The sequence below is a fragment of the Curvibacter sp. GW821-FHT01G03 genome (assembly GCF_059422285.1).
The window spans coordinates 280,675-391,669 of sequence record NZ_JBWKWP010000003.1; the positions used below are offsets into that span (position 1 = coordinate 280,675).

General features: G+C 68.0%; 97 protein-coding genes and 1 pseudogene (1 of these 98 cut by a window edge). 48 read left to right on the forward strand and 50 right to left on the reverse strand.

Annotation, left to right across the window (positions count from 1 at the left end; genetic code table 11):
- The 3 genes from AC07VS_RS05525 to AC07VS_RS05535 all read right to left on the reverse strand — a co-directional run.
- Positions 1-701, reverse strand: partial view of a PAS domain S-box protein gene (locus AC07VS_RS05525; RefSeq protein ID WP_494750381.1) — the beginning only. The gene continues 3,325 nt to the left of window position 1, outside the view; only the first 701 of its 4,026 coding nucleotides appear in the window; it begins with the start codon at positions 699-701; its stop codon lies off the left edge, out of view.
- 51 nt (positions 702-752) lie between these two features.
- Entirely contained in the window at positions 753-1,922 is a 1,170-nt protein-coding gene (locus AC07VS_RS05530) for a response regulator (protein WP_494750382.1), read from the reverse strand.
- Between the two features lie 245 nt (positions 1,923-2,167).
- Positions 2,168-3,232: a serine/threonine protein kinase gene (locus AC07VS_RS05535; RefSeq protein WP_494750383.1), complete on the reverse strand. Its 1,065-nt coding sequence runs from the start codon at positions 3,230-3,232 to the stop codon at positions 2,168-2,170.
- Positions 3,233-3,389: 157 nt separating this feature from the next.
- Between AC07VS_RS05535 and AC07VS_RS05540 the strand changes: the two genes are divergently transcribed.
- Positions 3,390-3,761: a potassium channel family protein gene (locus tag AC07VS_RS05540; protein ID WP_492350208.1), complete on the forward strand. Its 372-nt coding sequence runs from the start codon at positions 3,390-3,392 to the stop codon at positions 3,759-3,761.
- A 5-nt stretch (positions 3,762-3,766) separates the two neighbouring features.
- On the opposite strand, the gene AC07VS_RS05545 is transcribed toward AC07VS_RS05540, so the two are convergent.
- Genes AC07VS_RS05545 through AC07VS_RS05555 form a run of 3 tightly spaced genes read right to left on the reverse strand, consistent with a single transcriptional unit; the run spans position 3,767 to position 6,523 of the window.
- The gene (locus tag AC07VS_RS05545; RefSeq protein ID WP_494750384.1) at positions 3,767-4,741 is read right to left on the reverse strand and encodes a Bug family tripartite tricarboxylate transporter substrate binding protein; all 975 of its coding nucleotides are present in this window, start codon (positions 4,739-4,741) and stop codon (positions 3,767-3,769) included.
- Between the two features lie 34 nt (positions 4,742-4,775).
- Positions 4,776-5,111: an AtuA-related protein gene (locus AC07VS_RS05550; RefSeq protein WP_494750385.1), complete on the reverse strand. Its 336-nt coding sequence runs from the start codon at positions 5,109-5,111 to the stop codon at positions 4,776-4,778.
- A gap of 41 nt (positions 5,112-5,152) precedes the next feature.
- The gene (locus AC07VS_RS05555; protein ID WP_494750386.1) at positions 5,153-6,523 is read right to left on the reverse strand and encodes an acyclic terpene utilization AtuA family protein; all 1,371 of its coding nucleotides are present in this window, start codon (positions 6,521-6,523) and stop codon (positions 5,153-5,155) included.
- A gap of 61 nt (positions 6,524-6,584) precedes the next feature.
- On the opposite strand from AC07VS_RS05555, the gene AC07VS_RS05560 reads away from it, so the two are divergent.
- The 5 genes from AC07VS_RS05560 (at position 6,585) to AC07VS_RS05580 (ending at position 12,169) form a co-directional block, all read left to right on the forward strand.
- Positions 6,585-7,511 carry a LysR family transcriptional regulator gene (locus AC07VS_RS05560; RefSeq protein ID WP_492350204.1) on the forward strand — a complete coding sequence of 309 codons (927 nt, stop codon included), beginning with the start codon at positions 6,585-6,587 and terminating at the stop codon, positions 7,509-7,511.
- A 37-nt stretch (positions 7,512-7,548) separates the two neighbouring features.
- The gene (locus tag AC07VS_RS05565; protein ID WP_494750387.1) at positions 7,549-9,282 is read left to right on the forward strand and encodes a ClcB-like voltage-gated chloride channel protein; all 1,734 of its coding nucleotides are present in this window, start codon (positions 7,549-7,551) and stop codon (positions 9,280-9,282) included.
- 79 nt (positions 9,283-9,361) lie between these two features.
- Positions 9,362-10,132: a transporter substrate-binding domain-containing protein gene (locus AC07VS_RS05570; RefSeq protein ID WP_492350202.1), complete on the forward strand. Its 771-nt coding sequence runs from the start codon at positions 9,362-9,364 to the stop codon at positions 10,130-10,132.
- Positions 10,129-10,881 carry an ABC transporter substrate-binding protein gene (locus AC07VS_RS05575; protein WP_494750388.1) on the forward strand — a complete coding sequence of 251 codons (753 nt, stop codon included), beginning with the start codon at positions 10,129-10,131 and terminating at the stop codon, positions 10,879-10,881. Before AC07VS_RS05570 ends, AC07VS_RS05575 begins: the two co-directional genes overlap by 4 nt.
- A gap of 10 nt (positions 10,882-10,891) precedes the next feature.
- Complete coding sequence (locus AC07VS_RS05580; protein WP_494750389.1) at positions 10,892-12,169, forward strand: GGDEF domain-containing protein; 1,278 nt, start codon at positions 10,892-10,894, stop codon at positions 12,167-12,169.
- A gap of 47 nt (positions 12,170-12,216) precedes the next feature.
- Here the strand turns inward: AC07VS_RS05580 and AC07VS_RS05585 are convergent, their stop codons facing one another.
- The 4 genes from AC07VS_RS05585 to AC07VS_RS05600 all read right to left on the reverse strand — a co-directional run bounded on the left by AC07VS_RS05585 (position 12,217) and on the right by AC07VS_RS05600 (position 15,051).
- Positions 12,217-12,645 carry an organic hydroperoxide resistance protein gene (locus tag AC07VS_RS05585; protein ID WP_492350201.1) on the reverse strand — a complete coding sequence of 143 codons (429 nt, stop codon included), beginning with the start codon at positions 12,643-12,645 and terminating at the stop codon, positions 12,217-12,219.
- Positions 12,646-12,721: 76 nt separating this feature from the next.
- Positions 12,722-13,183, reverse strand: coding sequence for a MarR family winged helix-turn-helix transcriptional regulator (locus AC07VS_RS05590; RefSeq protein WP_492350200.1), 462 nt, complete (start codon positions 13,181-13,183; stop codon positions 12,722-12,724).
- 78 nt (positions 13,184-13,261) lie between these two features.
- On the reverse strand, positions 13,262-14,104 hold the full coding sequence (locus AC07VS_RS05595; protein ID WP_492350199.1) for a crotonase/enoyl-CoA hydratase family protein: 843 nt from the start codon (positions 14,102-14,104) through the stop codon (positions 13,262-13,264).
- Between the two features lie 98 nt (positions 14,105-14,202).
- A complete protein-coding gene (locus tag AC07VS_RS05600) occupies positions 14,203-15,051 on the reverse strand; it encodes a 3-hydroxybutyryl-CoA dehydrogenase (RefSeq protein ID WP_494657834.1) in 849 nt (282 codons plus the stop codon).
- 350 nt (positions 15,052-15,401) lie between these two features.
- On the opposite strand from AC07VS_RS05600, the gene AC07VS_RS05605 reads away from it, so the two are divergent.
- The 12 genes from AC07VS_RS05605 to AC07VS_RS05660 all read left to right on the forward strand — a co-directional run bounded on the left by AC07VS_RS05605 (position 15,402) and on the right by AC07VS_RS05660 (position 32,245).
- Positions 15,402-17,306, forward strand: coding sequence for a YhgE/Pip family protein (locus AC07VS_RS05605; RefSeq protein ID WP_494657833.1), 1,905 nt, complete (start codon positions 15,402-15,404; stop codon positions 17,304-17,306).
- A 148-nt stretch (positions 17,307-17,454) separates the two neighbouring features.
- Positions 17,455-18,333 (forward strand): alpha/beta fold hydrolase, encoded by an 879-nt coding sequence (locus tag AC07VS_RS05610; RefSeq protein ID WP_492350196.1) that lies wholly within the window; start codon positions 17,455-17,457, stop codon positions 18,331-18,333.
- A gap of 574 nt (positions 18,334-18,907) precedes the next feature.
- Positions 18,908-20,620 (forward strand): aldehyde dehydrogenase family protein, encoded by a 1,713-nt coding sequence (locus AC07VS_RS05615; RefSeq protein ID WP_494750390.1) that lies wholly within the window; start codon positions 18,908-18,910, stop codon positions 20,618-20,620.
- Positions 20,621-20,628: 8 nt separating this feature from the next.
- The gene (locus AC07VS_RS05620; protein WP_494657831.1) at positions 20,629-21,765 is read left to right on the forward strand and encodes a porin; all 1,137 of its coding nucleotides are present in this window, start codon (positions 20,629-20,631) and stop codon (positions 21,763-21,765) included.
- Positions 21,766-21,806: 41 nt separating this feature from the next.
- The gene (locus AC07VS_RS05625; RefSeq protein ID WP_494750391.1) at positions 21,807-23,246 is read left to right on the forward strand and encodes a carotenoid oxygenase family protein; all 1,440 of its coding nucleotides are present in this window, start codon (positions 21,807-21,809) and stop codon (positions 23,244-23,246) included.
- 27 nt (positions 23,247-23,273) lie between these two features.
- Positions 23,274-24,968, forward strand: coding sequence for a class I adenylate-forming enzyme family protein (locus AC07VS_RS05630; RefSeq protein WP_494750392.1), 1,695 nt, complete (start codon positions 23,274-23,276; stop codon positions 24,966-24,968).
- A 10-nt stretch (positions 24,969-24,978) separates the two neighbouring features.
- Positions 24,979-26,001 carry a Bug family tripartite tricarboxylate transporter substrate binding protein gene (locus tag AC07VS_RS05635; protein ID WP_492350191.1) on the forward strand — a complete coding sequence of 341 codons (1,023 nt, stop codon included), beginning with the start codon at positions 24,979-24,981 and terminating at the stop codon, positions 25,999-26,001.
- A 55-nt stretch (positions 26,002-26,056) separates the two neighbouring features.
- Positions 26,057-26,818 (forward strand): alpha/beta fold hydrolase, encoded by a 762-nt coding sequence (locus AC07VS_RS05640; RefSeq protein ID WP_494750393.1) that lies wholly within the window; start codon positions 26,057-26,059, stop codon positions 26,816-26,818.
- Positions 26,818-27,783 (forward strand): NAD(P)H-dependent flavin oxidoreductase, encoded by a 966-nt coding sequence (locus AC07VS_RS05645; RefSeq protein WP_494750394.1) that lies wholly within the window; start codon positions 26,818-26,820, stop codon positions 27,781-27,783. Before AC07VS_RS05640 ends, AC07VS_RS05645 begins: the two co-directional genes overlap by 1 nt.
- A complete protein-coding gene (locus AC07VS_RS05650) occupies positions 27,780-29,000 on the forward strand; it encodes an acetyl-CoA acetyltransferase (RefSeq protein WP_492350188.1) in 1,221 nt (406 codons plus the stop codon). Before AC07VS_RS05645 ends, AC07VS_RS05650 begins: the two co-directional genes overlap by 4 nt.
- Before the next feature lies 1 nt (position 29,001).
- Positions 29,002-30,312 carry an MFS transporter gene (locus tag AC07VS_RS05655; RefSeq protein WP_494750395.1) on the forward strand — a complete coding sequence of 437 codons (1,311 nt, stop codon included), beginning with the start codon at positions 29,002-29,004 and terminating at the stop codon, positions 30,310-30,312.
- A gap of 364 nt (positions 30,313-30,676) precedes the next feature.
- Positions 30,677-32,245 (forward strand): MFS transporter, encoded by a 1,569-nt coding sequence (locus AC07VS_RS05660; RefSeq protein ID WP_494750396.1) that lies wholly within the window; start codon positions 30,677-30,679, stop codon positions 32,243-32,245.
- Positions 32,246-32,270: 25 nt separating this feature from the next.
- Here the strand turns inward: AC07VS_RS05660 and AC07VS_RS05665 are convergent, their stop codons facing one another.
- Positions 32,271-33,122 (reverse strand): ABC transporter permease, encoded by an 852-nt coding sequence (locus AC07VS_RS05665; protein WP_494750437.1) that lies wholly within the window; start codon positions 33,120-33,122, stop codon positions 32,271-32,273.
- A 65-nt stretch (positions 33,123-33,187) separates the two neighbouring features.
- Positions 33,188-34,111: an ATP-binding cassette domain-containing protein gene (locus AC07VS_RS05670; RefSeq protein WP_492350184.1), complete on the reverse strand. Its 924-nt coding sequence runs from the start codon at positions 34,109-34,111 to the stop codon at positions 33,188-33,190.
- A 108-nt stretch (positions 34,112-34,219) separates the two neighbouring features.
- Here AC07VS_RS05670 and asd point away from each other — a divergent pair, with 108 nt between their 5' ends.
- Both asd and purT read left to right on the forward strand, forming a co-directional pair.
- On the forward strand, positions 34,220-35,080 hold the full coding sequence (asd, locus tag AC07VS_RS05675; RefSeq protein WP_494657821.1) for an archaetidylserine decarboxylase: 861 nt from the start codon (positions 34,220-34,222) through the stop codon (positions 35,078-35,080).
- A gap of 59 nt (positions 35,081-35,139) precedes the next feature.
- On the forward strand, positions 35,140-36,357 hold the full coding sequence (gene purT / locus AC07VS_RS05680; protein WP_494750397.1) for a formate-dependent phosphoribosylglycinamide formyltransferase: 1,218 nt from the start codon (positions 35,140-35,142) through the stop codon (positions 36,355-36,357).
- A gap of 54 nt (positions 36,358-36,411) precedes the next feature.
- Here the strand turns inward: purT and AC07VS_RS05685 are convergent, their stop codons facing one another.
- The gene (locus AC07VS_RS05685; protein ID WP_494750398.1) at positions 36,412-38,373 is read right to left on the reverse strand and encodes a sigma-54-dependent Fis family transcriptional regulator; all 1,962 of its coding nucleotides are present in this window, start codon (positions 38,371-38,373) and stop codon (positions 36,412-36,414) included.
- A gap of 378 nt (positions 38,374-38,751) precedes the next feature.
- Here AC07VS_RS05685 and adh point away from each other — a divergent pair, with 378 nt between their 5' ends.
- Together adh and AC07VS_RS05695 are read left to right on the forward strand one after the other, a co-directional pair.
- The gene (gene adh, locus AC07VS_RS05690) at positions 38,752-40,272 is read left to right on the forward strand and encodes an aldehyde dehydrogenase (RefSeq protein ID WP_494750399.1); all 1,521 of its coding nucleotides are present in this window, start codon (positions 38,752-38,754) and stop codon (positions 40,270-40,272) included.
- A 111-nt stretch (positions 40,273-40,383) separates the two neighbouring features.
- Positions 40,384-40,740: a DUF779 domain-containing protein gene (locus AC07VS_RS05695; RefSeq protein ID WP_494750400.1), complete on the forward strand. Its 357-nt coding sequence runs from the start codon at positions 40,384-40,386 to the stop codon at positions 40,738-40,740.
- A 10-nt stretch (positions 40,741-40,750) separates the two neighbouring features.
- On the opposite strand, the gene AC07VS_RS05700 is transcribed toward AC07VS_RS05695, so the two are convergent.
- The 3 genes from AC07VS_RS05700 to AC07VS_RS05710 form a co-directional block, all read right to left on the reverse strand.
- Complete coding sequence (locus AC07VS_RS05700; RefSeq protein ID WP_494750401.1) at positions 40,751-42,031, reverse strand: MFS transporter; 1,281 nt, start codon at positions 42,029-42,031, stop codon at positions 40,751-40,753.
- Positions 42,028-42,732 carry a hypothetical protein gene (locus AC07VS_RS05705; RefSeq protein ID WP_494750402.1) on the reverse strand — a complete coding sequence of 235 codons (705 nt, stop codon included), beginning with the start codon at positions 42,730-42,732 and terminating at the stop codon, positions 42,028-42,030. The genes AC07VS_RS05700 and AC07VS_RS05705 overlap by 4 nt, the downstream gene beginning before the upstream one ends.
- Positions 42,733-42,938: 206 nt before the next feature.
- Complete coding sequence (locus AC07VS_RS05710; protein ID WP_494750403.1) at positions 42,939-43,787, reverse strand: helix-turn-helix domain-containing protein; 849 nt, start codon at positions 43,785-43,787, stop codon at positions 42,939-42,941.
- Positions 43,788-43,900: 113 nt separating this feature from the next.
- Here AC07VS_RS05710 and AC07VS_RS05715 point away from each other — a divergent pair.
- Positions 43,901-44,098 (forward strand): annotated as a pseudogene (locus AC07VS_RS05715) (DUF1493 family protein); the annotation flags it as partial.
- 72 nt (positions 44,099-44,170) lie between these two features.
- Here AC07VS_RS05715 and AC07VS_RS05720 read toward each other — a convergent pair.
- From AC07VS_RS05720 to AC07VS_RS05740, 5 genes are all read right to left on the reverse strand, one after another.
- Positions 44,171-45,364, reverse strand: a complete 1,194-nt coding sequence (locus AC07VS_RS05720; RefSeq protein ID WP_494750438.1) for an HD-GYP domain-containing protein — start codon at positions 45,362-45,364, stop codon at positions 44,171-44,173.
- Between the two features lie 129 nt (positions 45,365-45,493).
- On the reverse strand, positions 45,494-45,910 hold the full coding sequence (locus AC07VS_RS05725) for a VOC family protein (RefSeq protein WP_494750404.1): 417 nt from the start codon (positions 45,908-45,910) through the stop codon (positions 45,494-45,496).
- A 31-nt stretch (positions 45,911-45,941) separates the two neighbouring features.
- On the reverse strand, positions 45,942-46,409 hold the full coding sequence (locus AC07VS_RS05730; protein ID WP_494750405.1) for a hypothetical protein: 468 nt from the start codon (positions 46,407-46,409) through the stop codon (positions 45,942-45,944).
- A 56-nt stretch (positions 46,410-46,465) separates the two neighbouring features.
- Positions 46,466-46,828 carry a TfoX/Sxy family protein gene (locus tag AC07VS_RS05735; protein WP_494657814.1) on the reverse strand — a complete coding sequence of 121 codons (363 nt, stop codon included), beginning with the start codon at positions 46,826-46,828 and terminating at the stop codon, positions 46,466-46,468.
- Between the two features lie 133 nt (positions 46,829-46,961).
- Positions 46,962-48,458 (reverse strand): AMP nucleosidase, encoded by a 1,497-nt coding sequence (locus tag AC07VS_RS05740; protein ID WP_492350171.1) that lies wholly within the window; start codon positions 48,456-48,458, stop codon positions 46,962-46,964.
- Positions 48,459-49,386: 928 nt separating this feature from the next.
- Here AC07VS_RS05740 and dbpA point away from each other — a divergent pair.
- Together dbpA and AC07VS_RS05750 are read left to right on the forward strand one after the other, a co-directional pair.
- On the forward strand, positions 49,387-50,802 hold the full coding sequence (gene dbpA, locus AC07VS_RS05745; RefSeq protein ID WP_494750406.1) for an ATP-dependent RNA helicase DbpA: 1,416 nt from the start codon (positions 49,387-49,389) through the stop codon (positions 50,800-50,802).
- Entirely contained in the window at positions 50,799-51,563 is a 765-nt protein-coding gene (locus AC07VS_RS05750; protein WP_494750407.1) for an SDR family NAD(P)-dependent oxidoreductase, read from the forward strand. The genes dbpA and AC07VS_RS05750 overlap by 4 nt, the downstream gene beginning before the upstream one ends.
- 603 nt (positions 51,564-52,166) lie before the next feature.
- Here AC07VS_RS05750 and AC07VS_RS05755 read toward each other — a convergent pair.
- From AC07VS_RS05755 to AC07VS_RS05765, 3 genes are all read right to left on the reverse strand, one after another.
- Positions 52,167-52,535, reverse strand: a complete 369-nt coding sequence (locus tag AC07VS_RS05755; RefSeq protein WP_494657810.1) for a hypothetical protein — start codon at positions 52,533-52,535, stop codon at positions 52,167-52,169.
- A gap of 379 nt (positions 52,536-52,914) precedes the next feature.
- Entirely contained in the window at positions 52,915-54,150 is a 1,236-nt protein-coding gene (locus tag AC07VS_RS05760) for a citrate synthase (RefSeq protein WP_494750408.1), read from the reverse strand.
- 23 nt (positions 54,151-54,173) lie between these two features.
- Positions 54,174-55,568 (reverse strand): CoA transferase, encoded by a 1,395-nt coding sequence (locus AC07VS_RS05765; RefSeq protein ID WP_494750409.1) that lies wholly within the window; start codon positions 55,566-55,568, stop codon positions 54,174-54,176.
- 158 nt (positions 55,569-55,726) lie between these two features.
- Here AC07VS_RS05765 and AC07VS_RS05770 point away from each other — a divergent pair, with 158 nt between their 5' ends.
- From AC07VS_RS05770 to AC07VS_RS05780, 3 genes are read left to right on the forward strand one after another with little or no spacing between them, the layout of a single operon-like run.
- Positions 55,727-56,497 carry a GntR family transcriptional regulator gene (locus tag AC07VS_RS05770; protein WP_494750410.1) on the forward strand — a complete coding sequence of 257 codons (771 nt, stop codon included), beginning with the start codon at positions 55,727-55,729 and terminating at the stop codon, positions 56,495-56,497.
- A gap of 32 nt (positions 56,498-56,529) precedes the next feature.
- The gene (locus tag AC07VS_RS05775; RefSeq protein WP_494750411.1) at positions 56,530-57,534 is read left to right on the forward strand and encodes a tripartite tricarboxylate transporter substrate binding protein; all 1,005 of its coding nucleotides are present in this window, start codon (positions 56,530-56,532) and stop codon (positions 57,532-57,534) included.
- Between the two features lie 5 nt (positions 57,535-57,539).
- Entirely contained in the window at positions 57,540-58,397 is an 858-nt protein-coding gene (locus tag AC07VS_RS05780) for an amidohydrolase family protein (protein ID WP_494750412.1), read from the forward strand.
- 12 nt (positions 58,398-58,409) lie between these two features.
- Here AC07VS_RS05780 and AC07VS_RS05785 read toward each other — a convergent pair whose 3' ends face one another.
- Both AC07VS_RS05785 and AC07VS_RS05790 read right to left on the reverse strand, forming a co-directional pair.
- Positions 58,410-59,033, reverse strand: a complete 624-nt coding sequence (locus AC07VS_RS05785) for an OmpA family protein (protein WP_494750413.1) — start codon at positions 59,031-59,033, stop codon at positions 58,410-58,412.
- The gene (locus tag AC07VS_RS05790; RefSeq protein WP_494750414.1) at positions 59,030-59,590 is read right to left on the reverse strand and encodes a FecR family protein; all 561 of its coding nucleotides are present in this window, start codon (positions 59,588-59,590) and stop codon (positions 59,030-59,032) included. The genes AC07VS_RS05785 and AC07VS_RS05790 overlap by 4 nt, the downstream gene beginning before the upstream one ends.
- Before the next feature lie 164 nt (positions 59,591-59,754).
- Here AC07VS_RS05790 and dtd point away from each other — a divergent pair, with 164 nt between their 5' ends.
- Positions 59,755-60,210, forward strand: a complete 456-nt coding sequence (gene dtd, locus AC07VS_RS05795) for a D-aminoacyl-tRNA deacylase (RefSeq protein WP_494750415.1) — start codon at positions 59,755-59,757, stop codon at positions 60,208-60,210.
- A 1-nt stretch (position 60,211) separates the two neighbouring features.
- Here dtd and AC07VS_RS05800 read toward each other — a convergent pair whose 3' ends face one another.
- From AC07VS_RS05800 to AC07VS_RS05810, 3 genes are all read right to left on the reverse strand, one after another.
- A complete protein-coding gene (locus AC07VS_RS05800; protein ID WP_494750416.1) occupies positions 60,212-61,897 on the reverse strand; it encodes a SulP family inorganic anion transporter in 1,686 nt (561 codons plus the stop codon).
- 121 nt (positions 61,898-62,018) lie between these two features.
- Complete coding sequence (gene ybeY / locus AC07VS_RS05805; protein ID WP_492350338.1) at positions 62,019-62,471, reverse strand: rRNA maturation RNase YbeY; 453 nt, start codon at positions 62,469-62,471, stop codon at positions 62,019-62,021.
- A 43-nt stretch (positions 62,472-62,514) separates the two neighbouring features.
- Positions 62,515-63,477, reverse strand: coding sequence for a PhoH family protein (locus AC07VS_RS05810; protein WP_492350337.1), 963 nt, complete (start codon positions 63,475-63,477; stop codon positions 62,515-62,517).
- Positions 63,478-63,526: 49 nt separating this feature from the next.
- Here AC07VS_RS05810 and ruvA point away from each other — a divergent pair, with 49 nt between their 5' ends.
- A complete protein-coding gene (gene ruvA, locus AC07VS_RS05815; RefSeq protein WP_492350336.1) occupies positions 63,527-64,102 on the forward strand; it encodes a Holliday junction branch migration protein RuvA in 576 nt (191 codons plus the stop codon).
- Between the two features lie 362 nt (positions 64,103-64,464).
- Here the strand turns inward: ruvA and AC07VS_RS05820 are convergent, their stop codons facing one another.
- The 4 genes from AC07VS_RS05820 to AC07VS_RS05835 form a co-directional block, all read right to left on the reverse strand.
- A complete protein-coding gene (locus tag AC07VS_RS05820; protein ID WP_492350335.1) occupies positions 64,465-65,244 on the reverse strand; it encodes a Crp/Fnr family transcriptional regulator in 780 nt (259 codons plus the stop codon).
- Between the two features lie 273 nt (positions 65,245-65,517).
- Positions 65,518-65,949, reverse strand: a complete 432-nt coding sequence (locus AC07VS_RS05825; RefSeq protein ID WP_492350334.1) for a MarR family transcriptional regulator — start codon at positions 65,947-65,949, stop codon at positions 65,518-65,520.
- 45 nt (positions 65,950-65,994) lie between these two features.
- A complete protein-coding gene (locus AC07VS_RS05830) occupies positions 65,995-68,256 on the reverse strand; it encodes a xanthine dehydrogenase family protein molybdopterin-binding subunit (protein WP_494750417.1) in 2,262 nt (753 codons plus the stop codon).
- 8 nt (positions 68,257-68,264) lie between these two features.
- Positions 68,265-68,726 (reverse strand): (2Fe-2S)-binding protein, encoded by a 462-nt coding sequence (locus tag AC07VS_RS05835; protein ID WP_494657803.1) that lies wholly within the window; start codon positions 68,724-68,726, stop codon positions 68,265-68,267.
- Between the two features lie 294 nt (positions 68,727-69,020).
- On the opposite strand from AC07VS_RS05835, the gene AC07VS_RS05840 reads away from it, so the two are divergent.
- The 3 genes from AC07VS_RS05840 to AC07VS_RS05850 are packed head-to-tail and all read left to right on the forward strand — an operon-like array spanning position 69,021 to position 71,946.
- A complete protein-coding gene (locus AC07VS_RS05840; RefSeq protein WP_492350331.1) occupies positions 69,021-70,394 on the forward strand; it encodes a cytochrome C in 1,374 nt (457 codons plus the stop codon).
- Positions 70,395-70,409: 15 nt separating this feature from the next.
- The gene (locus AC07VS_RS05845; protein ID WP_492350330.1) at positions 70,410-71,039 is read left to right on the forward strand and encodes a c-type cytochrome; all 630 of its coding nucleotides are present in this window, start codon (positions 70,410-70,412) and stop codon (positions 71,037-71,039) included.
- A gap of 4 nt (positions 71,040-71,043) precedes the next feature.
- Entirely contained in the window at positions 71,044-71,946 is a 903-nt protein-coding gene (locus AC07VS_RS05850) for an ABC transporter substrate-binding protein (RefSeq protein WP_492350329.1), read from the forward strand.
- 61 nt (positions 71,947-72,007) lie between these two features.
- On the opposite strand, the gene phnX is transcribed toward AC07VS_RS05850, so the two are convergent.
- The 5 genes from phnX to AC07VS_RS05875 all read right to left on the reverse strand — a co-directional run bounded on the left by phnX (position 72,008) and on the right by AC07VS_RS05875 (position 78,034).
- Entirely contained in the window at positions 72,008-72,835 is an 828-nt protein-coding gene (gene phnX, locus AC07VS_RS05855; protein WP_492350328.1) for a phosphonoacetaldehyde hydrolase, read from the reverse strand.
- Between the two features lie 19 nt (positions 72,836-72,854).
- Positions 72,855-73,979: a TIGR03364 family FAD-dependent oxidoreductase gene (locus tag AC07VS_RS05860; protein ID WP_494750418.1), complete on the reverse strand. Its 1,125-nt coding sequence runs from the start codon at positions 73,977-73,979 to the stop codon at positions 72,855-72,857.
- A 187-nt stretch (positions 73,980-74,166) separates the two neighbouring features.
- Complete coding sequence (locus AC07VS_RS05865) at positions 74,167-75,900, reverse strand: putative 2-aminoethylphosphonate ABC transporter permease subunit (protein ID WP_494750419.1); 1,734 nt, start codon at positions 75,898-75,900, stop codon at positions 74,167-74,169.
- Positions 75,897-76,982 carry an ABC transporter ATP-binding protein gene (locus AC07VS_RS05870; protein WP_494657800.1) on the reverse strand — a complete coding sequence of 362 codons (1,086 nt, stop codon included), beginning with the start codon at positions 76,980-76,982 and terminating at the stop codon, positions 75,897-75,899. Before AC07VS_RS05870 ends, AC07VS_RS05865 begins: the two co-directional genes overlap by 4 nt.
- 32 nt (positions 76,983-77,014) lie before the next feature.
- Positions 77,015-78,034, reverse strand: a complete 1,020-nt coding sequence (locus tag AC07VS_RS05875; protein WP_494657909.1) for a putative 2-aminoethylphosphonate ABC transporter substrate-binding protein — start codon at positions 78,032-78,034, stop codon at positions 77,015-77,017.
- Between the two features lie 208 nt (positions 78,035-78,242).
- On the opposite strand from AC07VS_RS05875, the gene AC07VS_RS05880 reads away from it, so the two are divergent.
- A complete protein-coding gene (locus AC07VS_RS05880) occupies positions 78,243-79,097 on the forward strand; it encodes a LysR substrate-binding domain-containing protein (RefSeq protein ID WP_494657799.1) in 855 nt (284 codons plus the stop codon).
- A gap of 135 nt (positions 79,098-79,232) precedes the next feature.
- The gene (locus tag AC07VS_RS05885; protein WP_494657798.1) at positions 79,233-80,840 is read left to right on the forward strand and encodes a diguanylate cyclase domain-containing protein; all 1,608 of its coding nucleotides are present in this window, start codon (positions 79,233-79,235) and stop codon (positions 80,838-80,840) included.
- Between the two features lie 315 nt (positions 80,841-81,155).
- Here AC07VS_RS05885 and AC07VS_RS05890 read toward each other — a convergent pair whose 3' ends face one another.
- Complete coding sequence (locus AC07VS_RS05890; protein ID WP_494750420.1) at positions 81,156-82,292, reverse strand: carbonic anhydrase; 1,137 nt, start codon at positions 82,290-82,292, stop codon at positions 81,156-81,158.
- A gap of 247 nt (positions 82,293-82,539) precedes the next feature.
- Between AC07VS_RS05890 and ruvB the strand changes: the two genes are divergently transcribed.
- A complete protein-coding gene (gene ruvB, locus AC07VS_RS05895; protein WP_494750421.1) occupies positions 82,540-83,604 on the forward strand; it encodes a Holliday junction branch migration DNA helicase RuvB in 1,065 nt (354 codons plus the stop codon).
- Here the strand turns inward: ruvB and AC07VS_RS05900 are convergent, their stop codons facing one another.
- The 9 genes from AC07VS_RS05900 to AC07VS_RS05940 form a co-directional block, all read right to left on the reverse strand.
- Complete coding sequence (locus AC07VS_RS05900) at positions 83,605-85,317, reverse strand: lysoplasmalogenase family protein (protein ID WP_494750422.1); 1,713 nt, start codon at positions 85,315-85,317, stop codon at positions 83,605-83,607.
- Between the two features lie 56 nt (positions 85,318-85,373).
- A complete protein-coding gene (locus tag AC07VS_RS05905) occupies positions 85,374-86,537 on the reverse strand; it encodes a DSD1 family PLP-dependent enzyme (protein WP_494750423.1) in 1,164 nt (387 codons plus the stop codon).
- On the reverse strand, positions 86,521-87,159 hold the full coding sequence (locus AC07VS_RS05910; RefSeq protein WP_492350317.1) for a histidine phosphatase family protein: 639 nt from the start codon (positions 87,157-87,159) through the stop codon (positions 86,521-86,523). The genes AC07VS_RS05905 and AC07VS_RS05910 overlap by 17 nt, the downstream gene beginning before the upstream one ends.
- Positions 87,160-87,212: 53 nt before the next feature.
- Complete coding sequence (locus AC07VS_RS05915) at positions 87,213-87,863, reverse strand: DUF4136 domain-containing protein (RefSeq protein ID WP_492350316.1); 651 nt, start codon at positions 87,861-87,863, stop codon at positions 87,213-87,215.
- A gap of 40 nt (positions 87,864-87,903) precedes the next feature.
- Positions 87,904-88,848, reverse strand: coding sequence for a tRNA 2-thiocytidine(32) synthetase TtcA (gene ttcA, locus AC07VS_RS05920; RefSeq protein WP_494750424.1), 945 nt, complete (start codon positions 88,846-88,848; stop codon positions 87,904-87,906).
- Between the two features lie 95 nt (positions 88,849-88,943).
- On the reverse strand, positions 88,944-89,219 hold the full coding sequence (locus AC07VS_RS05925) for a type II toxin-antitoxin system RelE/ParE family toxin (protein WP_494750425.1): 276 nt from the start codon (positions 89,217-89,219) through the stop codon (positions 88,944-88,946).
- A complete protein-coding gene (relB, locus tag AC07VS_RS05930; RefSeq protein ID WP_494750426.1) occupies positions 89,194-89,421 on the reverse strand; it encodes a type II toxin-antitoxin system RelB family antitoxin in 228 nt (75 codons plus the stop codon). The genes AC07VS_RS05925 and relB overlap by 26 nt, the downstream gene beginning before the upstream one ends.
- Positions 89,422-89,535: 114 nt before the next feature.
- Complete coding sequence (locus AC07VS_RS05935) at positions 89,536-89,910, reverse strand: dihydroneopterin aldolase (RefSeq protein WP_492350313.1); 375 nt, start codon at positions 89,908-89,910, stop codon at positions 89,536-89,538.
- 26 nt (positions 89,911-89,936) lie between these two features.
- A complete protein-coding gene (locus tag AC07VS_RS05940) occupies positions 89,937-90,719 on the reverse strand; it encodes an SDR family oxidoreductase (protein ID WP_492350312.1) in 783 nt (260 codons plus the stop codon).
- Between the two features lie 109 nt (positions 90,720-90,828).
- Here AC07VS_RS05940 and AC07VS_RS05945 point away from each other — a divergent pair, with 109 nt between their 5' ends.
- From AC07VS_RS05945 to AC07VS_RS05995, 11 genes are all read left to right on the forward strand, one after another.
- The gene (locus AC07VS_RS05945; RefSeq protein WP_494750427.1) at positions 90,829-91,953 is read left to right on the forward strand and encodes a class I SAM-dependent methyltransferase; all 1,125 of its coding nucleotides are present in this window, start codon (positions 90,829-90,831) and stop codon (positions 91,951-91,953) included.
- A gap of 45 nt (positions 91,954-91,998) precedes the next feature.
- Positions 91,999-92,655, forward strand: coding sequence for a response regulator (locus AC07VS_RS05950; protein WP_492350310.1), 657 nt, complete (start codon positions 91,999-92,001; stop codon positions 92,653-92,655).
- Between the two features lie 4 nt (positions 92,656-92,659).
- Positions 92,660-94,081, forward strand: a complete 1,422-nt coding sequence (locus AC07VS_RS05955; protein ID WP_494750428.1) for an ATP-binding protein — start codon at positions 92,660-92,662, stop codon at positions 94,079-94,081.
- Positions 94,082-94,191: 110 nt separating this feature from the next.
- Complete coding sequence (locus tag AC07VS_RS05960; protein WP_494750429.1) at positions 94,192-95,016, forward strand: sterol desaturase family protein; 825 nt, start codon at positions 94,192-94,194, stop codon at positions 95,014-95,016.
- A complete protein-coding gene (locus AC07VS_RS05965) occupies positions 95,013-95,207 on the forward strand; it encodes a DUF2905 domain-containing protein (protein ID WP_019575982.1) in 195 nt (64 codons plus the stop codon). Before AC07VS_RS05960 ends, AC07VS_RS05965 begins: the two co-directional genes overlap by 4 nt.
- A gap of 175 nt (positions 95,208-95,382) precedes the next feature.
- Positions 95,383-95,856, forward strand: coding sequence for a MarR family winged helix-turn-helix transcriptional regulator (locus AC07VS_RS05970; RefSeq protein WP_494750430.1), 474 nt, complete (start codon positions 95,383-95,385; stop codon positions 95,854-95,856).
- Between the two features lie 103 nt (positions 95,857-95,959).
- On the forward strand, positions 95,960-97,603 hold the full coding sequence (locus tag AC07VS_RS05975) for an MdtA/MuxA family multidrug efflux RND transporter periplasmic adaptor subunit (protein ID WP_494750431.1): 1,644 nt from the start codon (positions 95,960-95,962) through the stop codon (positions 97,601-97,603).
- Between the two features lie 53 nt (positions 97,604-97,656).
- Positions 97,657-100,734 carry an MdtB/MuxB family multidrug efflux RND transporter permease subunit gene (locus AC07VS_RS05980; RefSeq protein ID WP_494750432.1) on the forward strand — a complete coding sequence of 1,026 codons (3,078 nt, stop codon included), beginning with the start codon at positions 97,657-97,659 and terminating at the stop codon, positions 100,732-100,734.
- Between the two features lie 760 nt (positions 100,735-101,494).
- Complete coding sequence (locus AC07VS_RS05985) at positions 101,495-104,644, forward strand: multidrug efflux RND transporter permease subunit (RefSeq protein ID WP_492350742.1); 3,150 nt, start codon at positions 101,495-101,497, stop codon at positions 104,642-104,644.
- Positions 104,641-106,104 (forward strand): efflux transporter outer membrane subunit, encoded by a 1,464-nt coding sequence (locus AC07VS_RS05990; RefSeq protein WP_494659164.1) that lies wholly within the window; start codon positions 104,641-104,643, stop codon positions 106,102-106,104. The genes AC07VS_RS05985 and AC07VS_RS05990 overlap by 4 nt, the downstream gene beginning before the upstream one ends.
- Before the next feature lie 96 nt (positions 106,105-106,200).
- The gene (locus tag AC07VS_RS05995) at positions 106,201-106,902 is read left to right on the forward strand and encodes a glycine zipper 2TM domain-containing protein (protein WP_494750433.1); all 702 of its coding nucleotides are present in this window, start codon (positions 106,201-106,203) and stop codon (positions 106,900-106,902) included.
- A gap of 13 nt (positions 106,903-106,915) precedes the next feature.
- Here the strand turns inward: AC07VS_RS05995 and AC07VS_RS06000 are convergent, their stop codons facing one another.
- Complete coding sequence (locus AC07VS_RS06000; protein ID WP_492350739.1) at positions 106,916-108,187, reverse strand: multifunctional CCA addition/repair protein; 1,272 nt, start codon at positions 108,185-108,187, stop codon at positions 106,916-106,918.
- A 19-nt stretch (positions 108,188-108,206) separates the two neighbouring features.
- Positions 108,207-108,890: a glutathione S-transferase family protein gene (locus tag AC07VS_RS06005; protein ID WP_492350738.1), complete on the reverse strand. Its 684-nt coding sequence runs from the start codon at positions 108,888-108,890 to the stop codon at positions 108,207-108,209.
- A gap of 125 nt (positions 108,891-109,015) precedes the next feature.
- Between AC07VS_RS06005 and AC07VS_RS06010 the strand changes: the two genes are divergently transcribed.
- Positions 109,016-110,860, forward strand: coding sequence for a diguanylate cyclase domain-containing protein (locus tag AC07VS_RS06010; RefSeq protein WP_492350737.1), 1,845 nt, complete (start codon positions 109,016-109,018; stop codon positions 110,858-110,860).
- The last annotated feature ends 135 nt before the right edge of the window (positions 110,861-110,995 follow it).

The following is a 110,995-nucleotide window of genomic DNA, read 5'->3' on the forward strand; positions in this document are numbered from 1 at the left end:
GGGCGCGTCAGCCACCACGAGAGCAACAGCCAGAGCAGGCACACCAGCAACAGACTGGCCGCGGCCAGGCTGGCGGCGGTGTAGACAAAGTCGTGCCGCTGGCCGGCCATGGCGGCCAGCCGGCTGTCGACCTCTTCGGTCAGTTGCGCGGTGAGCTGGGTGGCGTGCCCAACGTAGTGCAGGTAGTGGTTCAAAGCCTCGGCCGCGCGGATCTGACCGAGGTGCGGTGAGCCTGACAGCAACTCGGTGGCCATCATCATGTAGGCCCGGTACTGTTCGTAGGCCTCCAGGGTTTCGGCGCTCAGGGGGCGCAGGCCATCGCCCAGGCTGTTCAGGGCCTGGGTCATCTGGTCGCGCTGCTGGTCTTGTGTCGCCAGTTCGTCCACCAGCCGCGTGTTGGCCTGGCGGGCCTGTTCCACTGTCAAACGGCCGGTCTGCGCCTGCTCCAGCAATTGGCTCAGTCGTTGGTGCAGGCCCAGCATCTGGTGCCCCAGCAGGGTGCTGTGGGTCATGGCGGTGGTCACGGCCCGCACCTCGACCTGGCGCTGGTCCTGCTGATCCACGAGGCGTTGCAAGGCCATCAGGTTGACGGCCACGGCCACGCAGGCCGCCAGCACCATGGGCACGAAGAACAACAGCAACAGGCTGGCCCGCTTTTTCATCAGCAGGGGGTCAGGCAGGTAGTCAGGCAGGGTGACCATGGCTTGGCGGTGCGTGGCAGGGCGGAGGGCATCCGGGCCGGATGGGGCGTGTCAGCCCAGGGCGTGCCGAGGCGGGGTGTCGGCGTAGCGCACGGCCACCTCGACAAAGCGGGGCTGCAGGGACAGGAAGGCATCCACCACTTCGGGGTCGAAGTGCCGCCCGCGGCCTTCGGTGATGATCTGGACCACCTTGTCGATGGGAAAGGGTTCTTTGTAGTGGCGCTTGCAGGTCAGGGCGTCGAACACGTCGGCCAGGGCCATCAGGCGGGCCGACACCGGGATGTCGTCCCCCGCCAGGCCTCTGGGGTAGCCGCTGCCGTCCCATTTTTCGTGGTGGCCCAGGGCGATCTGCTGGGCAATCTGCAGAAACTCGAGTGCCGGGCCAGGGCTGGGTGACAGGTCGGGGCCATGGCCCGCCTGCACGCGCAGGATGGCCTCGTGCAGTGCGTCGGCCCCAATCTGGCTGTGCGTCTTCATCACCTCGAACTCCTCGGGGCTCAGCCGCCCGGGCTTGAGCAGGATGTGGTCCGCGATGCCCACCTTGCCAATGTCGTGCAGCGGCGCGGCTTTGGCGATCAGTCGGTCGTTGGGGGCGCGCAGGGCCTGGGCAAAACGGGGGTGATCGCGCAGGTGCTCGATCAGCAACTCCACATAGGCCTGGGTGCGGTGCAGGTGGTTGCCGGTTTCGTTGTCGCGCTTTTCGGCCAGCAGGGCCAGCGCGTTGAGGCTCACGTCCTTGATCAGTTCGTTTTCCTCGGTGCGTTGTTGCACCTGCTGCTCCAGGTTCTCGTTTTGCTGGCGCAGGCTGTCGCGGGCCTGCTTGAGTTCGAGGTGGGTGTGCACACGGGCCAGCAGGATGGCGGCGCGGATCGGTTTGGCCACGTAGTCAACGGCACCCTGGCTCAGGCCGCGCTCTTCGTCGTCGTCGCCCGACATGGCGGTGACGAAGATCACCGGGATGTCGCGTGTGGCCGGGTCGGCCTGCAGGCGCTCCAGCACGCTGTAGCCGTCCAGCCCGGGCATCATGATGTCGAGCAGGATCAGGTCGGGGCGAGGAGGGGTGTGCACCGCGGCCAGCGCGCGCTGGCCCGAATTGGCCACGCGAACTCGGTACAAGGGGCTCAGCAGCTCGCCCATCACGGCCAGGTTGGCGCTGGTGTCGTCCACCACCAGGATGGTGCTGCGGGCGTCGTCAGCGGTTGCGGTCTGGGCTGGGTCCATGGTGCGGGGCGGGTAACAGGCGCGGCCATCCTGAAGGGCTCAGGCGGGCGTTGCCTCATTTGTGATCATTTTTCGTCGGATCGGGGTGGGCCGATTGATGTACCTCAGGACTTGCGCGCAAACGGGGGCCGTGCCGGCCATGCCGCCGGCTGGGGTGTGAATTCGGCCTGGATGAACGCGTGCGACGGTGCCGACTCTGATGTAACCACCTGTTAATTTAACAGACGATCGGGTTTTGGTGATTTTCAGGCCACCAGGGGATCGGCATCCAGGGCCTCCAACTGGTCGTGCAGCAGGTGGGTCTGGCCATGCCAGTAGTCGCTGCTGCCAAACCACGGAAAGTTGATCGGAAAAGTGGGGTCGTCCCAGCGGCTGGCCAGCCAGGCGCTGTAGTGGATCAGGCGCAGCGTGCGCAGCGGCTCGATCAGGCTGAGCTGGCGGCGGTCGAATTCGCACACCTGCTCGTAGCCGTCGATCAGGCTGCCGAGCTGGCGGTTCTGCTGCGCCCGGTCGCCCGACAGCAGCATCCACAGGTCTTGCACGGCCGGGCCGGTGCGGGCATCGTCCAGGTCCACGAAGTGCGGGCCGCCGCCTTCGGATTCGGTGGGGGTCCAAAGGATGTTGCCGGGGTGGCAGTCGCCGTGCAGGCGGATCAGCTCGATCTGCTGGCCGTCAAAGCGCCCGTCGGGCAGCACCAGGGGGTGGGCCGCGATGTGCGCCAGCACCTGCTCGCAGGCCTGGCGCCACGGGCCTTCAGCGTCGGCCGGCAACACCCGGCCTTGCAACAGGCCCTCTACTGCGGCGCGGCCAAAGGTGTGCAGATTCAAGGCCGGGCGAAGCTGGAACGGGCGCTGGGCGCCCACCTGGTGCAGCCGGGCCAGAAAGCGGCCGGTCCACTCCAGCACCTCGCCGTCGTCCAGCTCGGGCTGGCGCCCGCCACGCCGGGGCGATACCGAGAACGCAAAGCCTTCGTGCTGGTGCAGGGTGCGGCCCTGCAGGGTCAGCGGCCCCACGGCGGGCACCTCGGCGGCCTGCAGATCGGCCGAGAAGGCGTGCTCTTCGAGGATCTGGCCCTCGCTCCAGCGGCCCGGGCGGTAGAACTTCACCACCACCACGCGGTGGCCCTGCACCGGGTCTTCAAGCTGCACCTGGTAGACGCGGTTCTCGTACGAGGACAAGGCCATCAGGCGGCCGTCGCCGTACAGGCCGATGCCGGCCAAGGCGTCCAGCACGGTGTCGGGCATCAGGCGGGCGTAGGGGTGCAGGGCGTTGTCGGCGGCGGGGCTGCGGGGCATGGAGTCTTCAGGCATGGCGCCATTGTCCTCCGCCCTGCGGCTTGTGCGGCCGGGTGATCACCCGAGAGGGCCGGCTTGACGAGGGTCAAGGCGTATGCCTGGCCCTGGCGCTCACAATGCAGGCATGGTCACACGCAGGCGTCGTCACGTTCGTTTCATCAGTCGCAGGGGCTTGCTCTATTCGCTGTTGCTGGCTTTTCTGATGATGACCCTGGGGGGCTTGGGCTTCTGGATCGTCGAGCCCGGGGTGCACACCTTCTGGGACGGCCTGTGGCTGGCCTTCACCACCGCGGCCACGGTGGGCTATGGCGACATCGTGCCCACCACCCACTGGTCCAAGGCGTTTGCGGTGGCGGTGGTGCTGCTCGGGCTGGCGGTGCTGTCGCTGGTCACGGCCTCGGTGGCGGCCATGCTGGTCGAGGTGGACGAGCGTGAGATGGATGACGCCGTGCTCAAGGAGATCCGCCACCTGCGCGCCGACCTGCATGCGATGCAGGCCGAACTGAAGGCGCTGCGTCAGGAGACCCGGGCCGACCCGGGCTGATCCCTTTACTCGGGCTCGATGCCCGCCGCCTTGATGATGCGGCCCCACTTCTGTGATTCGACGGCCTGGAACTTGCGCTGCTCCTCAGGTGTGTTCAGGTAGGTCTCGGTGCCGGTGGGCTGGTAGAACGCAGCCTGGGCGCTGCTGTGGGCGGCCTTGTGCAGCAGCTCATTGAGCTTGGCCACCACCGGGGCCGGGGTACCGGCCGGGGCGTAAGCGGCAAACCAGTAAGTGGCTTCGTAGCCCTTCACGCCGGCTTCTTCGATGGTGGGCACCTCGGGCGCCAGGGCGCTGCGCTGGCGCGGGGTCACGCCCAGGGCGCGCAGCTTGCCGGCCTTTACCTGGGGCAGGCCGGTGGCCATGTCGGTGAACATCACGTCGATCTGGCCGCCCAGCAGGTCGGTCACGGCCGGCGGGTTGCTGCGGTACGGAATGGCCAGGATGTAGGTGCCGGTGAGTTGCTTGAACATCTCACCCGCGATGCGGCTCGACGAGCTGCCCGCGCCGAACGACAGCTTGCCGGGCTGGGCCTTGGCCAGCTTGATGAACTCGCCCACGCTGCGCGCCGGGTAGTCGGGGCGCACCACCATCAACTGGCCGCCGCGGCCCAGGGCGGTGACGGGCTCGAAGTCTTTCACCGGGTCGTAGGGCAGCTTCTTGTACAGGTGCTCATTGGCGGCGTGGGTGGTGTTGGTGGCGATCAGCACGGTGTAGCCGTCGGGCTTGGCCTTGGCCACCAGTTGCGCGCCGATGAAGGCATTGGCGCCGGGGCGGTTGTCCACGATCACCGGGGTCTTGGTGTCGGCCGTGATGGCGTTGGCCAGGGCGCGGGCCAACTGGTCGGTGGCACTGCCGGCCGTGAAGGGCACCACGAAAGTGATGGCCTTGTCGGGGAACCCATCGGCCAGCACGGGGCCGGCCAGGGTGGCGATGGCGGCGGCCAGCGTGGATTGCAGCAGGGTGCGGCGGGGGATGCTCATGAGAAGTCTCCTTGTCGTTGTTGGGGGCGGTGGTTCAGGCCTCGGGGGCCTGGACCGGCAGGGTCAGCAGCAGGCCCGACAGGCTTTTGCCGTGGGCATCCAGATTGAGGGCGTCGTTCACGCCGCCCTCGAGGATGTCATGCAGCACAAAGTTCATGGCCTGCAGTTTGGGCAGCAGGTACCTCGTCACCCGCGTGGGCCGCCGGCTGGCAAACAGCGCGGCCACGCGGGCCTCGGTCACCTGTTCGACCAGCAGCGGCCAGTGCTGCGCCTGGTAGGCGATCACGCTGATGCTGGAGGTGTTGCCTTTGTCGCCGGTGCGCCCATGGGCCAGCCGGGCCAGGGGCACAGTGGCGGTGTGGGGCGTCATGGCGTGGGAGGCTGGGTCGGTTGCAATGGGGGCGGATTGTGTCACAGCAGGCTCCAGTGTTCCTTGATCCAGGCCCGGGGCACGAACCACGACTCGCTGGCCAGGCGAGGCGTGATGGCGCTGCGCACGCCGCCACCGCCGGCCGGGCCGCAGGTGTACAGGGCCAGCACTTCGCGGGTCAGCAGCTCGGCCTCGCCGCGCTGGCTGGCGCGGGCGGCCACGCGCAGACGCACGTCCTGCATCAGGCCCGCGGGGGCCAGCTCGGCCTGGCTGTCTGCCCAGGTGCCGGCGTCGTCGGCAAACAGGCTGGCCACGCCGATCAGGTCGCAGCGCACCGGTTGCAGGCCCGGGGCCAGCTCGGCCAGGCGGCTGCGCACCACCTGGGCGGCCAGCCGGGCGCGGGCCACGGCATTGGGGCCGGCATAGGAGATCTCGCCTTCGGCCAGCCAGCCCCCTTCGAAACAGGCGGTGGTCTTGAGGGTGGCGGGGCGGGCATGACCGCGCACGCCACTCACTTGCACCCGGTCGGGCCCCAGGGGCTGCAGCGTGACCTCGCTGAGGTCAGCCACCACATCGGGTGTCAGGTAGGCGGCAGGGTCGTGGATCTCGTACAGCAGTTGCTCTTTGACTGTGCGCTCGTCCACGCAGCCCCCGGTGGCGTCGGCCTTGCCCACCACAAAGCGGCCGTCGGCCTGCACCTCCAGGATCGGAAAGCCCACGTGGGCCAGGTCGGGCACATCTTTCAGGCCCGGGTCGGCAAAGTAGCCGCCGCACACCTGGGCGCCGCACTCCAGCAGGTGGCCCGCGATGGTGCCGGCGGCCAGTCGGTCCCAGTCGTCCTCGGCCCAGCCGAAGTGCGCGAGCAGCGGGCCCAGTGCCAGGGCCGGGTCGGCCACGCGGCCGGTCACCACCACCTGGGCGCCGGCGCGCAGGCAGGCCGCGATGCCCTGGGCCCCCAGGTAGGCGTTGGCGCTGACGGGGGCATCGCTGCGCGGCCCACGCACCTGGGCCAGTTGATCGGGGCTCAGTTGGGCCAGCACGTCGTCGCCTTCAACCACCCCCACGCGCAGCGCACCCAGGCCCAGTTCGATCGCCAGCGCCTGCAGGCAGGCCGCCGCCCCGCGCGGGTTGGCCGCGCCGAAGTTGCCCACGATGGGAATGCCGTGCCGCACGCAGTCGGCCAGCACGGGCCGAATGAACCGCTCCAGCGTGGGCTCGAAGCCCGCGGTCGGGTTCTGGCGGCGCTGCAACTGGGCCAGGGCCAGGGTGCGTTCGGCCAGGGTTTCGAACATCAGCACCGCGGGGCCGCCGCGGGCAACCAGGGTGCGCACCACGGGCACGGCCGCATCCCAGCGGTCGCCCGAGAAGCCGGCGCCGCAGCCGATCAGCAAAGAGGGGGGGAGAGAGGACATGGCCCGCAGTGTGGTGGGCTCAAGTGCATTTGTAAAATGGATTGATTGAATGGATTAATCCATGAAACCACTGAATCCGATCCGCTGGTCTTCGGCCGACCTGGAGGCCTTTGGCGCCTTGGTGCAGACCCGCCATTTCACGCGGGCAGCCGAGCGCTGCCACCTGTCGCAAAGCGCCTTCAGCCAGAAGATCCGCCGGCTTGAGGCCGCGGTGGGCGCGCGCCTGTTCGAGCGGTCCACCCGCCAGGTCAGCCTGACGCCTGAGGGCGAGCTGCTGGCGCAAGAGGTGCTGCGCCTGGAGCAGGAGCTGCAGCAGGCCTTGGGCCGGCTGCAGGCGCTGGCCGGTCTGCAGGCCGGGCGGGTGGCCGTGGCGGCCCTGCCTTCGATGGCCGCGGTGTGGCTGCCCGGGCTGGTGGCCGAGTGGCGTCAGCGCCACCCTCAGGTGCAGCTCACGGTGCACGACACCCTGGCCCAGGGGGCTACCACGCTGTTGCGCGAGGGGCGGGTGGACTTTGCCCTGACAGCGGGGGGTGACCTGCGCGAGTTCGACATCGAACTGCTGCGCACCGAGCCTTATTGGCTGGTCTGCCCGGCGGGGCACCGTCTGGCCGAGCGGGGGGGCATGGGGGCCGGCTGGGACGACCTGGCCGGCGAAGAGTTGATCCACCTGGCCCGCAGCAGCAGCGTGCGCCAGCAGATCGAGCGCCTGAACCTGAGCCCGGGCTGGCGCACCAGCGTGCTGGAGGTGGAGCACCTGGCCACGCTGGCAGCCTTGGTGCGTGCCGGCCTGGGCCTGAGCCTGGTGCCGGAGCTGACGCTGTTCCATTTTCGCGATGCGGGCCTGGTGGCGCTGCCCTTCCAAGAGCCCGCCCTGGCCCGCCCTCTGGTGTTGGCGCGGCGCAAGGGGCAGGCGCTGTCGGTGGCGGCGCAGGCTTTGCGCGGCCTGTTGCTGGCGCGTCTGGCCGGTGACAACCCGGGTCTGGCCTGATCCGGCCCGGTGGCGGCCTCTGCTATCGTCGGGCGCCATGAAGCATCTGGCCTTTCGCTGGCTCACCGTGCGGGCGGGGCTGCAGCGTTTCTTTCGCATTTCCGAGTGGCAATGGATGTTGGGCTGGGCCGTGGTGGCCGGCGTGCTGGGGGCCTTGGCCACCGAGTCCTTCCGCTGGGCCCTGTTGCGCCTGGACCACCACCTGCTGGGGCAGAGCGGCAGCCTGGTCGCGTTGGCGCGCAGTCTGCCGGCATGGGAGCGGGTGCTGGTGCCCGCGCTGGGCGGCCTGCTGGCCGGGGCCCTGCTGGTGCTGGCGCGCCGCGCCGCCAACCCGCAGGCCCACAGCGACTACATGGAGGCCACGGTCCTGGGGGATGGGCGCATCCCGCTGAAGTCCAGCCTGTTGCGCAGCGCTTCGTCCTTGCTGAGCATTGCCAGTGGGGGCTCGATCGGGCGCGAGGGCTCGATGGTGCAACTGGCGGCACTGAGCGCCTCGCTGCTCGGGCAAGGCCTGCGTTTTCCGGTGCCGCGCCTGCGCCTGCTGGTGGCTTGCGGCGCGGCCGCCGGCATCACCGCCGCCTACAGCGCCCCCATCGCGGGCACATTTTTCGTGGCCGAGATCGTGTTGGGGTCCATGGCCATGGAGAGCCTGGGGCCGATCATGGTGGCGGCTGTGGTGGCCAACATCGTGATGCGCCAGATGCCCGGCTACCAGCCGCCCTATGCCATGCCGCCCTTCCCGGCGGTGGCCGGGGGCGAGGTGCTGTTGTTTGCCCTGATGGGCCTGCTGCTGGGGGCCGGCGCGGCGCTTTTCCTGCGCCTGCTGGGCCAGTCGCGCGCCCTGTTCGGGCGCTTGCCCTTGCCCTTGCCGCTGCGGCTGGCCCTGGGCGGCCTGGTGGTGGGCCTGATCTCGGTGCCTTTGCCCGAGGTGTGGGGCAACGGCTACAGCGTGGTCAATTCGGTGCTGCACTCAGACTGGCCCTGGGCCTTGTTGCTGATGCTGCTGGTGGCCAAGGTGGTGGCCACCTTGTGCACGGTGGGTTCAGGCGCGGTGGGCGGGGTGTTCACGCCGGCCATCTTTTTCGGTTGCATCGTCGGTGCGCTGTTCGGGCAGGGGGCGCAGGCCCTGTGGCCGCAGGCCGCCTCGGCGCCACTGGCCTACGCGATGGTGGGCATGGGCGCATTTCTGGCCGGGGCCACGCAGGCGCCCTTGATGGCCATCCTGATGATCTTTGAGATGACGCTGAGCTACCAGGTGATGCTGCCGTTGATGGTGGCCAGCGTGATCGCTTATTTTGTGGCCCGATCGGCCCATGCCGGCGCCATGTACGACATCACCAGCCGCCGCCAGGTGTGGCAGGCCGAGCAGCAGCGCCTGCGCGCCCTGGGGGTGCGCGAGCTGATCGAGCCGGCGCAGACCGTGGTGGGCCTGGGCGCCGACCTGGACGAGATGAGCCGGCTGTTTCTGCACCACCCGGTGAAGTACCTGTACGTGGTGGACGAGGCGCAGCACTTTCAAGGCGTGGTGCCTTTGAAGCGCCTCAGCCCCGCCGAGCGCCTGCCCGACCTGGAACGCCTGCGGGCCGGTGATCTGATCAGCGCGGAGTTGCTGCCGCTGACCGCCGGCATGGGCCTGTCCGAGGCCTTGCAGCGCTTCATGGACCACCGCGGTGAGCGACTGCCGGTGATCGAGTCCGCTGACGACCCGCGGTTGTTGGGGGTGGTCAACAAGAGCGCGTTGCTGGCCACCTACGCCCGCCTCAGCGGATGAGGCTGGGAGGCCGGGCCAGGCCCGTCGCGACTTATCATGCTGTCACCGATATTTGCTTATTTCTGTAAGGATGGTTGCCATGCATAAGTTCTCGCGCAAAACGCTTCTGGCCGCCCTGGCGACCGCCTTCTGCGGCATCGCGCAGGCAGGGGGCGTGGATGAGGTGGTGAAGGCAGGTGTGCTCAAGGCCTGCACCCCGGGTGACTACAAACCTTTCAGTTTCGCCCTGCCCGATGGCAGCTACGAAGGCTTGGACGTGGATCTGGTGCAATCGCTGGCGGCTTCGCTGGGGGTCAAGGCCCAGTTCGTCAAGACCACCTGGGCCAAGATGATGGATGACTTCACCGGCGGTGCCTGCGACATCGCGGTGGGCGGCATCTCGGTGACGCTGGAGCGCCAGAAGCGGGCATGGTTCAGCGCGCCCTACATGGTCAACGGCAAGACGCCGCTGGTGCGTTGCGCCGATGTGGCGCGCTTTCAGACCGTGGCGGCCATCGACCAGCCTGGTGTCAAGGTGGTGGCCAACCCGGGCGGCAGCAACGAGCGCTTTGCCCGCGCCAACTTCAAGACCGCCCAGCTCACCATCCACCCCGAGAACCTGACCATCTTCAACGAGGTGCTCAGTGGCCGCGCCGATGTGTTCGTGACCGAGTCGGCCGAAACGCTGGTGCAGCAGAAGCTGCACCCCGGCCTGTGCGCCGTGAACCCCGACAAGCCCCTGCAGTACGGCGAGATGGCCTACCTGTTGCCGCGCGGCGACACGCTCACCAAGGCCTATGTGGACCAATGGCTGCACTTGATCCAGGCTCAGGGCGACTACCAGCGCATGGCGGCCAAGTGGCTGAATTGAGCCCGTTTTCTGGCCTGCGCCGCCGTGGCTGGCTGCTGGCCCTGGCCGCCCTGGCCGGGATGACGGCGGCCCAGGCAGCCGATGAACTGGTGCTGGGGGTGCTCGACAATTCGCCCCCGATGTCGTTCCGGGATGCGCGGGGAGATTACAGTGGCTACAGCATCGACATGGCGCGCGCTGTTTGCAAAGAGTTGGGCCGGCGCTGCCGTTTTGTCTCGGCCACGATCGCCAGCTCAATCGACGACCTGAAGCAGGGGCGCATCGACGTGGCGGCCATGAGCCTCTTGCCCACCCCCGAGCGGCGAGCCCAGATTTTGCTGGCGCGGCCTTACTACACCTCGATTTCGGCGTGGGTGGCGCGCCTGGGTCTGCTGCCAGAGCAGACCGGTGTGCGGGTGGCCGTGGTGCAGGGGTCAGCGCAGGCGCGTTTTGCAGCCCAGCGCCAGTGGCAGCGGGTGGAGGTCTTGTCCAATGCCGATCTGGCCGTGCTGTTGCACCAGGGCAAGGCCGACGGCATGCTGGCCCCGATGATGAGCGTGATCGGTTTGATGAAGGCCCCGGCCCTGCAGGCGATGGACCTGAGTGTGCAGCCGCGTCGTGAACCCGAGCTCACCGGCGCGGCCTCTTTTGGCATCACACCGCTCAAGCCCGAACTGAAAACGCAGGTGGATGCGGCCCTGGAACGGCTGGAGCACGACGGGGTGTATGACCGCATCAACTCGCAGTACCTGTCCATCCGGGTGAACTGAAGGCCTCGCCATGTCCGCCCCGAATCGGGACTTCCGATCGATCTGGTTCTTCTCGCTGCTGGCCGGTTTGTTCATGGTGGTGCTGCTGGGGGCTGCGTGGCTGATCGATCAGCAGCAGCAACAGGTGCAGCAGGCCACCCTGAACGTGCAGCAGCGCATGGGACCGGAGGTCCTGCGTCTGCAGCGGCTGGGCCGCAACTTGCTGCAGATCCACCATGAGGGCGACCGTTTGTTGTTGAGCGACTCCCGGGGCGAGCGGCAAGAGGCCTTGCTGCTGGTCACCCTGGTCAGCCAGCATCCCAGCCTGCAACAAGACCCCCGGGTGGCCCAGCAGGCCGAGCGGGCTACCTTGTTGTTGAGCGAGGCCGCCGCGGATCTGGCCCGGTCGACGCAGGGGCGTGCCGCCTGGCGGGCTCGCTGGGAGCCTTTGGCTGCCGAATTGACGCATACCGCCGATGACCTGATGAGCCAGGCCGCCTACCTGCCTGGGACCGATCTGGCCGCTTTGGCGCAGGTGGCGCGCCAAGCCCGATTCCAGTTGCTGGCCACCATGGTGCTGGCCGGGCTGTTCAGCCTGGTCTTTCTGTGGCTGCTGCATCGACGCGTGCTGCAGCCCCTGGTGGGGGTCCACCAAGCCTTGCTGAAGTTGCAGGCCGGCCAGATGATGCCCCTGCTGCCGCGATCAGCCGTGCGTGAGGTGGTGGTGCTGGGCGAGGCTTTGAACACCCTGGCCGCCACCATGACCGAAAACGAGCTGGTGCGCCATCAGCTGGAGTTTCAGGCCCACCATGACAGCCTGACCGGGCTGCCCAACCGGCGCCATTTCATGGCGCAGGGTTATGAGTTGCTGCATCGCCTGCGGCGCGAGCACCGGCGTGCCCTGGTGGGCATGGCCGATCTTGATTTTTTCAAACGGGTCAATGACGAGCACAGCCATGCCGCAGGCGACGAGGTGCTGCGCCAGTGCGCACGGCTGCTGCGCGAGGCGCTGCGCACCCAGGATCTGGTCTGTCGCTTTGGCGGCGAAGAGTTCGCCTTTGTGCTGGTGGGCTGTGACGCGAGTGACGGCCTGGCCCTGGCCGAGCGCCTGCGCCACAACCTGGAGCGCCATCGCTTCACCTTGCCTGATGGCAAGGTGCTTCCGGGCATGACAGTCAGCATCGGCCTGGCGCCGATGGGCGTGGACGGCCTAGAAAAGGCACTGGGTGAGGCAGACAAGGCGCTTTACCGTGCCAAAGACGAAGGCCGCAACCGCGTGGTGCTCGAAGAGCGCGCGGTGGCGGCCTGAAGGGTCGCCACATCCGGCCAGATCGGATGTGACCAACCGTTGGGCGATCAGACCACGGTCAGGGTCACGTCGATGTTGCCACGGGTGGCGTTCGAGTAGGGGCACACGCCGTGGGCCTTGGCCACCAGGTCTTCGGCCACGGCGCGCTCGATGCCGGGCAAGGTGATGGTCAGGTGCGCTTCGATGCCGAAACCAGCCGGGATCGGGCCGATGCCGACCTTGGCCTGGATGGTGGCGCTGGCCGGGATGGCGATCTTGGCGGCGCCGGCCACGTGCTTGAGGGCGCCCATGAAGCAGGCCGAGTAGCCGGCGGCAAACAGTTGCTCAGGGTTGGTGGCACCGCCGGCACCGCCCAGTTCCTTCGGGGGGCTGAGCTTCACGTTCAGCAGGCCGTCCGAGCTGACGGCGTGGCCGTCGCGGCCACCGGTGGAGGTGACGTCGGCGGTGTACAGAACTTTGTCGAGGTGGGTGGTCATGGTGCTGCTCCTGTGAAATGTCTGCCAGGCAGACGGGTGGGGGTTGGTTGACGAAAACAGAAAAATGAATCGGGACTCAGCCGCCGGCCAGGTGGCCGCGCAGGGTCTTGAGCTGGTCGGTCAGCGCCATCAGTTCGGGCAGGCTGCACTGGCTTTGCTGCAGCACACAGGCCGGAATGCGTTCGGCGGTATCACGCAGGGCGCGGCCAGCCGGTGTCAGGGTGATGCGCACCCGGCGCTCGTCCTGAACATCGCGCAAGCGGCCCAGCAGCCCCGCACCTTCCAGGCGCTTGAGCAGCGGGGTCAGGGTGCCCGAGTCGAGGAAAAGGCGCTCACCCAGGGCCGACACGGTCAGGCCATCCTGCTCCCACAGCACCAGCATCACCAGGTATTGCGGGTAGGTGAGGCCGATCTCGTCGAGCAGGGGCTTGTACAGCTTGGTCATGGCCAGCGAGGCCGAATACAGCGCAAAGCAGACCTGGTTGTCCAGCCGCAGCAGGGCGGGGCTGGGGGTGTCGGGTTGTGCGTTGGTGTCCATGGCTTGAATTATTGCTGGCAATTAAATTGTGTGCAATTTAATTGATTAAAACCCCGCAGATCGCAGGGAATCCCGGGGTCAGCGACCCGTGAAGCGGGCTGGGCGCTTGTCGATGAAGGACTGCACGCCTTCGCGGGCGTCGTCGCTGCGCGACAGCCGCTGCTGGGTGTCGATGAAGTCGTGCATGGCGACCAGAGGCCCGTGTTCGATGGCCTTGAGCACGTTCTGGCGCGTCGCGACCACGGCCAGGGGAGCCTGCTCGGCGATGGCCTGTGCCAGCGCCAGTGCCGTGGCCAACGCTTGCCCGGCGGGCACCACTTTTTGAACGAAGTTCAGGCGCAGGGCCTCGGCGGCCCCGAACTCGTCACCGGTCAGCAGGTGCAGCAGGGCATTGCCCAGGCCGGCGCGCTCGGCCATGCGCAGGGTGGCGCCGCCGGTGGCCATGATGCCGCGCTTGACTTCGAGCTGGGAGAAGCGGCAGTCGTCGGCTGCCACCACGATGTCGGCGGCCAGCATCAGCTCGATGCCCAGGGTGTAGGTGATGCCTTGCACGGCCACCACCATGGGCTTGGTGCGTCGGCGGTAGCCCGGCATGCCCAGGTCCACCGGGTCGACCAGACCCAGGGGCACGGCTTTTTCGCCGCGTTGCATCAAGGGGGCAATGGTGGGCAGATCCAGCCCGGCGGTGAAGTGGTCGCCAAAGGCGTGCAGCACGCCCACGCGCAGGGCGGGGTCGTCGTCGAGTTGGGTGTAGGCCAGCCCCAGTTCGCGGTACATCTTGGGCGTGAAGCCGTTGCGCTTGTTGGGCCGGTTGATGCCGATCAGCAGCACGCTGCCGCGCACTTCGGTGTCGATGCTGCCTTCGGGGTGAAGGGGCGTGGGGGTGGGGGGATGGTCGTGGGGCTGGAAAGGGGTGTTCATGCCCCCATGCTAGGGGGCCGGGTGTGGCGCCGGCGTTCACCGGCGCGACACTCCAACCCTGGGGAGAACCCGGGGTTGGCGTTGGCTCAGCGCGGTGTTCAGTAGGTGTAGACGCCGCGGCCGGTCTTGCGGCCCAGGTGGCCGGCGGCGACCATTTCCTTGAGCAGCGGGCAAGCGCGGTACTTGCTGTCGCCAAACTCTTCGAGGTAGACCTGCATCACGGCCAGGCACACGTCCAGGCCGATCATGTCGGCCAGGGCCAGCGGGCCGATGGGCTGGTTGCAGCCCAGCTTCATGCCGGCATCGATGTCTTCGGGGGTGGCGATGCCTTCGGCCAGCACGAAGAAGGCCTCGTTGATCATGGGGACCAGGATGCGGTTGACCACAAAGCCGGGTGAGTTCTTGACCGTGATCGGGCTCTTGCCCAGGGCTTCGGACAAGGCCTTCACGGCATCGTGGGTGGCGTCGCTGGTCTGCAGGCCACGGATGATTTCGACCAGGGCCATCATGGGCACCGGGTTGAAGAAATGCATGCCGATGAAGCGGTCGGGCCGGCTGGTGGCGGCGGCCAGCTGGGTGATGGAGATGGACGAGGTGTTGGAGGCCAGGATCACCTCGGGCGCCACCAGGGCATCGATCTGCTTGAGGATCTTGACCTTGAGCTCGTGGTTCTCGGTGGCGGCTTCGATCACGATCTGGGCCTTTTTCAGGTCTTCGTACGAGGTGCTGCCCTGGATGCGGGCCAGGGCGGCCTCCTTGTCGGCCGCGCTGATCTTTTCTTTCTTGATCAGGCGGTCCAGCGAACCGGCCACGGTGGCGATGCCTTTTTGCACGGCGGCGTCCGAGATGTCCACCATCACCACTTGCAGGCCCGACACGGCGCAAGCCTGCGCAATGCCGTTGCCCATGGTGCCCGCGCCAATGATGCCGACGGTTTGAATGCTCATAGTGAATGTTCCTTCAAGTAAAAACGGTTGCCAAGATGGTATCCAGATTCGATCACCCACCTTGGTAAGGCGCGTGACAGTTGTGCGGCCGCCCTGTGCCAGCCTTGATCTGGCGCAGAAATCCGGGGCCCTGCTGCCAAAAGGTCCCGAGCATCCGGTGACACAGATGGCGGTGGATTGACGGGTTGTTGCTCAGGTTCACAGGGGCAGGGCTTGATGCGATGATGGGTGCGATTGGCAGAACCGATGGTTTTGAGGGAGCAATCCGACAGGGAATTCGATCCGTGGTGTACTCCACGCGGTGCGAATCGGCCCGTCTGAGGTTCTGCCGACGCCGTTGATAACCCAAGATGCTCAAGTACCTGAAATCCCTGCTCCACGGCACCGCGGCCATCGCCCGCGCCGAACTGGCCCTGCTGCGCCGCTATCCGCGGGTTTGGCTGGCCATTCTGGCGGTGGGCGTGGTGCCTGCCCTGTACTCGCTGATCTACCTCACCAGCGTGTGGGACCCCAGTGGTCACACGGCCGAGTTGCCCGTGGGCATCGTCAACCACGACCTGGGCCTGCATTACCGCGGGCACGATGCCAATGTGGGCAGCCACCTGACCGATACCTTGCTGGACCGCAAGGCCTTTGGCTTTCGCATGTACGAATCGCTGGAAGATGCCCGCGAGGCCGTGCGCCGTGGCGACTTGGCCTTTGCGCTGCTGATCCCGCCCAATTTCAGTGCCAATGCGGTGCCAGGCACGGCCCGCGGGGCCGGCCAGATGGTGATCTACACCTCGGAGGGCAACAACTACAGCTCGGCCAACTTGGCGCGGCGCTTTGCCTCGGAGCTGGACCACCAGGTCAACGAGATGCTCAACGAGCAGCGCTGGTCCATGGTGCTGGACACAGCCTCGGCGTCCGAAGACCGCCTGACCCAGTTGCGCAACGCCCTGAGCCAGTTGCGCGAGGGGGCAGACACCCTGGCCAAGGGCAGCCACCAGTACCGTGACGCCGCCCACCAGGTGGGCGAGGGCTTCAAGGAGGTCAATGGCGGTATCCGAACCATCGAGTCTCACTGGCCGGCCAGCAACGATCTGCGCGCCCTCAAATCCGGTGCGCAGCAGTTGAGTGCCGGCCAGCGCGAGCTCGGCAGCGGGCTGGCCCAGATCGGCAACGGGCTGGAGCAACTGGAGGGCGGTGCCGGCCAGTTGTTCACTGGCGCCCGCAAGATGCAGACCGAAACCGAGGGCCTGTGGCTGGTGGGCGATCGCATCGCCGCCGGGGCCGGCCAATTGGCTGAAGGGGCCGACAAGCTGCAGCAAGGCTTGAAGCAGGCCCGAGCAGCGAACAAGCAGGCTGTGGCCGGCAACCGCCAATTGATCAGTGGCCAGACCCAGTTGGAGACCGGCGTGGGCCAGCTCACCGACGGGGTGCAGGCCTTGGGCGATGGCGTGCACAAGCTGGCCAGCAAGCTGCCTGCCGACCGCCAACTGGACGAATTCACCGCAGGCGGGGTGCAATTGGCCGACGGGGCCAACCGGCTGCTCACGGGCATCAAGACCATTGAGGCGGCCATCCCGTCCTCGCTGGCCAAGCTGGAGGGCAATGCCTCGGGTCTGGCCGAATCGGTGGCCCTGCGGGTGGAGGTGGCTGCGCCGGTGCCCAACAACGGCACGGCCTTCATCCCCAACATGGTGTCGGTGGCCTTGTGGATCGGCGCCGTGATGGCGGGTTACCTGTTCAACATGAGCCTGGTGCTGCGGGTGCATGGGCATGTGCCGCGCCTGGCCAAGACCCTGGGCAAGATGACCGTGCCGGTGCTGGTGGTGCTGGTGCAGGTGTTGCTGGTCGAGATCACGCTGCTGTTCGTGCTGTCGGTGCAGACGCCGCGGGTGGCCGCCCTGGGGCTGACCATGGTGCTGGCCTCGGTGGTGTTTCTGGCAGTGTTGTCGGCCATGGTGCATGTGTTTGGTGAATTCGGCCGGATCCTGACCGTGCTGCTGCTCACGCTGCAGTTGTCGGCCGGCGGCGGGGTGTTGCCGGTCGAGTTGTCGGCGGGTTTCTTCCGGGCCGTGCATGCGTGGCTGCCCTTCAGTTGGGTGGTGCAGGCCTTCCGCACCGTGTTGTTCGGGGCGTTTGACAACCGCTGGGGCCATGCCTGTGGCATGGTGGCCCTGGCGGGGGTGGTGGCCACCGCGTTGATCGCGTTGTTTGGCCGCTGGGTGCATGTGGAGCCCGACCTTTATCAGCCAGCGGTCAAGGTCTGAGGACGGGTGGGGGCCTTCGGCGAAGGCCCTTGTGGACCAATGTGGCAGGTCCTGTCAGGCGCCCGCCTGACCGGGGCCGACCCGTGGCAGGCCGACATCGGCCTGCTTGTTCCTCCCGACCGCGCCTCCCAACCGAGAAAGGCACCCTATGAACATCACCTCCAATGGCATCCACATCGAAGTGGAAGACCAGGGCCCGCACGACGCGCCCGCCGTCTTGTTGATCATGGGCCTGGGCATGCAGCTGATTGCCTGGCCTCCGTACTTTGTACAACCCTTGCTGGACGCCGGCTACCGTGTGATCCGCTTTGACAACCGCGATGTCGGCCTGTCGCAGCATTTTGACGAGCTGGGCCCGCCCAACCTGCCCTGGGCGCTGGCACGGCTGCCCTTGGGCCTGCCGGTCAAGCCGCCTTACACCGTGCACGACATGGCGCTGGATGCCCTGGGCGTGCTCGATGCACTGGGCGTGCGCAAGGCGCATGTGGTGGGCGTCAGCATGGGCGGCATGATCGCCCAGCGCGTGGCCTTGGCCGCCCCCCAGCGCCTGCTCAGCCTGACCAGCATCATGAGCAGCAGCGGTGCGGCCGGCCTGCCCCAGGCGGCCCCCGAGGTGTTGGGCGCCCTGGTGAACCCGCCACCCGCCGATCCTGCCAAGGCCCTGGATCACTTCATCAAGCTTTACCAGCTGATCGGCAGCCCGGCCTTCCCGGCCGACGTGGCGCAGATGCGTGAGCGCATTCTGGCGGGCGTGCAGCGTGCCTTTCACCCGGTGGGCACAGCGCGGCAAATGTTGGCTGTGGTGTGCGACAGCGGCCGAGCCGAAGAACTTCGGACCCTCCGCACGCCCACCCTGGTGCTGCATGGCAAGCAAGACCCGCTGGTGCCCTACGCCTGTGGTGAGGACACGCGCCGCCGCATCCGGGGCGCCCAGATGGTCGGCATCGAGGGCATGGGTCACGACCTGCCCCCGGGGGCCGTGGCCCTGCTGCTGGAAGCCTTGCTGCCGCATCTGAAAAGTCATTGAAGCGTTCGCTGAACCCTGTGCATTGCGACAGGTCATGAAAGGGGCTGAAGCCCACGGGCCACCGCCCTGAAGCGGCCCGTGGCCGCTTCTTTCATGCTGGGTGTGCGGTGGCTGCTCGCCACCAGGGGCAGACCGCACCGCACGGCCCTTTCATTGGACCTTTCTTTAAATCCGGTTGTCTGTCTTGAGCAGATGAGTGGCCGATCGGTTCGGGGGCACCGCGGGGATGGCGGGCCGCTGTGAGGGCTCAGAGGGGCTTGCCCCTGTCTGCAACAGGCTTTTGGCCATTCGGATGAAGCATGTTGGGCTGTCGCACCGCTCTGCCGCAGTGGGGCGACAGCCTTTGAGTTCGGGGCGTCTCAGCAGACCACAAAGCGGTGTTCGACGGTCATATCAAGTACCACCCATCGACAGACCGTTCGCTGTGAGCGAGTTCGGGGAAACCCAGGCGAGCCTGAGTGCTTCGCTTCCTAAAGTGGCTCACTTCAGGGAAGCGAACCGAATGAAGACAACGACCCACTTCGTCCCCGAGCCGTGCGACGAAAGCCCCTCTGTCACGGCTACAACAGATTCAGTGTCTGGCGCTGATCTGTACGCACAGCACCTGCATCGATTCGAGGCCGCACAGCGTGCCTGCCGCGAGCGGGGCCACTGGAGCGCCTTTGTGGATCACCCCGAGCTCTACCCCGCGGCCGACGAGGCGCGGCGTTCCGGCTGGGCCTTGCATCAGGGCCAGTTGGGGCAGCGCTTCGAGTTGACCCAACCCGGCACCAACGCCTGGCTGGGCGAGGAGACCTCGCCCTACACCGGGCAGGCCCTCGCCATCACCTACCCGCAAGCTGATGCCGAGGCCCTGTTCAAGGCCGCCAAGGCCGCCATGCCGCGCTGGGCCCATGCCGAGGTCGACACCCGCGTGGGGGTGTTGATGGAGGTGGTCGATGTGCTCTACCGCCAGCATCTGTTCGAACTGGCCTATGCCGTGATGCACACCGCAGGGCAAAGCTTCAACATGGCGTTCACCGGCTCGGGTGTGAATGCACTGGACCGAGCCATCGAAGCCCTGGTCCAGGCCCACCAGGCCTTGCATGCCGTGCCATCGCGGGCCCGTTGGGCCCGCCCCTTCGGTGCCGGTGAGATCTGCCTTGAAAAAACCTACCGACGGGTACCACGGGGTGTGGCCCTGTGTTTTGCCTGCGCCACCTTTCCCACCTGGAACGCCTGGCCTTCGATGATGGCCAGCCTGGTCACCGGCAACGCCGTGATCGTCAAGCCCCATTCGGGCTGCGTGCTGCCGATGGCGATCTCGGTGCGCGTGTTCCGTCGGGTGCTGCAGGCCGCCGGCTTCGATCCCAACCTGGTGACCCTGTGTCTCGACAGCGTGGAGCAACCGCAAGGCAAGTACCTGGTGCAGCATCCGGCGACGGCCATCGTCGATTTCACCGGCAGTGCCCGCTTCGGCCAGTGGGTGGAGCGGCACGCCGGGCAAGCCCTGGTGTTCACGGAAACCTCCGGCTGCAACACCGTGGTGTTGGCCGAAGCCGACGATCTGGACGCGGTGTTGCGCAGCCTGGCCACCAGCCTGTGCCTGTTCAGTGCGCAGATGTGCACCAGCCCGCAGAACATCTACCTGCCACGTGACGGTGTGCTCACGCCCCAGGGGCGCGTACCGGTCCAGACCGTGGGCGAGCGGCTGGTGCACTTCATCGATCAGATTGCCGGTGACCCGCGGCGCGCCGCCATGATGCTGGCCACCCTGCAGTCGGCGCAGACGCTGGCCCTGCTGGACGAGCTTACCCGGGAGGGCACGCGCTGCGGTCAGGTGTTGCGGCAAGCCACGCCTTACGTCCATCCCGAGTTCCCGCAGGCCCGCACCGCATCGCCGCTGCTGATTTGCGTGAACCGCTCTGAGCGAGGCCTGTACGGCGAGGAGCGCTTCGGGCCCGTGGCCTTTCTGATCGTGTGCGAAGACGCCGAGGCGGCCCTGCAGCAGGCCTGTTCCGATGTCTCCGAGTTTGGCGGCCTCACGGCCTTTGTCTATGCAAAAGACCCAGGCTTCATTGCCCGGGCCGAAGAGGCTTATGCCCTGGCCGGCGCTCAGCTCACGATCAACCTCACCGGCCCGATGCCGCTCAACTTTGCTGCCGCCTACAGCGACTACCACGTGACGGGGCTCAACCCGGCCGGCAACGCCTGCCTGACCGACCTGGCCTTTGTGAGCGCGCGCTTTCGCATTGCCCAGGCTCGGCGACCCGCGTCTGCCCTGGCTTTGTCAGGAGATCCATCGTGAAGATCGGCATGAAACCATTCTTGCGTGTGGCCTCGGCCGCCACCCTGGCCTTCAGTGCCGCAGCCCATGGCCAGGCCGAGGGAACCCTGTCCCTGGGCGGACAGATCAAAGTTGGCGTCCAGAGCTTGCACTACGGCGGCGGACAAGGGCCGGCTCAGCCGGGCCCCTTCTCGCAGCACAAAACAATCCTGAGCGACAACTCGTCCTGGTTCTATTTGCGCGGCGAGGAACCTCTGGACGCGCAGACCTCGGTGTTCTTTCACATGGAGCGAGGCTTTCTTCTCAGCAGTGGCGAGATGGGGACCGAGCTTTCGCCCGCGCGTTCCCATGCGGTGGGCTTCAAGAACTCGCAATGGGGCCGATTGCTGGTCGGACGTTGGTCTACCTACCATTCCGCCGACGCTGCGCTGAGCCACAACGGCATCTACGACGCCGGCCCCTATGCCAGCGGGACCCTGAACATGCTGGGTTCGATTGGTCGCAGTCTCTCCTATTTTGCGGGCGGCATCCTGTCGAATCTGGTGCGCTACGACTCGCCACGCTGGTCCCACATCGGCTTCAGTGCGACCTACGGCTTCGATGCTCCGAACCCCCAGCGCCCCAGGAACCACACGCTCAACTTCAACCCCACCTACAACGATGGGCAACTGGTGTTGTACTGGAACACGCTGTACCGTGCCCGCCAGCCGGGAGAGGGGGAATGGCAGCACCTGAGCCACGACCAACATGCCAACCGCCTTGGGGTGGCCTACCAGTTCGACAACGGGTTCAAGGTGGCCTGGTTGTGGGATCGCAACCGGGTGGCCGGCCCATCGATCCCCGAGCGCTCATTGAGTCGAGATGCCTGGGCGATACCGGTGATCTACCGCGAGGGCCCACATCTTTGGCATGTGACCTATGGTGAGGCCCGTCCCTACCAGGCGGACGGTCAGACCCGACCCGACACCGGTGCCCGCATGTTCACGGTGGGCTACGAGTACGCGCTGTCCAAGCGCAGTGCGCTGGCGCTGAGCTATTCCACCGTCAGCAACCAGGCCCATGCGGCCTACGACTTCTGGTACCCCACCAACACCCTGCCCCTGCCCTCCGGCATGGAGGGCTTTCGCTCGCAATCGATCTACGCGGGCATCAAGCACACCTTCTGAGCGCACCAGCAACCCCCATCGACCAAGGAGAACCCATGAACATGAATGACATTCCCGTCCTCCAGGGCGGCTTTGCCCCCATCGACCAGGAACACTCGGTGGAACTGACGGACATCGAAGGCGAGATCCCCAAGGACCTGTCGGGCATGCACGTGCGCAACGGCCCCAACCGCCGTTTTGAGGCCCCAGGCCGCTACCACTGGTTTGACGGTGACGGCATGCTGCATGCGGTGCGGTTCGAAGGCGGCAAGGCCCATTACATGAACCGTTGGGTGCAGACCGATGGCCTCCAGGAGGAACTGGCGGCAGGGCAGGCCCTGTGGCAGGGCATCAAGGACCCACCGCGCAAGAGCCGGCCCGACATGCCGATCAAGAACACCTCCAACACCGACGTGAAGTTCTACGCCGGCAAGCTGATCTCGATGTGGTACCTGGGCGGGGCGGTGTACCAGGTCAACCCCCAGGACTTGTCGACCGTGGGGCGCCTGGAGTTCGATCCACGTTTGAAAGGCGTGCCCATTTCAGCGCACTCCAAGGTGGATGAGACCACGGGCGAGTTCCTGTTCTTTGCCTATGGCAAAGAGGCCCCTTACATGCACTATGGGGTGATGGACCGGCATCACCAGCTGACCACCTTCATGCCCATCGAACTGCCCGGGCCGCGCCTGCCGCATGACATGGCGATCACGCCGAACTACACCATCCTGCACGACTTTCCGCTGTTCTATGACATGGACGCCTTTGCGGCAGGCCGGCACAAACTGAAGTTCCATCACCACCTGCCTTCTCGCTTTGCCGTCGTGCCCCGGCATGGCACACCTGAGCAGATCCGCTGGTTCGAGGCCAGCCCGACCTACATGTACCACGTCTCCAACGCCTGGGAAGAGGCCGACGGCCAGGGCGGCACCGAGATCGTCATGACGGGCACGCCCTTCCGTCTGCCCCGCGACGCCCATGGCGAGATCGATGTGGCGGGCTTCCCCAAGATGCTGGCGCACCTGGAGCACGATTTCATGTTCTACGAGTGGCGCTTCAACCTGCGCACCGGGCAGACCCGCGAACGCATCATTGACGACATCATCAACCAGGAGTTCCCGGTCATCAATTCGGCCATGCAGGGCCTCAAGACACGCTATTCCTGGAACGTGCTCATGGCCCGCCTGCGCCGACCCGAGGAGCCCCGCTTTGCCGGCTTGGTGCGCTATGACCTGGAGCGCAATGTCTGCACCACCTACCACGAGGGCACGGGCCGGTGGTTCAGCGAGGCACCGTTTGCACCCGCAGACAACCCGCAAGCCGAAGACGATGGCTACCTGGTGGGCTTCATGTGGGATGACGACCGACAGGCCTCGTTCGTGGTGGTCTTTGACGCCCGCGACATCAGCCAGGGCCCGGTCGCCCGCATCCGCCTGCCGCACCGCGTACCCCATGGCTTTCATGCCACCTGGGTCAGCGCTGAACGCCTGCGGCGCGGCTATTGATCAACCCCCATTTCAACAGGAGCGAACATGATCTTGGTCCAAGCTGAAAAGATCGCCAAGTGCGTCGAGCAGGGCTGGTGGGGCCACCAGACGCTGTGGGATCTTTTTGAAATACAGCGCCGCGAGCGGCCCGATGCCGAGGCCGTGGTCGATGCCTTCAACCGCAACGACTTCATGGATGGCGCACCGAGGCGCCTCAGCTGGGTGCAGTTGGGGCTGGAGGTTGACTGCTTCTGCCGTCTGCTGATCGATGAAGGTCTGCAGCGTGACGACGTGGTGCTGGTGCAACTGCCCAATTGCGTCGAGCAGCATGTGGTCTACCTGGCCTGCGCCCGCCTGGGGCTGATCATCACCCCGGTGCCGGTGCAGTACCGCGAGCATGAGCTGTCGCAGATCATGCGCACCAGCGGTGCCCGCAGCGTGGTGACCTGCGCCCGCATCGGGCGGGGTGCCAGCGCCCATCGGGCCGCCGCTTTCTTTGATGAGTGGCTGCGGCTCGCGCATCCGGGCACCCGCCTTCTGGCATGGGGGCCTGACCTGCCTGCCGGCCTCCGTGACATCGGGCCCGCCCTGGCGGTGCCACTCTCCCCGGGTGATCTGGCACGGGTTGAGCAGCGCGCGGCCGACGCGGGCGTGACCGCCAACGATGTGTTCAGCCTCTGCTGGACCTCGGGCACCGAGGCCGCGCCCAAAGCGGTGCCGCGCAGCCACAACGAGTGGCTGGGGCTGCTGCCCGGGGTGATCGAGGTGGCCGAGTTGCGGCCCCACATCCGCATCCTCAACCCCTTCCCCATGATCAACATGGCGGGCCTGGCCACCGCGTTCTGCACGGCGCTTCGGCTCGGGGCGACGATCGTGCAGCACCATCCGTTCAACCTGGAGGTGTTCCTGCAACAGATCCGGGACGAGGCCATCGATTACACCGTGGCACCACCCGCGGTACTCAACATGCTGCTGCAAAACGAGGCCTTGTTGAGCGGGATTGACTTCAAGCGCTTGCGGCGCATCGGGTCAGGGTCGGCCCCTTTGTCCGAGTGGATGGTCAGCACTTTTGCCGAGCGCTACGGCGTTCAGATCATCAACTACTTCGGATCCAACGAGGGCGCCTCGCTGGGCGGTGGCGCGCTCGACATGCCCGACCCGCGGCAGCGGGCCCTGTACTTCCCGCGCGCCGGTGCCGCTCGCCGCGGGGTGCTGACTCGCCTGGTCGATCTGGACACCGAGCGCGACATCACGGAGCCCGGCCAGGTCGGGGAGTTGCGCTACGACGGGCCCACCGTGTTCAGTGGCTACTTCAATGCGCCTGAGTTGACCGCCAAGGCCTTTGACGCACAGGGCTTTTACAAGTCTGGCGACCTGTTCGAGATCGCTGGGGACCAGGGGCAGTTCTACCGTTATGTGGGCCGCAGCAAAGACCTGGTGATCCGCGGTGGGGTCAACATCTCGTCTGAAGAGATCGAAGGGCTGCTGCAGGCCTGCCCGGGGGTCAAGGAGGTGGCTGTCATCGGTGTGCCCTGTGAGACCCTGGGAGAGCGGGTCTGTGCCTGTGTGGCACCCGTGTCGGGGCAGGTCATCACGCTGGAGGTGCTGACCGACTACCTGCGCTCGCAACGCATCGCGGTCTACAAGCTCCCTGAGCATCTGATGCTGATGCCCGAACTGCCCCGCAACCCGGTGGGTAAGTTGCTCAAGCGCGAGTTGCGCCAGCGCTTTGCGACCTGAGGCCACCGCCATGGCACAGACACCTGGGGCCCGCCTGCCTTCCCGTCGCCAATCCTTGGGCTGGCTCTCGGCCCTTCCGGGTCTGGGCCTGCCCGCATGGGCGCAACCGCCATCGAGCGCGGCCCCATCTGCGACAGACCCGCGATTGTTGCGGGTCGTGGTGCCGTTTCCGGCGGGCAACCTCATTGACACGGCATTGCGCCAGGTGGCCGAGGTCTTTCGGGAGTCGGGTGGCGACAGGCTGTTGATCGACAACCGGCCGGGTGGGCTGGGGGGCATTGCGGCCCAGCATGTGGCCCAGGCCGCAGCGGATGGCGGCACCTTGCTGCTGTCAACGCCGGGCATCTTGAGCATCAATCCGCACACGGTGCGCAAGTTGCCCTACGACAGTGAAAAGAGCTTTCGCTCTGTCACGACGCTGCTGTCGAGTTCTCTGGTGCTTGCGGTCTCGTCGCGGGTGCCGGCCCGGCAGCTGACCGAGTTCGCAAGCTGGGCACGGGCTCACCCGCGCGACGCAACCTACGCCTCTTTCACGGCGGGCAATACCTCGCACTTCGCCGGCGTGATCCTGAATCAGCGGCTGGGCCTGACCCTGGTCCACGTGCCCTACAACGGCACGCCTCAGGCGGTCCAGAACCTGGTCGGAGGGCAAGTCGACGCGGCCTTTCTGCCCTTGCTGGCGGTGCTGCCCCATCTGGCTTCGGGGCGACTGCGGGTGCTGGCGGTGACGCGGCCCGACCGGTCGCCTCTGCTGCCTGAGGTGCCGACCTTCAGAGAGTTGGGCTACCCCGAACTCGAGATCGGCATCTGGGCCGCCATCTCGGCGCCAGCGGCCACACCCGACGCCATGATCGATCAACTCAATGCCCGCTTCGTTGGCGCACTGCGCTCGCCCCAACTCCGAGAACGGTGGGCCTCGCTTGATCTCACGCCCCTGCCCAGCACCCCTGAGGACATGAGCCGCTTTCTGCGAGCGGAGTCCTCGCGCTGGAAAGCCGCGGTGCAGGCCTCTGGTTTCACCCATGAACCGTGATGGTGTGAGCCGTCACGGCGCATGACCCCCTCAACCCTTTGTTTTGAAAGCCGCTGTGAAACCTGTCTTGTTGCTGATTCCGGGCATGCTGAACACCCCCGACATCTGGGCCGATGTCCTGCCTTGGCTGCCCCCCGACCTGGACCTGCGTTTTGCCGAGGTGGCCAGCCAGGCTAGCCTGGCCCAGATGGCAGAACAGGCCTGGTCGTTGCTGCATGACCTGCACCCCGATCAGCCCCTGGTGGTCTGCGGCTACTCGATGGGGGCCTGGGTCGCCTACGAGATGCTGCAGCAGCGCCCTGGGCGGGTGTTCGGTCTGGTTCTGTTGGGGGCCTCGGCCCAAGCGGACACGCCCGAGCTGCTGCAGGCCCGCGAGAAGGCGGTGGCGGCCATCGCGCGCGACTTCGACAAGGTGGTGGCCGGCCTCAGCCGCTATGCCAGCCACCCGCGCTTTCATGGGCAGGAAGCCTGGATGGCGCGCGCACGCGAGCAACTGCGCGCCATCGGCCCTGAGGCCGCGGCGCGGCAGCACCGTCTGCTGATGCGACGCAGCGATGCGAGCGCCGTTTTGCGCGGGCTGCGCATGCCCGTTCAGGTGGTGTGCGGCGACGCCGATCAGGTCACGCCCCCCGGCTTGTCGCGTGAATTGGCCGCCTTGATTCCGGGTGCCGAGTTGTCTTGGTTGCCGGAGGTGGGGCACCTGAGCCCGTATGAAGCACCCCAGGGCGTGGCGGCTGCCGTGCAGGCTTTGCTGTTGCGGGTACGGCAGTTTGATCCCACCCAGGCGCAGCTGGCCGCCGGAACGGAGGCGCTGTGATGACCCGATGGCCTTCGGCGTGGCGGCTGCCCGTGGTGGTGGCCCCGATGTTTCTGGTGTCCGGCCCCGAGATGGTGCTGGCAGCCTGCCGCAGCGGTGTGGTGGGGGCCTTCCCCACCCCCAATGCGCGCCCCATTGCCCAGTTGGGCGAGTGGATGCAGCAGATCACCGAGGGGCTGGCGCGGGCGCGCGATGAGCCGCAACCGCATCCCCTGGGCCCTTGGTGCGCCAACCTGGTGACCCATTCATCGAACACCCGACTGACGCAGGACCTGGAGCTGGTCGCCCGTTTCAAGCCACCGCTGGTGGTCACGGCCCTGGGCAGCCCCGCGCCGGCCATGGCCGTGGTCAAGCGATATGGTGGCTTGGTACTGGCCGATGTGGTCAACCTGCAACTGGCCCGCAAGGCGGTGGCTGCGGGCGCGGATGGCCTGGCCTGCATCTGCAGCGGGGCGGGGGGGCACACAGGCTTCCTGAACCCGTTTGCCTTTGTCAGTGCGGTGCGTGAGTTTTTTGACGGCTTGCTGGTGGTGGGTGGGGCCATCAGCGACGGCCGAGGTGTGGCGGGCGCCCTGGCGGCGGGTGCCGACGCGGTGTACATGGGAACCCGCTTCATCGCTGTCCGTGAAAGCCTGGCCGCCCCCGACTACAAGCGGATGCTGGTTGATGCCCAGCTTGACGACCTTCTCGTCAGTGACGCGATCACCGGCACCCCTGCCAGCTGGCTCAAGCCCTCCTTGCGGGCGCAAGGCCTGGACCCCGATCGCTTGCCGCCGGCCCCCGAGCGTCATTACGACAGCCAAGACAGCGGCAGCCGCCGATGGCGCGATGTCTGGGCCGCCGGCCAGGGTGTGGGGAGCATCCGGGCCATCCAGCCGCTGTCCGAGGTGGTGGACCAGATCGAGCACGAATACCGACAAGCCTGCGAGCGCTTTCTTCAACGACAGCCAAGGAGTCCGTCATGACCGAAGCCATCTACATCCTCGGCGGCTATCAAACCGACTTTGCGCGAACTTGGTCGCGCCAGGGGCAGGATCTTTCTGACATGGTGCGTGAAGGCACGCTGGGTGCGCTGCAGAGCAGTGGCGTGGCGGCCGAGCACATCGGCAGCATCCATGTGGGCAACGCCTTTGCCGAACTGCAGCGGCAACAAGGGCACCTGGGTGCCATGGTGGCCCAGGTGGTGCCCGAGCTCTGGGGGGTGCCTGCGATGCGCCATGAGGGCGCCTGTGCCTCGTCCTCTTTGGCGGTGCTGGCCGCGATGGCCGAGATCGAGGCCGGCCGCTATGACTGCGTGCTGGTGCTGGGCGTCGAGGAACTCAAGAACCTGCCCGGTGACCAGGCTTCGCGCAACCAGAATGCAGCCTCCTGGCAAGGGCGGGAGGACATCGAGTGTCGCTTCATGTGGCCGGCGGCCTTTGGCCTGGTGGCCCAGACCTACGCCCAGCGCTACGGGCTGGATCGCCAGTACCTGAACCGCATTGCCGAGCTGAATTACGGGCATGCGCGTCTCAATCCGCTGGCCCAGACACGGCGTTGGCAGTTTGATCCGCTGAGCTTCACCGATGACGATCAGGCCAACCCGGTGATCGAGCCTGGCAGCCGGCGCCAGGACTGTGCCCAGATCACCGACGGCGCTTGCGCGCTGGTGCTGGCCTCAGGGCGCTTCCTGAAGGCGCAGGGCCGCTCTTGTGCGGGCCTGGCCCGCATCAGTGGCTGGGGCCACCGCAATGCCGGGCTGCGCCTGCGCGACAAGCTTGAGCGCAGCCAGGGCCAGCCCTATGTGTTCGGGCATGTCCGGCAAACCGTCGAAGACGCCTGGCGCCGCGCCGGCATCGAAGGCATCGACGCCGTGCATGGGGTGGAGACGCACGACTGCTTCACCAGCACCGAGTACATGGCCATCGATCACCTGGGCCTCACACCGCCGGGCCAGAGCTGGCAGGCGATTGCGGACGGCAGCATCGAGCGCGGCGGACGCTGCCCTGTCAACCTCAGCGGGGGCCTGATTGGCGCGGGCCACCCGGTGGGGGCCACCGGCGCCCGCATGCTGCTGGACGCGGCGCGCCAGGTCACCGGCCTGGCCGGGGCCTGTCAGATCGAGGGCGCCTGGCGCCTGCAGACGCTCAACATCGGCGGGTCGTTGGGCACGGTGGTCAGCTTTGTGGTGGAGGTGGACTGACATGGCCGCTGTGCAAGCCTTTGACAAGGCCCGGCCGGCGGGGGCCGGCGCCATCAACGCAGAGCACTGGAAGGTGCTGAGCCTTTCCACGCTGGGGGGCGCGTTGGAGTTCTATGAGTTTGTGGTCTTTCTGCACATGAGCCCCGTGATCAGCAAGCTGTTCTCGGCCTCGGATGTCGCGCCCTGGCTGGCCCAGCTGCAGGTGCTGGGCATCTACGCGGTGGGCTACCTGGTGCGGCCCCTGGGCGGCACCGTGCTGGCCGCTCTGGGGGACCGCATCGGCCGCAAGCGCCTGTTCGGCATCACCTTGCTGCTGATGGCCCTGGGCACCTTGGGCATCGGGGTGTTGCCCACCTACGCCCAGATCGGTGCCGCCGCGCCCATCCTCCTGCTGCTTTGCCGCACCGGCCAGGGCCTGGCCATGGGCGGTGAATTCCCGGCGGCCGCCTCGTATGTGATGGAGACGGTGCCGGAGAACCGCATCACTTTTGCCATCGGCCTGTTGACCGTCGGCTTCGGCCTGGGGTCGTTGCTGGCGGTGGGCATGATCCTGCTGCTGTCCAGCCAACTGCCGCAGGCCGACTACCTGGCCTGGGGTTGGCGCCTGCCCTTTTTGGCGGGTGGGCTGTTTGGCCTGCTCTCGGTCTACTTGCGGCGCAGTGTCAAAGAGTCGCCGGTGTTCTTGCAGATGGCCCAGGCTGCGCAGTCGGCACAGCGGCTGCCGTTCTCGGCGCTGTTCACGCGTTATCGCCGCGAGTTGCTGGTGGCCACCGGGCTGGCGCTGGTCTCGGGAGGGCTGATCCAGACCGTGCAGCTGTACCCGGTGGCGTACTTCCAGGTCGAGATGCAGTGGCCTCGGGCCTTGATGAGTTCCGCCCAGATGGGGCTGACAGCCAGCGCCATGGTGGTCACGCTGCTGACCACCGCGGCCGCCGACCGTTTTGGCAGCGCGCGCGTCATCACCGTCTTCGCCGTGCTCAACATCGTGGGCATCGCCGGGTTCTATGCCCTGGTCACACCGTCGACGGTGTTCTGGGGCTGGTCTGCCATTGGGGCACTCAATGCCGGCTTGATTCCGGTGGTCCTGGCCCCCATGGCCAGGGTGTTTCCGGCGCCCTTGCGCATCACCGGAATTGCCTCAAGCTACAACCTGGCCCAGGCCATAGCGGGCGGGGCGCTGCCGGTCTTGATGGGCAGCCTGTCGCACCACTGGCCCAGCGCGATGTGGGGCGTGCCTGCCGTGCTGTGCCTCGCCGCCATCGTCTGCGCGCCCATGGCGCAAGCGTTGCAAAAGCCGGTGACCCCTGCTTGAGGTGCTGAGCGATGCGGCTTCGCCAGTGGCGCAGCGGTGCCCCTGCTGCTGCTGCCCGGGGGGCCCAGGTGCCCCGGCGCGCGGTTCATGCCTTTGTCTCCAGGTCCTGGTGCGGAGTGTGTGTAGTGAGCGGTCGTGTTTTGGTGATGAGTGGTGTTTCCAATCGCAAGTTGATGCTGCAGATGTGGCCTGGTGCACCGGCCGCTCGGGTGTGGGCCTGAGCCGCCTTAAATTGCCCGGGTTCAGCCTGTTTCGTGTTGGCGCTGACCTTGGCAAGGCCCCGATGGCACGCCACGCCGACAACCCAGATTCCGGACCGGGTGCGACCTCGGCCCCACCCCCCACCGCACCGTGGTATTCGCTCATGAAGCCTTTGTTAGCCCTGCTGCTGCGCGGCCATGCCACGCGCAAGCACCGTTTGATGACCCTGCTGGGTCTGCTGGTGGCGCTGGAGTTTTTTGAGAACGTGATGTTTGTGTTCTCGTCCGCCCACGTGATGGGGGGCTTGGCGGCGGCGCCGGCCGAGTTCGTCGGGGCGCAGGCCGCGTATGCCATTGGCAGTCTGCTGGCCATCGTGCTGCAGCAGCGCCTGGTGCAGCACTGGGGCTATCGGCGCGTGCTGACCGTGTCCTTGGGCCTGTTTGCCTTGGGTTTGCTGGGGTGCTCGACCAGTGGCAGCTTGCAGCAGTTGGCGCTGGCTCGGGCCGTGCAGGGTCTGGGGGGCGGGGCGTTCTTCACCGCGGCCCGGGTCTTGGTGCTGCTGTTGTTTGCGCCGGTGGACCGGCCTCAGGCCATGCGCCGCTTCATGGTGCTGATGCTGTCGGCCAGTGCCCTGGCCCCTGGGTGCGCTGCCAGCCTGATCGAACGCTGGGGCTGGGCCTCGGTGTTTGTGGCGGTGGTTCCGGCGGTGTTGGGGGTGGCCCTGGGCCTGTGGCGTTGGTTGCCCGATCCGGTGGGTCGCCAGCATGAAGGGCTGCCCGGCGACCAAGCCTCGTGGCGGAGCATGGCGGGGCCCTTGCTGTGCTTTGCCTTGGCGGCCCTGTGTCTGCAGTGGGGCTTTTCGGAGGCCCGGCTCGATGTGCTGGCCCACCCGCTGCGCTTGATCTTGCTGGGCCTGAGCGGTGCAGGCTTGTTGCTTGGGTTTTTGTGGCATCAATGGCGGCACCCCACGCCTTTGCTGCACCTGCGCCAGCTCAACAGCCCGGTGTACCTGGTGGGGCTGGGCCTGTACTTTGTGCATTATTTTCTGTCCAACTTTGCGGCCTATCTGTTCCCGATTTATGCCGAGCGGGGCCTGGGCCTGCCCTTGCGCACCACGGGGGCCCTCAACAGCCTGGCCGGGGTGACCAGCCTGGTGGTGGCCTGGGCCTACATCCGCTGGGCGGGCCGGCTGCCGCACAAAAGACCGCTGATGCTGGCGGGCCTGCTGGCGCTGGCCTTGTGCGCCTGGGGCCTGGCCGGCCAGCCGGCCGGGGCGCCTGTGGGTGCTTTGCTGCCCGCCTTGTTGTTGAAGGGCGTTTTCGGGGTGTTGCTGGTCTTGCCTGTGGCGGGGTTGACCTTCCGGGAGCTGGGCGACAAAGGCTTTGCCCATGGCTACCAGGGCAAGAACCTGATGCGCCAGATGGCCAGTTCAGGGGCCAGCGCCGTGGCCGCCGTGATGCTGCAGAACCGCCAGTTTGCGCTGCACGATGAGCTGTTGGTCGGGCTGAGCCCGGAGCGTCCCGGCGTGAGCGCGTGGTTGTCCGGCATGACCGGCGCCTTGCAAGCCCGGGGCTTCAGCCCCGAACAGGCCCACCTGGGGGCCTTGGCCCAGTTGTCGGCCTTGCTCGACAACCAGGCCCTGCTGCTGGCCTGCGAAGACCTGTACCGGCTGTTGGCCGCCATGGCCTTGGTGGCGGCCCTGGTGGTGGCCTGGCAACGGCGCTTGCAGTGACCGGCAGGCCAGCGCGCTGCGTGGGTCAGCCCCTGAAGCGCTTGCGCGTCAGCGCCAGGGCCAGCCAGAAGGCGGCCACGGTGTAGCCGAGCAGCACGGCGCCGTGGCGCAGCGCGTGTTCGGGCCAGCGGTCCATGAACAAGGGGCGCACCAGCTCCACCGCATTGGTCAGCGGCAGCCAGTCGGAGGCCAGGCGCACCAGCTCGGGCAGTTGCTCGCGCGGAAAGAAGATGCCCGACAGAAACATCATCGGCGTCAGCACCAGAGTGAAGTAGTAGGTGAAGAAGTCGTAGCCTTTGGCCAGGGCGTTGAAGATCAGCGCGATGCTCGAGAACATGGCCCCCACGCCCAGCAGCACGCCCCAGGCCAGCAGCAGCTTGGGGCTGTGGCTGATGCCCAGGGCCAGCATCACGCCCATGATGGCCGTGACGGTGAACAAGGCCTTGAAGGCGGCCCACAGCATCTCGGCCAGCACCACGTCATCGAGGCCCACGGGGGCGTTCATGATGCCGTCCCAGGTCTTTTGCACGTGCATGCGCGAAAACGCCGAGTACAGGGCCTCGAACGAGGCGGCGTTCATGGCGCTCATGCAGATCGAGCCGCTGGCCAGGAACAGGATGTAAGGCACCTGGGTGTCGCCGTCGGGGGCGTGCACCGTGATCTGCCCCACCAGCGCCCCCATGCCGTAGCCGAAGGCCACCAGCCACATCAGCGGCTCGGCAATGTTGCCCACCAGGCTGGGGATGGCGAGCTTGCGCCACACCAGCAGGTTGCGCAGGAACACCGGCCACCAGCGGGTGGACAGGCTGGGTGCCCGCCACACCGAAGGCGGGGGTGGGTGGCTGGGGGCGGCTGGATCGGCGGTGGGGCGGGTCATGGTCGGTGGGGGCGTCATCAGGTTCTGGGGGGCGAATGGCGGCGTGAAAGCGCTCGAAGCGGCGTTCAGCCGTCCTGCCGGATCTGCCGGCCGGTGAGCTTGAGGAACAGGTCTTCCAGGTTGGCCGGGCGATGCAGGGTACGCAGGGCGGGCTCGGTGGCCAGGGCGGCCAGCAGGGGCTGGGCCTGGTGGGTGTAGAAAAACACCGTCTCGCCGCTGACCTCGGTGCGGCTGGCCAATGCGGCCAGCGGGCCCTGGGCCACCGCGGTGGCGCCGGCGCCATACACCTCGACCACCTCGGGTTCCAGGTGCTCGGCGATCAACTGGCGTGGCGCGCCTTCGGCGATCTTGCGGCCATGGTCCAGCACCAGCAGGCGGTGGCACAGGCGCTCGGCTTCGTCCATGAAGTGGGTGGTCAGCAGGATCGACTTGCCCTGTTGCATCAGGCGCTGCAGGCGCTCCCACATCAGGTGGCGGGCCTGCGGGTCGAGCCCGGTGGTGGGTTCGTCCAGGATCAGCAGGCGCGGGTTGTTGACCAGGGCGCGGGCCAGGCTCAGGCGCCGCTTCATGCCGCCCGACAGCTCGCCGGGCTTGGCATCGGCCTTGTGGGCCAGGGCGGCGAACTCGAGCAGCTGCGGCCCGCGCTCCAGCATCGTGCGCCGCGGGATGCCAAAGTAGCGCCCATAGACGATCAGGTTCTCCAGGCAGCTGAAATCGGGGTCCAGGGTGTCGAACTGGGTCACCACGCCGAGCTGGGCCTTGATGGCCAGGGCCTGCGCCGGCATGGCCAGACCGAAGGCGCGGATGCCCCCGGCCTCGGGCGTGGCCTGGCCCAGGCACATGCGGATGGTGGTGGTCTTGCCGGCGCCGTTGGGCCCGATCACGCCCAGGCACTCGCCGGGCGCAATGGCAAAGGACAACTGGTCGACCACCGTGGTGTCGCCATAGCGTTTTTGAAGGCCTTGGGCCTCGAACAGGGGCTCTTGCATGGGGGGCATTGTGGCCCAGGCAGGGCGCGATGGCGTGTCTGCGCCGTGACCCGTCCCCGGGGCTGAATAAAATGGCAGGTTACGTTCCATCAACTTCCAGGGGCCCCCTTGTCCGACCGTCTCGCGGTGCTGCCGCAGTACCTGATTCCCAAGCTGGCCCTGACCCGGTTTGCCGGCTTTGTCGCCCGCGCCCGGGCCGGCGCCCTGACGCACTGGATCATCCGTCGCTTTGTGGCCCGCTACGGCGTGGACTTGTCCGAGGCCCAGCAGAGCCAGGCCAGCGATTACGCCAGCTTCAATGAGTTCTTCACCCGGCCCTTGCGCGAGGGGGCCCGCCCCCAGGCCGATGCGGCCTACGTGTGCCCGGTCGACGGCGCCATCAGCCAGTTCGGGCGCATCGAGCGTGACCAGATCTTCCAGGCCAAGGGGCATTCCTACAGCACCCAGACGCTGGTGGGTGGCAATGCTGCGCTGGCGCGCCATTTCGACGACGGCGAGTTCGCCACGCTCTACCTGAGCCCGCGCGACTACCACCGCATCCACATGCCCTGCACCGGGCGGCTGCTGCGCATGATCCACGTGCCCGGCGATCTGTTCTCGGTCAATCCCACCACGGCCCGTGGCGTGCCCGGCCTGTTCGCCCGCAACGAGCGCGTGGTCTGCGTGTTCGAGGACGAGGCCCGCCGCCCCTTCGTGCTCACCCTGGTGGGCGCCACCATTGTCGGCAGCATGGCCACGGTGTGGCATGGCGTGGTCAACCCGCCGCGCCCGGGCACGGTGCGCGAATGGCGCTACGACACGCAAGAGGTGGTGATCGCCAAGGGCGCCGAGATGGGCCGCTTCCTGTTGGGCTCGACCGTGGTGATGCTGTTCCCCAAGAACACCCTGTCGTTCAACCCCGACTGGGCCCCGGCCCGCGCCATCCGCATGGGTGAGGCCATGGGCCAAAGCGTGCCTCAACCCGATTGACGCCCCCCTGTTTCTGTTTTTCAACCTCTTGACCTACCGGCGCACTGCGCCCCAGAACCATGACCACTCTCGGCACCCCCCTGTCGGCCTCGGCCACCAAAGTCATGCTGCTCGGCTCCGGCGAGCTTGGCAAAGAAGTCCTGATCGCGCTGCAGCGCCTGGGCGTCGAGACCATTGCTGTGGACCGCTACGAAAACGCCCCGGGCCAGCAGGTGGCCCACCACGCGCGCACCATCACCATGAGTGATCCGGCCCAGCTCAAGGCCCTGATCGAAGCCGAGCGCCCGCACCTGGTGGTGCCGGAGATCGAAGCCATCGCCACCCCCATGCTGGAAGAGCTGGAGGCCGCCGGTGTGGTGCGCGTGATCCCCACCGCCCGTGCCGCCCGCCTGACCATGGACCGCGAGGGCATCCGCCGCCTGGCCGGTGAAACCCTGGGTCTGCCCACCAGCCCCTACCAATTCTGCGACTCGCTGGCCGAGTTGCAGGCGGCCATCGATGGCACGGATGGCCAACCGGGTATTGGTTACCCCTGCATCGTCAAGCCCGTGATGAGCAGCTCGGGCAAGGGCCAGAGCAAGATCGACGGCCCGGCCGACGTGCAAAAGGCCTGGGACTACGCCATGGCCGGTGGCCGCGTGAGCCACGGCCGCGTGATCGTCGAAGGCTTCATCGACTTCGACTACGAAATCACCCAGCTCACCGTGCGCTCGGTGGGCGCCGACGGCCAGATCGTCACCAGCTTCTGCGACCCCATCGGCCACGTGCAGGTCAGCGGCGACTACGTGGAAAGCTGGCAACCCCACCCCGTGCACCCGGCCGCACTCGAAAAATCGCGCCAGATCGCCCAGGCCGTCACCGACAACCTCGGCGGCCAGGGCCTGTTCGGCGTGGAACTGTTCGTCAAGGGCGAGCAGGTCTGGTTCAGCGAGGTCAGCCCGCGCCCGCACGACACCGGCCTGGTCACCCTGTGCACCCAGCACCAGAGCGAGTTCGAACTGCACGCCCGGGCCATCCTGGGCCTGCCGGTGGACACCAGCCTGCGCAACCCCGGCGCCAGTGCCGTGATCTACGGCGGTGTCGAGGCCCAGGGCATCGTGTTCGATGGCGTGGACGAGGCCCTGGCCATCCCCGGCACCGACCTGCGCCTGTTCGGCAAGCCCGAGAGCTTCGTCAAGCGCCGCATGGGCGTGGCCCTGGCGCGCGGCACCGACACCGACCAGGCCCGCGCCACCGCCAAGCTGGCCGCCTCCAAGGTCAAGCCGCGGGTGGGCTGAACGAACCTTGGCCAGACAGTTTCCACACATTGACCTGGCCAGGGGGTGATTGCCTCACCCCAGCTTGCGATAAAGCGTCTGCCGGCTGATGCCCAGTTGGCGGGCCGCGGCCGAGAGGTTGCCGCGGGCGTTCTGGATCGCCTGCTGCACGGCGGCGCGGGAGATGTCGGCCAGTTTCTGGTCGCTGCCCATCGCGACGGCAGTCGTTGCAGTGGCCGGCACTGATGCCGGTGCAGAGGGGCTGGTGGCGGCGGGGCGCAGCAGGGCCAGCATGTCGTCGGGCAGGTGGGGCCAGTCGACCGTGGTTTCGCCGGCATCGAGCAGGGCGATGGCGGTGCGCAGCACGCTGGCGTACTGGCGCAGGTTGCCGGGCCAGGGGTAGGCGGCCAGGGCGCGCAGCAGGTCGGGGGCGATGCTCAGCGGCGGTTCGCCGCCCAGTTCATTCAGCAGCTTGCGGGTCAGGGCCTCAAAGTCGCTGCGCTGGCGCAGCGGCGGCAGGATCAGGGTCAGGCCGTTGAGGCGGTAGTACAGGTCGGCCCGGAAGCGGCCGGCCTCGGCCGCCTCGCGCAGGGGCTGGTGGGTGGCGCAGATCAGGGCGAAATCGACGGCCACCGGGGCGCCGCCGCCCAGCGGCATGACCTGGCGCTCCTGCAGCACGCGCAGCAGGCGGGTCTGCAGGGCCAGCGGCATGTCGCCGATCTCATCGAGGAACAGGGTGCCGCCGTCGGCCTCGCGCAGGCGCCCCAGGCTGCCTTCCTTGCGTGCGCCGGTGAAGGCGCCGGGGCTGTAGCCGAACAGCTCGGATTCGATCAGGTGCTCGGGCAGGGCCGCGCAGTTGATGGCCACAAACGGGCGGTGGCGGCGCGGCGAACTGTCGTGCACGGCGCGGGCGAACAGCTCTTTGCCCACACCCGATTCGCCATGCAGCAACAAGGGGATGGGTTTGCCGCACACGCGGCGGGCTTTGTCGGCGACGGCTCGCCAGGCGCTGTCACCGGTGTCGAGGGCGGCCAGGGCATCCTGCTCGCGGGGGGCCACGTCGACCGGGTTGCGCCGGGGGGCCGGCGCACGCACGACCACGCGTTGGCCGGGCTGGGTGCGCAACTGGGCGTGCAGCACCGAGCCGTCCTTGCGGTGCAGCACCAGGGGGCTGTCGTGCTGGCTGGCGGCACGGGCCAGCAAGGTGTCGATGCGGGTGTCCAGCACGCGGGCGATCGGGGTGGCCCCGATGTCCTGGCGGCTCAGGCCCAGCCAGGCCAGGGCCTGCCGGTTGGCGCCCATGATCCAGCCGTCCTCGGACAGCGCGACCACGCCCTCGGCCAGGGTGCCGATGCCGTGGGCCTGGGGGTGCAGGTGCAGACAGGTGCTTTGGCGGCAGGTGGTGGCGAACAGGCGGTTTTCGATCATGCGCGCCGCCGTGTTGACCAGGCCCAGTGTGTGCGGGTGGTGGCTGCGCTGGTCGCCCGAGATGTCGAGGATGCCCAGCAGTTCGCCGGTGGCCGAGACGATGGGCGAGGCCGCGCAGGTCAGGAAATCGTTGCGCTCCAGGTAGTGCTCAGGGCCGTGGATTTCGATGCCGCAGGCTTCGGCCAGGGCCGTGCCGATGGCGTTGGTGCCGCGCTGGCTTTCGTGCCAGCAGGCGCCGGCCTGCAGGGCCACGCGTTCGGCCTTGCCCAGGAAATCGGCATCGCCCAGGGTGTGCATGAGGGTCCCGTGGCGATCGGCCAGCACCACCATGCTGTGGCTGTGGCGCACCTGTTCGAACAGGTACTCCATCACCGGCTGCGAGTGGTTGATGAGGTCGATGTTGCAGGCCAGCGACTGGCGCAGCTCGCTGCCGCTCAGGTGGTCCACATGGTGCATGCCGCTGGCCGGGGTGAGTCCGGCGGCGAGGCTGCGCTGCCAGGAGCGGGCCACGCGCTCGTCCACCGCCTCCAGCGGCAGGGGGCCACCTTGTTGCAGGCGCAGCCGGGCCTCGCGCAGCACAGGGCCGGGAACGGGGTACGGGGTCGCCATGGTCATGTGTCTCCTGGGCGCTCGCAGCGCGCTCTGGGGCAGAGTTTAGGCGGTGTGACCCTCGGTGTGACACCGGCAGGGTTTGCGCGGGCCGGGTGTTCCATTTTTGGACAGGTGTCTTGCAATGCAACGTCCGCGGGCTGTCCGCCGGTGTCGCCATTTGACGCGTGACAAGGCGGTTCGCGCCGTTTTCAAGGGCTTCGGGTTTGTCCTTAATTGTTGAAAAAAGTCCTTGCCAATCAATGGCTTGCGGCGCAGGCCGGCGGGCATTTCCAGGGCCTTGGCCCAGGCTGGGTACGCGGTGGCACAGGTCTTGAGAAGCAGTGACGTCCGCCAGGCATGGGCCGGCGACTTTTCTGACAACAGCTGGAGACACGCATGATTTACGCCGCACCCGGCGCCGCTGGCGCCAAGATCGTCTACAAACCCCGTTACGACAACTTCATCGGTGGCCAATGGGTGCCGCCGGTCAAAGGCCAGTACTTCGACGTGATCACCCCGATCTCGGGCTCCGTCTACACCCAGGCTGCCCGCTCGGGTGCCGAAGACATTGAACTGGCCTTGGACGCCGCCCACGCAGCAGCCGACAAGTGGGGCAAGACCGCGGCCGCCGACCGTGCCAACGTGTTGCTCAAGATCGCTGACCGCATCGAAGCCAACCTCGAGCTGCTGGCCTATGCTGAAACCGTGGACAACGGCAAGCCGATCCGTGAAACCCTGAACGCCGACATCCCGCTGTGCGTGGACCACTTCCGTTATTTTGCTGGTTGCCTGCGTGCCCAGGAAGGTGGCATCAGCGAGATCGACGAGAACACCATGGCCTACCACATCCATGAGCCGCTGGGCGTCGTCGGCCAGATCATTCCCTGGAACTTCCCGATCCTGATGGCCGCCTGGAAGCTGGCTCCGGCCCTGGGTGCCGGCAACTGCGTGGTGCTCAAGCCCGCCGAATCCACCCCCATCAGCCTGCTGGTGTTGGTCGAGCTGATCGCCGACCTGCTGCCCCCGGGCGTGCTCAACATCGTCAACGGTTTCGGCCGCGAAGCCGGCATGCCGCTGGCCAGCAGCCGCCGCATCGCCAAGATCGCCTTCACCGGCAGCACCAGCACCGGCCGCGTGATTGCGCAGGCCGCCGCCAACAACCTGATCCCGGCCACCCTGGAGCTGGGCGGCAAGTCGCCCAACGTCTTCTTTGCCGACGTGATGGACCAGGACGACTCCTTCCTCGACAAGGCGATCGAAGGCCTGGTGCTGTTTGCCTTCAACCAGGGCGAGGTCTGCACCTGCCCTTCGCGCGCCCTGATCCAGGAATCGATCTACGAGAAGTTCATGGAGCGTGTGCTCAAGCGCGTGGCCGCCATCGTGCAGGGCAACCCGCTGGACACCGACACCATGATCGGTGCACAGGCCAGCAAGGAGCAGCTCACCAAGATCCTGTCGTACCTGGATCTGGGCAAGCAAGAAGGCGCTGAAGTGCTGGCCGGTGGTGCCCAGTCGCATCAGTCGGGTGACCTGGCCGGTGGCTACTACGTGCAGCCCACGCTGTTCAAGGGCCACAACAAGATGCGCATCTTCCAGGAAGAAATCTTTGGCCCGGTGCTGGCCATCACCACCTTCAAGGACGAAGCCGAAGCCCTGGCCATTGCCAACGACACCCTGTACGGCCTGGGCGCCGGCGTGTGGAGCCGCAATGGCAACGTGGCCTACCGCATGGGCCGCGCCATCAAGGCCGGCCGTGTGTGGACCAACTGCTACCACGCCTACCCGGCCCACGCGGCCTTCGGTGGCTACAAGGAATCGGGCATTGGCCGCGAAACCCACAAGATGATGCTGGACCACTACCAGCAGACCAAGAACCTGTTGGTCAGCTACAGCGAGAACAAGCTGGGCTTCTTCTGATCCGGCAGACGCTGGATTGAAACTTCTCTCTCTTTGACGCGCCCCGTCGCCCGGCCCTGGCCGGGTGCCCGGGCGCTTTTTGCCTTTTGCTTTTTGATCCGGAGGTGTTCCATGGTCGACAAAGTGATCGCCACGCCCGCGGCGCTGGCGCTGATCGCGCAACTGCGCGCCGAGCACGGCAGCTTCTTCTTTCACCAATCGGGCGGCTGTTGTGACAACAGTGCGGCCAATGCCTACCTGCCCGGCGAGCTGACCATTGGCGCGGGGGATGTGTACCTGGGCGACATCGGTGGCATCCCGTTCTACATCGGGGCCAATCAGTACGAGTACTGGAAGCACACCCAACTCATCATCGACGTGATCGAAGGCACGGGGGGCACCTTTTCGCTGGAGGGCCCCACGGGCCAGGCGTTTTTGACGCGCTCGCGCGTGTTCACCGACGCCGAGGCCGCCGAACTGGGGCTGTGAGCCCGAGGGCTCAAGTGGCCTCGCGCACCCAGCCCTGCACCCAGCCCTGCAGCAGCACACCCGCCACCAGAGCGCACAGCGCAGCGCCCTGGGCCAGGGCCTCAAAGCCGTGGTGGGTCAGCACCCAGCCCCCGCCGAATGAGCCCAGGCTGACGGCCAGGTAGGTGGTGCAGCTCAGGCAGGCCATGGCCAGTCCGCGCGCTCGTTCGGAGACCTGGGTGACCAGCGTGGCGGTGCCGGTCTGTGCCAAGCCTTGCAGCACCCCCCAGCACAGCATGGTGACCGCCAGGGTGGCTGGGTGGGCGGTGGCAGGGGCCAGGCCCAGCAGCAGGCAGGCCAGCAGCAGCAGGGCCCCGCGCAGCACCTGTGTCTTGCCAAAGCGATCAAGCACGCCGGCATTGAGCGTGCTGGCCATGAGGCCCAACCCATAGCAGGCCACGAAGAGGGCGAAGCCACCGCTGCCCAACTGCAGCTGGGATTGCACTGTCACCCCTAGAAAGGTGTAGACGCCGTAGAAGCTCAGCATGTCGAAAAAGTTCAGGGCCAGCAACGGCAGCGCTGCACGGTCCAGCCGCGGGCGCCGGGCCGGCGCGTGCCCCGGTGCCGATGGCGGGCCTGAACGGACCGCGCGTGGCGCCCCTTGGGTGGGCGAGGACGGCGGCGATAAGGGCTGAGGCAAGGGCTGAGGCAAGGGCGCGGCCGGCATGCGGCCTACCCGCCAGGCGGCCACGGCCGCCAGCAGCGCCACCGCGACAAAGGCCAGTCGCCAGCCCCACAGCTGGGCGATCAGCCCCCCGACCGGGATGCCCAGGGTCAGGGCCAGCGACCAGCCTGCCATCACACGGCCCATGGCCCGGGCCCGATCGGCAAAGGCGGTGCAGTCGCCCACGTAGGCGTAGCAGGCCGGCAGGAAGGCCCCCGCCGCCGCGCCGCACAGGGCTCGCGCGGCCACCAGCGTGACCAGGCTGTTGGCCAATGCGCACAGCAGGCCCGCCAGCACGAACAAGCCCAGGGCGGCCCGCAACAGGGTCAGGCGGGGTATCCGGTCGCCCCAAAGGCCCACGATGGGGGCGGCGCCCGCCAGCGCCAGACCATAGGCCGAGACGGCCCAGCCGGCCTGTGCCGGGCTGGCATCAAAGGTGTGGGCCAGATCCCCCAGCACGGGCGAGATGACCAGCCCTTCGACGCCGATGGCGGTCACTCCCAAGGTCAAGCCCAGCAAGGCCCAGGGCTGCAAGGGGGCCGGTGTCCCCTGGGCCTGGCGGATGGCGGCGGTGCTGTTGCCGCTCATGGCCTGGCCTCCGCCAGGCCGGGGCTTGAGCGCGAGCCCAAGGGCGGATGGGGCACAAAGCAGATCCAGGGCATGGCCAGGTTCGGACGCAGTTCGCGCACCACCTCCAGGCCGAAGTGGGTCGCGCACAAGGCGTTGGTGATGCAGGCCGAGGGCTGGGGGGCGGCCAGCAGCAGACGGCAGGCCTCGGCGTTCGAGTCAGCCTGCCGGGCTTGCACCCAGCACAGGCCCAGTTCGGGCAACAAGGGCGTGACTGCCGCATGGTGGATCAGCTGCTGCAGCCGAGGCGCGATCGGCCCGGTGCAGGTGGCCAGCACCAGGGCGGGAATGGGCATGATGAACACCTGGCTGGCCAGCAGGGCCTCGTCCATGATGAAGGCGTTGAGCCGGGGGTAGGCGGCCGGTACCAGCAGGGCGTCGGCCCGCCCGGTGCGCAGCAGCTCACGGGCGGCCTCGAAGGAGCTGCAGCCGACAGTCTCGCGGGCGCCACCCCAGCGGCGGGCCACGTGCATGCTGCAGGTCAGCTCGGCGCTGTCGTCGCCCAGGGTGGCCAGCCGCTGGTGGAGCGGCCTGGTTCTGGGCGGCCCACTCCCGGCTGTGGTGGCAGGCAGCGCGGCTGGCAAGCAGGCCGCGTTGCTTGCCGGTGGGGGCCGGTGCTGCGGGGCATGGGCCCTGGCAGCGGAGGAAGGTCGGGTGTGCATGGGGTGTCTCCCTGGGCTTGGGTGCCCTGGCCCACCGTGGGCCGGGCGGCTGGGCGAGTGTTGCAAGCACCGTTGGCCCGGGTCTTGAACATTCTTGCCAGACTGCCGGCCGGGCGCAGGCGCCCAGGTCAGCGGCATGGCCCATCAAAGGCCCGGCGGTTCAATGCCCGCACGGTCGAGGCCCAGGTCGTTCAACGGCCTGGCATTCAAAGGCCTGGCAGTTCAACACTTTGAAAGTGCCGGGGGTAGTGACCCGGTGTCACGCCGCGGAACTTCTTCAGTTCACGCGTCAGATGGGCCTGGTCCGCATAGCCGCAGTGCGCTGCCACCTGGCCCGCCGGCATCGCTTGAAGCAGCAGGTCCTCGGCCTGCTGCAGCCGCATCTGGTTGCGGAAGAACACCGCCCGCATGCCGAAGGTGTGCCGGAACGCCCGGCTGAAGGCGGTCGGGCTCAGTTGCAGGCCCTGGGCCCCCAGGGCCAGGGTGGGTTGGCTTTGGGTGGCTTCCAGCCAGGCGCGCAGCTCGGGTCGTTGCAGTGGGTGGGGGGGCAGGTGGCTGTGCTGTGCCCAGCCTGAGCCGGAGCCCAGCACGGTGCGGGCCATGTGCACGGCGGCGCCCAGGTCCTGCCGGTCCAGCGCCTGGGCCAAGGGCATGGCCAGGGCGTGGGCCGGCAGCACGGGGGCGCCCCGCCAGGCCGACCCGGCTGGGGCTGTGCAGGGTGCCGCAGCTGGGGTGCAGTGCCCAGGCATGGGCTCGGGCCAAAGAGGCACCGACCTCAGGGCGGACTCGGCCAGGTACAGGGCCTGGTATCGGGCGCCTTCGCTGCTCAGCGCCTGGTGGATCTCGAAGGGGGCGATCACCACCAGATCGCCCCGGTGTGCGGTGTAGGCCTGCCCGGCGCACTGAAAGTGGCAGGCCCCCTGGGTGATGGCCGCCACAAAGAACTGCTCGTGGAAATGGGGCTCGAAGCGGTGGGCACCGATGTCCCAGCGCAAGGTCCGGGCGTGGCGGTGCGGGGCGGCGGTGGCGAGGCTGGGGGGCGGGCTGTCGGGCATGGCAGTGTCCTGGGGCGTCGTTGCAGCCTAGCAAAGGACGGGGTGGCTGTGCTGGCGACTGGTAGGTCGATGTGGCCCGGGTGGCATGATGAGCTTCTTGCGAGTTTTTCCAGCCATTCGAAGTTCTGGCGGGAACTTTTGACTACACCCGATATTTCCCATCCGAGGGCTTGCTGTTTTTCAAATGGAAAACCCCCAGCCCGGTGCCACTAACGATCGGTATGTTGGTCCAGGCCGCATGCGATGGTATTTGGGATACTGAAAAAATAGAAATCAGGGCGAGGTCTGCGCCTGCCCCTCGCGCGCCCTGATCCAGGAATCGACCTGCGAGAAGTTCAGGGAGCGTGTGCTCAGGCAAGTGGCCGCCATCGTGCAGCCCATGCTCATACCTTGGGCTCTTCGATGCCTTGGTGGAAGGCCGCTGCGCGCGCCACCAGTTCGGGGCTGGCCGAGGCGTAGCCGAAGAGACGCTCCGGTGCGAGACGGGCGATCAATCGGGGGTCGGCGGGCACCTCAATAATCGCATGTGCGGGCTGAGCGCTGTCCCGGCGCTCGGTCTTGGGCACTGGCCGTCCCTGGCTGTCGGTGATCACCGCCACCCAGGGGGTCTTGGCATGGTTGCTGCGCTGGACCACCAGGCCGTATTCGCCCGAGGCCAGGCGCACGAACTCGCCCGGCGGGTACAGGCCGAAGATCTTCACCACGGCCGTCGAGATCGGCCCACCCTTGTCCTCACGGTAGAGCTGGCGGATCGCCTCCTGCGAACTCAGCGGTGTCCGCAACACCCGCGGGCTGATCTTGGCCATGAAGACGTCGGCCACCCGCAGGGCCACGGCGATGTCGGCCACCTCGGTCAGCTTCTGGGGGTAGCCGCTGCCATCAGCGCGTTCGTGGTGTTGGGCCACGGCGGTCAGCCAGTCTGGGTCGCTGACCCCGGCTTGCGCCAGCAGTGCCAGGGCCTTCTGCGGATGGGTCTGGATGGCGCTGCGCTGGCGTTCGCGCATGGGCACGTCCTGTGTCGCCATCTCGCCCTGCAGATCGTGGATGCCGACGTTCATGGTCAGGGCGGCCTTGGCCAGACTGCGCACACGGGCCTCGGGCCAGCCCAGCTGGCGTCCCAGCAACAGGCAGACGGTGGCGGTGTGGATGGCATGCTGGTAGCCGTAATAGAAAAGTTTCACCCCCTCCTGGCGCAGGCAGCGGTACAAGGCGATCTCGGGGTGGCTGGCCAGCAGGGTCTCAAGGTGATGCAAAAAACGGTCAAGCTGGTCTGGAAACCCGACCTGCACATCCAGCGTGTCGAGCAGGCGCTTGAGCACCAGGGTGGCCTGGTTCCAGAGCTCGAAGAGGTTCGGCGCGGCCAGCACGTCGCGGGCGCGATTGGTCTGGACCTGGGTCAGTGCGGCAGCCTTGATCTCTTCGACATCGACGAAAGCACCGCGCTCCAGCAGGGAATCGAGCTGCAGGTCGGAGGTCACCACATGGCCCTTGCCGAGCAGCAGCCGGCCATGCGCGTCGCGCACATTCCACGGCAGGGGATGCCCCAGTTCGACCTTGGCGCGCGGCAGGGGCAGCATCTTCACGGCAAGGCCTCCTCGTTGTTCGCGATAGGAACATGGCCGTCGAACGGTAATCCTGCCCCGGTGTAGGGTCAAGTAGGGGGATTCCGGGCCAATGGCCCCAGAGGCGCGGAGCGGTCGGGGTCTTCAGCCGCCCGCGGGTACGGCGTCGGTGTTGACCATCCAGGGCACGCCGAAGCGGTCAACCAGCATGCCGAAGCCCGGCGACCAGAAGGTGGCGTTGTAAGGCATGGTCACCTGGCCACCCTCGGAAAGTACCCGGAACAGGCGCTCGCCCTCGGCCGCGTCGCTCACCGGCACGGACAGCACAAAGCCTTTGAAGCCTTCGAAGGCCATGTGGGCCGGCATGTCGGAGCCCATCAGCACCAGGCCGCGGGCCTGCAGGCGGACGTGCATGATGCGGTCGCGGTGCTCGGCCGGCACCGGATCGCCCGTGGGCGAGTCACCGTAGCGCAGTTGCATGAGGATCTGGCCCCCCAGGCAACGGGCATAAAAGGCGAAGGCTTCGGCGCAGCGGCCGTCGAAATTCAGATAGGCTTGCATGCAGGTCTCCTGTCGAGGGGGGGGGCGAAGGTCAGGGCAGCAGGGCGGGCAACTGCAGGTCGAGTGTGCGTCGCTGATCGGGGTTCAGTTGCGACTCCAACTGGCGGGCCGAGGCCAAGAGGGCCTCCAGCAGGCCTTGCCGGCGTCGGGCCTCGTTCCAGCGCCGCTCCAGGGCCTGCAGGGCCGCCTCCTCGGTGCTGGCGTAACGGCCGCGCAAGGCCTCAGCGGCCCAGTCGACGGCCCGGTGCTGGAAGTCGTTCCAGGCCGCTTCCTGGACGGCTTCCAGCTGCAATTGCAGGCGCAGTGCCATCAGCTGGTCGGTGAACTGGTTCAGGCGCGAGTTGGGTGCGGCAAAGCCCCCTTCGGCACGCGGGCCACTGCCACCTGTGTTGCCACGTGAGCCGCCCAGGCCGCGCTTGCCGCCGAACTGGGCCTGGGCCGGGGCGGCCAACAGGCACAGGCAGAGGCAGGTCAGGAGCTGGGCTTTCAGTGACCTCATGGGGATCGGTCGGCGCTGGGCTGGCCGCAGCTGAGTCTGCCGATGGGTCTGCTTGGTCAAGCCGAACTGTCTGTCAGGCCTCGGCTGGCCCGCGACCGGGCGGGGCGGGGCGGGGGCTCAGGCAGGGCCAGCGCCGTGGTGCGCACCAGGTCGACCAGCCATTCGCGCTCGTCCCAGTGGTCAGGGTCGATGTGGAAGTAGGGCTTGCCGCCAGGGTAGGGGGGCTTTTCGTCGGCGCTTTTGAGCAGCGGGCGCGCCGCCTCGGTGGGTTTGAGGAACAGTTGGTCATCGCAGACCAGGCCCACCGGCTTGCCGGCCAGGTAAAGGCAGTATTCGCCGAACATCTTGCGCACCGACACCGGGCCCGCCGCGGCGAGCTGGTCCAGCAGGTGGTCGATGGTGCTTTGTCTTGTCCCCATGGTGTCCTCCGTGAATGGCCGGATGGGCGCATTGTGACCGCTTTGTCGCGCCCGCAAAACCCCTGATCCGGTGGCGCTTGCGCCAGCGCAAGAAGGCGGCTTCAGGGTCGCAGGGCCCCAGCGGGCAGCCTCATCACTGGAACGCCACCTCGGCAAAACTGCGCAGTTTGCGGCTGTGCAGGCGCGCCATGCCTTCGGCGCGCAGGATCTCCAGGGCGCGGATGCCGATGCGCAGGTGCTGGTCCACCCGCTCGCGGTAGAAGTGGTTGGCCATGCCTGGCAACTTGATCTCGCCGTGCAGCGGCTTGTCGCTCACGCACAGCAAGGTGCCGTAGGGCACGCGAAAACGGAAGCCATTGGCCGCGATGGTGGCGCTTTCCATGTCCAGCGCCACGGCGCGGCTCTGGCTAAAGCGGCGCTGCGGCTGGTTGTCGGGCAGCAGCTCCCAGTTGCGGTTATCGGTGCTGGCCACGGTGCCGGTGCGCATGAAGCGCTTCAGGTCGGGGCCGGCCACCTGGGTGACGTCGCTGACCGCGGCCTCCAGCGCCAGCTGGATTTCGGCCAAGGCCGGGATCGGCACCCACAGCGGCAGTTCTTCGTCCAGCACGTGGTCCTCGCGCACGTAGCCGTGCGCCAGCACGTAGTCGCCCAGTTGCTGGCTGTTGCGCAGTCCGGCGCAGTGGCCCAGCATGATCCAGGCGTGCGGGCGCAGCACGGCGATGTGGTCGGTGATGTTCTTGGCATTGGCCGGGCCCACGCCGATGTTGACCATGGTGATGCCGCTGTGGTCGGCCCGCACCAGGTGGTAGGCCGGCATCTGCGGCAGGCGCGGCGGCGGCGCCCCCAGCTCGTCGCCGGGTTCAGCCCCCAGGCCCACCCGGCGTGTCACCACGTTGCCGGGTTCGATGAAGGCGATGTACTCGCTGCCGGGGTTCTTCATCTCTTCGTGGCCCAGGCGAACGAACTCGTCGATGTAGAACTGGTAGTTGGTGAACAGCACGAAGTTCTGGAACGCGCGTGGCGAGGTACCGGTGTAGTGGCGCAGCCGGTGCAGCGAGTAATCCACCCGCGGCGCGGTGAACAGCGACAGGGGCAGGGCCTCGCCGGGCTTGGGTGTCCAGGTGCCGTTGGCAATGCCGTCGTCCATGGCGGCCAGATCGGGCAGGTCGAACACGTCGCGCATCAACTGGCGGCGCTCGGCGCTCATCTGGCCCTCGACGTGGTCATGCTCGCTGAACGAGAAGTGCACCGGGATGGGCTGGTTGCTGGTGCCCACCTCCAGCTCGACGCCGTGGTTCTGCAGCAGCAGGGTGAACTGCTCCAGGTAGTACTCGTGGTAAAGGTCGGGCCGGGTCAGGGTGGTTTCAAAGTGACCAGGGCCGGCCACAAAGCCATAGGCCAGGTGGGCAATCTCGGGGTTCTGCATGCTGCGCGACACGGTTTCGGTGTGGATGCGCACAAAGGGGTAGCAGGCCCGCACATGGCCCGGCAGGGTTTCGCCCTGCACGAAGCGCTGCATGCTGTCGCGCAGGTGGGCGATCTGCTGGTCGTAGATGGTATGCACCTGTTGCAACGCCGATTCGGCGCTGAGATGGCGGGTCGGGGCGATGAAGGGAGGTAAATACGGCATGAGTGCATTGTGCCGGTGTTGGGTTGGGTATCGCTGCTTCGCGCTGGTCGTTCTGCACCCTGTTTGAGGGCGGCGGCTGTGGTTGCACTTTGGTTGGTCCACTCCTTGGAGGGCCTGTTGTGCCGCTGCGCTCTGGTAGTTCTGCTCTTTGTTGTAGGTCGGAGGCCGGGATTGCGCCCCGGCGGGCGCCTCACTTTCTTTGTCTCGCCAAAGAAAGTAAGCAAAGAAAGGCGACCCGACGTGCACGCCCTGCTGCGCAGGGTTCGCTGCGCTGCTCAACTTGGGCGGGGTCTCGCTAAACTCGCTGCGCTCAAACAGACGCGAGCCCTTTTTCCGCCCAAGTCTGCGCTGCTCGCCGTGCCCGACGGGAGGGTGGGATCGGGAACCGACGGCTGCTGCTGCGCAGCGACGCCTGTTTGTTTCAATCGGAGGGCGCGGCTGCGTAGCAGCGCGGTGAGGCGTCAATGCTCTGCCCAACAGATCAAACAGCTAAACACCAGCGCTGCTGGATGCACAAGGTTCGCTGATTTCGCCAGTGCCTTCGCAAGCTCGCCCGCACCCGATCCCGCTTGCCCCGTGGGGCAGGGCCGAGCAGCGCAGTGCCAGGGGGATCAGGCCCCGCGTCTGTTTGAGCGCAGCGAGTTTAGCGGGGACCCCCCTGGCGCGAGCAGCGCAGGGAACCACGAAGTGGCCCTGACTTCGGGTCGCCTTTTTTTGCTTACTTTTTTTGGCGAAGCAAAAAAAGTGAGGCGCCCGCCGGGGCGCAATCCCGGCCTCCGCCCTTCAACGAAGCGCTGAACGAACAGAGCGCAGCGGCAGACCCACCTCATGTTGAGTGCAACAAAGCACAAGCCCCATTCGAGCCCCCAGCCAGGGCGCAATGACCGCCAAGTCACCCCCCCAACCCCATAGCCAGGATAATCCCCCAATGAACAGTTCGAACTCCGCCCCGGTCACCCAGGGCTTCGAGGCCCTGGGCCTCCCCTCCGCCGCCCTGCAGAATCTGGTGCAGCTCGGCTACACCGCCATGACGCCCATCCAGGCCGCCAGCCTGCCCCTGACCCTGGCTGGCCACGACCTGATCGCCCAGGCCAGCACGGGCAGCGGCAAGACGGCCGCCTTCGGTCTGCCCCTGGTGCAGAAGCTGGAAGCTGGCCGGCTTGACGTGCAGGCCCTGGTGCTGTGCCCCACGCGCGAACTGGCCGACCAGGTCACGCAGGAGATCCGGCGCCTGGCGCGCTCGGTCGACAACATCAAGGTGGTCACCCTGTGCGGTGGCGTGGCCTTGCGCGGCCAGACGCTCAGCCTGCAGCACGGCGCCCATGTGGTGGTCGGTACGCCCGGCCGCATCATGGACCACCTGGACCGGGGCAGCCTGCAGCTCAACAGCGTCAACACCCTGGTGCTCGACGAAGCCGACCGCATGCTCGACATGGGCTTTTTTGAGGACATCGCCTCGGTGGTGCGCCGCTGCCCGCCGCAGCGCCAGACCCTGCTGTTCTCGGCCACTTATCCAGAGGGCATCGACCAGTTGGCCGCGCAATTCATGCGAGCCCCCAAGCAGGTCAAGGTGCAGGCCCAGCACGACAGCAACACCATCCGCCAGCTGTACTTCGAGGCCACCAATGCCCAGCGCCTGCCAGCCGTGGCCCAACTGCTGAACCACTTTCGCCCTGAATCCACCTTGGCCTTCTGCAACACCAAGCAGCAGTGCCGCAACCTGGTCAGCCTGCTGCAAAGCCAGGGCTTCAGCGCCCTGGCCCTGTATGGCGAGTTGGAGCAACGTGAGCGCGACCAGGTGATGATCCAGTTTGCCAACCGCAGTTGCTCGGTGCTGGTGGCCACCGACGTGGCGGCCCGCGGCCTGGATGTGGCCAACCTGCAGGCCGTGATCAATGTCGATGTCAGCCCCGATCCCGAGGTGCATGTGCACCGCATCGGCCGCACCGGGCGTGCCGGCGCCGAGGGCCTGGCCCTCACGCTGGTCAGCATGGACGAGATGGGCTATGTCGGCCGCATCGAGCAGATGCAGGGCCGCGAATCCGAATGGCAGCCGTTGGACAGCCTGACCCCCACCGGCAAGGGCCCGCTCAAGGCCCCCATGGCCACCCTGCAGATCGTGGGCGGGCGCAAGGAGAAGATCCGCGCGGGCGACGTGCTGGGCGCCATGACCGGCGAGGCCGGCTTTGCCAAGGAGCAGATCGGCAAGATCAACGTCAACGAGTTCAGCACCTATGTGGCGGTCGATACCGCCATTGCGCGCGAGGCGGTGCGCCGTCTTTCGGCCGGCCGCATCAAGGGCAAGGTGGTGAAGGTGCGCCTGGTCGAAGGCGACGAGGCTTGAGCCCTCCCGCCCCCACCTTGCCTGCGCTGGGCCTGCCGGGCGCTGTTGCCCTGGTGGTGGGTGGGCAAGGCGGCGTGGGCGCGGCCCTGGCTGCGGGCCTGCGCGTTCGCCATCCGCAGGCCGGCGTCAGGGTGTCGGTGCGCCGCTCCAGCAGCGATGGGGCCCCTGCAGACGATCTGCTGATCGACCTGCAGGACGAGGCCAGCCTCGCGGCCGCGGCCCACACCCTGGCTGCCCAGTGCGCCGAGCAGGGCCAGAGCCTGCGCACCCTGGTGGTGGCCAGCGGGTTTCTGCACCAGCAGGGCGCCGGGCCCGAGCGCAGCTGGCGCCAGCTCGACGCGGCCTACCTGCAGCAGGCCTTTGCGGTCAACGCCATCGGCCCGGCCCTGCTGATCAAGCATTTCTTTCCGCTGCTGGCGCGCAGCGGCCCGGTGCTGGCGGCCTTTCTGTCAGCCCGCGTGGGCAGCATCGAAGACAACGCCCTGGGCGGCTGGTATGGCTACCGGGCCTCGAAGGCGGCCCTCAACCAACTGATGCGCACCGCCGCCATCGAGCTGCGACGCCACAACCGCGAGGCCGTGTGCGTGGCCTTGCACCCCGGCACAGTGGACACGGGCCTGTCGCAGCCCTTTGCCAAGCAGGGCCTGCGCGTGCGCCCGCCCGAGCTGGCCGCCGCCGAGATGCTGGACACCCTGGCGGCGCTGGGGCCGGCCGACAACGGCGGCTTTCGGGCCTATGACGGCAGCACGGTGCCCTGGTAGGGGCTGGTTCAGGCGGGGGGCATGCTGCGCCCCTGAGGGCCCCGGGGGCAATTGGGGACCAATTCCATGCCGAGATAGAGGTAGTAGGCGCGCACGGCCCCGCGCCCTGGGTGACGACCTTCTTCCTGCCATGTGACGTGCAAGCCCTCTGCGCTGGTGCAATACCGGACCTGCACCGGGCGGCCTCCATCTGCCCAGCGGAGCCACAGCGTCGGCCCGCGTTGTCGGGCGATGACCGTGCCGACAGGCAGCAGCAAGCCCGCGAATCCCCTGTCGGGTGGGGCGGGCGTGAAGCGGGCTCGCTGTCCAGGCAGCACCTGGTCTTGCTGCATCCAGTCGCTGTCCGTCGATTCAGCGAGTTGTACGCAGCAAGCGAGCTGGGCAGGCGCCCCAGTGAAATCAAGTGCCAGGAAGGCAAACCGTCGTTCCGGGTCGAGGGGCACGCCGCCCGGGGGGATGGCGACGGCTGCCTCCGGCCTGCGCGCATCGAGCAGCCCGATCTGGGACCGCTGCGCCTGCGCTGTGGCGTGTTGAATCAGGCAGCACAGGGCTATCGCCATCAGGGTGCGCGGCCTCTGCATTTTGCTTGCCACGGCGGGATACCTATCGCCCGTCATCAGACCAATGCGGTGGGTCGGAAATCAGTTTGTGAACGCCAAAGCTGGCGCCCAGCCGGTGGAGGTCGGAGTGCGATTTGAGTTCCACGGATTGCTGGTTTGCATTGACAAAGGACTTTTTGAGATAGCCCGTGACCGTCATGTCGATGGCCTTGCCATCCGTGTGTTTGGAGGTCAGTGCAGGCTTGAAGACGATCTCAAACGCCTGCACCATCTGTTCTGCTGCCATCCGTGACTTGAGCGTGTCAATATCGCCGTCAGGTTGCGTATGGCGCCACTGAATATCGACACCTGGCATGTCCGGCACCTTGTCTGGAGACAGATTCTCCCTCGCGATGCGCCAAGCATAGTGCATCAGGTACGCCCGCTCCGGGGGGCGAGTGGTGGCGTTGATTCGAACACGTGCACCACCGTTTTTGAGAGAGGCAATGAACCTCTCGATCCGTGGTCTGAATCCTGGGCCAAGATCCTGGGTGCTTTTGCTGGTTGGGAAACGATTCGCCCACTCTCTGCCACTCAACATGCATCAACCTCCATGATTTCTGTCGCTGCTTCGGTGTCTTTCGGACGCTACCGAATATGGGCTTGAATGGCTTGGCGGCGCACCACCACATGCCCGTCGGCGCATTTGGACTTGCGAGAGGTGATCGTTCGAGACGCGTTTTTTTGGGCAAAACATGTGCCTCTCGTCCCGTGGTGTTGGCAAGGTAAGTACCCGAAGGCATCGGCCTGTTTCAAGGGTGCCAGCGGTTCGGCGGCCGCGGCCTTGGCCGGGTGTCGTCAGGCGCTGACGTTTCGGGCAGCTTGGCCAGGGCCGGCCCCACATAGCGGGCCCGGGGGCGGATCAGCGCGCCCTGCTGCACTTGTTCGATGGCGTGCGCCAGCCAGCCCACGCAACGGCTCAGCGCAAACACGGTGAAGGGGCCGTCGGCCGGCCAGCCGTGTTGCCGGGCCAGGGCGGCCAGGGCGAAGTCGACCGTGGGGTGTTCGCCGGCGCGTTGCAGGGCCAGGGTCTGCAACTCGGCAAAGCCCGGTGGCAGCCGCCCGCCTGAGGCCATCAGGCTCGCCAGCAAGGTCTGGGCACGTACATCGCCGTCAGGGTACAACGGGTGGCCGAAGGCCGGGTACAGGCTGCCGCTTTGCAGCGCGGGCGCCAGAGCCGCCTCGGCCCCTTGCGCCAGGGTGGTGTCCACCAGGGCCTGCACCTGCGCCACGGCGCCGCCATGCAGCGGGCCCGACAGGGTGGCCAGGCCACTCAGCACGCAGGCGCTCAGTGCCGCCCCGGTCGAGGCGGTGACCCGGGTGGCAAAGGTGGAGGCATTCAGCTCGTGGTCGGCCAGCAGCACCAGGGCCTGACGGATGAGCTCGGCCGCCTGGGGGCAGCCCCATTGCTGGGCCAGGCGTTGATGCAGGGGGCAACCCTGGGCTTGGGCCGGCGCATCGTCGATCAGGGCTTCGGCCACCGTCATCAGCACCGAGGCGGCCTGGGGCGCCAGGCTGTCGGCTTGGGCGCCCAGGGTGGCCGGGTCGTGGGCTGCGCGTTCGGCCAGGGCCTGCAGGGCCCGGGTCAGGGCGGGCGCCGCCGGGCTGGGGCGGTGGGGGGCGTTGGCCAGGGGCCATGCCGGGCGGGCCTGCCACAGCAGCTCGGCCACCTCTTCGAGCGTGGCGCTTTTTGACCACGCCACCGCATCGCGCCCCCGAAAGCAAAGCCGCCCCTGGTTCACGGTGGACAAGCGGGTGTCCAGCACCGGGTCGCCCCAGCGGATGGTGGCGGCGGCAATCGCCTGGTCGCGGCGGCGTCCTGCCCGTCGGGCCGCCTGCTGTTGCACGTCCTGCGCGTGGTACAGGCTGCGCCGCGGGTCGGCCGGGTCGGGGCGGCTGCGGATGGCGTGGCGGCTGACCTGGGCATACAGGGTTTGCGGACGCACCTGCAGCACGTGCAGGGCTTGTTCGGCGGTGATCCAGCCCATGGGCTCCTCATGTGTCGATGGTGTCAGCCGCCATCGTGCCAGCGGGCGGGCGAACTGCCCAGGGGGCCCGCGGGCAGGGCCTGTTGCAAGGTCAGTCCGTCGATGCTCAGGGCCGGCCGCAGGCGGCGGGCCGGGCCCCAGGCGGTGGCCTCGGGCGTGGGCAGGAGGTCGGCTTCGGTTTCGGGGGCCAGGGCCGCGGCCGGGTTCGCGCTGGGGCGCTCCTGCAGCAATTGCCCGGTGCGCGCCAGGCTGGCCCGCCATTGGCTGCCCTGGCCCTGCTGCAGGCGCCGGGTGAGGCCGCGCAAGGCGGCGCAGGCCAGCAGGTAGCCGGTGGCATGGTCCAGGGCCTGCACCGGCAGCGGCACCGGCGGCGTGTCGTCGTCGCGCGTGGGGCGTCCCGCGTCGGCCACCCCGATGCTCATCTGCACCAGGCTGTCAAAGCCGCGCCGGCGGGCCCAGGGCCCGGTGAAGCCATAGGCATCGAGCGAGACGTCGACCAGTCCGGGGCGGCAGGCCTGGCGCTGTGCCGCCCCCAGCCCCAGGGCCTCCAGCGCATCGCTGCGGTAGCCATGCACCAACACATCGGCCCCCCTCAACAGGTCGTGGAATCGGGCCAGGCCGTCAGGGCTTTTCAGGTCCAGCCGGGCGCAGCGCTTGCCCAGCGTCACCTCGGGGGCCAGCGAGGGCTCGTCCCAGCCGGGCGGGTCGATGCGCAGCACCTCGGCGCCCAGCGCCGCCAGCAGCCGGGTGGCCACCGGCCCGGCCAGGATGCGGGTCAAATCGAGCACCCGCAGGCCTTGCAAGGGGTGGCTGCGCACCGGCTTCCAGCCCGGGGTGGCCGCAGGCAGGCCGGCCTGCCGCTCCAGCAACGGCGTGCTCTGCACGGCCTGCCCCTGCGGGTGGGCCTGCCACTGGCGGGCGCTGCGCAGGGCGGCGGCGCAGCCGCCTTGCGCCACCACGGCGCTTTCCAGCGCTTCGGCGGGCCAGGCCCGCACGGCTGCGGCCACGGCGGCGCGTTCGGCGGGGACGCCCAGCACGGACAAGGCTGCGGCCCGGTGCGCCGGCGCATTGGTGTGCAGCCTGATCCAGCCGTCGGCGCAGCGGTAGTCGCCGGCCACGGCGTCCCAGGCCGGGGGCAGGGCCCAGCCCTGGGGGCGCACCGACAGTGCAAACCACATCGAGGCCAGGCGCCGGTCCACCGTCACGGTCGGCGTGAGGTCCAGCCCGTGCAAGGCCTGTTCGAGGGTGGCCGCGGCCAGGCCGGCCGCCGCCATCGAGGCTGCCGCCAAGGGCGTGACCTCGAAGACCGAGGCCAGGGCGCCCTGGCCCTGGAAGCGGACGTGCGCCAGGGCAGCGGGGTCGCCTTCGACCGCCTGCCAGATCTGTTGCAGAAAGAAGGTGTCGGCGTGGTGTTCCATGAGGGGGTTCAGCAGAGGGGCGATGACTGGCCATTGAGCCCGAGTCCGGCGGGTTTGAACAGATTGATGGCAATCCTCAACAGATGAGCGAAACCCGCAAGAGGCCATTTTTCAAACTCGGTTAGACTTCTGGTCCTCTAGATGAGTTGGAGGCCGAATTGAACAAACAGCACTTGACAGTGGTGCCCCAGGGGGGCGTGGCCAACGCCGCCACGGCGCCGGTGCCGGGGCAGAGTCGCTATGGCGCCCTGGCCGCAGCCCTGCGCAGCCGCGTGGTGGCGGGCGAATGGCCACCCGGCAGCGCCTTGCCGGCCGAGCAACTGCTGGCGGCAGAACATGGCGTGGCTCTGGGGACCCTGCGCCGGGCCCTGGAGCTGCTGGCCGAGCAGGGCCTGATCGAGCGCGTGCATGGCAAAGGCACTTTTGTGCGCCAGGGCATTGCGGGGGCCTCGATGCTGCGCTTCTTCCGCTTTGGTGAGCACGCGGGCGTGGTGCCGGCCTCGCGCATCGTGTCGCGTCAGCGGGTGGCGGCCTCGGCAGCGGCCGCGCGGGCTCTGGGGTTGGCTCCGGGCGAGCCGGTGCTGCGCCTGCAACGCCTGCGCCTGATCGACGCCCAGCCCTGCCTGCTGGAAGACCTGTGGCTGCCCATGGACCTGTTTGCCCCCCTGGCCCAGGGTGACAGCGCCGACTGGGACGCTTTTCTCTACCCCATGTACGCCCGGGTGTGCGGCGTGCATGTGCAGCGCGCCGTGGACGACATCGGCTTCGGCCTGCTGGCTGCTGCCCAGGCGCGCCTGCTGGCCTTGCTCGCGGGCCACCCTGCGGCGGTCGTGACCCGCCAGGCCTACGACCTCAGCGGCCGCTGCGTCGAGTGGCGCACCACCCGCGGCGATGCCCATGCCTTTCACTACACCGTGACCCTGACCTGAGCCAGCCCCGCATTCACCCAGGAGACAAGACCATGAACAAAGCCATTTCCCGCATCGATCAACCCCGCCGACGCCTGTGTCTGGGCGCTGCGGCCACGCTGGCCGCCCCCTGGCTGGGCGCACAAGCGGGTCAAACCATTGCCGGCGGCCGCAACATCACCCTGGTGGTGTCCTACCCGGCCGGTGGCGGCGCCGATCTGATGGCGCGCATCGTGGCGCCGCGCCTGGCCGAGGCGCTGGGCCAGACCGTGGTGGTCGACAACAAGCCCGGGGCCAGCGGCCAGTTGGCGGCCAGCCAGGTGGCGCGCGCCACGCCCGACGGCAGCACCCTGCTGCTCGATGCCTCGTCCTTTGCCGTCAACCCTTCGCTGTATCCGCGCTTGCCCTACGACAGCGCCAAGGCCTTCACGCCGCTGGCGGTGCTGGCCACCTTCCCCAATGTGCTGGTGTGCACGCCGGGCTTCGAGGCCCAGTCGGTGCGCGATGTGCTGCGGCTGGCCCGGGCCAAACCCGGTGAACTGGCCTATGCGTCTTCGGGCAACGGCTCGGCCCAGCACCTGGCCGGCGCCTTGTTCGAGGCCCGTGGCGGCGTGCAGCTGGCGCATGTGCCCTACCGGGGCGGTGGCCCGGCCCTGAACGACGTGATGGGCGGGCAGGTGCCGCTGTTCTTTGCCAATGTGGCCTCGTCACTGGGCCACATCCAGGCCGGCAAGCTGCGCGCCCTGGCTGTGACCAGCCGTGTGCGCACGCGGTCTTTGCCCGAGGTGCCCACCATGGAGCAGGCCGGCGTGGCCGGCTACGAGGTGCTGGAGTGGAACCCGCTGCTGGCCCCCGCCGGCCTGCCCGAACCCACGCGCCTGGCCCTGGTGGCCGGCATCCGACGCGCCCTGGCCGATCCCGAGGTGCTGGGCCGCGTGCGCCAGCTGGGCGGCGACGTGTTTGCCGATGCCTCTCAGGCCAGCGCCGGCCGCTTCATCCGTGAACAGCAGGCGTTGTGGGCCCAGGTGGTGCGCGAGCGCAAGATCTCGGTGGGGTGAGCACGATGAGTCTGGTCATTGCCCCGCCCACGGCACAAGCGCCGCCCGCAGGCTTGCCCGCCCCGGGCTGGGATTGCCATGTCCATGTGTTCGATGCCGAGGTGCCGGTGGCCGCCGGGCATTACCAGCCCGTGCATCGGCCCTTGTCAGACATCGAAGCCCTGGCCCAGGCCCACGGCGTGGGGCACCTGGTGCTGGTACAGCCCAGCGTGTATGCCTGCGACAACCAGGTGCTGCTGCAGGCCCTGGCCCACGAGCCGGGCCGGCACCGGGGCGTGGTGGTGGTCGACGCCTCGGTCACCGACGCCGAGCTGGCGCAGATGCAGCAACTGGGTGTGCGTGGCGTGCGCTTCAATCTGGTGTCGCCGGTGGGCAACGGGGCGGACGATCTGGTCGCCCTGGCGCCCCGGCTGAGCGCCCTGGGCTGGCACGTGCAGTGGTATGCGCGGGCGAGCGATCTGCCCGCCATCCTGGCCTGGCACAAGCGCACCGGGCTGCCTTGCGTGCTCGATCACCTGGCCGGCCTGCAGGCAGGTCTGCCGGACGATGATCCTGCATGGCAGGCGCTGGCGCTTCTGCTGACCCTGGGGGCCTGGGTCAAGTTGTCCGGCTGGTACCGCTTGGGGGCGCAAGCCCCTTATACGGCACTGTCGGCGTCGATCCAGCGGGTGGTCGAACTGGCGGCACGCCATGCCGGGCCGGGCCAGGCGCCCCGCCTGGTCTGGGGGTCTGACTGGCCGCACACCTCATTCGCGCCGGAGGCCTTGCCGGCCTACGACAGCGTGTGGCAGCCAGTGCTGCAGTCCGTGGGGCCGGTCATGGCCCAGGCCGTGCGTGAGGCTGGGCAGCGGCTGTACGCCTGAGGCCCCCGGCCATCAGCGCAGCTGAATCTCCACCCGGCGGTTGCGTGGCTCGTCCACTTCGTCGCCGGTCTGCACGGCCAGCTCGCGCTCGCCGCGGCCCACGGCTTCGATGCGGTTGGCGGGCAGGCCTTGCTGCACCAGCAGTTCGCGCACCTGCTGGGCGCGGCGCAGCGACAGGGCGTCGTTGCCGTCGCCGTTGCCCTTGGTGTCGGTGTGACCCACCACCAGGATCTCGACCCCGGGGAAGCGGGCCGTTTCGGCCTGGATGCGTGGCAACTCGGCTTGCGATTCGCCCGTCAGTCGCGTGCCGCCAGGCTGGAAGAACAGCACGTAGCGCACGGGCTTCGGGGGCGCGATCTTGAACAAGGGGTCATAGGTCTGGCGCACCTGTTCGGGATCGGCCTGGTCGACCACCGGGGCCTGGTTGGCCCGGCTGCTGGCGCGCTGGAAGGGCTCGACCAGCGTCTGGCTGGCGTTGCCCGATTGCACGACCACCCCAGTGGGGCGGCCATCCTCCTGGGGCAGCAGCACCACCTGCACGCGTGGCACCAGGGGCTTGGGGGGCGGCGGGGTAGAGCAACCGGCCAGCGCGGTCAAGGCCAGCAGCGAGCACAGGGCAAGGCGACGGGCGATCATGGCTGTACCTCCTCGCTCACTTCGACAATGAAGTCGGTGCCCAGCACGCCAATGGTGGAGGTCGGCGTGGTGATGCGCACCGACTCAGGGCGGGTCTTGCCAATCAGGCCGGTGATCATGCGCAGTGTGCCTTTGACCACCGACAGCACCATGTTGCCTTCGTTGGTGGTTGAGTTGAAGCGGAACTCTTTCAGGTCCAGGGCACTGTCGGGGCCCAGCATCAAGGTGCTGCCGTCGCGCAGCACCAGGCTGACCGAGGCCCCCTTGCCGGTCTGCACCCGCTCGCTGGCCGCCACTTCGTCGCCCGAGTTCAGTGGGCGTTCACCTTGCGGGCCTCGGGCCAGTACCTGGCCATTGACCAGCTTGACGGTGGCTGCGCGCTCGCGCAGGGCGGAGGCCGCGGTCGCGCTGGTGGCTGGCGTGGTCGTGCTCGCGGGCGCCGGGGTGTTTTGTGCCCGGGCCTGGCCCATCAGCAGCGCCAAAGGCAGCAGCGCAGGCCATAAAGGCGACAAGGCGGACCATCGGGGTCTGGCGTGGGAGTGGAGGGGCTTGGTCATCGATTCAATCGTTGAGAAAGGCCCGTGCATGCAATGGCACACTGCGGCACTGCCTTGTGAAAGTGTTGAATATTAGAGCGAACAGTAACATTTCAGACGAACGGTATGTTAACAGCGCGTCTTTTTTCAATTTTTGTCAGCTATGAACTTGAAAGGGTGAGCTTTTGATCAGCGTGATTCAACGTGTCAGCGAGGCCTGGGTGGTGGTGGATGGCCAGACGGTGGGCCGGATTGGGCCGGGCCTGCTGGTGCTGGTGTGCGCCGAGCGGGGGGACACCGAGGCGGTGGCCGAGCGCCTGCTGCAGAAAATCCTCAAGCTGCGCATCTTCAGCGACGAGGCCGGCAAGATGAACCGTTCGGTGCAGGACCTGGACGGTCAAGGCCGGCCGGGTGGGCTGCTGGTCGTGAGCCAGTTCACCCTGGCGGCCGATTGCACCGGTGGCAACCGCCCCAGCTTCACCCAGGCGGCGGCCCCCGATGACGGCCGCAGGCTTTATGAGCACCTGGTGCAGCAAGCGCGCACCCAGCACACGGAGGTGGCCACGGGCATCTTTGCGGCGGACATGAAGGTGCACCTGGTCAACGACGGCCCCATCACCATCCCCTTGCGCATGAACTGATTCAGGCGGGCTGCAGGCGCTGGGCGGCACGCATGGCGTCGTCCACGCTCCAGTACAGCGTCAGGTGGCCGTTGTGACCATCGGCCAGGCCCTGGCGCAGCAGGGCCTCGCGGGGCTTGTCCTTGACCCGGGCCAGCAGCAGCACCCGCTCTGCCTGATGCAGGGCGGCGGCGAATTCGGCCAGGGCCTCCATCACCGTGGTGTCGAAATCGTCGCTCATCTCCAGACTCAGCACCACCACGCGGGCGTTGCGCTGTTCGGCCCGCTGGCGCACCACGCTGAAGACCTGCTCGGCATTGGCAAAAAACAGCGGCTCTTCGGGCCGCATCACCAGGATGCCGGCCTGCACCCGGGTTTCGGGGTGCCGTTCGCAGTCCAGGTAGTCGCGCGTGCCGGGCAGCAGGCCCAACTCGGACACCAGCGGCTGGGCAAAGCGCCGCAGCGCCAGCAGCAGCGACAGGGCCACCGCCAACAGCATGCCGAACAGCACGCCGAACCCCAGCACCCCAGCCCCTGCCACCAAGGCCAGCCAAGCATCGCTGCCCAGGCGCAGGGTAGCGATCATGGCCTTGGGCCACAGGTTGTGCGAAAGAATGCCCGCCACCACCGCGGCCAGCACCGGCACTGGCATCAGGGCCAGCCAGGGCCGGGCCAGCCAAAGCAACAAGGCCAGTGCCAGCGCGGCGCCCAGGCCCGCCCATTGGCTGCGTCCGCCGGCCGAGTGGCTGGCCATGGCGGCCGAGAAGCCCGCACCGACGGGCAGCCCCTGCACCAGGCCGCTCACCAGATTGGCTGCGCCCAGCGCCATCAGTTCACGGTTGGCGCGCACTGTGTGGCCGTGCTGCAGGGCCAGCGAACGCACCGAACCCCAGGATTCGGCGAACAGGATCAGCAGCAGCGCCGGGGCAATTTCGGCCGCCCGCAGCCATTGTTCGGTGCGCAGCTCGGGCCATTGCCAGCCCAGGCCCTGCCAGTCGATGTCGCCGACCAGCTTCACCCCCTGATCGCCCAGATCCAGGCCCGCCGACAGCGCGATGCCCAGGCCCAGCACCAGCAGCGACGGCGGTACAAAGACCCAGCGCTGGGCCACCTGGCGCAGCGTCAGCCACAACGCCAGCGCACCAAAACCCAGGGCCAGGCTGGCCTGGTGCCACTCGGCACGGGCTTGCATCAGCTGCCACAGCAGGGGCAGCGGCAGGCTGCCATGCCCGGCCACGCCGGCCATGTGGGGCAGCTGCTTGATCACGATGGTCACGGCCAGGGCCCAGGCAAAGCCACGCAACACCGGCCGCGAAATGAAGGCCCCGAGGAAGCCGGCGCGCAGCAGCCCGGCGGTGAGGAACATCAGTCCGGTCAGCCCCACCAGGGCGTAGCCCATGGCCGGACCACCGATGGCCACGGCCGAGGCAAAGACTGCGGCAGCGGACGAGGTGGGCGCCACGATGGCGAAGCGGCTGCTGCCCAGCAAGGGGTAGACGCAAAGCCCCACCAGCGCGGCGATCAGGGCGTGAAGGGGCTCGACCCCGGCAATGGCGGCATAGGCCACGGCCTCGGGCAGCAGCACGCCGGCCACCGACAGGCCGGCCAGCAGGTCGGCACCGTGGCGGCGCAGCAGCCCCGGGGGGGCCGCCTCGGTGACCGGGTCTGGCGGGGTCAGGGGGGTGCTGGCGGGATCAGAGGTGGACATGGCGGAAAGAGCCGCACCGGCGTGGGCCAGGGGCGGATGGGACGGGACGGGGCGGGGCCGACCCGACCCAAGCGCGGGCGTGCGGGCGGCGGGTTCAGGATGGCCTGATGCGCCTTGGGCGTCAATAAGGGTTTGGGAAGCCCAGCGCGCCCAGCAACAGGATCTCGAGCGTTTCCATCTCGAGCGCATCGCGTTCGTTGGTTTCGTGGTCGTAGCCGCAGGCATGCAGGGTGCCATGCACCAGCAGGTGGGCGTAGTGGGCCTGCAGCGGCTTGTTCTGTTCCTGGGCCTCGCGCTCGACCACCGGGGCACACAGCACCAGGTCGGCCATCACCACCGGGCTTTGCGCGTAGTCGAAGGTAAGCACATTGGTGGCGTAGTCCTTGCCCCGGTAGGCCAGGTTGAGCTCGCGCCCTTCCTCACTGCCCACGATGCGCACCGTGATCTCGCCCGGCTGAGGCAGGGCATGGCGGATCCAGCGCGTCACCTGGGCGCGGGGCAGGGCGGCGCGGTGGGCCGCGGCGTCGGGGAAGCGGGCGAATTGCAGCGACAGCGAGAGTTCAGGCAAGGACATGGACGTGGGCGGATGGGGTGTCATCGGAGAGGGCAGGGCAGGCTCAATCGGCGTTGCGCCGCGCGGCGGTACCGGGGCGGCCCGCAGCGTCGTAGGCGTCCACGATGCGGGCCACCAGCGGGTGGCGCACCACGTCGGCACTGGTGAAGCGGCTCACCGCAATGCCCTTGACGCGCTTGAGCACGCGCTCGGCATCGATCAGCCCGCTGGGCGCCCCCTTGGGCAGGTCGATCTGGCTCACGTCGCCGGTCACCACGGCCTTGGCGCCGAAGCCAATGCGGGTGAGGAACATCTTCATCTGCTCGGGCGTGGTGTTCTGCGCCTCGTCGAGGATCACGAAGGCGTTGTTCAGCGTGCGCCCACGCATGAAGGCCAGCGGGGCGATTTCGAGCGCGTTGCGCTCAAAGGCCTTTTGTACCTTGTCGTAGCCCATCAGTTCGTACAGCGCGTCGTACAGCGGACGCAGGTAGGGGTCGACCTTCTGCGTCAGATCGCCGGGCAGAAAGCCCAGACGCTCGCCGGCTTCCACGGCCGGGCGGGTCAGCACGATGCGCTGCACGGCGCTGCGCTCCAGTGCGTCCACCGCGCAGGCCACGGCCAGGTAGGTCTTGCCGGTGCCGGCCGGGCCGATGCCGAAGGTGATGTCGTGGGTGGCGATGTTGTCCAGGTACATGGCCTGGGTGGGGGTGCGGGCACGCAGGTCGGCGCGCCGGGTGCTCAGCACCACCTGGCCGCCCGGGGCCTCGGGCAGGGCGGTGTCGCCGGCCAGCATCAGCTGCACGGTCTCGGCTGGGATCGGCCGCTCGGCAATCTCATACAAGGCCTGCAGCACTTCCATGGCCTGGGTGGCGCGGGCCTTGGGGCCGTCCACCTTGAACTGCTCGTGCCGGTGCGCGATGCTGACCTGCAACCCCGCCTCGATGCTGCGCAGGTGCTCGTCCATCGCGCCGCACAGGTGGCCCAGGCGCAGGTTGTTGTGGGGAGTGAAGGTGTGTCTGACGATCAAGCTGATAATTCCGGCCGAAGGGCCCCGAGACGGGGCCGCAAGGACTGCAATGATAGGCAAATTGACCGGAACCCTCGCAGACAAGAACCCACCGCAGCTGTTGGTGGACTGTCATGGCGTGGGTTATGAAGTGGACGTGCCCATGAGCACCTTCTACAACCTGCCCGGCCTGGGCGAGAAAGTGTCGCTGCTGACGCACTTCGTGGTGCGTGAGGACGCGCAGATTCTGTATGGCTTCGGCACGCCCGGCGAGCGCGATGCATTTCGCCAGCTGATCAAGATCAGCGGCGTGGGCCCGCGCACGGCCCTGAGCGTGCTCTCGGGCATGAGCGTGAACGAGCTGGCCCAGGCCATCACCCAGCAGGAGTCGGGCCGCCTGGTCAAGGTGCCCGGCATCGGCAAAAAGACGGCCGAACGCCTGCTGCTCGAGCTCAAGGGCAAACTCGGCGCCGAAATCGACCTGCTGCGCCCCGCCGCCGCCAGCGACGCCCAGGCCGACATCCAGCAAGCCCTGCTGGCGCTCGGCTACAACGACAAGGAGGCCGCCGCCGCCCTCAAGGCCCTGCCCCCCGACGTCGGCGTCAGCGAAGGCATCAAACTGGCCCTCAAGGCTCTGGCAAGGTAAGGCATTGGCCAGAAGCCCTTTGGGCTGACGGCAGCGATGCGTCAGCGAGCGTCTGGGTGTTGAGGCCGCCAGGCCTCCAGCAGGCCTAACGCGGAGAGGTCAGGCCGCCGCCGGGCCGCCCCAAGGCGGGCTGGGCCCCCTTGGGGGGCAGCGACCACACGAAGTGAGGGAGCGTGGGGGCCACATCAGCCCGCCGCCGGGCCGCCCCAAGGCGGGCTGCGGCCCCCCTGGGGGGCAGGGAGTGACACGCAGTGCACGACCGTGGGGGCCACATCAGCCCGCCGCCGGGCCGCCCCAAGGCGGGCTGCGGCCCCCCTCGGGGGGCAGGGAGTGACACGCAGTGCACGACCGTGGGGGCCACATCAACAGCCTTGTTCCCCGATCCGCTGCAGCATCCGGTGATCCCGCACCAGCAGGCGCCCGGTGGCCACCTGGATGGCATTGAGCTGCTCCAGCCGCTTGAGCTGCTGGTTGATGCGCTGGCGTGAGGCCCCGAGCAGGCTGGCCAGCTCGTGCTGCGCCATGTCCAGCACCACCCGGGCCGGGCCCCCTTCGCCGAGCGGGCCCGCCTGGCCGGCCATCAGCGCCAGTTGCTTGGCCAGGCGCTGGCCCAGGCTGAGTGATTTGAGGTCGTCGGTGCGCTCCATCAGGCGCCGGGTCTGCAAGGCCGACTGGCTCAGCAGCGAAGGGCCGAAGCTGGGGTGGCGCTGCAGCAGGCCGGCCATGGCGGTGCGGGGGATGCGCACCACGGTGGTGTCGCGGTGGGCCACGGCATACACCCCAGGCTCGTCGGGGCCCAGGTCATCGCCGGCCGCATCACCCGCGGGCCCCAGGCTGAACCATTGGCCCGGGCCGGCAAAGTCGAGCGTGTGGGGCAGGTCGCTGAAGGCCTCGCTGCAGATGCGAACGGCGCCTCGCACGCAGCCCATCCAAGGGTGGTGCTGTCCGCCCAGCGGGTCGGCCAGGGGTTGGCCGTCGCGGTAGCGGTCGATCTGCAGCACCCGCAGGATGTCGTGGCGCAGCAGCGGGGTCAGCGAGGCAAACCAGGCATCGCGCTCCAGGGCCTCTCGTTCGTCGCGGTGCAGCCGCGGGGGGTCGTCGGGCAGTTGGAAATGTGCCACCCGCATGGCGTTACTGGACACGGCGTTATCTCCTTGAGGTCATGGCTGACAAGCCGGCCGATTGAACCCGCACAGCGGTGCTCCGTGCGCCGGCGGCCGGATCGGCGGCGTCACTGCCTAGGCCTGCGGCAACGCTCGGTGGGGGGCGGGGCGTTGCCGTCCAAGGCCCGACATCTCCGTGGATGGGCTTTAAATGTCAATCTTGTTGACGAACGTTCGATTCTTCAGCCTCAACCGAGGGCTGTCAATGGATCGGACCTGATCGGCGCTGGGTGTTTACCCGGGGTTGGCCCGTCAGCGCTCGTCGGGGCTCCAGGGCTGGGCCAGCAGTTCGCGCAGGGTTTGCACCGCCGGGGCGCCGATCTGCTGGGCGATCTCGGCTTCGATGGCCTCGATCTCTTCGGCCGCGCTGTCCGACATGGCCCAGCCGCGCTGGGTGAAGCGCAGCAGCTTGACCCGGCCATCGGTCTCGCTGGCCACGAATTCAACCAGATTCAGGGCCGCTGCTTCGCGGGCCAGTTGGTGCACGGCCTGGCGCGACACCCCGAGCCTGCGGGCCAACTCGGACAGCCCGACCGGCCGCCCGCCCAGGTGGGTGAACAGCCGACTCATGGCGGCCGTGACCTCGCCATACCCATTGCGCGCCGCGCGGGCCAGCATGCGCTGCTCGATCCATTCGTAGCGGGTCAGCAGCAGGTGCCGCAGCAGGGTCTTGTGCGCTTTCATGGCGCGATTGTGACCCGGTTCGCTGGCTTTGCTGCTCCGGGTTTGTCAGGTGATCTTGACTTGTTGGGCCGGTCTCAGCGGCAGCCTGCGCAGGCGTTCACCGCTCAGTGCAAACCAGGCATTGGCCACCGCTGGCGCCAGGGGCGGCGTACCGGGTTCACCCACGCCGCCGGGCGGTGCCTGGCTGGGCAGCAGCACGGTGTCGATGTGCGGCATGTCGGCCAGGCGGATCGCGTCGTAGTCGGGGAAGTTGCGCTGCTGCACGCGCCCGGCCTGCAGGGTGATTTCGCCCATCAGGGCCGCGCTCAGGCCGTAGACGATGGCGCTTTGCAGTTGCGCGGCCACCGTGTCGGGGTTGACCACGGTGCCGCAGTCGAGGGCCGCCACCACGCGGTGCACGCGCAGCCGGCCGCCCTCGGCAGCCACCTCGGCCACCTGGGCGCAGACCGAACCGAAGGATTCATGCAGGGCCACGCCGAGCGCCCGTCCCGCCGGCCGGGGCTGGCCCCAGCCTGCGCGTTCTGCCGCGGCCTTCAGCACCGCCTGGTGTCGCGGCTGCCGGGCCAGCAGGCTGAGTCGATAGGCCACCGGATCCTGCCGGGCCGCATGGGCCAGTTCGTCGAGAAAGCACTCGGTGAAGAAGGCGTTGTAGCTGTGGCCGACGCTGCGCCAGCTGCCCACCGGCACCGGCGTGGCGCAGCGCATCTGGCGCACCTCCAGGTTGGGCACCGCGTAGGGCAGTTCGAAGGCGCCCTCGATCTGATTCTTGTCGGGCATGTCCATGGCCAGGCTGGGCAGCAGGCGTTGCATGGTCGACAGGCCGATCGAGGGGGCGGCCACGCTGTTGCGCCAGGCCAGGGGGTGGCCCTGTTCATCCAGGGCAGCCTCGAAGCGGGCCATGGCCGCGGGGCGGTACATGTCGTGTTGCAGGTCTTCCTCGCGCGACCAGGTCAGTTTGACCGGCGCGCCCTGCGTGCGCAGGGCCACGGCCACGGCTTGCTCCACCATGTCGGATTCGAGCCGGCGGCCGAAACCGCCGCCCAGGTAAGGCACATGCACGGTGACCTGATCGGTATCGACATCGGCCACCCGGGCGGCCAGCCATTGGGCCAGCGAGGGCGCCTGGGTGCCGCACCACACCGTGACCCGCCCGCCCTTGACCTGGGCGGTGCAGTTCACGGGCTCCAGCGCAGCGTGGGCCAGGAAGGGCACCTCGTACTCGGCCTGCAGACGTTGCGGCGCCGGGGTCTGGGCCAGCACTGCGGCGGCGTCGCCTTGGTGGCGAAAGCGTGTGCCGGGGGTCTGCAGGGCCGCTCGCAGCTGGGCCGACACGGCGGCCGAATCGAGCTGGGCATGGGGGCCTTCGTCCCATTGCAGCGGCAGGGCGTTGACGGCCTGCTGCGCGGTCCAGGTGTTGCCGGCCAGCACCACCACGGCCTGGTCGTTCAGGGTGATCACGTCTTTCACACCGGGCAGGGCCCGTGCGGCCTGCAGGTCGAAGGGGTGCAGACGGCCGCCGAACACCGGGCACTGCCGGATCGCGCCATACAGCAGGCCGGGCAGGCGGGTGTCGATGCCGAAGCGCGCCTGGCCGTTGACCTTGGCCGGGATGTCGATGCGGGGCACGGGCTGGCCGATCAGGCGGCGCGCCGCGGAGGGCTTCATCGCCACGTCTTCGGGGGCCGGCAGGGCCGCGGCAGCCTGGGCCAGTTCGCCGAAGCGCAGGGCCCGGCCGCTGGCGGCATGCCGCACCACGCCTTCTTGCACCGTCAGCTCGGCCAGCGGCACCTGCCAGCGCTGGGCCGCGGCGCCCAGCAGTTGCTGGCGCGCCGTGGCGCCAGCCAGGCGCAGGGGCTCCCAGGCATCGCGGATGCTGGATGAGCCCCCGGTCACCTGCAGGGCCAGCGCATAGCCCACCGTCTGCAACGAGGCCCGGGTCAGGCGGGCCAGCAGGCCGTCATCGTCGGGCAGCAGGGGTGAGACGTTCAGCAGCAAGGCGGTGTTGGCGTACACGCGGGCCAGCGGTGCGGCTTCGACGCTGACCTGCTCCCAACGGGCGTCCAGTTCGTCGGCCAGCAACTGGGCCAGGCCGGTGTGCACACCCTGGCCCATCTCGGAGCGCGGTGCGGCCACGATCACCCGGTCATCGGGCGTGATCTTGACCCAGGCATTCAGGGCCACCTGGCCGTCCACTGGCTCGAAGGTGGCGCCTTCGCCCAGGCGCTGGGCGCTGCAGCCCACCAGCAGGCCGCCACCGAGCGCCGCGCCGGTGAGCAGGAAACGGCGGCGGTTCAGTGTGGGGCTCATGGCGGGGCTCATGCGCGGGCTCCCTGCAGGGCTTGCGCTGCATCGTGGATGGCCGCGCGGATGCGTTGGTAGGTGCCGCAGCGGCACAGGTTGGTGATGGATTGGTCGATGTCGGCATCGCTGGGGGCCGGGTTCTGGCGCAGCAGCGAGGCCGCCGCCAGGATCATGCCGCCCTGGCAGTAGCCGCACTGGGGGGTCTGGTGCCGCACCCAGGCCACCTGCAGCGCCGCCACGATGCGGTCGGGCGGCGCCTCGATGGTGCGCACCGAGCGCCCGACCAGCGCACTGGCCGGAACCACGCACGAACGCATGGCCACGCCATCGACCTCCACCGTGCAGGCCCCGCAGGACGCCACGCCGCAGCCGAACTTGGTACCGACCAGGCCCAGCTCATCGCGCAGCACCCACAGCAGAGGCATGTCGGGTGGCGCTTCGAATTCCGTCTCCTGCTCATTGACCCTCAACTTCATGGTGTCTCCTGCCTTCTTGGGGCGCTGTGTGGTGCTGGCGAGGCCGGTCGCAAAGTCACATTTTGTGCTTTTGGCCCCATTCACGAAACCGTTGTGTGCGCTTTGCGGGTCACCGCCCGCTCCAATTCAGCACGGGCCAGGGGGCGGTGACCCCTCGCTTGGCCTGCGTGGGGGGGCGGGCACCGCCCGGGACGATGAAACGGTTGATTGCAAATGGCGGGCCCGCGGCCGTGTCGCCGCTTGCATCCTCTGCCCTTGCGTCTCGCTGTCGGCGCAGCAACCAGGAGCACCGCCATGTCAAACAGACGCCCCCTAGCCTTGATCCGTCCTCTCGTTGTGACCTGGGGCCTGCTGCTGTGCGCCCTGTTCGCGGCGCCTGCCCAGGCCGTACCCGCCTTTGCCCGCCAGACCGGCGAGAACTGCGTGGCCTGCCACACCGCATTCCCCGAGTTGACCCCCTTCGGGCGCGAGTTCAAACTCAATGGCTACACCTGGGGCGAGCGGGCGGCGGTGCCGCTGGCGGTGATGATGCAGGCCTCGCTGACCCAGATGGCCCAGTCGCAGGATGCGGGCGGCCGCACGCTGATGCCGCACCAGGAGGATCTGCAGTTCGACCGACTCTCGGTGTTTGCGGCCGGCAAGATCAACGACCACCTGGGGGGCTACACCCAGTGGGCCTACAACAACAACCGGGTGCCCGGCCAGGATGGCGGCACGGTGGGGCATGCCGGCATCCATGACTTCGACCTGCGCGCCATCCAGCGCCTCAGGCTCGCGGGCAAAGACCTGGTGCTGGGCTTCAACCTGAACAACAACCCGACCCTGCAGGATGTGTGGAACAGCACGCCGGTGTGGCGGGGAATCCCTTTCACGGGCTCGAACCTGCCTCGGCCCCAGGCCATGGGCAGCATGGTGCTGGACGGCGGCCTGGGTCAGAAAGTGGTGGGCCTGGGGGCCTATGCCTGGTGGGACCGCCAGTGGTATGGCGAATTCAGCAGCTATGGCAGCGCGGTGAACACCTGGCGGGTGCTGAGCACTGGGGTGGCGCTGGACACCCTGAACCGCCTGCGCGGCTACAACAACCCCTACTGGCGCCTGGCCTGGAACCGAGAATGGGGGGCTCATTCGCTGATGCTGGGCCACTACGGCTTGGTGGTCGACAAGTACCCCGATCCTGGCACGCCGCACGGCAGCACGGACCGCTTCACCGATCTGGGCCTGGATGCGCAGTACCAGTACCTCTCCGACCCGTCGATCTTCTCGCTGCAGGGCTCGCTGGGGCATGAGAAGCAAAACCTGAAGGCCACCTTTGGCCGGGGTGGGGCCAGTCATTCCGACAACCACCTGCAGGCCCTGCGGCTCAAGGCTTCGTATCTGTATGAGCGCACCTACGGCGCCTCACTGGCCTATGTGGACGTGCGTGGCAGCCGTGATGCCGGCCTGTATGGCCGGGTGCGCGATGGTGCCACGGGGGCGTTGGTCAGTGATCGCCCCGACACCCGCAGTCTCATCGCCGAGCTGGACTACAACCTGAACCCGCAGATGCGCCTGATGCTGCAGTACACCGGGTACCTGAAGTGGAACGGTGCCAGCGCCAACATCGACGGCCGGGGCCGCAAGCCCTCCGACAACAACACCCTGTTTCTCGGGCTGTGGTTTTTGTACTGAATCGAAGGACATCGCATGAAAAAGCATTTTCTGGCCGCTGGTGTGCTGGCCATGTCCTGCTGGGGCGCCCTGGCCGGCGCGCAATCGGTGCCGGCCCCGCAAGCCCCGGCTTTGGCGAGCCAGGTCTGCGTGACCTGCCATGGACCCGGGGGGCGCACGGATTCGGGCCAGTTTCCCAGCCTGGCGGGGCAGAGCGAGTCCTACCTGCTGGGGCAGCTCAAGGCCTACCGCGATCACAGCCGTGCCAACCTGAACGCCCAGCGCTTCATGTGGGGCGTGGTGTCCTGGCTCCGCGAGTCGGATCTGCAGGCGCTGGCGGCTTATTACGCGGCCCAGCCACCGGCGCCGCCCCGCGCCGAGGCCCGCTCGCCGGCCCAACTGGCCGCACAGGCCCGGGGGCAGGCCTTGTTCCTGGGCGGTGAGCCGGCCCGTGGTGTGCTGGCCTGCGCGGCCTGCCATGGTGCCCAGGCCCAGGGCCTGGGCACCATTCCGCGGCTGGCCGGGCAGAACGCCCGCTACCTGGCCCTGCAACTGGCGGTGTTCAAAGGCCACGACCGGGCCGATGGCGCCGCCATGGCGGCTGAGGCCGGCCCCCTGACGCCGGACCAGGTGCACGACCTGGCCTTGTACCTGCAGTCCCTCTGAGCTCATGAGCACGGTTCTGCACTTGCCGGTGTGCGTGTTTGATGGCGGCTGGAACCTGCCCCTTTGGGCGGCCATCGAGCAAGGCTTTTTCGAGCTTCGGGGCCTGGCGATCGAGCTCACGCTCACGCCCAATTCGCGGGCCATGATGGAGGGCTTTGCGGCGGGCCATTACCCCCTGATCCTGGTCAGTGCCGACAACGTGGTGGCCTACCAGCAGAATCTGGCTGAGGTGCCGGTGCCCGGCGAGCCCGATGCGGTCATCGTGCTGGGGGGCGACGCCGGCTTTCTGAGCCTGGTGGCGGCGCCCGGCATCCGCACGCTGGACGATCTGCGGGGCCGGGTGCTGGCGGTGGACGCCCCCGACACCGGCTTTGCCTTGGTGTTGTACGAGCTGCTGGCCCGGGCCGGCCTGCCGCAGGCTTCGCTGCGCATCGAGCCGCAGGGCAGCACCGAGCAGCGCTACCAGGCCTTGCTGGGGGGGCGTTGTGCCGCCACCCTGCTGCGCACCCCATACGAGCTGCTGGCGGCCCGGCAGGGCTGCCGGGTGCTGGCCCGTTCGGCCGATGCCTTGCCGCACTACCAAGGCACGGTGGGGGCCACCCGCCAGGTCTGGGCCGAACGGCATCCGGCTGAGCTCAAGGCCTTTTTGCAGGCCTACCGGCAGGGCCTGGCCTGGTGTCGCCGCGAGCCGGCCGCCGCCTGTGCGTTGCTGCAGGCCCATGTGCCAGGCCTGGACCTGGTGCTGGCCCGCGCCGCCTATGGCCTGCTGCTGGACCCGGTTCATGGCCTGACCCCGGATCTGGCGGTGGACCGCCAGGGCATGCAGGCGGTGGCCGCCCTGCGCCGGCGCTACCTGCCGGCCACCCTGGGGCGGCAGGAGCGCATGCAGTACCGCGCCAGCTGGTGACGGCGCTGGCCGTCGGGCCTCCGGGCCGCTGGCGGCCAGGGCGCTGTCAAGCGAGTGGGTGTCAGTCGGGTCGCTCGCCCCGGGCCAGCCGGGCCTCGATGGTCGCCAGCACCGGCAGCAGGTCGGCGACGCTGTCGATCACCTCGTGTGCCCCGCCGGCCAGCAGCTCGGCCCTGGCCTGGGCGCGCAGCCGGTGCTGCTCGGGCTCGGGCGTGGCGCGCCACTGGGCTTCTGTCAGACCCAGGGTGTTGCCGCTGACGGCCAGGCCCACCACCCAGCAACCGATGGCCCGGCCCTCCTGCAGGCCGGGCACGGTGTCGTCCACCTTGACCACCGCGGCCGGGGGCCACACCTGCAGGTCGGACAGGGTGCGCACCATCATCAGCGGGCCGGGGCGGGCACTGTCCATGTCGCCCGCACAGACCAGGTTGTCGGGCATGTAGCCCTGGGCGGCGGCCAGGGGCTGCACCACCTCCATGATGGGGCGGTTGTAACCGGTGGTTGAGCCAATCTTCAGGCCGCGTTCGCGCAGGGCCTGCACGGTGGCCAGGGCGCCCGGGATCAGTTGCGCATGGTCGCGCACGCTGGCTGCGTTCATGGGCGTGAAGACCTCGTACAGCGTGTCGCAGTCGGCGTCGTCAAAAGGGCGGCCGTGCACGCGCAGCCACTCGGCCGCAATGCGGGGGGCATGGCCCAGGGCGTGGATGTGGTCCCACTTGGCCAGGCCCATGGGCACCCGGGCTTCGGCCACGTCGATGCGCACGCCGTAGCGCGCAAACAGTTGCACAAAGGCGTCCATGGGGGCCAGGCTGCCGAAGTCGATCACGGTGCCGGCCCAGTCGAACACGACGGCCTGCAAGGACAGGGGGGAGAGGGGGGTGGGGTTCATCTGTGAGTTCCGCTGGGTTTCACCAGGCGTTGAAGACTTCCTCGGCCAGGCCGAAGGCGGTGCTGGCGCCGGTGCCGCCGGTCACGGTCACCAGGCGGGTCTGGGCGTCGGGCGCCTGCACGATGCAGGGCTCGGTGGCCGACGATGGGTAGGTGCCCACCCAGCGTTCGCTCACCTCGGCCTGGCTCAGGTGCAGGGCTTCGCGCAGGTGGCGCAGGATCAGCTGGTCCACCTCTTCGAGCGCGAACGGCGGCAGCACCGGCCCGTAATGGTGCGAGTCGCCCACCACCAGCGAGCCGTCGGCGCTCTGCACCACGATCAGGTGGATGCCGTGCTGCAGGCTCAGGGCCTCTTCGTGCAGCAGTTGCTCTCGCACGGCCTGGGCTTCAGGCAGTTCGGAGTAACCCTCGTAGCGCACCAGGCTCAGATCGCCCATCACCGAGCCCTGCAGCCTGAAGCCGGGCTGGGGCCGCACGCGCAGCATCTGCAACTGGCACAGGCGGATCTGGTGCGGCGTCCATTGCGGCGCGAACAGGCCGTTGAGTTCGGCATTGGTGCACACCACCACGCGCTCGGCCCGGTAGCGGCCGCGCGAGGTCTCGACCACGGGCGTCTGCACCGCTTGCACGGTTTCGCCGAAGCGGAACTGAACCCCCAGCACCTCGGCCAGCCACTGCGTGAGCTGCGGGATCGCGCTGCGCGACTCCACGCGCAGCTCGTGCGGGCTGTACAGCACCGACTGCAGGCCGTCGGTCTGCAGCGCCGGGTGGCGCCGCGCGGCTTCGGCGGGGCTCAGCAGCTCACAGTGCTCGCCCATCTCGGTGCGCATGAAGGCCTCCAGCACCGCCTGCGAGGCGGGCCGCTGGGCGCGCAGCCACAGGCCCTGGTGCAGCACCTCGATGCCCGCCTGGGGGGCCACTTCGGCCCACACCTGACGCGAGCGCAGGGCGCGGCGCCAATGGGCGCCGGCTTTCTGGCCGCTGACGGTGACGAATCCGAAGTTGCGGATGGAGGCGCCGATGCACTGGGCATCGCGCTCCACCACCACCACCTTGAGGCCGCGCCGCGCGGCCCAGTAGGCGTGGGCCAGGCCGACAATGCCGGCGCCCACCACGAGCAGATCACAGGGTTCGTTGTTGTTCATTGGGGATTGGGAAGGTTGAGGGAGGGGGGCGACAAGGGGCTGGGGCGAGCGCACCCCTGCCGGCCACTTCGACAGGCCTTGACGGGCCTTGGCGGGCATCGGGGGGCATCGGGGGGCTCAGCGGGGCGTCAGGTCTGGGGCGGGCCGGTGGCCCCGCAGCGGCTGCCGGGGGGATGGCAAGCTGTCATCAGCGGCTTCTCCAGCGCTGCGTTCGCGTCACCAGCAGGCGCTCCAGTGCCCCCAGCAGCGCGCGGCCCATCGCGGCGCTGATGAAGATCAGCGTGGCCATGGCCGCGGCCGGGGCGATGTCGCCCGCGTCGTCCATGGCCAGCACGGCCAGCGAGGCCAGGGTGGTTTCGGGCGAGTAGATGAAGACCACCGCCGACACGGTGGTCATGGCACTCACGAAAAAGTAGCCCGCCACCTGCAGCAGGGCCGGCAGGCACACCGGCAGGTGCACGCGCCACAGCGTTTTCCAGAACGGCACGCCCAGCGATTCGGCCACCAGTTCGTACTCGCGGTCGAGTTGGCGCAAGGCGGTCAGCTGCGTGATGTGGGCCACCGAGAAGCAATGCGCCACGGTGCAGAGGCTCATCAGTGTCAGGCTGCCATACAGGCCATGCAAGGGGTTCCAGCCGGCGTTGAAGAACAGGATGTAGCCCAGGCCCAATGCAAGGCCGGGCACGGCCATGGGCACCGAGGCGATGGCGTTGAGCACCTGGCGGGCCCCGGCAAAGCTGCGTGGTTTCTCGACCAGGTAGGCGGTCAGAAAGCTCAGCGCGCTGCCCAGCACGGCCGTGCCGGCAGCCATGCGCAGCGAGTTGCCATAGCTGGCCCAGCCACCGCCGTCCATCATGTCAAAGTCATAGTTCTTGAACGAAGGTGTGAGGTTGTAGGGCCAGTAATTGGCCAGCGAGGCAAACACGGCCACCGCCAGAACGCCCAGCAAGGCCAGGGCGATCAGGCTGCAGTAGGCGAACAGGGCGCGGTCCAAGCCCGGCTGGGGTTGAGGCTGGTAGGGCACTGAGCGCACCCCCAGGCTGGCGTTCTGGCGTGCGCGCAGGTGGTGTTCGGCGGCAAAGGCCAGGGCCGCCGGCAGCAGCAGGATCAGCGCCACCACCGCCCCCATGGGCAGGTTCTGCTGGCCGATCACCTGCTTGTAGATGTCGGTGGCCAGCACCTGGGTGTTGCCCCCGATGACCTTGGGCACGCCGAAGTCGGTGATCACCAGTACGAACACCACGATCCACGAAATCATCAGACCGTAGCGGCTGCCCGGCAGGGTGACCTGGCAGAACACGCGCCAGCGGTTGGCGCCCAGGGTGGTGGCGGCCTCGATCAGCCGCCCATCGCTGGTGGCCAGGGCGGTGCTGAGAATCAGCAGGGCGTGCGGAAAAGTCCACAGCACCGAGCCTGTGACGATGCCAAAGGGCCCATAGGCCGGCAGCCCCAGCAGTGCGCCCTTGAGCAGGCCCTGGTTGCCGAACAGGTAGATCAGGCTGATGGCCATCAGCAGCGAGGGCGCCAGCAGCGGGATCAGGGCCACGGCACGGAACAGGCGGGCCCCGCGCACGCAGGACTGGGTCAAGGCGTAGGCATAGCCATAGGCCAGCAGCACGCACACGCTGGCGCTCAGGGCCGACAGCCACAGGCTGTTGAACAGCGAGGTCAGCACATTGGGGCTGCGGGCGTAGGCGGCAAAGTGCGCCAGGCCGACGAATTCGCCCGAGCTGCCCCACAGGCTCATGCCCAGCAAGGCCAGCACGGGCAGGGCGATGCCCACGGCCAGCAACAGCAGGGCCCCGCCCAGCAAGGCGGCGAGCCAGGGCCGTTCGGGCGTGACCATGGCGGGGGGTGGGGGCGATGCCGGGGCCATCGGCAGGGGCGTCGTCACGGGGGTCGGCAGAGGCAGGGTGCTCATGCCGCGCGCCTCACCGATTCGGGCAGCGGCAGCAGGTGCAGGGCCGGGGCGGGCAGGCTCAGCACCAGCTCGCCCTGCAGCCAGTCGGGCAGGCGGGCATCGGCCCCGGTGGGCCATTGGGCGTCCAGGGTGGCCTGCAGGCTGTCGCAGTGCAGGCGCAGCAAGGCGGTGGGCCCATGGAACTGGGTTTCCAGCACGCGGGCCCGCACGCCGTTGGCGGGCTGGGCTGGGTCGGCGCCGGGGGCCGCCTGCAGCACCACGGCCTCGGGGCGCAGGCCCAGCAGCACCGGGCTGCCGGTGCGGTAGGCGCTGGTGTCGCAGGCCAGGCGGGTGCTGCCGGCCTCCAGCCAGCCTGCGGCCACGACGCGGGCCGGCAGCAGGTTCATGCGGCCGACAAAGCCTGCCACAAAGCGGGTTTCGGGGCGGGCGTACAGCTGCCGGGGCGAGCCTTGCTGTTCAATCCGGCCCTCGTGCATCACCACCACGCGGTCGGCCATCGACAGGGCCTCGTCCTGGTCGTGCGTGACCATCACGGTGGTGATGCCCAGCTGTTGTTGCAGGCGGCGGATCTCGGCCTGCAGGCTGCCGCGCACCTGGGCGTCGAGTGCGCTCAGGGGTTCGTCGAGCAGCAGCAGTTCGGGCCGTGGCGCCAGGGCACGGGCCAGGGCCACACGTTGCTGCTGCCCACCCGAGAGCTGAGCCGGGACCTTGTGGCCCTGTTCGCCCAGGCCGACCAGGGCCAGCATCTCGGCCACCCGCTCGACCTGCTGGGCACGCGGGGTGTGTTGCAGCCCGAAGGCCACGTTCTGGGCCGCCGTCAGGTTGGGAAACAGGGCGTAGCTCTGGAACACCACCCCAAAGCGGCGCTGCGCGGCCGACCACGCCGTGATGTCCTGCCCACGCAGGGTCAGGTTGCCGGTGTCGGGCGTCTCGATGCCGCACAGGATGCGCAGCAGGGTGGTCTTGCCGCAACCCGAAGGCCCCAGCAGGCTGATGAACTCACCGGCGGCCACGTCCAGCGCGATGCCGCGCAGCACGGGTTGGGCGCGGTAGCGCTTGGTGATGTGTTGGATGGACAGCATGCGGGGCTCGGATCGCTGACAGGCAGGGGGGCTTATTTCTTCTCGGCCTTGGCTTCGTAGCGGCGGGCCCATTCGGTCAGGATGCGGTCGCGGTTGGCGGCGGCCCAGACGAAATCGTTCTTGGCCAGCATCTTTTCCAGGTCAGAGGGCACGAACTCCAGGCGCTCCTGCACCTGCGGCAGGGCCAGCACGGCGAAGTTGGCGGCGTACAGCTCGTTGGCCTTCTTGGTCACCGACCAGTCGGCCAGGGCCTTGGCGGCTTCGAGCTTCTTGGTGGTCTTCATCACGCCGGTGGCTTCCACGTCCCAACCCAGGCCTTCCTTGGGGAAGATGATGTCGATCGGGGCCCCGTCCTTCTTGGTCTTGTTGGCGCGGTATTCGAAGCTCAGGCCCACCGGGAACTCGCCGGCACCGGCCTGGCGGCAGGGCTTGGAGCCGCTGTGGGTGTACACGCCCATGTTCTGGTGCAGCGCATCCATGAAGGCCCAGCCCTTGTCCTCGCCCATCACCTGCAGCCAGGCCGACACCATCAGAAAGCCGGTGCCGCTGGAGGCCGGATGCGGCATGGTCAGCGTGCCCTTGAACTCGGGCTTGGTCAGATCGGCCCAGCTGGTGGGGGTGGGCAGCTTGCGCTTGGCGGCTTCCACGGTGTTGAAGCACACGGCCGAGGACCACAGGTCCATGCCCACCCAGGTGGGGGTGGCGCGCGGGTCACGCATGTTGGCGCGCACGGCCTCCAGGCCCTTGGGGGCGTAGGGCTGCAGCATGTTTTCTTTGTCCAGCAGCATCAGCGAGGTGGCGGCCAGGCCCCACACCACGTCGGCCTGCGGGTTGGCCTTTTCGGCCAGCAGGCGGGCGGTCACGATGCCGGTGCTGTCGCGCACGAACTTCAGTTCGATCTCGGGGTGGTCCTGCTCGAAGGCGCTCTTGTAGGCCTTGATCTGGTCGGCTTCCAGGGCGGTGTAGACCAGCAACTCGGTCTTGGCCAGGGCGGGCGAGGCGGCCAGGGCGGTGGCCAGCACGGTGCCGAACAGGCCCAGTTGAAGGCCCATTCGGCGAGCCCAGGTGGAGAAGGTGGTGCGCATGGTGTGTGTCCTGAAAAGTCGTTGCAGAGTCGTTGCGAGGGGGCGGCGCGAACGTCGCCTGACCGGGGGTGGAGCCCGCCAGCCGGGGCTCTGGCCGCTAATTTAGGCAGCCTGTGTGAAACGCCGGTGTCACGAAGCCGCAAAATCCTGAAGCCACCATTGGCGGATTTGGGTCATGTTCGTCAGCCAACTCAAATCCTTTTTCACCGTGGCCCGCCTGGGCAGCGTGACCCAGGCGGCGCGCCAGCTGGGCCTGAGCCAGCCCACCGTCACCAGCCAGATCAAGGCCCTGGAGGCGCATTACGGGGTGGAGCTGTTCCGCCGCCAGGGTGGGCGCCTGAGCCTGAGCGACGAGGGCGTGCAACTGCTGCCCCATGTGGATCAGTTGCTGCAACAAGAGATCCAGGTGGAGTTCGCGCTGCGAAATTCGGGTGATCAGCCGCGCGGCCACCTGCGCCTGGGGGCCACGGCACCGTACTACGTGCTGGACATCGTGCAGCGCTTTCGCCAGCGCTACCCCCTGGTCGATCTGAGCCTGGGGGCGGGCAATTCGCGCCAGATGGTGGATGCCCTGCTGGCTTTCCAGGTGGACCTGGCCACCTCGTCCCACCTGGAAACCGATGCACGCCTGCATCGGCTCACCCTGGGCACCGACCCCCTGGTGCTGCTGCTGCACCGCAGCCACCCGCTGGCGGCGCGGCGGGCCCTGCGCCTGAGCGACCTGGCCGGCTGCGAGCTGATCGTGCGCGAGCGCGGCTCGACCACCCGCCAGCTCACCGAGGCCACCCTGGCCCGGGCCGGGGTGGCGGTGGGCCGCAGCCTGGAGATCGCCAGCCGCGAAGCCATCCGCGAGGCCGTGATCCGGCGCATGGGGGTGAGTGTGTTTGCTCGCCACGAGGCCAGCGCCCATCCCGAACTGGTGGTGCTGCCGTTTGAGGACGAGGTGCCCAGCCTGGTCGAGTATCTGTATTGCCTGCGCGACAGACGCGGTGCGCGCTTGATTGCCGCCTTCCTGGAAAGCTGCACTTGAGGCCGACGAGCGGTCGTGACTCCGTATACTGACAGCCACTCACTCAGAACGTGTTCAAGGTCTTCCCCGGCCCCTGCGAGATTTTGGACACGCGACGGGATTGCACCGCCGTTAATCCGCAGCAGGAACCTCTGGATGGCTTTTCGCCGATTTGCCAATAGCCTGGCCACCCGTTTGATTGGCATCAGCATCGCCACCGTGGCCTTGGGCCTGATCATGCGCATGACCTTGCTGCCCATGGTGGTGCGTGGCAGTCTGCAAGACGTGGTGATGGGCCAGCAGACCACGTTGGCCAACTACGTGGCCGAAGACGTCGATGCCAAGGTGCGCGCCCGGCGTGCCCTGCTGGAGCGGGTGGCCATCGAGTTGCCGCCGGCCCTGCTCGGGCAGCCCGAGGCTTTGCAGGCCTGGCTGGCGCAGCGCCAGACGCTGGCACCCCTGTTCTCACATGGGTTCATTCTGGTGCGCCCTGATGGGCATGGCGCCTGGGCCGATTTTCCGCCGCGCCCGCGGCAGCGCTCCAGTCCCTTCCATGAAACCGAGTGGTTCAAGCGCCTGGTGCAACAACCTGGCTTTGTCATGGCGCGGCCCCGGGTCTCGGAGGCCTCCGGCGTGGCCGAGCTGTTGATGGCCGTGCCGGTGCAAGACCCGCGCGGGCACCTGCTGGCCGTGCTGGCCGGCGTCACGGAATTGGACGCCCCGGGGTTCCTGGACCTGCTGCAGCGCCCCCGGACCGACAAAGGGGCTGATTTCTGGTTGATTTCTCCGGCTGAGCAGATGGTTGTGGCGGCCTCGGCGCCCGAGTGGCGCCTGCAACGCACCCCCACGGCAGGCGTCGATCCGCTGCACGACCGGGCCATGACGGGCTGGCGTGGCGCAGGCGTGACCACCAACGCCCGCGGTGGCGAAGAGATTGTTGGTGTGGCCAGCGTGCCCTCGGCCGGTTGGTTCGTGGTGGCAGGCATTCCGGCCGAAGTGGCCTTTGAGGCGATGGGGGCCGTGCAGAAGCTGGCTTTGCGCTCCAGCCTGGTGATTGCCTCGGTGGTGGTGGTGGGGCTGGCTTTTGTACTGCGCCGCCAGTTTCTGCCCCTGATCGACAGCGCCCGGCGCATGCACCGCATGGCCGATCGGCTGGAGCCCCTGGCCCCGCTGCCTGTGGTGCGCCGGGACGAGGTGGGCGAAATGGTGGTGGGCTTCAATTACCTGCTGGACAAGCTGCAGGAAAGCGAGCGCCGCATGGAGCACCTGGCTCATCACGATGCACTCACTGGCCTGCCCAACCGGCGCAGCCTGATGGATCGCCTGGCCCAGTTGCTGGCCCTGGCCCAGCGTCAGGATCGGCGCCTGGCCGTGATGTTTCTCGATCTGGATGGATTCAAGCCCGTCAACGACCACCTGGGTCATGAGATGGGGGACCGCCTGCTGCAGGCCATTGCCACCCGCCTGCGCAGTGGCGTGCGCCAGGCCGACATCCTGGCCCGCATCGGGGGCGATGAATTTGTGCTGGTGATGTTCGATGTCGCGAGCCGTGACGTGGCGGCCGAGCTGGCCCGCAAGCTGATCGACCTGCTGGCCCAGCCTTACTCGCTGGGCGACCAGGAGATCCGCATCAGCGCCAGTGCCGGTCTGGCCTTGTTCCCTGAACATGCCCGCGACCGTGACCACCTGCTGGCTCGGGCCGACACCGCCATGTACGCGGCCAAGCGCGCCGGCAGCAATCAGATTCGCTTTGCTGGAGGGTGACTGGCCCCCACGCTCCCTCACTGCGTGTGGTCGCTGCCCCCCGAGGGGGCCCAGCCCGCCTTGGGGCGGCCCGGCGGCGGGCTGATGTGGCCCCCACGGTCGTGCCCTTCGTGTCACTCCCACGTGCGGCCGCGAGACGCGGACGCTCTTCGCCCTGTCCAGCCCTGCGCAGGCAGGCCTGGAGCCGCAGGGCTCAGCCCCCCGAGGGGGCCGCAGGCCGCCTTGGGGCGGCCCGGCGCCGGCCTGACCCCTTCGTTGCAGGCCGGCTGGACGGTGAAGGGGGGCTGGCGGCCCTCAACGTTCACGCATCGCCGGTCATTGCACTTCTCGCACCACGCGGTTGTTCAGGGGTTGGGTGGGGCGGGCGTTGTTGGGGAACAGTTTGGAGAACAGGCGCAGTTGCTCCGGGCTCAGGGTGACGGGGGTTTTCAGCACCAGCCACAGCACGCCTTCGGTGCAGGGGGGCGTGGTCAGCGAGCCCAGGAACTGGTAATAGCGCAGATCGGGGGGCAGCAAGTCGGCCACGTTCAGGGCGCCCGGGGGCATCTGCACGCGGTCCTGGTTGTCCAGCGGCATGTAGGTCCAGACCTTGTTGATGAAGGCGCTGGCCGGCCCTGGGTCCATCAGCACGGCCACCACGGCCAGCTGGTTCTGGTCGTTCTTGTGCACCAGGTGGGCCACCATCGAATAGCCCTTGTAGTTGATGCGCTCTTCGGCCGGGTGGTGGAAGTGGAATTGCACCAGCTTGTAGGTCGAGCCGCGCACGGTCAGCGTGTTGGGGCTGGCCGGGTCGAGGTCGACCTGGATGGTGTGGCCGTTGTTCACCACCGACGCCGTGCTGGGCATGTAGCGCAGTTGCAGCGGTTCGGCAGGCCCCACCAGGGTGTCGGCATCGGTGATGTGCACCGGCGATTGGCGCCGGCCCAGGCCACAGGTGCTGAACTCGGGCTGCATCTTGCCCCAGGCCGCCGGACCGTTCTCGCCTTCGTACTCCCAGTGGGCGCTGCCGTGCTGGCCGTGGACCTCGGCGGCGGCCCCTTCGGCCTTGCCATGCGCGTCCTCGCCCCCGGCCATGGCCGCGGCCTTGGCCCGGATGTACTCGCGGCTGTTGCTTTCCTTGTCGGCGGCGGCGAGTCTGCGCGCATCGATCGGATTGGCCAGGGCCCCGGAGGGTTTGGTGGGCGTGGCCTTGGGCATGCGCACCTCGATCACGGTGGCGCCTTCGCCCTTGGCACCGCGGCCGGCCTGGTTGTTGCGCTCCACGCCTTCGCGGATCCGGGCTGCCACGTCGGCTGGGCTGGCTTTTTCGGCTTTTTCAGCCTTCTCAGTGGCTTTGGCTGGGGGCTTGCCATGGGCATCGCCATGGTCGTCTGCCCCGCGGGCGGTGCCCGCCAGGCCCAACCCCAGGGCGCAGGTCAGCAAGAGCAGAGACAGGGTCAAGGGTCGATTCATGCCGGGTCGGTCCGTCGGCAGGAGGGTTCTGGTGTGTTCTTGGTTCTTCGTCATCATCGGACCCGTGGTTTGTGACCGTTCTGATTTGAATGTCAGTAAAGGTTACTTGCTTTATCGGCATCCGAGGCCCTCACTTGAGCCGGCCACGCTGTCTTTGCCAGGGCGGCGCTATATAGTCTTGACCCGGGTGAGCCGGCTTGACGCCTCACCCGGTTTTTTCTGAAGCCCTGACCTGTCCTGAGCCGCCGTGACCATCCAGACCGACGATTTCGCCCCTGTTCCCGCCCCCGACCGGCGCGTGGTGTCGGCGGCGCCGACCTCGCCCCATGAAGAGGCCATCGAGCGCGCCCTGCGCCCCAAGCTGCTTGACGAGTACGTGGGCCAGGCCAAGGTGCGCGAGCAGCTCGACATCTTCATCGGCGCCGCGCGCAAGCGTGCCGAGGCGCTGGACCATGTGCTGCTGTTCGGCCCGCCCGGGCTGGGCAAGACCACTTTGAGCCACATCATCGCGGCCGAACTGGGCGTCAACCTGCGCCAGACCAGCGGCCCGGTGCTCGAAAAACCCAAGGACCTGGCCGCGCTGCTGACCAACCTCGAGAAGAACGATGTGTTGTTCATCGACGAGATCCACCGGCTTTCACCCGTGGTGGAGGAAATCCTCTACCCCGCGCTCGAGGACTACCAGATCGACATCATGATCGGCGAGGGACCGGCCGCGCGCAGCATCAAGCTCGACCTGCAGCCCTTCACCCTGGTGGGGGCCACCACCCGGGCCGGCATGCTGACCAACCCGCTGCGCGACCGTTTTGGCATCGTGGCGCGCCTGGAGTTCTACACCGCCGAAGAGTTGACCCGCATCGTGCGCCGCAGCGCCGGCCTGCTCAACACACCGATCGATGACGACGGCGCCTTCGAGATTGCCCGCCGCTCACGCGGTACCCCCCGCATCGCCAACCGCCTGCTGCGCCGGGTGCGCGACTACGCCGAAGTCAAGGGCGACGGCCGCATCACCCGCGCCATCGCCGAACGTGCCCTGACCATGCTCGATGTTGACCCGCAGGGCTTTGACGTGATGGACCGCAAGCTGCTGGAGGCCGTGATCCACCGCTTCGATGGCGGCCCGGTCGGGCTGGACAACATCGCCGCCAGCATCGGCGAAGAGTCGGGCACCATCGAAGACGTGATCGAGCCCTACCTGATCCAGCAGGGCTACCTGCAGCGCACGCCGCGCGGGCGCATCGCCACCCTGGCCGCCTACCGCCACCTGGGGGTGACGCCGTCGAGGAACGCGAGTGATTTGTCGGGCGGTTGATCAGCTTGGCTCGGCGTGGGCTTGGGCGTGGGCTTGGGCTGAGTTTCTCACCAGCAGCCACTGCGCCAGGTAGTAGCTGCCCAGCACCCACAGCGTGGCCTGGGGCAGGGGGGCCACAAAGCGGTTCAGGGCCAGCAGCGAATCGCTGACCATGAAGCACAGGCTGCCGGCGGCCACGCCCCAGGCGGCGGGGGTGCGCAGCACCGTGGCGCGGCCCAGGGCCTGGGCGGCCATCAGCACGATCACGCCCACATAGGCGGGCACGGCGATGCGCAGCACCGGGTCCAGGTGGGGCCACAGCACGGCCAGCATCAAGGCCCCGGCGCTGGCGCAGCCCAGCAGGGCCGGGCGGCTGGCCAGCCAGGGGGCATCCTGGCGCCAGCGCGCCAGGTAGGCCAGGTGCCCCAACAGAAAGGCGGCCAGGCCGGGCAGAAACAGGTCGGGCAGCATCAGCATCACGTCGCCCACCAGGCAGGCGCCCAGGGCCAGCAGCAAGCGCCCTTCGGGTTGGCCGGGTGCGGCCCGGCGCAGCACCCACACCCAGGCCAGCGCCATGGCCAGCGGTTTGAGCAGGTGGTGCCAGCCCTGCAGACCTTCGGCCCCTGTGAGCGTGGCAAGGGCCGCGGCTTCGAGCATGCCCACCTCCAGCCAGGCCAGGCGCCCTTGCAGGGCGGCGCCCAGACACCACCAGCCCAGTACCAGGGCCGCGGCCCAGGGCAGCAGCTGCGGCAGCGCATGGCCTTCGGCCAGCCATAAAAAGCTGGCCGAGGCGCCCAGCAGGGCCAGAAACTGCGCGCCGCAGAACAGGGCCTGGGGGCCCGATAAAGGCGGATCGAAGCGGGGCACGGTGGCCGGGTCGAAGGCCGGTTTCACGGCGCCCAGGCCGGGCGGCTGCCAGCCTGGCGGCTTGAACCACACCCGCAGTCGGTCGCCCCAGCGTGGGGTGCGCCGACTGGTGTGCAGCAGGTCGGCATAGACCTCGGCATTGGCCCACAGCGGGTTGCAGCTGTTCAGGGGCTTGCGCGTGCCGTACACACAGGGTTCTGATTCCTCGCGGAAGGTGCCGAACAGGCGGTCCCAGAGGATCAGGATGCCGCCGTAGTTGCGATCCAGGTAAGCGTCGTTCACGGCGTGGTGCACGCGGTGGTTCGAGGGCGAGGCAAAGACCCGGTCGAACCAGCCCAGGCGCGGCACGTGCTCGGTGTGGATCCAGAACTGGTAGAGCAGGTCGATCAGTGCCACCACGGCAAACTGCTGGGGCGGCACGCCGGCGAGCGCCATCGGCAGATAGAACAGCCAGGCCAGCAGGGGGCCGCTGCTGGTCTGGCGCAGCGCGGTCGACAGGTTGTAGTGCTGACTCTGGTGGTGTACCACGTGGGCCGCCCACAGCAGGGCCACCTCATGGCCCATGCGGTGCAGCCAGTAGTAGCAGAAGTCATAGAACAGCAGGGCCAGCCACCAGCCGGGCAGGCTGAACCAGAAGTCATTCGCCCGCCACAGGGCGGCATGCCGCCACACCTGGGTGTACAGGCCCAGCGACAGGGCCACCATGAACACGGCGCTCAATTGGCTGAGCACGCCCAGCGCCAGGCTGCTCAAGGTGTCGGGCAGACTATAGGTGTTGCGGCCGGTGCGGCGACCCCAGGCGTACTCCAGCGCCATCAGGGCGAAGAACACGGGGGTGGCCAGGACGATGATCTGGGTGGCGCTCATGCCCGCCATTGTTGGGGCTGCCGTCCGTCGGCCGCCTCCGCATCAACCCGGAGGGATCAGGTCAGTGCGCCGCGCGCATCCACGCTGATGATGCGTTCGACCACGCCGTGCTCCAGCCCGCCGCGCACGCCGACCAGGTGGTCATGCAGGTTGACGGTGGGGTCGCAATGGCCTGGGATCAGCCACAGGGTCGCGCCCAGCTCAGGCAGCGGCGCGGCAGGGCGCACGGTGGTCAGCAGGCCATGCTCGTCGCCGCCATTGCTGAACACCAGTGGTTCTGCGCCGGGCGGCGTGTGCACGCGGGGCATGCCGCTGTCGACGGCGTGGCTTTTGTGGCCGGCATCGCACACCGCATGGCCGTGGCGGGCGCTGATGACCTGGGTCTTGACGAACAAGGCGTGTTCGAACTGGGGTTGCGCCGGATCGCGCTCATTGAGCGAGTAGTCGGCGTCCATGAACAAAAAGGAGCCGGCCTGCAACTCGCCGTACACCCCGCTGGCAGCCTCCAGCACCAGGGTGCCGGTGCCCGCGCCGGTGATCAGGGGAATCTGGAAACCGGCACTCTGCAGCGCTTCGCAACTGCGGTTCACGGCCTGCACGGCATTGGCAATGGCCTGGCGACGTTCGCTGGCGCTGCGCAGGTGCTGGGCCCCGCCATGGTAGGCGTGCAGGCCACCAAACTGCAGACGCGGCCGGCCTTTGATGTCGCGCACCAAGGCCACGGCAGCCTCGCCGGGCGCCACGCCGCAGCGGCCCTGGCCGACATCGATTTCGACCAGCACGCGCACCCGGGCGCTGCTGTGCGCCAGGGCCTGGTCCAGGCGCTCGATGCCAAGCACACTGTCCACCGCCAGCGTGAGCCAGCCGCCGCGGGTGGCCAGGGTTTGCGCCAACCCGGCCACACGGGCCAGCTTGGCCGGTGCGATCACCTGGTTGCTGATGTAGATGTCGTTCACGCCGCCCGCAGCCAGGGCCTCGGCCTCGCTGGTCTTCTGCACGCAGCAGCCGGTGGCGCCGGCACTGATCAACAAGCGGGCCAGCTCGGCACTCTTGTGCATCTTGGCGTGCGGGCGCCACTGGATCTGGTGCTTGGCACTGAAGTCGACCATGCGCTGGATGTTGCGGTCCATGGCGTCGAGGTCGATCACCAGGGCCGGGGTGTCGATGGCGTCGGTGCCTTGGCCGCGCAGGGCCAGCAGCGCCTCAGGTGGTGTTTTCATCCAGGGACTCGTCTTGAAGGTGTTGGGTGTCGGACCAGCCCACCAGGGTGAAGCCCTGCGGTGTCCAGAGCAGGCGGTTGATGGCGGCATTGCCCAGTGCCCAGGTGCGCGGGGCCTGAAGCTCCTGGCCGGTGGCGGCGCGGTACAGCACATCCATCACACCGCCGTGGGCGACCAGCACGATCTGTTCGCCGGCGTGGCGGGCGGCCAGTTCGGCCGCGGTGCTGACCACACGCTGGCGAAAGCTCAGCAGCGATTCGCCGCCTTCTGGGGCGAACTCGGGGTCGCGGGTGCGCCATTTGTGCGCCTGGTCGGGCAACTCGGTTTCAATCTGGGCAAAGGTGCGGCCTTCGAAACTGCCAAAGCCGCGTTCGCGCAGACCGGTGTGTGGGGTGATGCTGAGGCCGGTGTGCTCGCTGATCTGGCCGGCGGTCTGCCAGGCCCGGGCCAGATCGCTGGCATAGATGGCGTGCAGCGCCTCGGAGGCCAGTGCGGCGCCCACTCGGCGCGCCTGCCACAGGCCCTGATCGTTGAGGGGGATGTCGAGCTGGCCCTGGATGCGGGTGTCCACGTTCCAGGCGGTTTCGCCATGTCGGATGGCAATGATTCGGGTGACGTCCATGGCGACCATTCTAGGCGCCCGACGATGCGGCGAGTGCTTGTGCGCGGCCGCGCTCAGGGCGGCATCATCACGTCGATGTTGACGCGCCGCAGCCCGGTGGGCGGGGTCGGAAAGCCTTGCAGCGAGGCCTCGAAGAGTGCACCCAGGGTGACTTCTTCGCTGCGCGTGAGGCCGTCGCTGGCAGCATGGGTCTCGTACACCGCCTTGCCATCGGTGTGGCTGCGGATCAGCAGGGCCACCTCGCGCAGCACCCGCGGCGGCGCATAGGGCATGCCACCCCAGAGGCCGCGCGTGCCCGAGCCGTAGTACATGCCTCGTCCGGCCCACACCCGGCCCGACCAGCCGTAGCCTGGCCAGCCCCCGAAGGGGTAGGGGGCAAAGGGGTCGGTGACCGTGGTGGTGCGCACACCGACCTGCACGCTGAACTGGGCGTTGGCGTCGTCGCGCTGCAGGCCGACCTTCTCAAGTGCCTTTTGGGCCAGGGCCTCGATGCGGGCCTGGGCTTCAGGCGGTGTGGCCTGTTCCTGCGAGGGCAGGCGCTCGAAACGGAAACGGCTGCCAGGGCTCACCACCGGGGTGCTGGCATAGGTTTCGACATCGCTCTCGACCTGCCAGTGGGTGCTGGCGCAGCCACTCAGCAGCAGGCCCAGCAGGCCCAGCCAGAGCAGCAGGGGCCATCGTGTTGTCGCGCGTTTGCTCATCATGCGAATCTCCTGACCCCGATGGGGGTGACACGCAGAAAGGTCAGAGCTGCACCACCTGCAGGCCGTTCAAGGCCGGGCTGCTGGCGGGAAACTCTTCATGGTCAAAGGCCTTGTCGCCCTCGTCGTCGGCGATGCCGGTGGGGCGCAGGTTCTTGAAGTCGTGCAGTTTGGCGTCCATCAGGTGCGAGGGCACCACGTTCTGCAGCGCCGTGAACATGTTCTCGATGCGGCCAGGGTATTTCTTTTCCCAGTCGCGGATCATGTTGCCGACCTGCTTGCGCTGCAGGTTCTCCTGGCTGCCACACAGCGTGCAGGGGATGATGGGGAACTGGCGGTGCTCGGCCCAGCGGATCAGGTCTTTTTCGGCCACATTGGCCAGCGGGCGGATCACGGTGAACTCGCCGTTGTCGCTGACCAGCTTCGGGGGCATGCCCTTGAGCTTGCCGCCAAAGAACATGTTCAGGAAAAAGGTCTGAAGCATGTCGTCGCGGTGGTGGCCCAACGCCAGCTTGTTGCACTTGAGCTCGCGGGCCACGCGGTACAGGATGCCGCGGCGAAGCCGGCTGCACAGGCTGCACATGGTCTTGCCCTCGGGCACCTTCTCCTTGACGATGGAATAGGTGTCCTGCGTCTCGATGTGGAAGGGAATGCCCAGGCCGGCCAGGTACTCGGGCAGGATGTGGTCGGGAAAGCCTGGCTGCTTCTGGTCGAGGTTGACGGCCACCAGCTCGAAGCTGATGGGCGCACGCGCCTTGAGCTTGAGCAGGATGTCGAGCATGCCGTAGCTGTCCTTGCCGCCCGACATGCACACCATGATGCGGTCGCCGGCTTCGATCATGTTGAAGTCGACAATGGCCTGGCCCACCTGGCGGCACAGGCGCTTTTCCAGCTTGTGGGTTTCGCGCTCGATCTTCAGCTCGCGCTTCTGGGCGTCCGCATCCTCGGCGGAGACGGTGTTCTCGGGGTCAATCCAAACGGCATTCATGGGGCTTATTGTCGCATTGGAGGATCTGTCCTTGTCCAGGCCCTGGCCTCTGGCCTGGTTGGGCAGGTGGGATCCGCACCACGCAACAGGGCGACTCAGGGGTACTGCTGGCGGGCATGCAGTACCCGAAGGATGTCCAGGGTGGAGACGCCCACGCGATAGACCAGAACGTAATTGGGATGGATGACCCGTTCCCGTGTGCCTGGAACACGGCCTGGGCGGAACAGCTCGGGCATGCGTGGAAGGCTTTCGGCGGCCTCAATGACGGCTGTCAGCAGGCGTTCGGCTGCGGGTCCATTGCGTTGCTCGATGTACTCAATGATGTCCACCAGGTCGAGACTGGCTTCAGCGGACCACAGAACGGGCAGCACGGGCTTGGCGACGTTCTTGCAGCAAGGCCTTGACCCGGGCTAACGCGGCATCGTGGGGCAGGCGGGGTTGAGTGCTGTGCAATGCCTCTTCAACCTTGGCGCGGAACCAAAGGTCGTAGGTCGCCGCAGTTTCCTCGGAGGGGCATTCTGAGGAAAAATTGGAGGCACATTCGGAGGCAAGAGGTGTTTGCTCGACAGACATGTCGCAAAGGCTAGCACAGGGTGTGGCGCAAAACCAGAGGAGGCCAACAACCCACCGACCTGCGGTGAGGCGTGCTTCGGTCAGGCCCCTTTCCGGGGCCCGTCCACTCAGGTCTCACCAATGCCCCGTCTCCACCCGGATCGCCACTTCGCAGTCTTCAAAGATTTCCAACTTGGCGATTTTCACGCGCACGCCCAGCACGCCGGGCAGTTGCATCAGGCGGTGGGCCAGCTTGCCGATCAGGCTTTCCAGCAGGTTGACGTGCTCGGCGGTGCATTCGTTGATGATGATCTGTCGCACCTTGCGGTAGTCGAGCACATGGTGGATGTCATCGTCGGTGGGCAGCAGGGGCTGGGTGCCGAGGTTGAGTTCGGCATCGACCTGGATCGGCTGTGGGCTGGTTTTCTCGTGCTCCAGAATGCCCAGGTTGGCGTCGAAGCGCAGGCCGTTCAGGGTCAGGATCTGGGTGCCTTTGGTGTTGTAGCTCATGGTGAAGGGGCGATGTAAGGGCTCATTCACATGAGCGAAAAGTCGCGCTCGAAGCGCATCAGGTGCTGGCCGCCGTCCACCAGCAGGGTGGTGCCGGTGATGGATTGGTTTTCCAGCGCGAATCGTACCGTGGCGGCCACGTCGGCACTGGACGACGAGCGCCCCAGCGGCGACAGCCTGTGCAGTTGCTGAAATTTCTCGTCGCTCAGCATGTGGCTGGTCAGGGTCAGCCCGGGGGCCACGCCGACCAGGCGCAGGCGCGGCGCCAACGCGTGGGCCAGCATGGTGTTGGCGGCTTCCAGGGCCGCTTTTGACAAGGTGTAGCTGAGGAAGTCGGGGTTCTGGTTCCAGAGCTTCTGGTCCAACAGGTTGACGACCACCCCCTGGGCCTGGCGCTGTTGCAGGTGTTGGTGCAGGGCCTGGGCCAGCAGGATGGGCGCGCCGACGTTGCTGCGCAGGTGCTGCTCCAGGGCCGTGAAACTGAAGGTGCCCACGTCGTCGTGCTCGAACAGCGAGGCGCTGTTGACCACGGCGTCGAGCCGTCCCAGCGTCGCCGCCACGCGTGGCACGAGTTGGCGCACGGCGGCTTCGTCCTGCAGGTCGGCGGCGAAGGCGGCCGACCCCGGGGTCAGCGCGGCGCAGTCCAGGGCGGTGGCCTCGGCATCGGTGCGGGAATGGCGGTAATGCACGGCCACGCGCCAGCCATGGCGGGCCAGGTCCAGCGCCATCTCTCGCCCCAGGCGCCGGGCTGCACCCGTGATCAGCACGGTGCGCGGAAGTTCGACGGATTCAACACTTGCTTCGGTCATGGAGGGCGATTGTCCACGCCGCCGCCGCACCGTGCACGGTTCAGGGGCATTGGGGGCTGAGCCATCACGGACCCTGAACATGGACAATATGCGGGTGAGCACGAACCCCATGTCCCCCCCTGATTCCCCCCTGACGGCCGAAAATTCGAGCGATTCGCCGACCGACAACCCCTTGCTGAGCCGCCTGCAGCGCGACATCGAGGCCGCTGGTGGCTGGCTGGGCTTTGACGCCTACATGGCCGCGGCCCTGTACACCCCCGGCCTGGGTTATTACGCCAACGACAGCCGCAAATTCGGCACCTTGCCCGGCTCGGGCAGCGACTTTGTCACCGCGCCCGAGATGTCGCCGCTGTTCGGGCAGGCCCTGGCCACCCAGCTGGCGCAGGCACTGGAGGCCACCGGCACCGATGAGCTGTGGGAGTTCGGTGCCGGCTCGGGCGCCCTGGCAGGGCAACTGCTGACTGCTTTGGGCGATCAGGTGCGCCGCTACACCATCGTCGACCTGTCGGGCAGCCTGCGCGAGCGCCAGCAGCAGACCCTGGCGGCTTTTGGCGACCGGGTGCAATGGGCCTTCGAGCTGCCCGAACGCTTCAGCGGCGTGGTGGTGGGCAACGAGGTGCTCGACGCCATGCCGGTGCAACTGCTGGCCCGCGTCGGCGGCGTCTGGCACGAGCGCGGCGTGGCCGTGCAGCAAGGCCAACTGGTGTGGGCCGACCGCCCCACCGAGCTGCGCCCGCCGCTGGACATCGAGGGCCCGCATGACTACCTGACCGAAATCCACCCCCAGGGCGAGGCCTTTGTGCGCACCCTGTCGGACCACCTGGAGCGCGGTGCGATCTTCTTGATCGACTACGGTTTTGGCGAGAGCGAGTACTACCACCCGCAGCGCCACATGGGCACGGTGATGTGCCACCGCGGCCACCGGGCCGACAGCGACCCGCTGGCCGACCCGGGGCTGAAGGACATCACGGCCCATGTCAATTTCACGGGCATTGCGCTGGCGGGCCAGGAGTCGGGGCTGGATGTGCTGGGCTACACCACCCAGGCGCACTTCCTGATCAACTGCGGCCTGGTGGAGCTGATGCCGACCGATGACCTGGCCCTGCGCAGCATGACGCTCAAGCTCATCACCGAGCATGAGATGGGCGAGTTCTTCAAGGTCATCGCGCTGGGCCGCGGCGCCGAGTGGGCGCCCCTGGGCTTTGCCCACGGCGACCGCACGCACCGGCTCTGAGTGTCTTAAGCCGGCGCCAAGCTTGTCTGTGCCATCCTGGTCGCCATGCACCTGCTGCTGATCGAAGATGACCTGGACCTGGGGCGTGCCCTGCAGGCTGCGCTCCAGCTGGAGGGCTTCAGCTGCGAGTGGTTGCGCCGTGTGGCCGATGCGCCGGCAGTGGTCGACCATGCCTGGGTCGACTGTGTGCTGCTGGACCTCAGCCTGCCCGATGGCGACGGTCTGCAACTGCTGGCGCAGTGGCGGCGCCAGGCCAGTGCGGTGCCGGTGATCGTGATCACGGCGCGCTCGGCCTTGCAGGACCGCCTGGAGGGCCTGGACGGCGGCGCCGACGACTTTCTGGTCAAGCCCTTTGCCCCGGCCGAGCTGGTGTCGCGCATCCGTGCCGTGCTGCGCCGATACGCCCGGCAGGCCAGCGAGGTCTGGAACCTGGGGGAACTGTCGATCGAGCCCCGCGCCCATGTGGCCCGGCTGCACGGGCAGGCGATGGACCTCACCCCGCGCGAATTCAAGCTGCTGCTCGAACTCGCCCGCGAGCCCGGCGCCGTGGTGCCCAAGGGCTTTCTGGCCCAGCGCCTGGAGCCGCTGGGCGAGGCCATCGACTTCAATGCATTGGAGGTGCATGTGTTCAACCTGCGCCGCAAGCTGGGGCCCGAGCGCATTCACACTGTGCGCGGCGTGGGCTACCTGCTGAGGGCCTGAGTTTGTGAGCCTGCACCGACCTCCTGCCGCCCCGGTCTCCCTGATGCGCCGCCTGATGCTGGCCTTGGGCTTGGCCTTTGTGCTGGTGCAACTGGTGCTCACCGGCTACAACTACGCTCGTTTCAAGCATTCGGTCAGCGACCATGCGGCCTTGCTCCAACTGGCTCGGGTGATGGTGCAAGGCCTGCGCATCATCGAACAGCCGGCCGACGCCGCCACCGTGGCGGCCACGGCCGACATCATGCTCAATGCCTCACGTGCCGACCCGGGCAGCAATCAGGGCCACGCGCTGGCGCCCCTGTGGCTGGAGCTGCGGGCCCGCGAGGGGGGGCAACGCCTTTACGCCAGCGCAACGCTGGGCGATCAGCCTTTGCTGGGGCAGCCCGATCAGGTGCAGTCGCAGACCTTGCAGGGCCGCCTGGTTTGGGTGGCGCAGGTCGACGACGCGCGTTGGTCGCTGCGCCTGGCCACGGTGGGCGTGGCCGACAGCACGGCGCTGACCTGGATTGCCAGCGACCTGTTGCCCAACCTGCTGATCGCCTTTCCGTTTGCGCTGCTGCCGGTGGTGCTGGTGGTGTGGCGTGGCCTGCGGCCCTTGAGCCAGCTCAGCGCCCAGCTTCAGCAGGCTCGGGGCGACGACCTGTCGCCGCTGGTGGTGGACGAACGCTACACCGAGATCCGCACCGTGGGGGTGGCATTCAATGCGGTGCTGGGCCGCCTGCGGGAGCGCCTGGCCCTGGAGCGCGCCCGATTGCAGGATGCCGCCCATGAATTGCGCACCCCGATGGCCGTGATGGCCGCCCAGGCGCACTGGCTGCTGCAGGCCGACAGCGAGACGGATCGGCAGGCCGCCCACGCCGGTTTGCAGCAGGCCATCGAGCGCGCCTCGCACCTGACCCAGCAACTGTTGGTGCTGGCGGCCCTGGACGAGGCCCGGCCGGCCCCCGATGCCCGGCCGGTGGACGTGGCCGAGCTGTGTCGGCAGAGCCTGGCCGCCTTCAGCGCACGCGCCCTGGCCGCCGGGGTGGACCTGGACCTGGACAGCCCGGACAGCCTGGCCTGGCCCCTGCCGGCCAGTGCCTGGCAATCAATGCTCGACAACCTGCTGGACAACGCCTTGCGCTATGGCCCCCGTCAAGGGGGGCGGGTGCAGGTCACGCTGGCCCGGCAGGACGATGGGGCCTTGTGCCTGGGCGTGCGCGATGACGGGCCTGGCATTGCCCAGGCGGAGCAGGCCCACATTTTTGAGCGCTTTGTGCGGGGTCGGGGGCAGCAGGCCGGTGGTGCCGGGGGCGCCGGCCTGGGCCTGGCCATCGTGCGTCAGGCGGCGCGCTCGCTTGGCGGTGATGTCTGCCTGGGGCCGGGGCTGGCGGGGCGAGGCATCGGTTTCGAGGTGCGGCTGCCGGGGCTGCAGCACAGGGCCTGATCTTCAGCTGTGCCCAAGGTGGCGCTGGTCAGAATGCAGATGGACGGGGGCCTTGGGACCAGGCCCCGTCCTCGAAAAGTACCGCATGACCCGCTGAACAAGGAGTTGACATGAATTTTCCGGGGATGGACGCCGACAGCAGCCGCCTGCTGCTGCAGGTCTGGACGGGCAGCTACCTGATGGAGGCCGGGCGCTACGTGGTCGTGGCCCTGCTGCTGTGGGGCGGGGTTCACGTTCTGCTGCGCCGACGGCTGGCGCATCGCGTCATCTCGGGCTGGCCGCGCCAGGCCGACCTGAAGCGCGAGATCGTCTATTCCCTGATGTCGATGGCAGTGTTTGCCGGCATCAGCCTGGGGGTGGTGGCCCTGATCTGGAACGGCCAGTTTGTGGTGTACCGCCAGGCCGGGCGCTACGGCTGGGCCTGGTTCTGGCTGAGCCTGCCACTGATGCTGGTGTTTCACGACGCCTATTTTTACTGGACGCACCGCCTGCTGCACTCGCGCTGGCTGTTTCGCCACGTTCATGGGGTGCACCACCGCTCGCGCAACCCTTCGCCTTGGGCGGCCTATGCCTTCCACCCGGTCGAGGCCTTGATCAATGGCCTGGTCACACCCCTGATCCTGTGGGCCGTGCCGGTGCATGGCGGGGTGCTGCTGGTGTTTTCGCTGCATCAGATCATCCGCAACGCCCATGGCCACCTGTCCATCGAGACCCTGCCGCGCGGTTTTGCCCGTCACTGGCTGGGGCGGCACTTCACCACCACCACCCACCACCACCTGCACCACGAGAACGGCCGAGGCAACTACGGGTTGTGGTTCACGGGGTGGGACCGCTGGTGTGGTACCGAGCAGCCCCAGTATCTGGCGCGTTTTGACGCGGCCACCGCGGCGCGACCCGTGGGAGACCCGGAACACGCTCTACACTCGGCGGCATGATCCGCTGGTTCATCGTCGTCTTTCTGGTGCTGGTGCTCATCAGCGGCATCACGCCCTGGTTGCAGCGCCTGGGCTTTGGCCGCCTGCCGGGCGACTTCCGCTTTCGCCTGTTCGGCCGAGAATGGTCGATTCCGCTGGCCTCCACCGTGGTGCTGAGCCTGGCACTCAGCGTCGCGGCGCGCTGGCTTTGAGCAGGTAAATTCCGCGTAAAAGAGCGCGGCTCCGGCCCTCCGTGTGGGGCCCCTTCCCTAAGATGCGCTCGGCCTTGCAGCTTCTGCGGGGTTTCTCTGACTTGTGTTTGTAAGAAATCGCTTACCATAATTGCCAAGTCAAAGCTTGGTATTTAGGGCGTTTTCGGGTGTTGGCATGAGTTCCCCTGTCCTGTCTCCTCTTCAATGTGCCGTGCAGCTGCGCGCGAGTGTGCTGCAGTTGGCGCGCCGTCTGCGCCCAGGCCTGGAGGCCGAGGGCATGGGCACGCTCAAGCTCAGCGTGCTCAGTCGCCTGGGCCGGCAGGGCGCCATGAGCCCGACCGAACTGGCTCGCGGCGAAGGCGTTCGATTGCAATCGCTCACCCGCCTGCTCGCCGAGCTGGCCTCTGAGGGCTGGGTGCGTCGCTCTGACGACCCGGCTGACGGACGCCGCTCGCTGCTGGCCCTTACCCCAGCCGGAGTGGCAGGCCTGCGCGCCGCGGTGGAGGCGGCCGAGCAGGCCATGGCCGCCCACTTGGCTGCCTTGCCCGCCGATGAGCTCGCCCTGCTGCAGCAGGCCTGCGGTCTGCTGGATCGTCTGGAGCAATCGCTCAGCGCGACCGGAGGCTTTCGTGCCCAACTCAGCGAATGAGCCCCGGTGCCCTCTCGGCCCGCTGGGGTCTGCGCCCCCTGCCTGCGGCATTTCTGTTGTCCCCTTTTGTCCCGGGCCTGTCCCGAACCTTGGCTGATCTTCCATGACCGACCCCAACGCCCACTCCGAACCCAGCGCCTTGTCTCCCGTGTCTGCTGCGCCCCTGCCGACCCCGGCGGGGGGCTTGCCTCCGCCGCGGCGCCGTTCCCGCGCGGGGCTGGTCGGCTTGCTCATCCTGCTGCTGGGCCTGGGGGCCGGTGGTGCCTGGTACTGGAAGAAGCAGGGCGCCACGCCCCCCGAGGGCGCGGCCGAAGGGGCTGGCGCCGCGGCCGGGGCGCGCCGTTTCGGCGCCGGCAACCGGCCCCAGCCGGTGTCGGCCCGGGCGGCCAAGCGCCAGGACCTGCGGGTGTCAGTCAATGCCATTGGCACCATCACGGCGCTCAATACCGCCACGGTGCGAGCCCGCGTGGATGGCGAGTTGCGCCGCATCCTGTTCACGGAAGGCCAACAGGTGAAGGCGGGTGATTTGCTGGCGGAGATCGACCCCCGAGCCTACGAAGTTGCGCTGGCCCAGATGCAGGGCCAGCTGCAGCGCGATGCCGCGCAATTGAAGAATGCCGAGCTGGACCTGGCACGTTACCGCGATCTGCTGGCCAAGGACTCGATCGCCAAGCAGCAGGTGGACACCCAGGAGGCCTTGGTGGGCCAGCTCAAAGGCACGGTGCAGTCCGATCAGGCCCAGGTGGACAACGCGCGCCTGCAGCTCTCCTACACGCGGGTGACCGCGCCCATCAGCGGGCGCCTGGGCCTGCGCCAGGTCGACCTGGGCAATATCGTGCACGCCAGTGACACCACCGGGCTGGTCACCATCACCCAGACGCAGCCGATCGCGGTCGTGTTTGCCGTGCCTGAGGCTCACCTGCCGCAGATCACGCGGCGCCTGCAGGCCAAGGGCAGTGTGCTGGCCGTGGAGGCCTGGGACCGCGAGCAGCGCAAGCGCCTGGCCCAGGGCCGGGTGCTGACCACCGACAACGCCATCGACACCACCACGGGCACCATCAAGCTCAAGGCCGAGTTTCCCAACGCGGATGGCACGCTGTTCCCGAACCAGTTTGTCAACATCCGGCTGCAGCTCGACACCCTGCCCAACGCCCTGGTCGCCCCCAACAACGCCATCCAGCGGGGCAGCATGGGCACCTTTGTGTACCTGGTGAAGGACGATGGCAGCGTCACGCTGCGCAAGGTCACGACCGGCGCGGTCGATGGCGACTGGGTGGCCATCGAGGGTGAGGTCGAGCCGGGGGATCGCCTGGTCACCGACGGTGCCGACCGCCTGCGTGAAGGCGCCAAGGTAGAGGTGATCGAAGCCAAGCGCGGCAGCCGGCCCGGTGCGGGTGCCCCCTCTGGGGCCCCAGCAGGCGCCGCCGCGGGCCCTGAGGCGGGTGCAGGAAAGCCCGCGGCAGCCCCGGCCCAGAGCCAGAGCGATGCGGCCGCCGCGCCCACATCACCTTCCGCATCTTCCGCATCTTCCAAGGGCAATGCTGCTGCCCCGGCCAACGCCTCGGCATCCGCACCCTCTGCCGCTCCCTCCCCGGGCACCAGTGCCGAGGGCGAAGCCCGCCCGCGCTGGATGGACGCCCTGCCGCCCGAGCTGGTGGAGAAGCTCAAGGCCATGCCGCCCGAGGAGCGTCGCGCCTATTTGCAAAAGCTGCGTGAGCGTCGCCAGCAGCGCGAAAGCGGGGGCTGAGCCATGCGCCACGCTGTGCTACCGAAGCCCGCTTTGCGGTGGAGCACCTCCGCATGAACCTGTCGCGCCTTTTCATCTTGCGGCCGGTGGCCACCTCCTTGCTGATGGTGGCCTTGTTGCTGGTGGGCCTGCTGGCCTACCGGCTGCTGCCCCTGTCGGCCCTGCCTGAGGTCGATTACCCCACCATCCAGGTCACCACCCTGTACCCGGGCGCGAGCCCCGATGTGGTCACCTCGTCCATCACGGCGCCGCTGGAGCGACAGTTCGGCCAGATGCCGGGCTTGTCGCAGATGTCGTCCACCAGTTCGGGGGGGGCCTCGGTGATCACCCTGCGCTTCACGCTCGATGTGACGCTCGACGTGGCCGAGCAGCAGGTGCAAGCCGCCATCAATGCCGGCAGCAACCTGCTGCCCAGTGACCTGCCCATGCCGCCCACCTACAGCAAGGTGAACCCGGCCGACGCCCCCATCCTGACCCTGGCCATCACCTCGCCCACGCTGCCGGTGATCCGGGTGCACGATTTGGTCGAGTCTCGTGTGGCGCAAAAGATCTCTCAGGTGGCCGGTGTGGGCATGGTGGGCATCGCAGGCGGGCGCCGCCCGGCTGTGCGCATCCAGGCCGACCCGGCGGTGCTGGCTGCGGCCGGCCTCACGCTGGAGGACGTGCGCACCGCCATCACGGCGGCCAACGTCAACCAGGCCAAGGGCAGCTTCGACGGCTACTCCCGCGCCTCGACCGTGGACGCCAACGACCAGCTCAAGTCGGCGCGCGAGTACGCCCAGTTGATCCTGGCCTACAAGAATGGCAACCCGATCCGCCTCAAGGACATGGCTGCCGTGGTGGACGACGCCGAGAACCTGCGGCTGGCGGCCTGGGCCGATCTGCAGCCCGGCGTGATTCTCAACGTGCAGCGCCAGCCTGGGGCCAACGTGATCGAGACGGTGGACCGCATCAAGGCCCTGCTGCCCCAGCTCAAGGCCACGTTGCCCGCGTCGGTCGAGGTGCAGGTGCTGACCGACCGCACCACCACCATCCGCGCCTCGGTGGAGGACGTGCAGTTCGAACTGGCCCTGGCCGTGGCCCTGGTGGTGATGGTGATCTTCATCTTCCTGCGCAGTGTCTCGGCCACGTTGATCCCGGCGGTGGCGGTACCGCTGTCGCTGGTCGGCACCTTTGGGGTGATGTACCTGGCCGGCTTCTCGATCAACAACCTCACGCTGATGGCGCTGACCATCGCCACCGGCTTTGTGGTGGACGATGCCATCGTGATGATCGAGAACATCGCGCGCTATGTGGAAGAGGGCGACAGCCCGCTGGAGGCGGCCCTCAAGGGCAGCAAGCAGATCGGCTTCACCATCATCTCGCTGACCATTTCGCTGATCGCGGTGCTGATCCCGCTGTTGTTCATGGCCGATGTGGTGGGGCGCCTGTTTCACGAATTCGCCATCACGCTGGCGGTGTCCATCCTGATCTCGGCCGTGGTCTCGCTCACGCTCACGCCCATGCTGTGCGCACGGGTGCTGCGCCACACGCCCGAAGAAAGCCACGGCCGCCTGTACCAGGCCACGGGCCGCTTCTTCGACCGCATGATTGCCGGCTATGGCCGCATGCTGTGCTGGGTGCTGGATCGTCAGGCCCTGACCCTGCTGGTCTTTGCCGCCACGCTGGGGCTGACGGCCTTGCTCTACCTCTGGGTGCCCAAGGGCTTTTTCCCGGTGCAGGACACCGGGGTCATCCAGGGCATCACCGAGGCCTCGCAGGACACCTCGTTCGCCGCCATGGCCGAGCGCCAGCAGGCCCTGGCCGAGCAGGTGCTGCAAGACCCGGCGGTGGCCAGCCTGTCGTCCTTCATCGGGGTGGACGGCGCCAATGCCACGCTCAATGCCGGCCGCATGCTGATCAACCTGAAGCCGCGTGAAGCGCGCGACGTGACGGCCAGCGAGGTGATCCGGCGCCTGACGGCCAATCTCAAGGCCGTGCCCGGCATCGCGCTGTACATGCAACCGGTGCAAGACCTGACCATCGAAGACCGGGTGGCGCGCACGCAATACCAGTTCATGCTGTCCTCGCCCAACATCGATGAGCTCGGCCGTGTGGCCCGTGACCTGGTGGAGCGACTCAAGAAGCGCCCCGAGCTGGCCGACGTGGCCACCGATCTGCAGGATCAAGGCCTGCAGGCCTGGGTCGACATTGACCGCGATGCGGCGGGGCGCCTGGGCGTCACGGTGGCCGGCATCGACGCCGTGCTGTACGACGCCTACGGCCAGCGCCTGATCTCGACCATCTTCACCCAGACCACGCAATACCGGGTGGTGCTGGAGGTCAAGCCCGCTGACAAACTGGGCCCGCAGGCCCTGTCGCGCCTGTACGTGCCCACCAGCGCGGGCGGGGTGGTGCCACTCAGCACGGTGGCCCGGGTCACCGAGCGCCCGGTGTCGCTGGCGGTCAACCACGCGGGGCAGATCCCCTCGGTGACGATTTCTTTCAACGCCGGGCCCGGGGCCTCGCTGGGTGAGGCGGTGGAGGCCATCAAGGCCGAGCAGGCGGCCATGGACCTGCCGGCCAGCGTGGAGAGCGGCTTCCAGGGCGCGGCCCTGGCCTTCCAGGCGTCGCTGACCAACACCCTGCTGCTGATCCTGGCCGCGGTGGTGACGATGTACATCGTGCTGGGCGTGCTGTATGAAAGCTACATCCACCCGGTGACCATCCTCTCCACCCTGCCTTCGGCCGGGGTGGGGGCGTTGCTGGCCCTGCTGGCGGCCCGGTTGGACCTGGGCATCATCGCCATCATCGGCATCGTGCTCCTGATCGGCATCGTGAAGAAGAACGCGATCATGATGATCGACTTCGCCCTGGAGGCCGAGCGAGAGCAGGGTCTGGCCCCGCGCGATGCCATCTACCAGGCCTGCCTGCTGCGCTTCCGGCCCATCCTGATGACCACGCTGGCGGCTTTATTGGGCGCCCTGCCGCTGATGCTGGGCACCGGGACGGGGAGTGAGTTGCGGCATCCGCTCGGGGTCACCATGGTGGGGGGGCTGATCGTCAGTCAGATGCTGACCTTGTTCACCACGCCGGTGATTTATTTGAGCTTTGCTGGGCTGGCTCGGCGGTGGCGGGAGGCACGAGCATGAACGGCGTTCGTGATCGCCGTGGCGCTTTTCTAGCTGCATGCCTTGTTTCAGGTCGGAGGCCGGGATTGCGCCCCGGCGGGCGCCTCACTTTTTTTGCTTCGCCAAAAAAAGTAAGCAAAAAAAGGCGACCCGACGTGCACGCCCTGCTGCGCAGGGTCCGCTGCGCTGCTCAGCTTGGGCGGGGTCTCGCTAAACTCGCTGCGCTCAAACAGACGCGAGCCCTTTTTCCGCCCAAGTCTGCGCTGCTCGCCGTGCCCAACGGGAAGGTGGGATCGGGAACCGACGGCTGCTGCTGCGCAGCGACGCCTGTTTGTTTCAATCAGAAGGCGCGGCTGCTTCGCAGCGCGGGTGCGCATTGGCGCTCTGCCCTATACAACCAACACCGATACACCAGCGCCGCTGGATGCACAGGCGCGACTGATTTCGTCAGTGCGTTCGCAAGCTCGCCCGCACCCGCCTTTCCCGTGGGGCAGGGCCGAGCAGCGGAGTGCCAGGGGGATCAGGCCCCGCGTCTGTCTGAGCGCAGCGAGTTTAGCGGGGACCCCCCTGGCGCGAGCAGCGCAGGGAACCACGAAGTGGCCCTGACTTCGGGTCGCCTTTCTTTTGGGTACTTTGCTTTGGCGAAGCAAAGAAAAGTGCCTCGGCCGCCGGGACGAACCCCCGGCCTCCGCCCTCAAACAAATAGCAGAACGACCAGAGCGCAGCGGCGAACACAACCAGCGCCAGCAAGCGCCAGCTGCGCAACTGAGAGGCTCAAAACATGAACTTCTCCGAACCATTCATCCGCCGCCCCATCGCGACCACCCTGATCACGATGGGCATCATCCTGGCTGGCATCATCGCCTTCTTCATGCTGCCGGTGGCCCCCCTGCCGCAGGTCGACTTCCCCACCATCTCGGTGTCGGCCAGCCTGCCCGGCGCCAGCCCCGAGACCATGGCCACCACGGTGGCCACGCCGCTGGAGCGCGCGCTGGGCAGCATTGCGGGGGTGTCCGAGATCACCTCCTCGTCCTCGCTGGGCAACACGCGGGTCACGCTGCAGTTCGATCTGGACCGAGACATCAATGGCGCCGCGCGCGATGTGCAGGCCGCCATCAATGCCTCGCGCGCCCTGTTGCCCACGGGCCTGCCCAGCAACCCCACCTACCGCAAGGTGAACCCGGCCGATTCGCCCATCCTGATCCTGTCCATGACCTCGGATGTGTTGGCGCGCGACCAGATGTACGACGCCGCCTCCACCGTGCTGGCGCAGCGCCTGGCCCAGGTCAACGGCATTGGCCAGGTGGTGGTGGGGGGCGGGGCTCTGCCGGCGGTGCGGGTCGAACTGGACCCGGGCCGGCTGGCGGCCAGTGGCATTGCCATCGACAACGTGCGGGCCGCCCTGGTGGCCACCAACACCAACCGGCCCAAGGGCAATGTGGAAGACGGTGCCCGCAACTGGCAGATCGGCGCCAACGACCAGGCCTTCAGCGCGGCTGAGTACGCGCCCGTGGTGCTGCGCTATGCCAACGGCAACGCGATCCGGCTGCGCGACGTGGGCCAGGTCATCGACTCGGTGCAGGACGTGCGCAACTACGGCGTGTCCGACGGCAAGCCGGCCATCCTGCTGATCCTTTTCAAGCAGCCTGGGGCCAACATCATCCAGACCGTGGACGAGGTGCGGGCCCTGCTGCCGCAGCTGCGCGCCTCGATCCCGACGGCCATCGACCTGGGGGTGGCGGTGGACCGCACCCCCACCATCCGTGCTTCGCTGCGCGAGGTGGAGCGCTCGCTGGCGATCTCGGTGGGGCTGGTGATCCTGGTGGTGTTCGTGTTCCTGCGCCACTTGCGCTCGGCGTTGATCCCCAGCGTGGCGGTGCCGGCCTCGCTGGCCGGCACCTTCGGTGTCATGTACCTGTGCGGCTACAGCCTGGACAACCTCTCGTTGATGGCCCTCACCGTGGCCACCGGCTTTGTGGTGGACGACGCCATCGTGGTGCTGGAGAACATCTCGCGCCACATCGAGCGCGGCAAGACGCCTTTGCAGGCCGCGCTGGCGGGCAGCCGTGAGATTGGCTTCACCGTGGTGTCCATCAGCCTCTCGCTGATCGCGGTGTTCATCCCGGTGCTGCTCATGGGGGGGGTGGTGGGGCGTTTGTTCCGTGAGTTTGCCGTGGTGCTGTCGGTGGCCATCCTGGTGTCGATGGTGGTGTCGCTCAGCACCACACCCATGATGTGTTCGGTGCTGCTCAAATCCCATGCGCCGGCGGCCCAACCCGGGCGCTGGGCGCGCCTGGGACTGCGGCTGCGACGCGGTGCGCAGCGTGCCTACCGGCGTACGCTGGCGCTGGCCATGCGCTGGCAACCGATCACGCTGCTGCTGCTGGCCGGTGTGGTGGGGCTGAACGTCTACCTGTACCGCGAGGTGCCCAAGGGCTTTTTCCCGCAGCAGGACACGGGCCGCATCATGGGCAACATCCGCGCTGACCAGGCCACCTCGTTTCAGGCCATGCAGCGTCGGCTGGATCGCTTCATGGGCATCGTGCGCAGCGACCCGGCGGTGGAGTCGGTGAGCGGCTTCACGGGCGGTGGGCAACGCAACACCGCGTCGATGTTCATCTCGCTCAAGCCGCTGGCCGTGCGCGGCGTGAGCGCCGACCAGGTGGTGGCCCGCCTGCGGGCCAAGCTCTCGAAGGAGCCGGGCGCCACCCTGTTCATGGTGCCGGTGCAGGACATCCGCATCGGGGCGCGGGGCTCCAATTCGCAGTACGAGTACACCTTGCTGGCCGACACGCTGGAAGACCTGCGCGCCTGGGAGCCGCCGATCCGGCGCGCCATCATGCAGCTGCCCGAGTTGGTGGACGTGAACTCCGACATGCAGGAAAAGGGCTTGCAGAACTCGCTGGTGATCGACCGCGATCAGGCCAGCCGCCTGGGGCTGAGCCTGGCGGCCATCGACACCACGCTCAACGATGCCTTCGGGCAGCGCCAGGTGGGGGTGATCTACAACCCGCTCAACCAGTACCGCGTGGTGATGGAGCTGGCGCCCGAGTACCAGCAGTCGCCCGAGTCGCTGCTGCAGCTGCGCTTCACCAGCAGCAGCGGGGCGCAGGTGCCGCTGTCGGCCTTCGCCCGGGTAGAGCTGACCAACACGCCGCTGTCGGTCACGCACGAGGCCGGTGCGCCCGACACCACCATCAGCTTTGCGCTGGCGCCCGGGGTGTCGCTGTCGCAGGCCACCGAGGCGGTGAACAACGCCGTGGCGTCCCTGGGGGTGCCGGTCAGTGTGCGCGGCTCGTTTGGCGGCACGGCGGGGGCGTTCCAGAAGTCCATGTCCAGCCAGCCCTTGCTGATCCTGGCGGCGCTGATCACCATCTACCTGGTGCTGGGCATCCTGTACGAGGACCTGATCCACCCGGTGACGATTCTCTCCACGCTGCCTTCGGCCGGCGTGGGCGCCTTGCTGGCGCTGATGCTGACCGACACCGAGTTCTCGATCATCGCGCTGATCGGGGTCATCCTGCTGATCGGCATCGTGAAGAAGAACGCCATCATGATGATCGACTTTGCCATCACCCGGCAGCGGCGGGCGGCCGAGACCGGGGCCCGGCTCACGGCGGCCCAGGCCATCTACCGCGCTTGTCAGCTGCGGGTGCGCCCCATCCTGATGACCACGGTGGCGGCCATCTTCGGCGCGGTGCCTTTGGCACTGGGCGCCGGTGACGGGGCCGAGCTGCGTCGCCCGCTGGGCATTGCCATCGTGGGCGGCCTGCTGTTCAGCCAACTGCTCACGCTCTACACCACGCCGGTGGTGTTTGTCTGCATGGACCGCCTGCGCCAACGCCGGGCGCGCCGCCGTGCCGCTGCCACCGTTGCCGCTGCGGTTGCCCTGCCGCGACCGGCCCTGTCTGTTGAAAGTGCTGCTCCATGATGTTGTCTTCCCCGCCTAGCTTGTCGCGGTTCCCGCTGCGCCCGTGTGCCGCGCTGGCGCTGTTGCTGCTCCTTGGCGCCTGCTCGCAAGCGCCCGTCTACCAACGCCCCGAAGTAGCCACGGCGCCCGCCTTTCGCGAAGCCGGCTGGCAGGCGGCCCATGCCGCCAGCCCCGACGTCCCGGACGACTGGTGGTTGCAGTTCGACGACCCCGTGCTGACGGGCCTGCAGACCCGGGTGCTGGTGAACAACCAGAACCTGCAGACCGTGTTGGCCCAGTGGCGCACGGCCGAGGCCAGCCTGGCCTCCAGCCGCGCGGCGCGCTACCCCACGGTCACGGGCAGCCTGGGCGAGACGCGCAGCCGCAGCGGCACCACCAGCAGCACCGGCACCAGCACCTCGGCCAGCCCGGTCAACATCGTGTCGGCCTCGGCCAATGCCAGCTGGGACGCCGACCTGTGGGGCCGCCTGGCCGGAGCGGTCGACGTGGCCGGTGCCCAGTTGCAGGCCAGTCGTGACGATCTGCTGGCCGCGCGCCTGTCGGTGCAGATCTCGCTGGCGCAAAGCTATTTCTCCTTGCGCAGCGTCGAGTCACAGGCCGAGTCGGTGGCGCGGGCCGTGGCCGCCTATGACAAATCGCTGCAGCTGACCCGCAACCGCTACGGCGCCGGTGTGGCCTCGTCGGCCGATGTGGCGCAGGCCCAGACCCAGCTCAAGTCGGCCCAGGCCCAGCTGATCGAGCTGCGCCTGCAGCGCAGCCAACTCGAGCATGCGATCGCCGTGTTGCTGGGCGAGGCCCCGGCCAACTTCAGCCTGCCGGTGACGGCCCGCCTGCCCCGGCTGCCCGAGGCCCCGCCACTGCTGCCGGCCACGCTGTTGCAGCGCCGCCCCGACATCGCGGCGGCCGAACGCCGCGTGGCGGCCGCCAACGCCCAGGTGGGGGTGACCAAGGCGGCCTTCTTCCCGGCGCTGACCTTGTCGGCCGGCGCGGGCTACCGGGCCAACCAATGGGCCGACCTGACCAGTCTGCCGCATCGCTTCTGGTCGCTGGGCCCCAGTCTGGCGCTGGCCTTGTTTGATGCCGGCGGCCGCGAGGCTGTCACCAACCAGGCTTTGGCTGCCGTGGATCAGGCAGCGGCCAATTACCGGCAAGTGGTGCTGACCGCCTTCCAGGAGGTGGAAGACAACCTGGTGGCCGTGGCAGCCCTGCGTGACGAGGCAGCCGTGCAGGCCGAGGCCCTGGAGGCGGCCCAGCGTGCCCTGACCATCACCGAGAACCAGTACAAGGCCGGTACGGTGAGTTATCTGAACGTGATCAGCGCTCAATCCACCGCCTTGAGCGCCGAAAACACACTGACCAGCGTGAAGAACCGTCAGTTGCTCGCCGTGGGGCAGTTGCTCAAGAATGCGGCTGGGCGTTGGGATGCTCCGCTGGCCCCGCCGGCCACGGCACCGCGCTGAAGGGCCCGATTTTCTTTACACGGCGAGCAGGAACCCTGAGCGCGATTTGCTTTCAAAATCAGGGTATCAAGGCATTCTTGCCGGAGGCACATCACCATGAAACCCGTCATCGTCATCAGTTCGGCCCTGTTGCTGGCCGCCACGGGCGCCCAGGCCCAGGAGCAAGGTCGCGTCATCTCGTCCACCCCGGTCTACCAGCAGGTGGCGGTGCAACGCCCCAGCTGCACGGTGCAGCAGGTGGCTGTGCAACCCCCCAAGTCGGGCGCGGGGGCCCTGATGGGCGCCGTGGCTGGCGGGGCGCTGGGCAATGCCGTGGGCGGTGGCGCCGGGCGTGCCGTGGCCACCATGGCCGGGGTCATGGGGGGCGCCATCCTGGGCGACAGCATCGAGGGCTCGGCCCCGGCCCAGGTCAGCAACGTGCAGCAGTGCAGCACCCAGACCGTGTACGAAAACCGTGCCGTGGGCTACAACGTGGTCTATGAGTACGGTGGCCGCCAGTACAGCGCCCAGATGCCCAGCGATCCGGGCCCCACGGTGCAGTTGCAGGTCAGCCCGGTGGCCCAGCAGGTGGCCGCACCGGTCGCTGCACCGGTGTATGCCCCGCCCGTGGCCCAGACGGTCTATACCGAAACCTACCCTGCCACCACCTACGTGAGCGCACCGCCGGTGGTCTATGCCGCGCCTACGTACTATGCGCCGTCCTACTACCCGGCCGCCACTTTTGGCCTGGGTCTGGGCCTGGGTTATTGGGGAGGGTGGCGCGGGGGTTACCACGGGGGCGGTCGCCACTGGCGCTGAACCCATGGGCCTGTCACAGGCCCATGGACTGGGCCACGGCATGCACCCGGGCCGCGTGCACGGCGTCCCCCACGGCTTTGCCCTGGGCACCCCGGGCAGCCGCTTCGGCCGCGACCACGGCGGTGATCACCGAGCGCGCTGCCGCCAGCACCTGGCGCAGGTGCACGGCTTGGGGGTAGGGTTTTTCTTCGAGCCCCAGACGCCCTCGCGCATCGCATTCACAGGCCAACAGGATCTCTTCAAAACGCTCGGGCTTGCGCAGGGCGTCGCAGCGCTCCAGCAGGCGCACCAGGGCGGCGGCCCCGAAGTCGCTGCTGCGGTGCAGGTTGCCGTGTTCACGCGCGACCACGTCGGCCAGCTCGCGGCAGTCCACTGGCACGCGCAGACGCTGGGCCACGTCTTTCAGCAGACGGGCACTGCGTTCTTCGTGCCCGATGTGGCGCGGCAGCACGTCGGCCGGCGTGGTGCCCTTGCCCAGGTCGTGGCCCAGGCAGGCGTAGCGCACGGCCAGCGGGGCCTGCAGGCGGGCTGACATGTCCAGCACCATCATGGCGTGCACGCCGGTGTCCACCTCGGGGTGGTAGTCGGCCCGCTGGGGCACGCCCCACAGGCGGTCGAGCTCGGGCAGCAGGCGCTTGAGCGCACCGCAGGCCCGAAGCACCTCGAACTGGCGCGACGGGCGCTCGGTCATCAGGCCGCGCGCCAGCTCCTGCCACACCCGCTCGGGCACCAGGTGGTCCACTTCGCCGTCCTCGACCATGTCCTGCATCAGGGCCAGGGTTTCGGGCGCCAGCGTGAAGTCGGGGAAGCGGGCGGCAAAGCGGGCCACGCGCAGGATGCGCACCGGGTCTTCGCGGAAAGCCGGAGTCACATGGCGCAGCACCCGCTTTTGCAGGTCTTGTTGTCCCCCCCAGGGGTCGATCAGGCTGCCCGTACCGGGGTGCTCCGGGTCGATGCGCCCGGTGGCTGGGTCGGGGTGCAGCGCCTGGGCAATGGCGTTGATGGTCAGGTCGCGCCGGGCCAGGTCGTCTTCCAGGCGCACATCGGGGGAGGCCTGCACCACAAAACCCTTGTAGCCGCGTCCGCTCTTGCGTTCGGTGCGGGCCAGCGCGTATTCCTCATGGGTCTGCGGATGCAGGAACACCGGAAAATCCTTGCCCACTGGCGCAAAGCCCAGGCCCGCCATGGCCTCGGGGGTGCCACCCACCACCACCCAGTCGCGGTCTTGCACGGGCATGCCCAGCAGTGCGTCGCGCACCGCACCACCCACCAGGAAGATCTGCATGGCCACGTGTCCCGGGGTGTCAGCGCTTGAGGCGGTAGGGTTCTTCAAAGGCCAGAAAGTCCTGCTCGGCCAGTGCGTCGTCGACCCAGGCCCGCACGCCGGGCAGGGCCATCACCCGCTGCACGTAGGCGGCCACCGTGTCGGACATGGGCAGCCCGTAGGTGTTCAAGCGGGTGCAGATCGGTGCGAAGTAGGCGTCGGCAACGCTGAACTCGCCGAACAGCAGGGGGCCGCCGTGGTCAGCCAGGGCATCGCGCCACAGGGTTTCCAGTCGTTCGACGTCGGCGCGCACGCCGGCGTGGTCGCGCCAGACCAGGGCCCCGACGTCGGGCAGGCTGGCTTCGATGTTCATGGGGCAGTGGCTGCGCAGGGCGGTGAAGCCCGAGTGCATCTCGGCGCACAGACTGCGCGCGCGGGCGCGTGCCTTGCGGTCGGTGGGCCACAGCTGTTTTTCGGGGAAGGCTTCGGCCAGGTACTCGGCGATCGACAACGTGTCCCAGATCGCCAGATCGCCGTCCAACAGCACGGGCACCTTGCCGGCCACCTTGAGGCGGGCCAGCGCGCGCTTGAAAGCAGAATCGGGTGCGAAAGAGTCGAAGCGCACCTTGACCTCTTCGAACTCGATGCCGGCCTGGCGCAGCAGCACCCAAGGCCGCATGGACCACGAGGAGTAATTCTTGTTGCCGATCACCAGCTTGAGCATGTGCTTTCCTTCCGCAGGGGCCGGGCCCCGACCGGTGCCAGAGGCGAGGCGTCCGGCAGTTTCGAGAGGCCAGCATCATGCCACGCTGACGGAGCCTCTGCAGCGGCCTCATCTACACTTGTTGCATGTTGTTGCGTGATTGGCTGTCGTCCGTGTGGGAGCCGCGGCGTCTGAGCGTGGCGCAGTGGTGGGCCGGCGGGGCCGTACTCTTGTTCATGCTGGCCTTGCTGGCACTGGTGCTTTCGCAGGCCGGTGGGCGCCAGGCCGTCCGGTCGCCAGGCGGTGGGGCTGAGCTGACTTTGCGCGCCGGCGCCGAAGGCTTGCCCCTGGCCGGGGTGATGGGGGTGTTCGTGGACACCACAGGACACTTGAGCGTGGACGACGTGCGCGCCCCTGCGAACCAGGCGCGCTTTGAAGTCCCGACCCGGCCGGTGGCCACCAACATGAACACCCAGCCCTACTGGTTTCGCATCCCCGTGCGTCAGTTGGGCCGCGATGGCGACTGGCTGATTTCAGTGCCTTCGGTGGCTGCCAGCGAGCTGGCTTTTCACGGCCCCTATGACTCTGCAGGGCAGGCTTTGGCGCCCCCTGTGGTCATGGGCATCACCCACCCCTACAGTGCCCGCCCGCTGGGCGCGGAGCGCATGGTGTACCGCTTTCACCTGGCGCAGCCCGGCGACTACGTGATCTACCTGCGTGCCGTCTCGCGCCTGGGCCAGATCTATGCGCTGACGGCCTGGGACACCGGCGAGTACATGGCCGGGGTGCAGACCAAGCGCCTGTTCGACGGCTTGAGTTACGGCATTTTGCTGGGCATGCTGGCCTACAACCTGGTGCTGCTGGTGTTGTTCCGTGACCGTGTGTACGCGTACTACCTGCTGAATTGCGCCAGCGCGCTGCTCACGATTGCCAGCTTCAATGGTCATGTGGCGCGTTACCTGTGGCCAGACCAGCCCGGGTGGGCCGAGTGGGTCTATGTGCTGGCGCCGGCGACGTGGATTGTGGGGGCCATCCTGTTCGCCCGCCGTTTCCTGGACCTGGCCCGCTATGCCCCGCTGGTCGATCGCCTGGCACAGGGCCTGATGGGTTTGATGCTGCTGTCGATGGTGCTGGGCCTCATGGGGCACTGGCGCTGGCTGGTGTCGGCCACCGAGATCGGCTCCATGGTGGGGGCCGTCACGGGTCTGGCCGGGGCCTTGCTCGGGTTGCGCCATGGCTACCGGCCGGCGGGTCTTTACATCCTGGGGCTGATCGTGGTCTTTGTTGCGGCTTTTTTGCTGGTGCTGTCGAACTGGGGCGTGCTGCATTGGACGGCGATGCATCTGAACGTGCTGCAGTTGGGGGTGGCGGCTGAGCTGCTGGTGTTCTCCGTGGCCCTGGGCACCCGCATCCGTGTGCTGCGCCGTGCGCAGACCGAACTGCATGCCCGTGCCGAGCACCTGGCCATCGTGGCCGAAACCGACACCCTGACTGGGGCCGCCAATCGGGCCGGACTGGCCCAGGTGGCGCAGCGACTGCTGCAGCCCGGCCAGCGGCATGCGCTGCTGTTGCTGGACCTGGACGACTTCAAGCCGATCAACGACCGCTTCGGCCACGAAGCCGGCGACCAGATGCTGCAGGAGGTCGCGCGGCGCCTGCGTGAGCAGGTCCGGCCCGCCGATGTCGTGGCCCGTCTGGGGGGCGATGAGTTCGTGATCCTGCTCACCGGCCTGCACGAGCGCCAGCGCCTGGGGCAGGTGGCCCACCGCGTGCTGCAGTCGCTGCGTGCCCCGATGGCGTGGCAAGGCCACCCCCTGAGCGTGGGGGCCAGCCTGGGTCTGGCGCGCTTCCCGGACGATGGGGCCAATCTGCCGGGGCTGCTGCGGGCGGCGGATCGGGCGATGTACCACGTCAAGCAGGATGGGCAGACGGGGTTTGCCTTCCACGAGGATTTGCCGGATGTGTTTGCGAGTTTGCCCAGGGGGTTGTGAGGGGCGAGCCTTGTCCACTTGTTGTGGGTTGTTTGGTGTCGCTTCGCTCTGGTGGTTCTGCTCTTTGTTTCAGGGCGGAGGCCGGGGTTGCGGCCCGGCGGCCGCCTCACTTTCTTTGCTTCGCCAAAGAAAGTA

Excerpts from the sequence above, each read along its gene's own strand:
- AC07VS_RS05565 (WP_494750387.1), top strand. The coding sequence starts at position 7,549 with ATGAAGCATCTGGCCTTTCGCTGGCTCACCGTGCGGGCGGGGCTGCAG.
- AC07VS_RS05595 (WP_492350199.1), bottom strand. The coding sequence starts at position 14,104 with ATGAACACCCCTTTCCAGCCCCACGACCATCCCCCCACCCCCACGCCC.
- AC07VS_RS05755 (WP_494657810.1), bottom strand. The coding sequence starts at position 52,535 with ATGCACTATGCTTGGCGCATCGCGAGGGAGAATCTGTCTCCAGACAAG.
- AC07VS_RS05875 (WP_494657909.1), bottom strand. The coding sequence starts at position 78,034 with ATGGGCCTTCAACTGGGCCTGTTCGGCACCGTGCTGGCCACCGCCCTG.
- AC07VS_RS05670 (WP_492350184.1), bottom strand. The coding sequence starts at position 34,111 with ATGCAAGAGCCCCTGTTCGAGGCCCAAGGCCTTCAAAAACGCTATGGC.
- AC07VS_RS05695 (WP_494750400.1), top strand. The coding sequence starts at position 40,384 with ATGGTCGACAAAGTGATCGCCACGCCCGCGGCGCTGGCGCTGATCGCG.
- AC07VS_RS05840 (WP_492350331.1), top strand. The coding sequence starts at position 69,021 with ATGTCAAACAGACGCCCCCTAGCCTTGATCCGTCCTCTCGTTGTGACC.
- AC07VS_RS05950 (WP_492350310.1), top strand. The coding sequence starts at position 91,999 with ATGCACCTGCTGCTGATCGAAGATGACCTGGACCTGGGGCGTGCCCTG.
- AC07VS_RS05590 (WP_492350200.1), bottom strand. The coding sequence starts at position 13,183 with ATGGACACCAACGCACAACCCGACACCCCCAGCCCCGCCCTGCTGCGG.
- AC07VS_RS05905 (WP_494750423.1), bottom strand. The coding sequence starts at position 86,537 with ATGAAAACACCACCTGAGGCGCTGCTGGCCCTGCGCGGCCAAGGCACC.
- AC07VS_RS05530 (WP_494750382.1), bottom strand. The coding sequence starts at position 1,922 with ATGGACCCAGCCCAGACCGCAACCGCTGACGACGCCCGCAGCACCATC.
- AC07VS_RS05980 (WP_494750432.1), top strand. The coding sequence starts at position 97,657 with ATGAACCTGTCGCGCCTTTTCATCTTGCGGCCGGTGGCCACCTCCTTG.
- AC07VS_RS05580 (WP_494750389.1), top strand. The coding sequence starts at position 10,892 with ATGTCCGCCCCGAATCGGGACTTCCGATCGATCTGGTTCTTCTCGCTG.
- AC07VS_RS05915 (WP_492350316.1), bottom strand. The coding sequence starts at position 87,863 with ATGATGAGCAAACGCGCGACAACACGATGGCCCCTGCTGCTCTGGCTG.
- AC07VS_RS06005 (WP_492350738.1), bottom strand. The coding sequence starts at position 108,890 with ATGCTCAAGCTGGTGATCGGCAACAAGAATTACTCCTCGTGGTCCATG.
- AC07VS_RS05585 (WP_492350201.1), bottom strand. The coding sequence starts at position 12,645 with ATGACCACCCACCTCGACAAAGTTCTGTACACCGCCGACGTCACCTCC.
- AC07VS_RS05645 (WP_494750394.1), top strand. The coding sequence starts at position 26,818 with ATGACCCGATGGCCTTCGGCGTGGCGGCTGCCCGTGGTGGTGGCCCCG.
- AC07VS_RS05705 (WP_494750402.1), bottom strand. The coding sequence starts at position 42,732 with ATGCACACCCGACCTTCCTCCGCTGCCAGGGCCCATGCCCCGCAGCAC.
- AC07VS_RS05730 (WP_494750405.1), bottom strand. The coding sequence starts at position 46,409 with ATGAGGTCACTGAAAGCCCAGCTCCTGACCTGCCTCTGCCTGTGCCTG.
- AC07VS_RS05830 (WP_494750417.1), bottom strand. The coding sequence starts at position 68,256 with ATGAGCCCCACACTGAACCGCCGCCGTTTCCTGCTCACCGGCGCGGCG.
- AC07VS_RS05665 (WP_494750437.1), bottom strand. The coding sequence starts at position 33,122 with ATGACCCGCCCCACCGCCGATCCAGCCGCCCCCAGCCACCCACCCCCG.
- AC07VS_RS05610 (WP_492350196.1), top strand. The coding sequence starts at position 17,455 with ATGAACATCACCTCCAATGGCATCCACATCGAAGTGGAAGACCAGGGC.
- AC07VS_RS05785 (WP_494750413.1), bottom strand. The coding sequence starts at position 59,033 with ATGATCGCCCGTCGCCTTGCCCTGTGCTCGCTGCTGGCCTTGACCGCG.
- AC07VS_RS05655 (WP_494750395.1), top strand. The coding sequence starts at position 29,002 with ATGGCCGCTGTGCAAGCCTTTGACAAGGCCCGGCCGGCGGGGGCCGGC.
- AC07VS_RS05605 (WP_494657833.1), top strand. The coding sequence starts at position 15,402 with ATGCTCAAGTACCTGAAATCCCTGCTCCACGGCACCGCGGCCATCGCC.
- AC07VS_RS05935 (WP_492350313.1), bottom strand. The coding sequence starts at position 89,910 with ATGAGCTACAACACCAAAGGCACCCAGATCCTGACCCTGAACGGCCTG.
- AC07VS_RS05740 (WP_492350171.1), bottom strand. The coding sequence starts at position 48,458 with ATGCCGTATTTACCTCCCTTCATCGCCCCGACCCGCCATCTCAGCGCC.
- AC07VS_RS05550 (WP_494750385.1), bottom strand. The coding sequence starts at position 5,111 with ATGACGCCCCACACCGCCACTGTGCCCCTGGCCCGGCTGGCCCATGGG.
- AC07VS_RS05760 (WP_494750408.1), bottom strand. The coding sequence starts at position 54,150 with ATGGGCTGGATCACCGCCGAACAAGCCCTGCACGTGCTGCAGGTGCGT.
- AC07VS_RS05940 (WP_492350312.1), bottom strand. The coding sequence starts at position 90,719 with ATGACCGAAGCAAGTGTTGAATCCGTCGAACTTCCGCGCACCGTGCTG.
- AC07VS_RS05780 (WP_494750412.1), top strand. The coding sequence starts at position 57,540 with ATGAGTCTGGTCATTGCCCCGCCCACGGCACAAGCGCCGCCCGCAGGC.
- AC07VS_RS05710 (WP_494750403.1), bottom strand. The coding sequence starts at position 43,787 with ATGCCCGACAGCCCGCCCCCCAGCCTCGCCACCGCCGCCCCGCACCGC.
- AC07VS_RS05990 (WP_494659164.1), top strand. The coding sequence starts at position 104,641 with ATGATGTTGTCTTCCCCGCCTAGCTTGTCGCGGTTCCCGCTGCGCCCG.
- AC07VS_RS05765 (WP_494750409.1), bottom strand. The coding sequence starts at position 55,568 with ATGGAACACCACGCCGACACCTTCTTTCTGCAACAGATCTGGCAGGCG.
- AC07VS_RS05970 (WP_494750430.1), top strand. The coding sequence starts at position 95,383 with ATGAGTTCCCCTGTCCTGTCTCCTCTTCAATGTGCCGTGCAGCTGCGC.
- ttcA (WP_494750424.1), bottom strand. The coding sequence starts at position 88,848 with ATGAATGCCGTTTGGATTGACCCCGAGAACACCGTCTCCGCCGAGGAT.
- AC07VS_RS05800 (WP_494750416.1), bottom strand. The coding sequence starts at position 61,897 with ATGTCCACCTCTGATCCCGCCAGCACCCCCCTGACCCCGCCAGACCCG.
- phnX (WP_492350328.1), bottom strand. The coding sequence starts at position 72,835 with ATGAACCCCACCCCCCTCTCCCCCCTGTCCTTGCAGGCCGTCGTGTTC.
- AC07VS_RS05880 (WP_494657799.1), top strand. The coding sequence starts at position 78,243 with ATGTTCGTCAGCCAACTCAAATCCTTTTTCACCGTGGCCCGCCTGGGC.
- AC07VS_RS05720 (WP_494750438.1), bottom strand. The coding sequence starts at position 45,364 with ATGCTGCCCCTGCCGCGCGCCAAGGTCGAACTGGGGCATCCCCTGCCG.
- AC07VS_RS05860 (WP_494750418.1), bottom strand. The coding sequence starts at position 73,979 with ATGAACAACAACGAACCCTGTGATCTGCTCGTGGTGGGCGCCGGCATT.
- dbpA (WP_494750406.1), top strand. The coding sequence starts at position 49,387 with ATGAACAGTTCGAACTCCGCCCCGGTCACCCAGGGCTTCGAGGCCCTG.
- AC07VS_RS05945 (WP_494750427.1), top strand. The coding sequence starts at position 90,829 with ATGTCCCCCCCTGATTCCCCCCTGACGGCCGAAAATTCGAGCGATTCG.
- AC07VS_RS05725 (WP_494750404.1), bottom strand. The coding sequence starts at position 45,910 with ATGCAAGCCTATCTGAATTTCGACGGCCGCTGCGCCGAAGCCTTCGCC.
- AC07VS_RS05995 (WP_494750433.1), top strand. The coding sequence starts at position 106,201 with ATGAAACCCGTCATCGTCATCAGTTCGGCCCTGTTGCTGGCCGCCACG.
- AC07VS_RS05620 (WP_494657831.1), top strand. The coding sequence starts at position 20,629 with ATGAAACCATTCTTGCGTGTGGCCTCGGCCGCCACCCTGGCCTTCAGT.
- ruvA (WP_492350336.1), top strand. The coding sequence starts at position 63,527 with ATGATAGGCAAATTGACCGGAACCCTCGCAGACAAGAACCCACCGCAG.
- AC07VS_RS05900 (WP_494750422.1), bottom strand. The coding sequence starts at position 85,317 with ATGAGCGCCACCCAGATCATCGTCCTGGCCACCCCCGTGTTCTTCGCC.
- AC07VS_RS05545 (WP_494750384.1), bottom strand. The coding sequence starts at position 4,741 with ATGAGCATCCCCCGCCGCACCCTGCTGCAATCCACGCTGGCCGCCGCC.
- AC07VS_RS05975 (WP_494750431.1), top strand. The coding sequence starts at position 95,960 with ATGACCGACCCCAACGCCCACTCCGAACCCAGCGCCTTGTCTCCCGTG.
- AC07VS_RS05600 (WP_494657834.1), bottom strand. The coding sequence starts at position 15,051 with ATGAGCATTCAAACCGTCGGCATCATTGGCGCGGGCACCATGGGCAAC.
- AC07VS_RS05570 (WP_492350202.1), top strand. The coding sequence starts at position 9,362 with ATGCATAAGTTCTCGCGCAAAACGCTTCTGGCCGCCCTGGCGACCGCC.
- AC07VS_RS06010 (WP_492350737.1), top strand. The coding sequence starts at position 109,016 with ATGTTGTTGCGTGATTGGCTGTCGTCCGTGTGGGAGCCGCGGCGTCTG.
- AC07VS_RS05775 (WP_494750411.1), top strand. The coding sequence starts at position 56,530 with ATGAACAAAGCCATTTCCCGCATCGATCAACCCCGCCGACGCCTGTGT.
- AC07VS_RS05660 (WP_494750396.1), top strand. The coding sequence starts at position 30,677 with ATGAAGCCTTTGTTAGCCCTGCTGCTGCGCGGCCATGCCACGCGCAAG.
- AC07VS_RS05890 (WP_494750420.1), bottom strand. The coding sequence starts at position 82,292 with ATGAATCGACCCTTGACCCTGTCTCTGCTCTTGCTGACCTGCGCCCTG.
- AC07VS_RS05960 (WP_494750429.1), top strand. The coding sequence starts at position 94,192 with ATGAATTTTCCGGGGATGGACGCCGACAGCAGCCGCCTGCTGCTGCAG.
- adh (WP_494750399.1), top strand. The coding sequence starts at position 38,752 with ATGATTTACGCCGCACCCGGCGCCGCTGGCGCCAAGATCGTCTACAAA.
- AC07VS_RS05685 (WP_494750398.1), bottom strand. The coding sequence starts at position 38,373 with ATGGCGACCCCGTACCCCGTTCCCGGCCCTGTGCTGCGCGAGGCCCGG.
- AC07VS_RS05870 (WP_494657800.1), bottom strand. The coding sequence starts at position 76,982 with ATGCTGTCCATCCAACACATCACCAAGCGCTACCGCGCCCAACCCGTG.
- AC07VS_RS05700 (WP_494750401.1), bottom strand. The coding sequence starts at position 42,031 with ATGAGCGGCAACAGCACCGCCGCCATCCGCCAGGCCCAGGGGACACCG.
- AC07VS_RS05910 (WP_492350317.1), bottom strand. The coding sequence starts at position 87,159 with ATGGACGTCACCCGAATCATTGCCATCCGACATGGCGAAACCGCCTGG.
- AC07VS_RS05635 (WP_492350191.1), top strand. The coding sequence starts at position 24,979 with ATGGCACAGACACCTGGGGCCCGCCTGCCTTCCCGTCGCCAATCCTTG.
- AC07VS_RS05865 (WP_494750419.1), bottom strand. The coding sequence starts at position 75,900 with ATGAGCACCCTGCCTCTGCCGACCCCCGTGACGACGCCCCTGCCGATG.
- AC07VS_RS05535 (WP_494750383.1), bottom strand. The coding sequence starts at position 3,232 with ATGCCTGAAGACTCCATGCCCCGCAGCCCCGCCGCCGACAACGCCCTG.
- AC07VS_RS05560 (WP_492350204.1), top strand. The coding sequence starts at position 6,585 with ATGAAACCACTGAATCCGATCCGCTGGTCTTCGGCCGACCTGGAGGCC.
- AC07VS_RS05555 (WP_494750386.1), bottom strand. The coding sequence starts at position 6,523 with ATGTCCTCTCTCCCCCCCTCTTTGCTGATCGGCTGCGGCGCCGGCTTC.
- AC07VS_RS06000 (WP_492350739.1), bottom strand. The coding sequence starts at position 108,187 with ATGCAGATCTTCCTGGTGGGTGGTGCGGTGCGCGACGCACTGCTGGGC.
- AC07VS_RS05790 (WP_494750414.1), bottom strand. The coding sequence starts at position 59,590 with ATGACCAAGCCCCTCCACTCCCACGCCAGACCCCGATGGTCCGCCTTG.
- AC07VS_RS05965 (WP_019575982.1), top strand. The coding sequence starts at position 95,013 with ATGATCCGCTGGTTCATCGTCGTCTTTCTGGTGCTGGTGCTCATCAGC.
- AC07VS_RS05630 (WP_494750392.1), top strand. The coding sequence starts at position 23,274 with ATGATCTTGGTCCAAGCTGAAAAGATCGCCAAGTGCGTCGAGCAGGGC.
- AC07VS_RS05650 (WP_492350188.1), top strand. The coding sequence starts at position 27,780 with ATGACCGAAGCCATCTACATCCTCGGCGGCTATCAAACCGACTTTGCG.
- AC07VS_RS05885 (WP_494657798.1), top strand. The coding sequence starts at position 79,233 with ATGGCTTTTCGCCGATTTGCCAATAGCCTGGCCACCCGTTTGATTGGC.
- AC07VS_RS05985 (WP_492350742.1), top strand. The coding sequence starts at position 101,495 with ATGAACTTCTCCGAACCATTCATCCGCCGCCCCATCGCGACCACCCTG.
- relB (WP_494750426.1), bottom strand. The coding sequence starts at position 89,421 with ATGTCTGTCGAGCAAACACCTCTTGCCTCCGAATGTGCCTCCAATTTT.
- AC07VS_RS05735 (WP_494657814.1), bottom strand. The coding sequence starts at position 46,828 with ATGGGGACAAGACAAAGCACCATCGACCACCTGCTGGACCAGCTCGCC.
- AC07VS_RS05835 (WP_494657803.1), bottom strand. The coding sequence starts at position 68,726 with ATGAAGTTGAGGGTCAATGAGCAGGAGACGGAATTCGAAGCGCCACCC.
- purT (WP_494750397.1), top strand. The coding sequence starts at position 35,140 with ATGACCACTCTCGGCACCCCCCTGTCGGCCTCGGCCACCAAAGTCATG.
- AC07VS_RS05825 (WP_492350334.1), bottom strand. The coding sequence starts at position 65,949 with ATGAAAGCGCACAAGACCCTGCTGCGGCACCTGCTGCTGACCCGCTAC.
- ybeY (WP_492350338.1), bottom strand. The coding sequence starts at position 62,471 with ATGTCCTTGCCTGAACTCTCGCTGTCGCTGCAATTCGCCCGCTTCCCC.
- AC07VS_RS05850 (WP_492350329.1), top strand. The coding sequence starts at position 71,044 with ATGAGCACGGTTCTGCACTTGCCGGTGTGCGTGTTTGATGGCGGCTGG.
- AC07VS_RS05845 (WP_492350330.1), top strand. The coding sequence starts at position 70,410 with ATGAAAAAGCATTTTCTGGCCGCTGGTGTGCTGGCCATGTCCTGCTGG.
- AC07VS_RS05625 (WP_494750391.1), top strand. The coding sequence starts at position 21,807 with ATGAATGACATTCCCGTCCTCCAGGGCGGCTTTGCCCCCATCGACCAG.